This window comes from Lacinutrix chionoecetis (assembly GCF_053604665.1).
The window spans coordinates 1-104482 of the sequence record NZ_JBSHNQ010000067.1 but is presented as its reverse complement, the minus strand read 5'-3'; the positions used below and the strand labels follow the sequence as shown (position 1 = coordinate 104482).

Genomic DNA, 104482 nt, shown 5'->3' with positions numbered 1-104482 from the left:
CACCAATACAAATGCACGCACAAAACAAATTGAAAAGAAAACAATACAAATCAAAAAAGCTGAACAATCATATGATTGTTCAGCTTTAATTAATAAATTTAATCCTTTAATAATCTGTATCGGTTATTTAGGACTAGACAGTAAATGGATGTTAGATAATTAACATCGCGTCTCCATAACTGTAAAACTTATATTTTTCTTTAATTGCCTCGGCATAGGCACGTTTAATAAATTCGTGACCTGCAAAAGCAGAGGCCATCATCATTAATGTGGACTTAGGCGTATGGAAGTTAGTAATCATAGCGTTTGCAATGCTAAACTCGTAAGGTGGAAAAATGAATTTGTTTGTCCAACCATCAATTTCATTTAATGTATTGCTCGAAGATACTGCACTTTCTACAGCACGCATTGCTGTTGTTCCAACAGCACAAATACGTCGTCTGTTTTTAAGTGCGTTGTTTATTTGCTCTACTGTTTTTGGCCCAATAGTTACTTCTTCGCTATCCATTTTATGTTTAGATAAATCCTCTACTTCCACAGGATTAAAGGTACCTAAACCAACATGCAAAGTAACCTCTGCAAAATCGACGCCTTTTATTTCCAAGCGCTTTAATAAATGCTTAGAAAAGTGCATTCCAGCAGTTGGTGCTGCTACAGCGCCTTCCTTTTTTGCAAAAATTGTTTGGTAACGCTCTTCGTCTTCTGGCTCTACATCTCGCTTAATGTATTTAGGTAGTGGCGTTTCTCCTAATTCGGTTAATTTTTTTCGAAATTCTGTGTAAGAACCATCGTAAAGAAAACGCAATGTTCTACCTCTTGATGTGGTATTATCAATAACTTCTGCAACTAAACTTTCGTCCTCACCAAAATATAGTTTATTACCAATTCTTATTTTACGAGCAGGATCTACAAGTACATCCCAAAGACGTTGCTCTTCGTTAAGTTCGCGCAATAAAAACACTTCAATTCTTGCTCCTGTTTTCTCTTTGTTTCCAAATAAACGTGCAGGAAAAACTTTTGTATTATTAAGAATCATGACATCGTCTTCTTCAAAATAATCAATTATATCTTTAAATTGCTTATGTTCTATAGTTTGCTCTTTTCGATTTAGCACCATTAAACGAGATTCGTCTCTGTTTTCTGATGGATATTCAGCTAAAAGCTCTTCTGGCAATTCAAAATTGAAATGCGATAATTTCATTTTTACGTCTATCATAATAGTTATTTAGAAAGTTGCAAATATACAATCTCAACATAGGCGTTGTCAAGTAAATAGGCAATTATTATTGGTAATTTCGGTATTTATATGGTATTAAATTTAAACCCGAGTGTTTTTAAATCTTCCCAAAATGTTGGATAGGACTTCGAAACCACCATATGGTCTTTAATTTCAAGTGGCACTTTTAATGCTAACGGTGCAAATGCCATCGCCATTCTATGATCGTTATAAGTGGTTATAGCGACATCTTTATTAATTTTATTTGAAGCTGAAAGATGTAAACTTTTATCGGTAACCTTAATATCGCCTCCTAATTTTATAATCTCCTCTTTTAACGCTTCTAATCTATCGGTTTCCTTAATTTTTAAGGTATGTAATCCTGTTAAATCACACTTTAAACCCAAACCAAATGCTGTAACAGCAATAGTTTGAGCGATATCTGGTGCATTTGCTAAATCGAAATTAACACCATTTTCATTTACTATATGTTCTGTTTTTTTAAGTATTACGGTGTTCTCAGAAAAAGTTGTGCTTACTCCAAAGGCTTTATAAATCTCTACTAATGCAGAGTCGCCTTGCAAACTATCTTGTTTGTAAGATGTTAATGTTATGGTTGTTCCTAATTCAGCCAAAGCCGCAATACTGTAGAAATAGGAAGCCGAAGACCAGTCTGACTCCACGGTTAATTTGCTATTAACCTGTAATGGTTGGTTGGCTTTTACCGTAATTATATTGTTTTTAAAAGTGGTCTCTACTCCTATTGCATTGAGTAAACACAAAGTCATATTAATGTAAGGCACAGAGGTGATTTTGCCATCTAATGTTAGTTCGAGTCCGTTTTCTAATGTTGGAGCGACTAATAACAAGGCTGAAATATATTGACTGCTTACATTAGCGCTTAATGTTACTTTGTGTTTATTAAGTTGTTTTCCTTTTATAAGTAATGGCGGAAAGCCGTTATTTTCCATGTACGAAATATCTGCTCCTAATTGATTTAAGGCTTCGACCAAAATTTTAACTGGGCGTTCTTTCATACGCTTAGAGCCTGTTAAAACAATTTCACTACCTGCTTTAGTTGCAAAATATGCAGTAAGAAATCGCATGGCAGTTCCTGCATGATGGATATCTATTATCTTCTCATTTGAAGCTAAAGCCTTGGTCATTAACTGCGAATCGTCGCTGTTAGAAACATTTTCTATCTCCAATTCAGGATACAATGCTTTTAACAATAACAACCTGTTGCTTTCACTTTTAGACCCTGTGATTTGAATAGAAGCGTCTTCTTTAATTGAAGATTTTTGGAGTTTTATATTCATATTATTATAGATTTCCGTCTTCACGGAAATGAAAAAAATTACTTGAGCTTTTTGTTGTTGTGGTGTCGCTCGTGATCGCGTTTGGTTTTTATATCCAGTTTTTTATCGAATGCGTCTTGTAAATCTACACCTGTCTGGTTTGCCAAACATAAAACTACGAACATAACATCTGCTAATTCTTCGCCTAAGTCTTTATTTTTATCGCTTTCTTTTTCGCTTTGTTCTCCATAGCGTCTGGCAATAATTCTGGCTACTTCGCCCACCTCTTCGGTTAGTTGCGCCATATTGGTAAGCTCATTAAAATAACGAACACCATGATTTTTAATCCAGTTGTCTACTTCTTGTTGTGCGTTTTTAATGTTCATGTTTATGTTTGTTTTCCGCGAAAGCGTAACTATTTATTTGATTAAACTTCTTTATAAAAACAAAGTTATCATTTTCTTTTATAAAAATGCATCACTGTTAAAACTATCAAGCAAGGAATACCTATATATTTTAACTCGCTTAAAATAACTTGCATTCCCCAATTGGAGAAGAATTCTCTTATACCAATAGGTGATACTTTAATTACTTGCCACGGAAAGAAATAACGTTCCATAGAAAAGGGTATTAAAAAGCCAACACCTTTTCCGCCAGTAGTAAGTGCATCTAAAACACCATGAGACAATGTTGAAAAGAAAATAACTATAAAAAAAAGTATTCGTTTAGTTTTTGTAAAAACCAATGCTAATAAAACAGCCCAAAGAAGTGCAAATGCAATAGAATGAGTAACACCACGATGCCCAAATGGATGCGAATATGGAATTTTACCAAAGGTGATAACATCTAAATCTGGTAGCAAAGCCGAACCAATAGCTAAGAATAGTAATAATTTACTAGTCTTAGAACTAGCAATTTTTGCTAAGGTATAACCTACTAATCCATGACCAAATATTGATGCCATATTTTTTTACATAGTCTTTTTAAGCACTATTTTTTCAGATTTCTTCTCTGCAGATAATTGTACAAATTTTTTGAATTCAGGATATCCTTTTGGTAGAATTAGAGTATTATTTAAATCTGAATTAATAATTACTTGTATTGTTTTACCGTTTGGTACTATAACATAAGAAAATTCACCTTCATCTGTATTAAGAACAAATTTTGCATTTTCTGGAGTGGTCTCTATTTCGTATCCATCTGGTAAATTAATGTTTATTCTATATTTTGTGTTTTGAGGATATATTAAATCTATAGGGTAAACACGTGTGTCTTGTACAAATACATTGGTATTGTTTCCAAAAAACAACAATGGTGATAAGTATAACTTATCTCCTATTTCTTCAACTGCGTTTTCTAGTTTAAAATCGTAAGACATTAGTATTGGTTTTCCTAAATCTGTTTTATTTTTAACATCAAGATTCTCTATTACTATGTCTCCTTTTTCTTCCTCCAACTTAGTTATTATACTTTCTGGTTTTACTTTAGTATAATTATCTCTAAAATCTAATGCTAAATGATTTGTTAGTTTTTGTCTTAATTTTCCTTGAACAGAAAAATTGTCTTGAATATCTATACTCATTTGAATAATATCGTCTGAAACCATGTTTGGCTTCAAGCTTATCCAATCTGAATAACCTCTTTCATCTATAACTCTTCCTTGCCAATTTATTGCTCTTTCAGGAAGGATATTAGCTGTTCCATAATTACTTGTAGCGTCTAACAAAAAGTAATTATCTTCTAATTTAATGCGACAAATAACATAATTAAATCCATCTAAAGTTGGTGTTAACGGAATACCATTATCTCTTGTGCTTAAAAGCACAGGATTAGCAGATATTCCAGCATGACGTAACATTGCAACTAGCATTAAATTAATATCTCCAACATTACCACTGCCATCTTTATAAGCATTCTTTAAACCTTTGTAAGATGTGTAACCTCTGTAACCATCCCATTTAACCTTAGATTTTAAAAAATTATAGATTAAAGCTACTTTTTCTATTGGTTTTTTGTCTCCATTAACAATTGGCTTTATATCATCTTCAAAATAATTAGTTTTCTCTAACTGCCCACCAAAATTTTCTCTTTCGTAAATTCCTTTTACTACTCTCTCCCAATTTGTGGAATATTCTCTAACAGAACCATCTAATCCTTTTATTGATTCTATTTCCCATTTTACAACAGCTCTATAATTATTAATATTATCTACATAAGCTTCTGTTTTTAATGCAGGAATACTTGTTAAATCTGCCTCATATATGTACTCTGTAATGTCATAGGTTCTTTCTATTAGGTTATCTTTAGAGAATTTTGTTTTAACACTAGCTCCTCCATTAGCCATCGCAGAATGATATGATACTTCAAGTTTTCTACTTTTAGATGTTTCAGTTATTTCTGGAACATAAGTTGCTTTAGAATTATACGTTTTATTTATTCTAAAATATTCAGGGACCCGTAATTGATAAACAAGCTTTTTTACTGGAATTTTATATTGAAAAATTTCTTCATTTAAATCTATATTAGGTGATTCAATAGTATACTTATATTCAACAATTGAACCTTCTTTTAAATCAGGCATAGTAAATTTAAATAACTTCCAAAACTTATTTTTTTCCTCCTCAAAGATTCCATTTTTTCTTAGTTTTTCATCTACTACTTTTCCACCTTCTAAATTATATGTGTAAGCTTTTAAAAAGAATATTTTCTCTTCTCTCTCATTATTTTCATTATAAAGACTTTCAGTTTTAGTTCCCCAATCAAAACCTTTTTTATTATAAATCTTTATACGTTCAAAGACTTCAATAAATTTTTTAAAACCTTCATCTTGTACATAATTATAATATATTTTATACTCTCTATATAACACAGCTGCATCAACTGTAGAATCATTCTCATACATGGTTTCCTGTAGTTCCTCTTTACTCACTTTTCCAAATCTGTAATCTTGAGCTGTTGCAATATTTAGAGTTAATAAAATTGCAATTAATACTGTGCTTTTTAAAATCATACTACTTTTTTTTAAGGGCTATTTTAGATTTATCGTGCTTGACTATGTTACTGTAAAACTTTCTAAACGCCATATAGTCAGCTTTTGTGTATTCACCTTTATTGATTATTAATTTACGTGTGTATTTAAATTTATTGTTACCTAATTTTTCAATTTTAGCAGTATACTCTCCATACTTATTATTTATTGATATTGGCTCAAATAGTGCTTCTATTGTTAATGTATTTGCGAGGTTAAATACATATTCATCTTCATAAACAAAACCTCTATCAACCTCAAAAGGCAAAGTTCTGTTTTTATACCTTGGCGGAATATCAGTGCTTTTATTAAAAGCATTTGGAGCCATTAACATTCTATTTCCTGCTCTTGAACCATATTTAGTTGCTTTAAGTTCAAGATTTTCTGTAAAAACAATATTCTCTTTATCGTTATTAAAACGCATAGATAGAATTTCGAGATTATTAATATTATCGAACTTGTTTTTATAATATAATTTTTTGTCTTTTTCGTCTTTTGCTTCTATACGTTCATACTTATGGTATTGTAAGCCTTTTGAATTTGCTTCTATAGTTGCACTAATTGCTCCAGATTCATCTAAATTTATAGTTGCCTTCGTTTTTTGAATATTGTCTTTGGTATTGTATGTTGTAGTATGTACAATTTTTCCACCTTCGGGTGTTATTATTAATGCGTCTCTATCGTCTGTAAAATTAGCTATATATCCAAATGGAGTGGTTTGATTAGTACACTCTAAAAAGACATAATCATCTTGATGCGGCATTGCTAATATGGCATGATTACCTTGTTGAGAAGAAAATTCCTTATCTATATTCTCGATATCTCTTTTACCATAAATAAGAGTGTAGTACGATTCTACACCTACTGCTTTTAACAAGGCTTTTGTATAATTAGACAGGGCTTTACAGTCTCCATAGCTTAATCTATCTACATCGCTTGCGAGCATTGGTTTCCAACCACCAATACCAACTTGCACACTAATGTAGCGCGTTTTATCTTGCATGTATTTATAGACTATTTTAGCTTTTTCAAGGTTAGAACTTGCTGTTGCAGTTAAGCTTTTAACTTCTGTAATTGTTGTCTCAGGTAACTCTTCTGTTCCTTTATTTAAATCTGTATCTACCCATTTTCCAAAAGATTGCCAATCAGAGTTATTACCTTTTACTCCTTTCATATCAAAACCCTGTAGAGCTAATTTTAAATGTGGAGCAAATGCAGAAAAATCTGGCGCGAAAGCTTCTGCTTTAATAGCATTTAAATTATTTGCTTCAAAGTGAAAATCTGATATTTCGTTTATATTATAATCTTCAAAATGAGATGCCTTCTTCTTTAAAACAATGCTTGAATTATTTATAACCTTAAAACTAGAAAACTCTGTACTCACAAAATAGCCTTCTATGGGGAACCATCTTGGTATAAAGGCTGTAGTGGATGTGGTAAATTCGCTATTAAACTCTACCGTATATGGATAACTGGAAGGTGTATAATTAAGATATTTCTCTCTGCCATCTGAAAATAGTGTACCTCCAGGAGTTGTGCTAACATCTTTAAAATCTCTCTCTTTAAAACTTTTTATTTCTTTACCAAATGCGTTATAAACGATAGCATTAACTTTCTTAATGTTTATAGCATCATCGTAGCTTAAATAGGCTCCAATATTTTTTCTACCATAATCGTTTAAAACTGTAACAATACGATGTTCTTTAACAACCATCTTGTTATAATCTTTAATTTCGATTTCTAAAGTCTTATGCCTTATAATTGCATTAGCATGTTCTTTTAATTCTGAAGGTATTGTTATCGCATTGGTTTTATTAGTTTGAGAGATACAAACTATTGCAACCAGCATAAAAAATATGCTTAGCGTAATTTTATGAGACATTAGTTTAGTTTAGATTGGAAATATAATAATTATTAGGGTTTTGAAGAATATATTTATATGAAATTTCTTATACCTTATTTTTAGTATCTATAATAATGGTTACTGGTCCATCATTTAGTAATTGCACTTTCATATCTGCGCCAAACTCTCCAGTTTGTATTGTTTTATTTAAAATAGTTTCTAATGTTGTATTAAAAGCGTTGTACAATGGTATTGCTACTTCTGGTCGTGCAGCTTTTATATAGCTGGGTCTGTTGCCTTTTTTAGTACTTGCTTGAAGCGTAAACTGACTTACAACAATAGCATCTCCTTTACTATCTAACAAAGATTTATTCATGACATCATTTTCATCTCCAAAGACTCGAAGATTAGCAACTTTGTTCGTTAACCAATTAATGTCCTCTTGCGTATCTTCTTGGACGATGCCTAATAAAATTAAAAGTCCATGTTTTATTGCAGCAACTTTTTTGCCTTCAATGGATACGCTTGCTTCACTTACTCTTTGAATGACTACTTTCATTATTCTTTATCCCAAATGTCTGTTCTGTAATTTTGGTCGTCTCCTTCAATTATTTGAATATAACTTCTGTAACGCGATGCGGCAATTTCATCTTTCTCTAAGGCTTCTTTTACCGCACATTTTGGCTCTTCGATATGCAAACAATTATTAAACTTACAGTCCTGGCTTAACTCAAAAAACTCAGGAAAATAATCGCTAATTTCTTCCTTTTCCATATCTACAACACCAAAGCCTTTAATCCCTGGTGTATCTATAATTTTTGCATTGAAACTTAAATCGAACATTTCTGCAAAAGTTGTAGTGTGTTGCCCTTGCATGTGCTGCGAAGAAATGGCTTTTGTTTTAAGGTCTAAACTTGGTTCAATGGTATTTACTAATGTAGATTTACCAACACCAGAATGTCCAGTAAACATGCTCACTTTCCCTACCATTAAGGCTTTAATTTTTTCGATGTTTTTTCCCGTTTTAGCCGAAATACTGATACATTCATAACCAATATTTCTATAAACATGCTCCAAGTATTTTACTTCCATTAAGGTATCTTCATCATAGGTATCCATTTTATTAAAAACCAAAATGGTTTTAATGGAATACGCTTGAGCAGTCACTAAAAAACGATCTATAAAACTGGTAAATGTAGGTGGATTGTCTATTGTGATTAATAAAAAAACTTGATCGATATTAGATGCAATAATATGCGTTTGCTTAGACAGGTTAACCGATTTGCGTACAATATAGTTTTCACGGTCGTGAATTTTTTTAATAACACCAGTTTCTTCGTCACTTTTGGTATCTAAATCGAAATCCACATAATCGCCAACTGCAATTGGGTTGGTGCTTTTTATGCCTTGTAAGCGAAATTTGCCTTTAATACGGCATTCGTAGGTAGCACCGAGTTCGGTTTTTACCGTGTACCAACTTCCTGTAGATTTATATACTAGTCCTGTCATTACAACAAAGATGAAAATTATTAGCTTGTTATACAATAAAAAAAGTCTCGCAATAACGAGACTTTAAATAATATATACTTATTTACTTTTTATCACCTTCTCTTGATGATTAATTGATTCCTGATGAACTGCTTTAAATAGTTTTAAAATAAATTCTTCGCTTAGGCCTTTTTCATCGCCTTGAAGCACCATTTTTCCTAAAATCTCATTCCATCGTTTACTTTGTAAAACAGCAACATTTTTTTTCTTTTTAAGCCTTCCAATGCTATCTGCTACTTGCATACGCTTTCCTAATAAATCAATTAATTGATTATCGACTACATCTATTTGAGCTCTCAAATTTGTTAATTCGTTATTGTATTCTGCTTCTGGATCGCTCTCTTTTCTAATTTTTAAATCCTCCATCATTTTAATCAATGTTTTCGGCGTTACTTGTTGTGCTGCATCACTCCAGGCATTATCTGGATCTGTGTGTGTTTCAATCATTAATCCATCGAAATTTAAATCTAAGGCTGTTTGCGATACATCAAAAACCATGTCGCGCTTACCTGTAATATGCGATGGATCGTTTATTAAAGGTAAATCTGGAAATTTGTTTTGAAACTCGATAGCGATTTGCCATTCTGGGATATTTCTATATTTTGTTTTCTCGTAAGTTGAAAACCCTCTGTGAATTGCTCCTAAATTCTTGATTCCAGCCGTATATAATCTTTCTATACCACCTAACCATAATGCTAAATCTGGATTTACCGGGTTTTTAACCAAAACTATTTTATCTGTCCCTGCTAAAGCATCTGCTAATTCTTGCATAATAAACGGACTTACGGTAGAACGTGCACCTATCCAAAGTAAATCCACATCATTTTCTATGGCTAACTTTACATGATTTGCATTGGCTACTTCTGTACAGGTTTTCATTCCTGTTTGTTCTTTAACTTTTTTAAGCCAATTTAAACCTAATGCGCCAACACCTTCAAAATTACCTGGTCTTGTTCTTGGCTTCCAAATTCCAGCTCTGTAGTAGCTAACATCGGTATCTTTAAGCTCGTGAGCGATTTTTAAAACTTGCTCTTCTGTCTCTGCACTGCATGGTCCAGCAATTACCAGTGGATGATCTAAATTCATCGCGTCCAACCAGTTTCTCATTTCTTTTTTGTTCTCCATAATTGTTATTATTTACTCTGATTAGGTCTCGACATTGCTCGACCAGACAGCATTTTATTATTGTATTCCGTTTAATATCTGTTTAATGTAATTGGTATCTTTCATTTCGTTAAAAACGCCTTCAAAATCATCGTCTTCCATCATTTTTTTAAACTGCGACAAATTGGCGATGTAATCTGCTAATGTTTCAACTACATTGGCTTTGTTTTGTTTAAAAATAGGTGTCCACATAGCAGGTGAACTTTTTGCCAAACGCACAGTGCTTTCAAAACCAGAGCCTGCCATATCAAAAATATCGCGCTCGTTCTTTTCTTTTTCAATTACTGTTTTCCCTAACATAAAAGCGCTAATATGAGATAAATGCGACATGTATGCGATGTGTTTATCGTGCGATTCTGGATTCATGTAACGCATACGCATACCTATTTCTGCAAATAAACCAAGGGCTTTTTCCTGTAATTTAAATGCTGTTTTTTCAACTTCGCAGATAATATTTGTTTTATGCTGAAATAAATTCTGGGTAGCCGCTTTAGGTCCTGAAAATTCGGTTCCGGCAATAGGATGCATGGCTAAAAAATTTCTACGTTTTGTGTGGTTTTCAACAATCTTACATATATCTAATTTTGTAGATCCTACATCTACTACCAGACCAAAGTCTGATATTTTATCTAATATTTTTGGTAGTAATTGAACAGCAGCATCAACAGGAATTGAAAGTATTACTAAATCGGCTTTACTAATATCATCAATTGTAGCTTTTTCGTCAATTATATTTAACTCTAATGCTTCAACTAAATGTTGTGCACTATTATCTATACCATAAATAGTAGTTTCTGGTCGTTTTTGTTTAATATCAATTGCCAGACTACCACCTATTAACCCGACTCCAATTATGTAAATATTGTTTATTCCCATCTGTCTTTTAGACATCTTCCCAAAGGGAAGAATATATTTGTTTTTTTTCTTTCATACTTATTAGGCTAATAAAAACCATTAAAAGCGCTAAACTCTTGCGATTGCTTCTTCAATTTCTTCGGTCGATGCGCATAACGAAAAACGCACATAACCTTCGCCTTGACTACCAAAAATAGTTCCTGGAGCAATAAAAATGTTGTTTTCTTTTAATAGCTTTTCTATAAATTCTTCCGAAGTAAAAAATGGAGGTAACTTTGCCCAAACAAACAATCCGCTTGCATTTTCATCGTAGCTACAATTTAATTTTGTTGCCAGTTCCCATACAAGTTTACGTCGTTGTTGATAGACATTGTTTAAACTCATAAACCATAATTTTGAACAATTTAATGCTTCAATCGCTCCCTTTTGTATGCCATAAAACATACCGGAATCCATATTACTTTTCACCTTTAAAACAGCGTTGAGTAACTCATGATTTCCCAATAACATACCTACTCTCCAACCAGCCATATTAAAGGTTTTACTTAACGAATTGAGTTCTAAACATACTGCTTTAGAGCCTGCAATACTTAAAATACTGATTGGTTCCTCATTTAAAATAAAACTATAAGGGTTATCATTCACTAGCAAAATATCATGCTTTTTTGCGAAGGCTATTAACTCTTTAAACACCGCTCTTGTTGCCTTAGCTCCTGTAGGCATATGGGGATAATTAAGCCACATAATTTTTACTTTACTTAAGTCTTGCTTTTCAAGAGCCGCAATATCTGGACACCAATTATTATGTTCTTCTAAATTGTAGAATATAGGTTTTGCATTTAGCAACTTTGTTACAGACGTATATGTTGGATATCCTGGATTTGGTATTAGCACATGGTCACCTTCATTCAAAAAAGCCATTGAAATATGCATAATACCCTCTTTACTTCCCATAAGTGGTAAAATCTCTGTGGCTGCACTTATATTAACCAGAAAATGTGTTTTGTAAAAATTAGCTATTGCTGTACGTAACTCTGGTAACCCTTGGTAACTTTGGTATTTGTGAGCATTCGTAGCATTTAAACTTTCTGTTATTGCCGTAATCACCTTTTCGGGTGGTTGTAAATCTGGACTGCCAATACCTAAATTAATAATGGGTTTGCCTTGAGACTTTAAAAAATTAACCTCTTTTAATTTTTTAGAAAAGTAGTATTCTTCAACGCTATGTAATCTATTTGCGACTTCCATTATTTTTTTGCGTTTTTGTATTCCCCTAAAACTTTAAAATGTGTTGCCATAATTTCCATTATAGATTTTGCTTTTTTAAAATCCTCATAACCTTCAAAAGTAACATCTACAAAAAAGGAATACAGCCACGGAGTTTCTATTTTAGGTAGAGATTGTATTTTGGTTAAATTTAATTTGCAATCACTCATTACATTTAGGATAGTTGCTAAACTTCCACGTTTATGGTCAAGCTCAAATTTTATTGATGCCTTATTAATTTCATTTTTAGGTAATACAGCATTTTCCCTTTTTACAATGGCAAAACGCGTTTCGTTGTGTTTAATGGTTTGTATGCTTGATGCTAAAATATCAAGTTCGAAAATTGATGCTGCTAATTGGCTTGCTATAGCCGCAACACCTATTAATTGCTTTTCTTTAATATGTTTGGCCACGAGTGCAGTGTCTTTATCCTCAACCAATTTAATGTGTGGATAATTTTTAAAATAAGCTTTGCATTGTAAAAGCGCCATTGGGTGTGAGTGTACCTCTTTTATATCCTCAATATTTTGATTTGGCAATGCCATTAAATGATGCTGAATATCTAAATAATACTCTCCAATGATATGGAGGTTATTATTATCAATCAACGCATAATTAGGAATTATTGAGCCAGCAATTGAGTTTTCTAAGGCCATAATTGCAGCTTCAGTTTTTCCAGAGATTAAGGCTTCAACAGTATCATCGAAAGATAAACACTCATTAATAGCTATGGTTTCTCCAAAATAGTCTTGTGAAACCACATGGTGAAATGAGCCTTTAATACCTTGTATGGCTACTGTTTTTATTGAAACTTCTTTCATTATTAACGACATCTCTAAAATTTTATTTACCCTTTTTTTGCATTAGAAATAGTTAAAAAAAAAGTCCCGATTAAAAATCGAGACTCAGTTTTAAATATATGTTATCTATATTACACATAAGCAGTCTCGTTCTTTCCGTTAAAAAAGAAATAGAACCAGCTAAAATATGTGTTATACGTTTTTTTCATTTTATTTCTGCAAATGCAATTAACTAAATTATATTGCTAAAGTAAATAATTAATTTACAAATCAAAATACTAAAGCATGTATTTTAATGTTTTAGCAGAAGAATTAAAGATTTAAAAAGAAATCATTGTTTAAATTACAGAATGTTTATTTTTGAATAAAGAAACTAAGATGTCTATAAGAGTTAAAAATATAACTAAGGTTTACGGTGAACAAAAAGCCTTAAATAATGTGTCTTTTGAAATAGAAAAGCCAGAGATTGTTGGGTTTCTTGGTCCAAATGGTGCTGGAAAGTCTACCATGATGAAAATACTAACCACCTTTATAAATCCTACCGAAGGAGAGGCCGAAGTTAATGGACATTCTGTAGCGTCTAATGTGGAGCAAGTGCAACAAAGCGTTGGGTATCTACCAGAACATAACCCGTTATACTTAGATCAATACGTACGCGAGTATTTAGCTTTTAATGCGCAGGTTTATAAAGTAAGCAAATCGAGAATTGAAGAGGTCATTACCCTTACTGGTTTAACACCAGAAGCCCATAAAAAAATAAGCCAATTATCTAAAGGATTTAGACAACGTGTTGGGTTAGCTAATGCGTTACTGCACAATCCAGATGTTTTAATTTTAGACGAACCTACTACAGGTTTAGACCCAAACCAATTAGTGGACATTAGAAAACTTATTAAAAACATTGGTAAAGAAAAAACCGTTTTCCTTTCCACTCATGTAATGCAGGAAGTAGAAGCCATGTGCGATCGTGTTATAGTTATTAATAAAGGTGAAATTGTAGCGAATAAAAGACTAAAGGAATTTCGCGAAGGGCAGGAACAAATAGTTATTGTTGAATTCGATTACAGAGTAGAAGAACCTTTTTTAATGCGATTACCCAACGTAAAAAGTGTAAAAAACACCCACGATTTTATTTATGAAATCACTTTTTCTACCAAAGAAGATATGCGTTCTCATGTGTTTGATTTTGCACATGATAATGAGTTGAAGATTCTTCAGCTTAACCAGAAGAATGCGAGTTTGGAGAGTATGTTTAGGGAGTTGACTGCCTAAACTTCTTCCATCTATTATTTTATGTTTATAAGGAAAATATTATTCGTCTAATGACAGTTTGTTAAAGAAAGTTCTTCGTCACTGTATATTACTCAAAAATAACGCGACCTGTATAGAGCTCTTGAATGTTTACAGTTGGCGGTGTATTTACCACTATAACATCTCCTGTACTCACTAAATTTGCTGTTAGCGATACTTGCGGATTTACAGTAATATCATTAGAACCTCTATGTCCAACTATTACGTTTTGAGCAATAAGGTTTCTACCTTCAAATCTGGCATCGCCAGAAGCAAAACTAACCGTTAAATCATTTACAGTACCATCTATATAACAAGTAGATAAATTATTTACTACTACTGTTAATATGTTATTATTAACCTGAATAATAAATAAACCATCGGTATGGAATTCTCCAGAGTCGTCTTCAGAGAGTAAAGTAAGATTTGGGTAGGTTAACACACCATCGCTTCTTGTAGGTAAACCTGTGCTACTTCTAATTTCGGTTAAATTTGGTGCTGTTACATAAATTTTAGTAATGCCAAAATCACGCGTTAAATTACAGCCGTTATTATTGTTCAAAAGTAGTCTTCCGTTTTCTACCTTTACCTCTATCTCGTCCATTAAATATTCGCCAGTTTCTACTAAAACTTTGTATTCTGGACCTTCTTTTACAATAAGTTCAATACGCTCGAAAACGGTAACTTTAGTAAAATCTTCTACTATAAATTCCTTTAAAATAATATCTCCAGAATTTTGAAAACAATCTGGTGCATTCTCGCTATTGCAAGAAACCAAAAGTATAAATGTAAGTATGTATATTATGTTTTTCATATTTGTTTCTTCCGCGAAAGCGTTAATTCTTAAAGTCTTATTCCTATTCCAAATTCTACGCCTTCGGCTTTAGCACCATGAGATTTTAGTGTAATGGCTCCATAAAACTTATCTCCAAAATAACGTTTTAATCCTATTCTATTATAAATTCTGCCTTCAAAATCGTAAGGATAATAGACATAATAGCCTAATTGCGTGATAAACGATAATTTATTAATAAATAATTCATGACCAACAAAAACACCAACGCGTTTGTAATCTTCGTCGCCAGTTACATTATCTAAAGGAAATGCCACAGCATAATATTTTATTAATTCTTTTAAAAAAGTAGAAAAGAAAACATCGGTTCCTACATGCAACGCACTTTTTCTATTAATACGTTTATCGGCATAAGCCGAAAGAATATAAAACGGAAATTGCCCAGAATTATTAACATCACTTTCGTTAATACCACTTCTAAAAGCGAAATTATATTTTATTTTTTCTTTGAAATATTTCTCTTCGGTTGATGCTGTATATTCTGGTTGCTCATTATAACCAAACATATAGTTTGCGCCAATATTAAATGTAAAAGTGTTGGTTGAATTATTTGGCGCACGAAAATTAGCGTTGCTATAATGTATTATAGACACACCAGCCTGAACTCCCAGACCTTTATAAATATTTTGTTTATCGTAATTTAACTGAATGTAGGTAGAACTCAACAAATCTGAACCATAGGCATTGTTTCTAAAGTTAGTAACTTTATCGTAAGGATTTGTTGTGTAAGCAATCCCTTGCGCTATCCTGAATTTTAAATTTCTATTTAAAAAGTAAAAATTGAAATGCGCATACAACCCATAGTTTTCACCAAGAAATTCATTTTTCATATCCTGATATATAAAAGACGCACCATAATCTGGATAGTTATAACGGCTTTCCCATGCTTTTTTACCAAAAGTTTTTTGATTAAAACTTAAAATGACACCTGTTTGATGGTCTGTTATTAAATGCGCTATGTCTGGATTGTGTTCTAAAATGGTACCATAAAAATAACTGGCGTCCACAGTAAAAGGATTACCTTCTTTTTCTTGGGCATCAGAAAATAAGATACATAGAAAGAATATACTGGTAAAAAAGTATTTCATTTAATTTATTTAGTTAAGACCGCAAATGTAAAATAAATTAAATAGACTCTAACGCTATTTATAAATTGGCTTTAAGTTTCTGGCGCTCATTCAACTTCAAGCAAATTAAGCTGAGTTGTTATGGGTATTTAACAACTTAATCTACTATTACCTTTAATATCAAAAGCTTTCGTCCTATTAATAGTAACATTTTGCTTTACACAAATGCTTTTACCACTGCTTTTGGCGATTCTTTTCGGGTTCCGTCGAAACCGTTAATACCGCTAACTGTAGTATATTTTAAAACAAACTTTTTTCCTGGATTTAATATTCTGTAAGCCGATTGACACATTAAGGTAGCTTCATGAAAACCACAAAGAATAAGCTTTAGTTTTCCTTCGTATGTATTAACATCTCCAATAGCAAAGATGCCAGGAATATTGGTTTGGTAATCTACTGTATTTACCTTAATGGCGTTTTTTTCTATGTCTAATCCCCAATCTCCAATAGGTCCTAATTTTGGTGATAATCCAAAAAGTGGAATAAAATAATCTGCTTCTAATCGCATACTTTCTTCATCCTTGGTTATTGTAATGGCTTCAATATGATGGTCGCCATGTAAAGCGGTGACTTCTGCTGGAGTTATTAAATTTATTTTATTTAATAATTTTAATTCCTGCACTTTTTCTACAGAATCTAATGCACCTCTAAACTCGTTACGTCTGTGTACCAATGTGACTTCCGAAGCTATGTCTGACAAGAAGATACTCCAATCTAAAGCAGAATCTCCACCACCAGCGATAACAACTTTTTTGTCTCTGTACATTTCTGGATCTTTAATAAAATAATTAACGCCTTTATCTTCGTATTGCTCTATGTTTTCCAGCTTTGGTTTACGAGGTTCAAAACTACCCAAACCACCAGCAATAGCAACTATTGACGCTTGATGCTGCGTGCCTTTATTTGTTGTTACTATAAAGCTTCCGTCGTTTTGTTTTTCTATAGTTTCGGCACGTTCTCCTAATGTAAAACCAGGTTGAAACTGCTTCCCTTGTTCTAATAAATTACTTGTTAAATCTCCCGCTAAAATTTCTGGAAATCCAGGAATATCATAAATAGGTTTTTTAGGATACAACTCGGAACATTGACCACCAGGTTGTGGCAATGCGTCAATTAAATGGCACTTTAATTTTAACAATCCAGCTTCAAAAACTGTAAATAAACCTGTTGGTCCTGCTCCTATTATTAATATATCTGTTTTAATCATCTTACTTAATTTTTTCTACTAAGCCTTTAGTAAATTCGTTTAATGTTTCAACTTTTTGTTCAAAGTCTCCTTTTATGGTTTTTCTGTATGTATTGAGGTTTTTTACTAATTCGTCAATATTTTCTGGTATAACGTCTTCAAAAAACTGACGCAATCTTTTAGCGGTTGTTGGTGATTTTCCGTTTGTAGAAATAGCTACTTTTACATGTCCTTTAGTGACAATGCCTCCCATATAAAAATCGCAGTATGGTGGATTATCTGCTACATTAACCAGTTTACTTTGCGATCTACAATTGTTGTAAACTTGTATATTAACTTCTGGATTATCGGTTGCAGCAATTACAATATGCTTTTGGTATAAATAGCCAATGTTATAGACGTCTTTTATCATTTTTACGCGACCTGTACTTGCTATTTTTTTTGTACCATCTCTAAACATTGGCGCAACCATAGTGACCTTTGCATCTGGACTTGATTTTAAAAGAAACGTTAGTTTTTCTTCTGCAACAAATCCACCTCCAACAATGAGGATGTTTAGCTGTTCGGCTTTTAAAAAAATTGGATATAGATTATTTCTTTCCATAACAATTAAGCAAAAACAGGTTTTGAAAAATATTTAGCCTTGTTTGCTTTTTCGTACATATTAGATAAATCTACACGCTTGCTAACCACTTCTCCAATTACGATTATTGCTGGCGAAGACAATTGTTTTTCTGCGACAATAGCTTCAATAGTATTAATAGTTCCAATACCTACTTTTTCTTGTGGTGTGGTTCCGTTTTGAATAATAGCAACTGGTGTATTTTGTTTGCCTTCTGAAGAAAAAACCTTTACAATTTCTGATAGTTTTCCCATTCCCATAAGTATTACAAGTGTTGCTGTAGATTTTGCAGCAATAGCAATGTCTTTTGAAATATCATGCGATTTAGTTGTGCCAGTAATTACCCAAAAACTTTCTGAAACATGACGCTTGGTTAATGCAATACCTTGGCATGCTGGGACTGCTGCAGAGGATGAAATACCAGGCACAACAGCAACTTCAATAGCATATTCTTTAGCATACTCTAACTCTTCAGAGCCTCGACCAAATATAAAAGGATCACCTCCTTTTAAACGCACCACATGATTACCTCTTAAGGCACTAATAACAATTAGTTCATTAATTTGCTCTTGTTGATACGCGTAACAGCCTTTACGTTTGCCTACAAAAATAAACTCTGCTTTTTTTGAGGCATAGTCCAATAATTCTTGGTTTACAAGTGCATCGTATAGAATAATATCTGCAGATGCAATGGCTTTAATTGCTTTTAATGTTATTAGTTCTGGATCACCTGGTCCAGCGCCAACCACTGTTAATTTTGGTGTCATAGGTTTAAATTTTAATAGCTAATTGTTTTTCGCGAAACGCTTTTACGGTATCTAAAAACTGATGAGCTGTTTTTATATAATTACTTGCAAAGTCTTTAGTTGGTGGACATACTTTTATTTGATAGATTAACTCTGAAAAAGATGTTCCTAATTGAATGTTATTAGTATCTACATACAACTCATCAAACTGACGAATAATACTGGCTTGCGTATTTGTTTTAATATCTTCTGAAAGCAATATGGCTTTAGCAGCATTTATCATAGAACGATACGCTTCATAGATAGCACTTGAATATACTTTGTTGCTGTAGTGCTGTTTTGCTTCTTCAATTTTTTCTTCACATTCTAAAAATAATGTTGCAATTAAATCGATAATAACACCAGCACATTCGCCAATACCAATAGCTTTAACGTAAGTTTCATTGGTTCCCCAATCAATAAAATAATCTTGTGTTAGGTTGTCTGTATTAGACAAATCTGTAAGTAAATTATAAAAGTACTTTTCACCTTTTTCATTATAATATTCTGCAAATAATTGTCCTGATGCATGGGCTTCGTAATCATTAAGAATACGTCTCAAGGCTTCTGGTCCTCGTTTGCTTGGAATTTTAACCACTTTATCGGCGAAAGTGGCATGTCCATTTCCCTTATTTCCTCCGCCCAAAAGTACCTGCAATGCAGGTATGACTAATTTGTCTTTTGTTCTAATGGACATGCCTTGAAACCCTATATTCGCCATATTATGTTGTCCGCAAGCATTCATACAACCACTAATTTTTATGACTAAATCTTGGTTGGATAAATATTGAGGGTATTCGGTTTTAATAACGCGTTCTAATTCTTCAGCAATTCCTGTACTGCTTGCAATACCTAAATTACAGGTGTCTGTTCCTGGACAAGCAGTAATATCTACTGCCTTATTATATCCTGCTTCAGTGAAACCAAGCTTTTGTAATTCTTGATAGAAAAACGGAATTAAATCTGTTTTTACAAACGGAATTAATATGTTTTGCCTTAGTGTTAATCTTATTTCTCCAGCTGCATATTGCTCAACTAAATTTGCTAACAATCTGGCTTTGTCTGTATAAAAATCGCCTAATAGTACTTTAATTCCAATCGCGACATAACCGTCTTGTTTTTGAGGAATAAGGTTAGTAGATTTCCATAAATTGAAAGCCTTTTGATCTTCAATTAAAACTTTTGGAGCTTTAATATCCACTGGAGTTGAAGTGTTATAATCTGCCTCATTTATAGCTACCGACTTAAATTCTATTGCATTTTGTTCTTCTTCAATTAATGCTCTAAAAGCCTCTAAACCTATATCTTTTATTAAAAATTTTAATCTGGCTTTAGCACGACTTTTACGTTCTCCATAACGATCAAACACTCTTAAAACGCCTTCCATTAAAGGAATAATTTTATCTGAAGGCAAAAAACTGTAAAACTCATCTGCATGTCTTGGTTGCGAACCTAATCCACCACCAATCATCACTTTAAAACCTTTTACACCATCTTTAATTTTGGCAATAAAACCTAAATCGTGCATGTATGATAAACCTGTATCTTCATCTGTAGCAGAAAAAGACACTTTAAATTTTCTACCCATTTCTTGGCAAATAGCGTTTCTTAAAAAGAAACGAAAAACAGCATCTGCATAGGGAGACACATCAAAAGGCTCGTTAATATCGATACCTGCAGTTTCGCTTGCAGTAACGTTTCTAACCGCATTTCCGCAGGCTTCTCTAATAGTAACATTGTCTTTTTCTAACTCTGCCCAAAGCTCTGGAGTACGATTTAAATCCACATAATGAATTTGAATATCTTGTCGTGTGGTAATGTGCAATCTACTTCTGGAATACTCATCAGACACCTCACTAATTCTTCGTAATTGATTGCTTAACACTTTTCCGTAAGGCAGTTTTATACGAATCATTTGCACGCCTTCTTGACGCTGACCATACACACCTCTGGCCAAACGAAGGCTTCTAAATTTTTCTTCGTCTAACTTTCCGTTTTGAAACAGCTCAATCTTATTAGCTAATTCAATAATATCCTTTTCTACTACAGGATTTTCTATTTCGGTTCTAAAACTTTGCATCGCTATAATTATTGAATAAATCCTGCTCCCACAGTATTATTAGATTGAGAATCGATGATAATAAACGACCCATTGGTACGATGATTTTTAAACGCATCGTAAAAAACAGGTTTGTTTAATTTAAAAGAAACCGTTGCTATATCATTCATATTCAAGGTTGTTGTGGTTTCGTCTATTCCTGAATAATCTGGATTTATTTTATGATGAATGGCATTGACTTTAGCCAATACTTTATTTACACCATGTTGAATAACATATTTGCTTCCAGCAGTTAATTGCTTCGCATCCATCCAAGAAATTGTTGCAGTAAATTGCTTGTCTATGGTTGGTAAATCGTTAGCCTTAACAATCATATCGCCACGACTAATGTTAACATCGTTTTCTAATGTAATAACTACAGAAGACCGTCTTGAAGCTGTTTGTACTTTTTGAGTATAAAAATGAATATCTTTTATTTTAGATTTGGTTTGAGATGGTAATACCACAACCTCATCGCCAACATTTAACTCGCCACCATACACTTTTCCTGCATATCCTCTAAAATCGTGAAACGCTTCTGTTTTTGGACGAATTACATACTGCACAGGAAACCTTGGAGTACCCACGTTATAAATATCTTGATTGTCGATAGTTTCTAATTGCTCTAATAAGGTTTGTCCTTTGTACCAAGGTGTATTTTTAGAAGCATTAACCACATTATCACCTTTTAAAGCACTTACTGGAATAAAACTTATTTTTTGATCTTGGTAATCTCTTTTGCGCATTAACGCTTCAAAATCAGATTTTATGGCGTTGTATTTTTCTTCGGAAAAATCTACCAAATCCATTTTGTTAATGGCTACTATTACTGTTTTAATTCGCAATAAATTATTGATGAAAAAGTGTCGGTTAGTTTGCTCAATCACACCTTTTCTGGCATCTATTAAAACAATAGCCACTTGAGATGTTGAAGCTCCAGTAACCATATTTCTGGTATATTCTATATGACCTGGTGTATCTGCAATAATGTAGCTTTTATTGGCTGTAGAAAAATAAATATGAGCGACATCTATAGTAATACCTTGCTCTCTTTCTGCTACCAAACCATCTGTTGCCAAAGAAAAATCTAAATAATCGTAACCTAATTGTTTACTCTTTTTTTCTATTGCCTCTAACTTATCTGATGTCAGTGATTTTGTATCGTAAAGTAAACGTCCTATTAATGTACTTTTTCCGTCGTCTACACTTCCTGCTGTTGCTATTTTTAAAACTTCCATTTTTTATTGGCTTTTAGCTTTTAGCCTTTGGCTACAAGCTTTTTGTTGATAATTCGCTAAAGGCTAAAAGCCAAAAGCTATGAGTAAAATTTGCAAGGCAAATTTCTAAAAATACCCTTGTTGCTTACGTTTTTCCATTGCTGCTTCAGAGCGTTTATCGTCTATTCTTGCACCTCTTTCAGAAATTGAAGACTCTCTAATTTCTTGTACAACACTTAAAATATCTGATGCATTTGATAGTACTGCTGCTGTACAACTCATATCGCCAACGGTTCTAAAACGTACAGTTCGCTCTACAATTTCTTCGTTTTCATCTCTATAAACCACCTCATCATCTGCAGACCAGATTAAACCATCTCTTAAAAAAGTTGCTCTGGTATGCGCAAAATAGATGGATGGAATTTCTATTTGTTCGTTTTGTATGTATGACCAAACGTCTAATTCTGTCCAGTTAGAAATTGGAAACACACGCACGTTTTGTCCTAATTCTATTTGTCCGTTAAGCATATCAAATAATTCTGGACGTTGGTTTTTTTCGTCCCACTGACCAAAATCATCACGCACAGAAAAAATACGTTCTTTAGCTCTTGCTTTTTCTTCGTCACGTCTTGCGCCTCCAATACATGCATCGAATTTAAATTCTTCAATAGCATCTAAAAGTGTTGTGGTTTGCAAGACATTTCTACTGGCATATCTTCCAGATTCTTCTTTTACTTTACCTTCATCTATAGAATCTTGTACATGTCTTACAATTAATTCTAAGCCTAATTCTTTTACTAAACGGTCTCTAAATTCTATGGTTTCAGGAAAATTATGACCTGTGTCTATATGCATTAACGGAAACGGAATTTTAGCAGGATAAAACGCTTTTTGTGCTAAGCGTACCAGTGTAATCGAATCTTTTCCGCCTGAAAATAACAACACAGGTTTTTCAAATTGTGCTGCAACTTCTCGGAAAATATATATGGCTTCGTTTTCTAACGGATTTACTTTTGATGTATCTTTCATCTGTATTTTATTTTTTTAGAGTTTAAATCTTAGTGAACTCACACTAAAATTAGGCGTGCAAACCGCATTCTCTATTGGCTAATTGTTTGGTTGGGTCGAAATAATTAAACTCGTTTGGTAAATTATTTTCTTGGAGATAAACATCTAATTCTTTGTCTGTCCAATTGTAAAACGGACTCACTTTTACCACTCCATTTTTATCTTTAGACACAATATTTATACTATCTCTAAAAGCGGTTTGACCTTTGCGTAAATTAGTAAACCATAAGTCTGGCTTATGCTCAGACATAGCACGTTTAAAAGGCTCAAGCTTTACTTGCTCTGTAAATATTGCATGTTTAGGATCGTCTAATTGCGGAATACCTAAAACCACATCGCGATGTGCTGCTGTTTGTTTTGGCACATATAATTTTACGTTAAGATTAAGTGTATTTATTACTTCCTCTGCATGTTTATAAGTATTTGGAGTATTATAACCTGTATCGCACCATACCACTTTAATGTCTTTTTTAACATCACTTGTTACTTTTAAAATTGCAGCTTCGTATGGTCTAAAATTGGTTGTAACTACTGCAGATTTTGCAAAACTAATGGCCCATTCTACAATTTGTTTAGGTGTCTTGTTACTTAATTTAGTGTTTATTGTATCTAAATCTAAAGCCATTATTTTCCCCATTTTATTTTATTCCAAGCACGTTCATGAAAAAAGTAAAGTCCCATTTTAGATACTAATTCTATTCCACCAATAGATATAGCCATAGCGACCATTCCAGTAATTAGGTAAGAAATTAAAACCGTATCTAATGTCCCTATTACTCTCCAACTAATTGTTTTTAGGAGACTTCTTTTAATTTTTTCTTCGGAAGAACGCTCTTCTTTTTCTTCTCTAAGGTTTAAGCTAAATATCTTTTCCATGTGATCATTTTACATTATCTCTAATTACCCTATAGATTTAGTAGGGTAATAGTGCAAACCTATAAATTTATAGAGAATAAAACACTAATAATAATTGAAAAATTAGACGTAAAAATTGTGAATCTGTTAATTAGATAAATCCGCTAAGGATGTATTTCTAAAAATTTCGAGCGTATTATCTCTTACTTTTAGCATAAGTTTATGTACTGAGCAAGCATCCTCATCGGGACAATCGTCACACTTTTCATAAAAGTTTAAACTCACACAAGGTACCATGGCAATTGGTCCTTCAAGGACACGCATTACGGTGGTCATCGGGATGTCTTTTGGATCTTTTAATAAATAATAACCACCACCTTTTCCTTTTTTAGATCCTAAAAAACCATTTTTACGTAAGGTTAGTAAAATACTTTCTAAGAATTTAAGTGAAATATTTTCGCTTTCTGAAATAGTCGCTATTTGTACAGGTACTTTTCTATCCTGTTTAGCCAAATAAGTAAGCGCTTTAATTCCGTATTTTGTTTTCTTTGATAGCATCTAACAAATATAGATGTTTTCTTTAACTAAAAAACAGCTTCTGCTATCGCCTTAATATTATCGCTTTTTCCCATAGAATAATAATGTAATACTGGAATTCCAGCTTTTTGTAACGCTTTAGACTGTTCAATACACCACTCTATTCCAACTTGTCGCACCTGCTTATTGTCTTTGCATTTAATAATATCCATAATTAGTGCTTCTGGTAAATCTACATGAAAACGATGCGGAATGATATTAAGTTGTTTCTTCGTCGCAATTGGCTTTAATCCAGGAATAATAGGTACTGTTATGCCTTCTGCTCTGCATTTTGCTACAAAATCGAAATATTTTTGATTATCAAAAAACATCTGCGTTACAATATACTCTGCGCCATTTTTAATTTTCTTTTTCAAAAAATGAATATCGCTGTCCAAACTTGGTGCTTCCATATGCTTTTCAGGATATGCAGCAACACCAATACAAAAATTAGTTTCTGAGCAATTTTGCAATTCCTCATCCAAATACAATCCGTTATTTAAATCTGAAATTTGAGACACCAACTCACTTGCGTAGTGATGCCCTTCCTTTTCTGGCGTAAAATAGGTTTCTGTTTTTACAGCATCTCCTCGCAAAGCCATTACATTTTCGATACCCAAAAAATCTAAATCAATTAAAAAATTCTCGGTATCCTCTTTGGTAAAACCGCCACATAAAATATGTGGTATCGCATCCACATTGTACCTGTTCTGTATGGCTGCACAAATACCAACCGTTCCAGGCCGTTTTTTTACCACTTGTTTTTTTAGCAAACCATTGCCAACCTCTTTATAAGTGTATTCTTCACGATGATACGTGACATCTATAAATGGTGGATTAAATGCCATTAACGGATCGATATTATCGAAAATAGATTGAATATGTTGCCCTTTTAAAGGTGGTAAAATTTCGAACGAAAATTGCGTTTTTCCGTTAGCGTTATTTATGTGTTCTGTTACTTTCATAGTATTTCCCACGAAAGTGGGAATCTCATTAATTTATATTCATTTTTTTGGGCGTTACTTTTTGCGATCCTACAAGGTTTTTAAAACCTCGCAGGATCGCAAAAAGTCGGGCTATCTGCTATATCTTTTTATTGGTTCTCGATACAATGCTTCCTGCGGTCGCATCACTCGAACTGACATAAAAAGGATGCCGCTTTTATCCCTAACGTACTAATCAACCAAATTAGGACTCAACCATTTTGAGGCTTCATCAAAACTAATGTTTCTGCGCTTCGCATAATCTTTTAACTGGTCTTCTGTAATTTTACCAAGTCCAAAATACTTGGCTTCTTTATTACCAAAATAATAACCACTTACACTTGCTGCTGGCCACATGGCTAAACTTTCGGTTAACTCAACTCCTATTTCTTCTTCAACGTTTAGAAGTTTCCAAATGGTTTGCTTTTCCAAATGATCTGGACACGCAGGATAGCCTGGTGCTGGACGAATTCCCTTATAATTTTCTTTTATTAAATCTTGATAATTTAAATTTTCATTTGATGCGTACGCCCAATGTTTTGTTCTTACTTCTTTATGTAAATATTCTGCAAAGGCTTCTGCTAACCTATCTGCTAATGCTTTAATCATTATTGAATTGTAATCATCGTTTTCTGCTTCAAATTGCTTGGCTAATTCCGCTGTTCCAAAACCAGTAGATACGCAAAAAGCACCTATGTAATCTTGAATGCCAGTTTCTTTTGGCGCTATAAAATCTGCTAAAGCATGGTTTGGTACACTTTCTCGTTTTTTTAGTTGCTGGCGAAGTGTTAGGAATTTGTAAGTTTTATTTTTTGATGCCTCTACAGGCTCAGCATGGCAATCTATGGCAGTCACTTCTATATCGTCATCATTAATCGTGTTTGCAGGAAACAATCCAAAAACAGCTTTCGCTTTTAAAAGTTTTTCATTAAAAATGCTTTGTAATAATTCCTGAGCATCTGCAAATAATTCAGTGGCTTGTTTACCAACAATATCATCTTTTAAAATATCTGGATATTTACCATGCAAATCCCAACTTCTAAAAAAAGGAGACCAGTCTATAAAATCTTCTAATTTAGTGATATCAAACTCCTGAATGGTTTGGACTCCTAAAGTTTTTGGCTTTACAATTTCGGCTGCTTCCCAATCTATTTTATATTTTTTATTACGGGCTTCTTCAATAGAAATGTATTCTTTTTGTCGTGTTCGGCTTAAAAACTGTTCACGAAACTTATTGTATTCGGCACGAATTTGTTCTTTATAAACCTGACTATTTTCATGTAATAAATCGCCAACAACGGTTACTGCTCTCGAAGCATCGTTTATGTGCACTACAGTGTTTTGGTTGTGTGGTGCAATTTTAACTGCTGTATGTGCTTTAGATGTAGTTGCACCTCCAATAATTAATGGGATAGTTACATTTTGTTTTTCCATTTCTTTAGAAACATACACCATTTCGTCTAACGAAGGTGTTATCAACCCGCTTAAACCAATAATATCTACCTGCTCTTTTATAGCGGTTTCAATTATTTTTTCTGGTGGCACCATGACTCCTAAATCTATAATTTCATAATTATTACAACCCAAAACAACGCTAACAATATTTTTACCAATATCGTGCACATCGCCTTTTACGGTTGCCATTAATATTTTTCCTGCAAATTCTTGTTTTCCGTCTTTTTCGGCTTCAATAAAAGGTTGTAAATAGGCAACCGCTTTTTTCATTACTCGTGCCGATTTAACCACTTGTGGCAGAAACATTTTCCCGCTGCCAAACAAATCACCAACCACGCTCATTCCAATCATTAAATGGCCTTCTATAACCTCAATTGGTCTTGTGGTAATTTGTCTTGCTTCCTCAACATCTTCAATAATAAAAGCATCAATTCCTTTTACTAAAGCATGCGTGATTCGGTTTTGAAGTGGTTCGTTTCGCCATTCTTGAATTGCAACATCTGCTGTTTTATATTGGTCTTTTACGGTTTCAGCATAGTCTAATAAACGCTCTGTAGCATCATCTCGCCTGTCGAATAAAACGTCTTCCACACGTTCCAGTAAATCGGGATTAATTTCATCGTAAACTTCCAGCATTGTTGGATTAACAATTCCTAAATTCATTCCGTTTTTAATGGCATGATATAAAAATGAAGAATGCATGGCTTCGCGAACCGTATTATTTCCACGAAAGCTAAAAGAAACATTGCTCACACCACCAGAAACGTTTGCGTGCGGCAAGTTTTCACGAATCCATTTTGTGGCATTAAAGAAATCTAATGCGTTTTTTCTGTGTTCTTCCATGCCTGTTGCCACAGGAAAAATATTAGGATCGAAGATGATGTCTTGTGCTGGAAAACCTACCTCATTAACTAAAATATCGTAGGATCGTTTGCAAATTTCAATACGTCTTGTGTAGGTATCAGCTTGTCCGTCTTCATCAAAAGCCATTACAATTACTGCAGCGCCATAACGTTTTACTAATTTTGCCTGATGCTTAAAAGTCGCCTCACCTTCCTTTAAACTTATAGAGTTTACAACCGATTTGCCTTGTACAACCTTTAATCCGGCTTCTATAATTTCCCATTTAGAGCTGTCAATCATTATTGGAATTCGGGAAATATCTGGCTCTGATGCAATAAGGTTTAGGAAAGTTGTCATGGCATAAACACCATCAAGCATGCCTTCGTCCATATTAACGTCTAAAATTTGCGCACCACCATCGACCTGATCTCTGGCAACTTCCAGAGCTTCGTTGTATTTTTCTTCTTTTATTAGGCGAAGAAATTTTCTTGACCCAGTTACATTGGTACGTTCTCCTACATTTATAAAATTACTTTCTGGCGTTACAACGAGTGGTTCTAATCCCGAAAGCGTTAAATATTTCTTACAGTCAGATTCTGCCATTATACGAATTCTTGAATTAATCTTGGTTTGTATTTCTGAGCGACATCTGCAATGGCTTTAATATGCTCAGGATTTGTACCGCAACAACCTCCAATGATATTAATTAAGTCGTCTTTTAAATACGACTCGATATAACTTTGCATTTGTTGTGGTGTCTCATCATACTCTCCAAAAGCATTTGGTAGTCCAGCATTTGGATGTGCTGATGTGTAAAACTGTGTTTGGTTTGACAAGCGTTTTAAATAGGGTTGCAATTGTTTGGCACCAAGTGCACAATTAAACCCGACACTTAATAACGGAATGTGAGATACTGAGGTTAAAAAAGCTTCTACCGTTTGCCCAGACAATGTTCTGCCTGAAGCATCGGTGATAGTGCCAGATACCATAATTGGAATATTGATTTGGCGTTCTTCTTTTACTTCTTCAATAGCGAAAAGTGCAGCTTTTGCATTTAGAGTGTCGAAAATAGTTTCTACTAAAAGTACATCTACTCCTCCATCGATTAAAGCTTCAGTTTGTTGTTTATATGCAATACGTAATTCGTCGAATGTAACTGCTCTGTATTCTGGCTTGTTAACATCTGGACTTAAACTTGCTGTTCTGTTTGTGGGACCAATACTTCCTGCTACAAAACGTGGTTTATCTGGATTTTCTTTAGTAAAGGTATCAGCCACTTGCTTTGCTATTTTAGCAGACTCATAATTTAATTCATAAACTAAATCCTCCATATTGTAATCTGCCATTGCAATGGTAGTACCAGAGAATGTATTAGTTTCTACAATGTCTGCGCCAGCTTCAAAATATTTTCTATGGATTTCGGCAATGGCTTCTGGTTGTGTTAAAGACAACAAATCGTTATTGCCTTGCAATGGCGATGGATAGTCTTTAAAACGTTCGCCTCTGTAATCAGCTTCCGTAAATTTATAGCGTTGCAACATGGTTCCCATGGCACCATCGAGCACTAAAATTCGCTGTTGTATTGCTTGATAAATAGTATTCATTTTCATTATTAAAGATAAGATGCTACGTTTTGCCAAGGACCACCATTAATAACATCAATCCCATTTTCTTGTAATATATCTTTAGCTTTTTCGCTTCTGGCTCCACTTCTACAACATGTTATTATTGGTTTTTGTAGCGTTTTTATTTGTTCTATTTCTTCTTCTAAATCATCTAAAACAATATGCAAAGCATCCTTTACATGGCCTTCTAAATATTCAGCTTCTGTTCTAACATCTAAAATAACAGCACCTTTATCTATATATTTTTGTACGTCTTTAAATTCTACTATGTTACTCATATTCAATATTTTTAAGCGTTTAAAGCTTGATTTAAATCCTTTATAATATCTTGTTCATGTTCTAAACCAACCGAAATACGTACCAAACCACCTGTTATTCCTGCTTGCAATCTATCTTCTTCGGTTAATTTGGCATGTGTAGTCGATGCTGGATGGGTTACAATACTTCTGGTGTCTCCCAGATTTGCAGAAAGGGAAAGCAATTTTATATGGTTTAAAAAATGGCGTCCTGCATTTATGCCACCTTTAATTTCGAAGGCAACAACGTTTCCGCCGGCTTTCATTTGTTTTTTGGCTAATTCGTGTTGAGGATGCGATTTTAAAAAGGGATATTTTACCACATTTATTTTATCGTGACTTTCTAAAAATTCGGCTATTTTTAAAGCATTTTCGCAATGCCTGTCTACACGTACTGGCAATGTTTCTAAGCTTTTAGACAGTACCCAAGCATTAAATGGCGATAAGGCGGGACCTGTGTTTCGTGAGAATAGATAAATTTTGTATAATAAATCTGCTTGTCCAACAGTTACACCGCCAAGTACGCGGCCCTGACCATCTATTAATTTTGTGGCTGAATGAATTACTAAATGCGCCCCAAATTTAATAGGTTGCTGTAAATAAGGAGTTGCAAAACAATTATCAATAATTAAAAGCAGATTGTGTTTTTTTGCTATTTTTCCTAATAACTCTAAATCTAAAATATCTACTGCAGGATTTGTTGGGCTTTCAGCATATATTACCTTTGTATTAGGTTTTATAAGGCTTTCTATGGTTTCAATCTCATTAAAATTGAAAAAACTTGTGGTTATGTTCCATTTTGGAAAAATATTATTGAACATGGTTTGTGTGGAACCAAAGATGCTTTTAGACGATATTATATGATCTCCAGCTTTTAGCAATGCAGCAAATGTTGAAAACACAGCAGACATTCCTGATGCAAAAGCATAACCACTTGCTGCACCTTCCATTTTACAGATTTTATCTATAAACTCTGTGGTATTTGGGTTAGAATAGCGACTGTAAATATTACGATCTTTCTCATCTGCAAAAGAAGCACGCATGTCTTCAGCATCCTCAAAAATATAACTTGAAGTTAAGTATAATGGTGTAGAATGTTCTAAAAATTGAGAACGCTCTGTTTGGGTTCTTATGGCTTCGGTTTCAAAATGGTTCTTCATGTTTAAATCGCTTTTTTTAGGACATCATTGTTGGCATTATCTATTTTAAAAACAGGTGCTAATAATCTTGATAATTGCTCGAATTCTATTAAAAAAGCATCATGACCATGAATAGATTTTATTTCGCCAATGGTTACGTTTTCTTTATTCTGTTTTAACCTTATGTAGGTGTTCCAGTTTTCTTCTGCTTTGAAAAACAAATCTGAATTTATTGTTATGATATGAATATTAGATTTAATATTAGTAGCAATTTGGTCGAAATCGTCTTGATTGCCAGTGATATCTATTGTTTTAAGCACTTGATTCATCATTTTATAGGCTGAAAGCTGGAAGCGTTTATTCAATACTTTTCCATGATAATTCAACCAACTTTCTACATTATATAAATTCTCTTCTTTTTTAGTTCTTTTAAATTTATGAGCCAACGATTCTGGAGTACGGTATAATGTCATGGCATGCATTCTGGCATCCTCTAATGGTTTGCTTGAATTATTTAAAATAGCTTCTTGAATATGGCAATTAGCTATTAACCAATCTGTAGCTTTCCAATCGGTTGCAATAGGAATAATATGTTGAGCCAATTTTGGTTTTAAGGCTGCCATTTCCCAAGCAATTCCTCCTCCAACCGAGCCTCCAATAATAGCGAAAAGCACTTCAATTTTTAAATCCTCTAATCCTAAAGCAAATAATTTAGCAACATCCTTAGTGGTGTAATTTTTATAGTCCTCAATAAGGTGTTCTTTTTTATTGTCATAGCCATTCCCTGGGATATTGAATGCTAAAATGGTATACTGGAGCGTATCGATACACTTACTATCTCCAATTAAATCGGACCACCAACCCTCTGCACCAACTACATTAGAATTACCTGTTAATGCGTGATTTACCAGCACAATTGGAGCTGTATGCAGCGGTTTCCCAAAAACCTGGTAAGACAGTTTGATATTAACTGTCTTACCGTTTTTGAGATTATAATTAGAAATGCTTATATATTGTAAACCACTCATTTATTTAAGATTATGTTCTTTTCTACAAAAGGTTTAGGCGTTTATTGTTTGTTTAACAACTGCAAAGGCTTCCTTTAAATCGGCTTTTAAATCTTCTATATTTTCTATTCCAACAGACAGTCTAATCAAGTCTTTTGTCACACCTGTTGTTTCTTGTGCTTCATCACTTAATTGTTGATGTGTTGTGCTTGCCGGATGAATGATTAAGGATTTTGTATCGCCAATATTAGCTAATAATGAAAATAGTTTAGTGGTATCTGCTATCGTTTTAGCAGATTCGTAACCACCTTCTACACCAAAAGTTACAATACCACTTTGCCCTTGTGGTAAATATTTTTTAGCTAACACATTATATTTACTAGATTCTAAACCAGGGTAATTAACCCAAGTAACTTCAGGTTGTTGTTGTAACCATTTAGCCAATTCTAAAGCATTTTGAGAGTGTTTTAAAATTCGTAATTCTAAAGTTTCTAAACCTTGAATAATTTGAAATGCGTTAAACGGACTTAAAGCGCCTCCATAATCGCGTAATCCTTCAATTCTTATCTTTGCAATAAAAGCTGCTGGTCCAATAGCTTCGCTATAAACTAAACCATGATAACCTGCTGATGGCTCTGTAAATTCGGGGAATTTACCATTGGTCCAATCAAAGGTTCCTGCATCAACTATGATACCGCCAAGCGATGTTCCGTTACCATTAATATATTTTGTGAGTGAATGAATAACGATGTTTGCTCCATATTCTATAGGATTTAATAAGTATGGTGTTGCCACTGTATTATCCACAATTAATGGTACTTTATGTGCTTTTGCTTCTTTTGCAATAGCCTCAATATCCAACACATCCAATTTTGGATTACCTAAAGATTCTACAAAAATAGCACGCGTATTTTCCTGTGCTGCTTTACTAAAATTTTCTGCATTTGAAGGATCAACAAACGTTGTTGTAATACCGTGTCTTGGTAAGGTTACGCTTAATAAATTGTACGTTCCACCATACAAACTGCTGGACGCTACAATGTGATCGCCAGCCTTTAACAACGTTAACAGCGTGGTGCTTATGGCTGCTGTTCCAGACGCAGTTGCTACCGCTGCAATACCTCCCTCTAAAGCAGCAATACGCTGCTCTAAAATGTCGTTAGTAGGATTGTTTAATCTAGTGTAAATAAATCCTGGAACAGATAAGTTAAATCGTCCGGCTGCATCGTCTGAATCATCAAAGACATAAGCTGTAGATTGATAAATTGGCACTGCTCTGGTTCCTCCTGTTTTAGCCGTGTCATGTCCTGCGTGCAACGCTTGGGTTGCAAATTTTTGTGTACTCATTTTTCTAATTTTTTGAGTTAATAAATTAAACCAAAAGCCAAATAAGCTTGGTTAGAAGCATACCTAATAGAAAAATGTTATAAGAAAAATACATAATTACAGATGAGTAATTACGTGTTAGTTATCTATCCGAATTTGCGAAAAATGACTCGCGCTTTCAAGTAGAATTTAGCACCTTCTTAGTAAATCTAAGGGTTGCTAAGGTTTCAAAGGGTCTAATCCCTCCACCTTTCTTGATAACATTTCAATAAAGTTTTGAACTTTGTGAATACAAATATTGTGAAAAATAATTTACAGAACCAAATTATTTAGAAAAAATTTCATATAATTTCTTTTACCCACGTAAAAAAGCGAATAAAAAACTAAGTGCTCAACAACACTAATTCATCGCATGAAAAAATCTTTTCTTAAAAAAATCAAAAATGATTTTCTATCAATATAATTTTTATACTTTTGCTGAAATTATTTCGAGGACGGATTTGACTGATTGCAACCTCTATAAAAAATGCTAAAGGCAGTGTAAACTTCCTTCGACGCTCTCGTCAAATCCCTAATATTTTAAAATTAAAACTATGGCGTATTTATTTACATCAGAAAGTGTTTCTGAAGGACATCCAGATAAAGTAGCAGATCAAATTAGTGATGCATTAATCGATAACTTTTTAGCGTTCGACAGCGAATCTAAAGTAGCTTGCGAAACACTTGTTACTACAGGACAAGTTGTATTGGCTGGCGAAGTAAAATCTAACACGTATTTAGATGTACAAAAAATTGCAAGAGATACTATAAATAAAATTGGTTACACAAAAAGCGAGTACATGTTCGATGGTAATTCCTGTGGTGTTTTTAGCGCGATACACGAACAAAGTGACGACATTAATCGCGGTGTAGATCGAGCAACTAAAGAAGAACAAGGTGCTGGTGATCAAGGGATGATGTTTGGTTATGCTACAAACGAAACCGAAAACTATATGCCTTTGGCTTTAGATTTATCTCATAAAATTTTAATAGAATTAGCAACATTGCGTCGTGAAAGTAAAGACATTACTTATTTACGACCAGATTCTAAAAGCCAGGTAACGATAGAATACAGCGATGACAACATACCTCAACGAATTGATGCCATTGTAGTTTCTACTCAGCATGATGATTTTGATGCTAACGATGCTGTTATGTTAGAAAAAATTAGAAAAGATATTGTTGACATTTTAATACCTCGCGTCGTTAGCAAATTACCAGATGCTGTAAAAGACTTGTTTAATGATAATATTAAATACCATATAAATCCAACTGGAAAATTTGTTATTGGTGGACCACATGGAGATACTGGTTTAACAGGACGTAAAATTATTGTGGATACCTATGGTGGAAAAGGAGCTCATGGTGGTGGTGCGTTTTCTGGAAAAGATCCAAGCAAAGTTGACAGGAGTGCTGCTTATGCTACCAGACATATTGCAAAAAACTTAGTGGCCGCTGGTGTTTGCGAAGAAATTTTAGTACAAGTTTCTTATGCTATTGGCGTAGTAGAACCTATGGGTATTTTTGTAGATACTTATGGCACATGCCCTTTTAATTTAACAGATGGAGAAATTGCTGAAAAAGTTTCTAAAATTTTTGATATGCGTCCAGCTGCGATTGAGTCTCGTTTAAAATTACGTAATCCAATGTACAGCGAAACTGCTGCCTATGGACACATGGGAAGGCAAAACGAAACGGTTTCTAAAACATTTTCTCAACCAAATGGCGATGACATAACTTTAGATGTCGAGTTGTTTACTTGGGAAAAACTTGACTATGTAGACCAAGTAAAAGAAGCATTCGAAATAAATTAAAAATTATACAAATTGCTTGCGAAAATTATAAAGTATATTATATTTGCAAACGATTTTTGGGGAGATACTCAAGCGGCCAACGAGGGCAGACTGTAAATCTGCTGACTACGTCTTCGCAGGTTCGAATCCTGCTCTCCCCACATAAATAAAAAAAGCGAGCATAATGCTCGCTTTTTTTTTATGATCTTAACGTTATTTCTATAAACTGTAAATCACTCTAAATGTTAAGAATCGTGGTTGTATAAAATATTCTGTTGCGCTTACAGAAAAGGTTCCTGCATTGGTACTATTTTGAGATTTTGTATCTAATAGATTAGTTGCTTTAAGTTCGTATTCAAACTTACTATCTTCATTCTTTCTGTACGCCAAAGAGGCATTCCAAAATTCATAAGTATTTAAAGACCTGTTGTCGTTTCTAAAATCATTATATGTGTAATCCGTTTTAAAGGTAAACGTTTTCCAAATTAAGGCATCAAAACTAACAGAAGGTGAATGTGTAAAGAATTTTGATCTTGTTGCACCCTGATCGTTATCATTTATTGTATAACCATAACGAAAATCGAAATTTGGAGCCTCTCTAAAATTAGAATTAAAACCTAAGTTATACGTTTGCGAGTAGCTTTCGTTAGTAGATATTCTATTGTTTATTAATTGGTTAAATTTTGAATAGTTAAAGTTACCACGTATAGATGCTCTTAATTTACCAAATGAACGTTGAAACCTCCCAAAAGCTGTTACGCTCTCGTCTGCAAAATCTGAATTTATAGATGAACTTACGTTAACCACACTTCCTGGTTGAAAGGTTGACGCATTTCTTATTCCGTCTATATTTTTTGTGTAAGATACTCTTCCAAAAACATTAGTGTAATTGAACATATTAAAACTAAAATAATTTAAACTTACATTATGTGCCTTTGCACTTTCCAGATCAGGATTTCCAGAATACAATGAGTTATAATTATTTAGTACTAAACCTCTTGCAAAATTACTAACGTCTGTAAACGTGGTTTGCATACGATAGTTAAATTGAATATTCTCACTCTTTTTAAGTTGAATTACCATATTAAAATCTGGCAATAGTCTAAAAAAGTTATCTGTGACTTCTGTACCATACTGAAGGTTTTTAGAACTATAAGCATGTGCCGAAATTCCAGGCGTAATAGTAAAAATACCCGTTTTAAATCTATAGTGAGCTCCTAAGTAAACATCGCTAAAGTTATACGCTGTATCGTTAGTATCTAAACCATCGTTAATAATTGGCGTTGGGTTAAACAGTGAACCATTATCGAACAACTGAAAAATATTAGAATTAAAAGTTTGTCTACTCAGTATCGTCCCAAGTGTAAAATTGATATTACTCTTAGGTGTTAATACATTCCAATAATCTAATTTAGCATCTAATTGATTACTTTTTACACGTTTGTCTTGCCCTATATTATAATTGGATTGTGCATCGTCAAGGCCAATAGCATCAGCCGTCATGCCATAGTTGGTTTTATCTTCTAAAATGGCATTGTAAAATGGATCTTCATCTGCTATTTTATGTAGCCCTTCGAAAGCAAAAATATTATTTTCATCTAAAGTGTAATAATAATTTAAACTTTGGTTTAGAGTAAATGGTTTAGAACTTTCCACTTGATTAATATTCCCTATAACGGATGATAAAAAATTCTGGTTTTGTTCGTCGTTGGTAAGTTTTGCTAAAATATCGTAATCTAATTGATTACTGGTATTAGGTTTATATTTTGCACTAAATTTTAATAATGCAGCATCACTACTTTGTTTAGTATTACTCGCAGTAGTTTCGTCTGGGATATTTAATTCTTCATCTGTGTATTGAATGCTTTTATTTTCTTGCAGTTCAATTCTGCTACTTGTAAAAATTGCAAAACCACCAAGATCTAAAGCTTTGTTTGGTGACACATTAAAGTTAGCTGCACCAAATTTAGTATTAATGTCTTTAGCGCGATCGTTTTGAAGGTTAGAAAAGTTTAAGCCACCACTGCCAATATTAATATTGGTGCCACTTTGTTGGCTCGGTGCATTAAAACCACCACTAAAATTGAAGAAATCCCGACGGGAAAATGCCAATTCACCAATGTTATTTAAGTCTCCAATAAAATTGATGCTCTTCTTTGGGCTGTAATAGAATAATTTTGGTTGTGCAATATAAAGTGCTTCGTCTTCCGATGCGCCTCCACCTGCAGTAACAGTACCAAACCAAAAATTCTTTTTACCTTCTTTTAATTTAATATTAATGGCCACATTATCCTGATTATTTTGCACACCACTTAACTGCCCAACGTTCGAGAAATTTTTTAATACTTGAACTTTATCTACAGCATCTGCAGGAATATTTTTTGTGGCTAATTTTGAATCGCCATCAAAGAAATCTTTCCCTTCTACCATAAGTTTATTAACTACTTTACCTTCAACCTCAATTTGTCCATCGGTATTAATCTCGACTCCGGGAAGTTTTTTTAGCACATCTTCAAGCTTACGCTCTGTACCACTTTTAAATGAATCTGCATTGTAGACAATGGTATCTCCCTTAATAGTTACTGGCATTTCGTAAACCAGTTCAACCTCATCAAGACTATTATCCATAACAAGACTAAAATCTCTGTTTATGGTCTCTTCTTTAGTTGTTACTTCCTGCTCTGTGGTTGTAAAACCAATATAGCTAACTTGAATAGTATAAGTGGTATTCTTTCCTAAATTTAGTTTGTAACGTCCTGCATCGTTAGTTACAGCGTAAGATTCTAAGACTTTAGATTCTTTATTAATTGCCACCACATTAGCAAACTCTAAAGGTTCTCCATCACTGTCTTTTACTGTACCTTCAAATTTAACTTGGGCAAAAGTTGTGCTAACTACTACTAAAAGTAATAGTGTAAAAATATGTTTCATAATTAAGGTTGGTTATTTGTTTTTATGAATTTTGGTGCAGTTTATCTTCCGCGTCCACCACGATTTCTACCACCATACATTTCTCTCATTTCTTTCATTTTAGTTGTAACAATTTCGGTGTATTCTTCTCTTGTTACCTCTTTTCCTTTGGTAGGCTTTTTAATTTCTTGCTTATCTGCTGGATTCATTATAATTTTAGAACATAAAATAGTTGTTCTTCCAGAGTTAATTTCTAAAATTAGTCCTGGTAAACCCCAATAATCTGCCGGACCATTATTAACTGGAATTTGCATAGTATACCAAGCAACAACCTCCTCTTCTTCTGGAATTTCTATCTCGTCCATAATATTGGTTGTTTTCTCTTCGGTCGATGCTACAGCAGAAGTATCTTCAATTTTTTCGCCTTCTTTTTCCTCTTCTTTTCCAAAGGCACTTACTGTTCTATCCCCTTTTTCTTCTGCTTCGTCTTTCTTTTTATCTTTATCTCTATCTCTTCTTCGCATCTTGGTCCAATCGGTTTTATCTACGGCTTTAGTTGCTACAGCTTTCATGCACATATATTTACCTATTTGCTTGGTTTCACCCGTCATTTTCCACTCCAATTTTTCTAAGCTATCTTTTATTAGAAACTGCTTCCCCATAAATTCTTTATCTTCAAGAAGCACACCGTCTTTTAGATTTTTATACTGTGAGCCTCCACCCATTCCCATGCTTCGCATCATGCCTCCACCAGATCCTGGCGCTTCCAGCTTTTCATCTTCTTTGTACATAGATTCAGACTTATTGAAGGTAAGAATGAATGTTTTTTCTAGCATATTCTTCATCCGTTCCATAATCATTTTTTTACGCTCTGGACTCATTTCTCGTCCTCCCCAACCGTCCATATCAACAGTTGTTTTAGACATGTAAGTGGCTTCACCTTGAAAATCGTCTTGCGCAAAAGTTAACGATGCTATGCTTAAAGTAATACAGGTTAATAGTGCTTTTAGTTTCATAATATTTTTATCTTATTTTTTCGTGAAAATACAGTTAATAGTTGTAAGACGACCAAACGCCATAAATGTTTAATATATTTATGTTAAATATTTCACAAAAAAAACCACAGCTTATCCTCCTATTGTGATTATTTGGCTATTTCCGTCTTTATCTCGAGATCTAAAATTTTCAAATGTTTCTTCTGTTTTCTTTTTTAAAATTTCCTCGAACTTTTCTTGATTTACTACTTTCCCTCTCTTAGGCTCATTAATCTCTATTTTATCCTTTGGGTTTAGTACAATTTTAGAACACATTAAAGATAATTCTCCATCATTAACCTCTAATATTAAACCTGGAAGTCCATAAAATTCTGATGGCCCATTGCTAGCCGGGATTTCCAATGTGTACCAGGCTACGGTTTCTCTTTCTTTCTCTATGGTTTGTATATTTCCATCCTCTCCAATAGTTTGCGTTTTGTAGGAATCTTTAAAAACAGCTTTTCTGCAAGTATAATCGCCAATATTTTTGATGTCGCTTAAAAGCTCCCATTTTCTAGTCTTTAAGCTATCTTTAATTAAGAATTGTTTACCAAAAATTTCCGTGGCATTGGTGTAGCGATTTTCTTTTAAATTTTTATATACCACATCATTACCGTCAGACACAGTTATACTTATTCCAGAATTACTTGGAGCAGGTGGTGCCAAGCTTTCGTTTTGTTTATAAATGGATTCTTCTTTAGTAAAGGTTAAGGTATATTCTTTCTGAAATTGTTTAGCTAACTGTGCTTTGAGCTTTTTGTGCATTTCAGAATTCTCATCTACACCATCCATTTTTAAGTCCATTTTTCTATGCGATTTATATGTAGCAATACCTTGAAAGTCTTGAGCAAAAAGTAGTACTGTAAAGAATAATGTAATAATAAGTGTTAATCGTCTCATCTTGTTTTTGTTTTTAATTTGAATTAATTGTTACACAAATATGAAAATGAATTTAAAGTTTTATAGTTAACGAGTGTTAACGTCTGTTAAGCAATTGGTTTACTATCTATTAATCTGCTACTTTTGAAACATGAATACTTCAAAACTACGTTCAATTTTATATTTCATAGTATTTGTTATAGTGAGTACTATTGCTATTCAAGTGTATTGGAATTATAAAAATTACCAAACTAACAAACAGCAACTTATTAATGATGTACAAGTAAGTTTAGATAACGCAGTTGACACTTACTATGAAGGTTTAGCTCAGAAAAATACTAAAGGTTTTCTTTTAAATTCTACAAAACATAATCATAATATTAATGCAAAAAAAGGGCTTACAACCATTATAACTGATACAGATTTTAAAAATTTAGATTCTATAAATAGTGACATAATAAATAAAATTTCAATTTTTAAAGGTGAACGTGCAGATTCTCTATTTACTTCGATGCATGATAATCTTTCTAGAGCAACACAATGGGAAATAGAAAACGACAGTTTAAGAGAGTCTTCGATAGCAACATTAACCTCAAAAGTTTTTATTTCAATAACTAACGACTCTTTAAGATTAAAAGCTATAGACTCTTTAGTGGATATAGAATTAAACAGAAAATTTTTAAATTTAGATTATGGCATTACTTTTAAGGAGGTTGGCAAAGATCTCCAGGTTTACAAAGCCCCTGATGAGTTAAAAAACGGACTAACAACGGCTTCTAAATCTACTTTTTTACCTCAAGAAAGCGTGTTAAGCATTTATTTTAAAAATGAAATCAAAGTGATTTTAAAACGTATCTTTGGTGGTATCTTAATTTCTTCTTTATTAGTATTAGCTGTTATTACATGTTTATTTTATTTGCTAAAAATAATTAATAAACAAAAGCAATTAGCCGAAGTTAAAAACGATTTAATAAATAACATTACACATGAATTTAAAACACCAATTGCCACTATTGGTGTTGCTTTAGAGAGTATTAAAGACTTTAATGTTTTAGACGATAAAGTAAAAACAAAAAAATACCTAAACCTTTCTACCACACAACTCACCAAGTTAAATATAATGGTAGAAAAACTTTTAGAAACGGCAACATTAGACAGTGAAAATTTAAAATTAAACAAACAACCAATAGATTTGGCGCTAATGGTTTCTAACATTGTTGAAAAAAGCAAAATTCATACAGGTGATAAATCGCTAAAATTTAATGATTCTACGAAAGCAATAATCGCTAATATCGATATTTTTCACTTCGAAAATGCCATAAACAACATTATTGATAATGCTATTAAATATGGAGGCCATGCCATTTCGGTTTCAATTAAAAAAAAGAACAAGCATATAGAACTGCTAATTTCAGATAATGGAAAAAAATTAAATAAGCAACAAGCCTTGCAGATTTTCGATAAATTTTACCGTGTTCCCAAAGGCAACACACATGATGTAAAAGGATATGGTATTGGTTTATATTACACAAAAAAAATTATTGAAAAACACAATGGCAGCATTAGTGTGTCTATAAACAATGGTACTGCTTTTAAAATAATGATTCCTCATGAGTGATAAAACAACCATTCTTTTAGCAGAAGACGAGCCTGCATTGGGACAAATAATTAAGGAGAGTTTAGAAACCAGAAACTTTAATGTGCTTTTATGCGAAAATGGAGATATTGCCCTTAAAACCTATAACGATTTTGCTCCAAAATTATTAATTTTAGATGTAATGATGCCCAAAAAAGATGGTTTCACTTTAGCAAAAGAGATTAGAGAAACTAATGGCGAAATTCCTATTATATTTCTTACAGCAAAATCGCAAACTCAAGATGTGGTAGAAGGTTTTCATATTGGCGGGAATGATTATCTAAAAAAACCGTTTAGTATTGAAGAGCTTATTGTACGTATTCAAAATTTATTGCAAAGAAGCGCAACACAAAAAGCTTCAGAAACAATTAGCATCTCTAACTATACTTTTAACTTCCCAAAACAACTACTTCAATTTAAAAATGAAACACCTAAGCCATTAACACATAGAGAAGCGCATTTATTATTTCATTTAGCTAAAAATAGAAATCAATTGTTAGACCGATCAATAATTCTAAACAAACTCTGGGGAAACGACGATTTTTTTAACGGTAGAAGCATGGATGTTTTTATAACCAAATTGCGTAAAAAATTAAAGCAAGATGAGACAATTAAGATTATAAATGTTCGCGGTTATGGTTATAAATTAATATGTTAACTAATATATTATTCATTGTTTTAACGTATTATTTAAATACACTTTTTTTCAACCTCTAAAGTGGTTCAATTTTTGTACTTTTCAAGCTACAATGAAATATCTACGTTACATTTTTGTACTACTTACTTTTTCTGCTTTTGCACAGGAAAAAATTAAAACGGAATTACTGAGCAAAGCTCCCGTTAAAGCAGACTCTATTATAGGTGTGGATAATTTTGGAACCATCTTTTACACCTTACACAATGCGCTTATTAAAAATAAAGAAGGTGACATTTTAAAATACAGTAATCTACAACTGGGTGAGATTTCCTCGTCTAATACATTCAATCCGTTAAAAATAAACATATTCTACAAAGCGTTTAATACCGTTACCATCTTAGATAATCGATTAGCAGAAATCTATAAAATAGACTTTAACGAAACAAAGCCTTATAAAAATGTTACTCATGTTTCTACAGGTAGCGATAGTACAATCTGGATTTTTAATCAAGATGAGATGCAGTTGGAGTTATACGATTATAAAAACCATACCATTCGTGCCAAAACCTTACCAGTAGCAAGTACTGTTTTAGATTTGGTTAGCAACTACAACTCCTGCTGGCTACTTACCAAAAACTTTATATACAAATACAATTATTTTGGCTCTTTGGTGACTAAAATTCCAAATACAGGGTTTATCAACCTAAAAGAGAGTAATGAAAATATTATTTTTAAAAAAGAAAACTCACTCTTTTACCTTGCAAAAAACACCGAAATAATTAGGCCTCTTGACATTACAAATTTGTTAATAAGTCAGTTTTTTGTAACCAACGAAATCCTTTATATTTACACCGATAAAGTGCTTTATCAATACCAACTAAAATTAAAATAATATGCACGTTGCCATTGCCGGAAACATTGGAGCTGGAAAAACTACGCTCACCAAATTATTAGCCAAACATTATAAATGGGAGGCGCAATTAGAAGACGTAGTAGACAATCCTTACCTTGATGATTTCTACAATCAAATGGAGCGTTGGAGTTTTAATTTGCAGGTGTATTTTTTAAATAGTCGCTTTCGTCAAGTTTCCCAAATTCGTAATAGTGGAAAAGACATCATTCAAGACAGAACCATATACGAAGATGCCCACATATTTGCGCCCAACTTACATGCTATGGGCTTAATGACTAATCGTGACTTTGAAAACTACTCGTCACTTTTTGAGTTAATGGAGAGCTTTGTACAAGGCCCAGACTTATTAATTTATTTACGCAGTTCTATCTCTAATCTGGTAGCTCAAATTCACAAACGTGGTCGTGATTATGAAAACTCGATTAGTATAGATTATCTAAGCAGATTAAACGAACGTTACGAGGCTTGGATAACTGGTTACAACAAGGGTAAATTATTAATTATAGATGTCGATAATCTCGATTTTGTTGATAACCCTGAGGATTTAGGGCTTATTCTTAATAAAATAGATGCCGAAATTAACGGTCTATTTTAACCTTAACATTTTTTTCTTATATAATTTAAATTGGAAAGTCTTATTTTGTAAAAAATAATTTATGGCTTCACTTTACAATTCTAAATATTACCATCGTGATTTATCTTGGCTTCGTTTTAATCATCGCGTATTACAAGAAGCTCAAGACAACAGAAACCCTTTATACGAGCGTATAAAGTTTCTTGCTATTTTCTCATCGAATTTAGACGAATTTTTTAAAGTTCGCGTGTCTGACATTAGACAGATAAAAGATTTAGAGAAACCATTACGTAAAAAACTAATTACTAAACCTAATAAGGTTTTAAAAGAAATTAGAAAGCAGGTACATCTACAACAACAAGCATTTGGAGAAGTATTTGTAGGCGAAATTATTCCGGCTTTGCAACAAGAAAATATATATTTAATCAATTCGGAAGAATTTTCGGAAGCACAAAAAGACATTGCAAAAACCTATTTTGAAAAACACATTAAAAGTAAATTAAAATCTGAAACACATAATGTAGCCGATAAAAATTCAGTTTTTGTAGAAAATGAAGCCCTCTACCTTACTACGTTATTAGATAATAATACTTTCGAAATAGTCCATATTCCTGACGATGAAAAACGCTTTTTTGTTTTTCCTGCTGCAAACGGAAAACATTATATCACTTTTATTGATGATATTTTAAAATATAATTTAACGCTACAACATAACAATTCAGACTTAAAATATTACGAATTAAAACTCTCTCGCGATGCCGAATTATATATAGAAGATGAATTTTCGGGCGATTTAATGCAGAAAATCAAAGAGTCTTTACCAAAACGAAAAACGGGTCAAGCCACAAGAATTTTAATAGATTCCAATATGCCAAAAGCGCTACAAAGCGTTATTAAAGATGCATTGGATGTTACAAATGCAGACATTATTTTAGGTGGAGCCTATCATAATTTTAAAGATTTTTTTGGTTTTCCTAATCCAACAGATAAAAAGCTAACCAACAAAACATTAGTACCAAAACCTCATCCATTATTAAGCGAATACGACTCTATATTTAAGGCTATAGAAGCTAAAGACCAATTAGTCCATTACCCTTATCAATCTTTTGAACCTGTTATTAAATTACTTGAGGAAGCTGCCAGCGACCCAAAAGTAACGACCATTAAAATGACTTTATATCGCGTAGCAAAAAAATCGAGACTAAACGATGCCATCGCTAATGCTGCAAAAAACGGTAAAAAAGTAACCGTTTTTATTGAAGCTAAGGCGCGTTTTGATGAAGAAAACAACCTTAAATGGGGAAAGATATTCAAGGAAAATGGAGCGAATGTTATTTACAGCTATCCAGGTATAAAAGTACACTCAAAAATACTGTATATTGAAAGGGAAACGGAAGAATCAAGCATTCGCTATGGTTACATAGGCACTGGAAATTTTAACGAAAATACTGCCAAACTATATACCGATTTTGGTTTAATGACCACTAATAAAAAAATTACTAAAGAACTTAATCGTGTGTTTTTGGTACTTGAAGGCGTGTTAATTGTGCCTAAGGCAAAAAAATTACTAATATCTCCATTTACTTCAAGACATAAATTCTCGGCCATGGTGGAACGAGAAATCGCTTTATCACATGCAGGAAAAGAAGGCTCTATAATTTTAAAAATGAATAGCCTCGAGGACAAACAAATGATTAAACTACTTTACAAAGCAAGTAATGCAGGAGTCAAAATTCGTTTGCTTATTAGAGGAATGTGCAGCTTAATTCCGGGCATTAAAAATCAAAGTGAAAATATTACCGTTACAAGTATTATAGACCGGTTTTTAGAACACGGTCGCGTGTATTTATTTGGAAACGATGGTGACGAAAAACTCTATATTGGTTCGGCAGATTGGATGACGCGTAATTTAACTCACAGAATAGAAGTTATTGCTCCTGTGCTTGATCCTGATAACTTTAAAATTGTTAAAGATATTTTAGAGTTACAGTTAGCAGATAATGTAAAAGCCAGAATTATCGATGCTGAGCAAAAAAATGAATATATTACTAACAATAAAAAACCGCTACAGTCTCAATTAGCAACTTACGAGTTTTTTAAATAATTACCTATGGAAAACAAAAAATTATTATCTATAGGCTTTATAGTTGCCGGACTTTCTAACATCATTGCAGTACCAATATTTTCGAAATTATTTACTAACGAAGTGGTTAATACTACGCAACCAAATGTGATGTCAAATTTTGGTTTGGTAATGATTATGGTTTGGGGCTTAGCATACATTGCAGTTAATAAAAATTTCGAGCAGATAAAGTGGCTGGTGGCTGTTTTTGCTGTCGAGAAAATAATTTACGCATACGTCTGGTTCCAATGGTTATTAAAACACGAATTAAGTACTGTTTACCAACAAGATAACTTTGCCGGTGTATTTTACACTATTTACGGTGTTAACGATTTCTTGTTCTTTTGTTTCTTCACCTATGTTTTCTATAAAATAGTTAAGCTATAAATCCGTTTTTTCGAGCATGTTCAATAGCTTGTTTGCTACTTTCAACCAATAACGTTGGTGTAGTTTTATAGTTTTCAAGCAATCCTTTTACGCGTAGCATTCTCTTTTTGTGTTTAACACTACGTAAATAAATGGCTTTAATACGATCTGGAAATGCCTCGGCAATTTCGATATAAATATCCGGATCGTGTTCACCACTATCACCAATTAAAATAAATGGTAAATGCGGATATGTTTTTAATAAATTTAAAATTTCCTTTTGCTTTTGAGGTTTTTCGTCTGGTGTTTTCTTTTTTAAAAAATTACCCAAACTGCGTAATAGAATTGGTCCTTTAGGGAAGTTGTTTTGTTTTAAAAATAATTCTAAGTAACGATATAAATTCCAAGGACTATGACTTACATAAAATATAGGGTTTGCGTTTTCAGCAGATGCACCACGATGTAACATATGGTAAAACTCTGCAGCACCTTCCAGAGGAAGCCGGCTTTTAGCATTTTTAAAAATTGAATTATATATCACACGCCATTTTAGAGTAGACACAACTCCTGTATGTAAAATGGTATCGTCTATATCACTTGCTACACCAAATTGCGCCGTATCTGAGGGGATAAGTAATTCGCCTGGAAATCTGTTTTCATTAGTGATTTTTCTTTCTACGTTTACATCGTCGTAAGATAACTCAAAAGGCAACCAACCTTCTTCGTTGCTTAATAATCTTAAATCCTGTAAATTTTCTTCAATCTTAAAATAGCCATCATTATCTGTTGTAGCTTTTAAAAATGTGTTATTTGGTAATTTAATTTTTACGCCAACATTTGCAATTTCGTCTGTGTCAAGACGTTTCCATGCGTTTATTGCTAAGTGTAAGATTTTTTGAGATTCTAAATCTATAGATTCATCTTCAAGCGCTCTTCCTCTGGCATAAAAATGTGTGTTGGTTCCGTAGCTTTGAAAAGCAATAATTTGTAAAGGATCTTTTTTAAACACTATAAATTAAATTAGATGCTGAATATACTAAAATTAAGAAAATAAGCAGCTTCTTAACGCTTACTATTTATAACGTTTTCAATAAGTAACTGTATATTATTTTTAATCTCGATAAGATTGTCCATCTGTGAATTATATTCCTGTTTTATTACTTTGGCTTCTTTTAATAACTCTTGTTGTTTCCTATAGTCTGATGTGATTTTAGCGATAGATAAATTGTGCTCAAGTTGTCCTTTTTCATGATCTAAAAAGTATATTTTATTTATTGCCTGATTAATTTCGTTTTTGAAACATATAATTTTATTAGACTTTTCTGGAATTATATTTTTTAATTCGTCTAATATTTTTATGAAATTGCTATTAGAAATAGAGTGTGCACACCCAAGTCTAATATTTCTATCCTTAATAGCACAAAGTTTTACGCGGCTAAAAATAATGGCATCATCGTTCTGCTTATATATTGGGTTACTATTTATATCTAAAGCCACTTTTTCATGATGTAAACCACATTTAACGACTTGAAACTTCTGAAGTTTTTGTAGTAATTCTTCTAATTGTTTGTAATTAAGCATCGGTTTAAAGATACTTTAATTCTCACATTTATTTGTACGTACAAACACCTGATTATTTCAGGCTATATGTACCAAGATTCCGGCCATAACCACATGACTATTAAGCCTGTTGCAATGGTTATCCCAAAAGCAATAACTACCCATTTAACAATCTGTTTTGCGCCTAAAACAATTGCCATAACACCTTTAAACAGCATATTAGATAAACCTGCAAGTAATATTAATTTCCAACCAAATGATGCCTCTAAATTTCCTTCTTTAATTAATTGAGAGAGCGATAAGGTAATGGCATCAACATCTGTTAATCCACTAATTATGGACACAATATAAAGTGCATTATTTCCAAATTGTTCTTTAGTAAATGCCACAGCTAAAAGAATAAAGCCATAAAGTAAACCGAAGATTAATGCACTTTTAAACTGTGCAGGGTTTTCTGGCTCAGGCATTTTCTCATCTTCTGAAGCATCTTTATTAATGATATAAAATAAAGCAACACATACTAAAGCCATCACCAAAATAACTGCTCCAATGGGCAACGCAATAACTCCTAAATGCTCTGGAATAACTACACCTACTTCAAACAAAATCCTTAAAAAAGATACTGCTGAAGCTGTTGTGATTACAAACACAGCTAATTTACTAATAGAAGCGGTATCTGCAGTTTTACGTGCATAACTTACTGTTGTTGCCGTACTACTTATTAGTCCGCCAAGAATGCCGTTAGAGATAACACCTACTTTTTTACCTACAAACTTGTAAATAAAATAACCCACTACGCTAATGCCTACAATTAAGGTAATCATTAGCCAAATGTTTCTTGGATTTAACACATCATATGGACCAAAAGTAACATTAGGAAGTATTGGCAAAACAATTAAGCTTATTCCTACCAAGGTCATGATTGCATTAATATCCTTGGGTTTAAGCTTGTCTATAAACCCATGAAGATGCTCTTTAATATAAAGTAATACAGCCATTGATGCTCCAACTAAAACGCCAATTAACTGACTACCCAAAACAAGGTATGCGCCAATAGCAAACATAAGCAAAGCAGCTACTTCGGTTGTTTGTCCAACATCTGCTTCGTCAAATTTCTTAAGTTTGATAATGTTGGCAACAATTAGCATTGCTGCAATGGCAATACCTATTGTAGGTAATATAAATGGGTTGTTATATGCTTGGGTTAAAAAACCTGCCATAACTCCCAAAATAGAAATTAGCGTAAATGTTCTAACACCAGCCATTTGGTTATCGGTTGTTTCCCGTTGCATACCAACAAGCAGTCCTAACCCAAAAGCAATCCCTAAAGTTGTTAAATTATCGTAGTTCATTTATTTACCATGATTTATTAAAATATGAATTTAAATTATTTTATACTTAATTATTACTTCTATAAGAAAATTATTTAACACAAAACATGGTATAATTAATAGAACAAGATAATAATTATCATAAAAAAAGCCATAACAGAAGTTATGGCTTAATCTTATTGTAAGAAATAATATAGTCTTTTTTATTTTATTAGTTCACTTTTTCAGCTTTAGCATATTCGTTTGCTTGCTTTGTAACTTCATCTAAAGTGCCTTCAAAGGTTTTTTCTGTAATTTCAGTTTTACCATCTCTTACAGTTTTAGTTGTTACTGTTGCCTGAGCTGTTTCACTACCTGTTGTACCATTTTCTATAGTTTCTACAGCTATTTCTTTGGTCACTTCGATATTATTAGAAGTATTCAATGCAAACCCTTCTTCTGCATGACCACCTAAAATTGGTGCTATTACTAAACCAATAAGACAAGTTAACTTAATTAGAATGTTCATTGATGGACCAGACGTATCTTTAAATGGGTCTCCAACTGTATCTCCAGTTACTGCTGCTTTATGGGCATCAGACCCTTTGTATGTCATTTCTCCGTTGATTTCTACTCCAGCTTCAAAAGATTTTTTAGCATTATCCCAGGCACCTCCTGCATTATTTTGGAAGATTGCCCAAAGTACGCCAGATACTGTAACACCAGCCATATAACCACCTAACATTTCGGCAATTGCCAAATGATTCATTCCAAAAATCATAGGAACAAAGGCAATTACTAATGGAAAACCAATAGTTAACAAACCTGGTAACATCATTTCTTTTAAAGACGCTTCTGTTGAAATGGCTACACATTTATCGTATTCTGGTTTTCCTGTACCTTCCATAATACCTGGAATGTCTCTAAACTGGCGACGTACCTCTTGTACCATTTCCATAGCTGCTTTTCCTACAGCATTCATTGCTAATGCCGAAAATACAACTGGCACCATACCACCAACAAATAACATGGCTAATACCGGTGCTTTAAAAATATTAATACCATCGATTCCTGTAAATGTCACATAAGCAGCAAAAAGTGCTAATGAAGTTAATGCTGCAGAGGCGATTGCAAACCCTTTTCCTGTTGCAGCCGTTGTATTACCAACAGAATCTAAAATATCTGTACGTTCTCTTACGATTGGTTCTTGTTCACTCATTTCTGCAATGCCGCCTGCGTTATCAGATATTGGTCCGAAAGCATCAATTGCTAATTGCATAGCTGTAGTAGCCATCATTGCAGATGCAGCTAATGCAACACCGTAAAATCCAGCGAAAGCATAAGATGCCCAGATGGCTCCAGCAAATAGTAATACCGATGGGAATGTAGAAATCATTCCAGTTGCTAAACCTGCAATAATATTTGTTCCTGCTCCTGTAGAAGACTGTTGAACAATTTTTAAAATTGGTTTTTTACCTAAACCAGTATAATATTCAGTAACCGAAGAAATAACTGCACCAACCACTAAACCAACTAATGTAGCATAGAACACTCGCATTGATGAAATTTCTATTAATCCTTCACCAAAAAATTCCATTTGCATGGTTTCTGGCAACATATATTTACATAAGCCAAAGCAAGCTAAAGCTACTAAGATTATTGATGTCCAGTTACCTTTATTAAGTGCTCCCATAACTTGAGCTTCTTTAGCATCATTACTACTTATTTTAACCAATAAAGTTCCTATTATTGAAATAATGATTCCTACACCAGCAATAGACATTGGTAATAAAATTGGGCCAATGCCTCCAAAAGCATCACCAATATTTCCACCCATATCTTTAATAACATAGTTACCAAGTACCATTGCTGCTAATACCGTAGCCACATAAGATCCAAATAAATCAGCTCCCATTCCTGCCACATCTCCAACATTATCACCTACATTATCTGCAATAGTTGCTGGATTTCTTGGATCGTCTTCAGGGATTCCTGCTTCTACTTTACCAACTAAGTCGGCTCCAACATCTGCTGCCTTTGTATAAATACCGCCACCAACGCGTGCAAATAAAGCAATGGATTCTGCTCCAAGAGAAAAACCAGCTAAGGTTTCAAGAACAATTGTCATATCCATAGTATTAGTCCAAACGCCACCCATGAAAAAGTGAAAAAAGAATATAAAGAAAGCTGTTAAACCTAAAACTGCCAGACCAGCAACTCCAAGTCCCATTACTGTACCACCACCAAAAGAAATATTTAATGCTTTTGGTAAACTTGTACGTGCAGCTTGTGTTGTTCTTACGTTAGTTTTGGTTGCTATTTTCATACCAATATTTCCCGCAAATGCAGAAAATATAGCTCCAAATATAAAAGCGATTACGATAAGCCAATGCGTTGTTGGCACCACAAAAGAAACGATAGCCAATAAGACACTTACTATAACAACAAAAACGGTTAATAATTTATACTCAGCACTTAAAAAAGCTAAAGCTCCTTCGTAGATGTGATCTGAAATTTCTTTCATCTTCCCATCTCCTGCGTCTTGTTTCATAACCCATTTTTGCTTAATGAACATGTAGATTAAGCCTAATACTGCCAATACAATTGGCAAGTAAATCATAATTGATTCCATATATTATTTGTTTGATTAGTTTTTAACGTTCGCTAAAGTAACAAAATCGCCGAGAAGAAAAAAATGTTTTAATCTTCACAAAAATTTACATCATTGGTAATAAAAAAGCCTGTTCTTTATGAACAGGCCTACTTTTATTATTTAAAAACTATGAATTAGTTTTTTACTTTATTCTTAAATTTATCAAACTCTCCTTGTTTTACTTCTCTTGGCCAAGAATTGTTACTCGTATCAACATCTGCCGTTTCTAAGTTAGGATCTACAGTAATACTTACAATTTCCTTGTCTGATGCTATAGATTTACTCACTTCCTTATCATTAAGTCTCCAAATTTGCGCAGGATAGGTTTCGGTTTTACTTGTACCATCAGCATAGGTGTATTCTACTATAATTGGCATGACTAAACCTCCTGGTTTATTGAAAGTTACACTGTAAAAGTATTTAGGTTCTTTCATTTTTGCACGTTCTTCTGCCGAAAAGTTATCCATTAAATATTCCTTTAATGGTTCAGATTTTTCTGAAATATTTTCACTCTTCATTCCTTCGGTATATTCATCACTGTCTTCTTCTATAAAATACACTAATTCCTTTTCATCCATACCAAAACGTTTAGCAAGATCTCCTCCCACTTTATTTGGCTGAGTCGTTACATAGAATTTTTTAACGTCTTTAACGCCTATATCAACATAATCTGTAGTGTAAAACCAACCTCTCCAGAACCAATCTAAATCAAAAGCTGAAGCATCTTCCATGGTACGGAAAAAATCTTCTGGTGTTGGGTGTTTAAACATCCATCTTCGCGAATATTCTCTAAAAGCATAATCGAACAATTCTTCTCCCATTACAGTTTCACGAAGAATATTTAAAGCTGTAGCTGGCTTACCGTACGCATTATTACCAAACTGGTATGTATTTAATCCCTTTGTCATTATTGGAGCTATAAAATCCTGATCTCCTCCCATGTAACGGGTTATATTTTTAGCTGGACCACGACGTGATGGATATGAAGATTGTCCTTCGGACAGCGCTGCTGGATACCACTTTCCAAAATCTTGTTCTGCAACATATTGTGCGAAGGTATTTAAGCCTTCGTCCATCCATGTCCACTGGCGCTCATCGCTATTTACAATCATCGGGAAAAAGTTGTGTCCTACTTCATGAATAATAACCGACATCATTCCAAATTTAGTACGATCGCTATAATTTCCATCTTTATCTGGACGTCCATAATTCCAGCAAATCATTGGGTACTCCATACCTTGTTGTTTAGCATGAACTGAAATTGCTTTGTGATAAGGGTAATCGAAAGTCATACGAGAATAAGACTTTAACGTACTTGCTACTGCTTTAGTAGACCATTGCTCCCATAATGGATTCCCTTCTTTTGGGTATAAAGAAACAGCCATAACGTCTTTATTTCCAATTTTTACAGCCATCATATCATAAACGTAACGTCGTGAGGTAGCAAAACCAAAATCACGCACATTTTCTGCATACAATTTCCATGTCTTTGTTTTAGTAGATTTAGACTTAATTGCTTCTTCAGATTCTGCTTGTGTTACAATAACTACTGGTTCGTCATAAGATTTTTTTGCTTTCTCATAACGCTTCATCATTTCTTTTGAGAATACTTCTTTTCTATTCATTAACTTCCCTGTACCATCTAAAATATGATCTGCTGGAACAGTTATATTTACCTCAAAATTTCCGAATGGCAATGCAAATTCGTCGCGTCCCCAAAACTGTGAGTTTTGCCAACCTTCAACATCATTATAAACGGCCATTCTTGGGTAGAATTGGGCGATAACATAATTTCTGTTATCGTCTTCTTTAAAATATTCGTAACCTGAGCGACCTCTACCATTTACATGATCGTTAATATTATACCACCACTTTATTGAGAATGAAAATTTTTCTCCATTAGCCAATGGCTTTGGTAATTCTACACGCATCATTGTACGGTTAATCATGTGTTGTAATGGTTTACCGTTGGTGTCTTTTACCTCTTCAATATTAAAACCTCCATCGAAACCTTCGCTCATATAATCGTTAGCGTAAGAAGATATCTGTGCTGCCGGATTTACACCGCTTCCTTCAATTAAAGGCGTTTTAGAATCTCTGGCACGCATATTCTGGTCTAATTGCACCCATAAATATTTTAATACATCTGGCGAATTATTAGTGTAAGTGATGGTCTCGAAACCGGATAACTTAGCATTGACATCGTCTAATACTAAATCCATTTTATAATCTGCCTGCTGCTGGTAATAAGCAACACCTGGCGCACCAGAGGCTGCACGATACATATTGGGTGTAGAAAACTCATCGTAAAGTTGTTTGAATTTGTTTTCGTTTTTGTGTCCCTGTTGCGGCTCTTTTTTTTCTTGATCCTGCTGTGCGAAAACACCAACGGTTACAAAAAGTGCCGATAGCACGTAATACTTTAAGTTCTTCATTTTAGTTTGTAGTTTTTCAGAATAAAGGCGGAATTTAACACTTTTTAAGAATTATATATTCCTTTTGTTAGAAGTTTAACATTCCTTTATCGTTTTCTGGAATTAAGATAAACGATTTATGCTTTCCATTTATAAACGTACGGACGATATTTTTTTGATCGCTAAACAAATCAAATAGTGTACTATTTTCTACACTAAATGATTTAATATCTTTAACATTCTCAATTTCCAAATAACATTGTACAACATCCTCATCGTACTCTTTGCCAATAAAATTTAGTTTAGATGTTTTATCGTTTATAGAAATTTTAAACCTTGATAGTAAATACTTTTCAATTAAATTATCTATTGCTGTTTCGTCTTGTTTTGATGCTAAAACAATATTATTGTTATAGCGCTCTTTAAGCAGCCTTTCGAAATCATCTGTAAAAATACGAGTGATAATTTGTACCGATTGCTTTTCTTCAACATATTCAATTTTTGTAATGCTCACATAATATTTATGAACACTCACAAAGGCTAAAGATGCTATAATGGATATAATTAAAAGTGATTTAAAAATTTTCATAAACAGTTGTTTCGATTACAAACTTACTGAAAGCAGACAAAAAGTATTCCAAAAAAAGAGTTATTCTTTTTCTGCAAGATTTTCTTTGTATAAAATGTACTTTTCTTGCATAAATTTTAAGGCTTCCAAATCACTAGTCTGGCATCGTTTAGTAAAGTTCTTGTCTTCTGCACAGAAATAAAAAAAGTCTGCACGAAGCGCTTGGTCTAATGGGTTTTCTTTAAAAAAAGCTTCAGAGAGTCTATTTTTTAACGCGTTCATTAATTTGGTATTCGCTTCTAACGCTACTCTTTTTTTAAGTTTCTTCGTTCTGCCAGAAATTGCATTTAATAATTTATTGACATTAACAGCTCCTGCAATACCATAGAAGGCGAACATTTTGCCATGGTCTGCATCATATAATAGCCTTTCACTTTTGGTTTTGGGTTTGCCTGTGTAACCTGGAATACCAACATCGTAAAAATCTATAGGTCGCTCGACATCTGTGTTTAAAATATCTTTTGTTAAATCACCAGTTAATGTAAACCCAACAACTGCTTCTGGCAATTCGTTAACGAGAACTTCGAGCTTAATTTTAAGCGTTTTATTCGTAATATTTTCTGCCGAAACAATATGCGTATAAGCTTTATATTGTACAGATGTAAATACAATGGTATCGTTCGTTTTAGCATTAATTGTAAACTCACCCCTATCGTTTGTAGTGGCAAAAAGATCTTGTGTGCGATTAATAACGTGAATATTTTCCACGCTTTCTTCACCTTCTACACTGCCTTTTAACGATGTGTTCTGCGAAAACCCAAAACAAGATATTAGAAAAAATAATAAGTATATTTTAGTCTTCCTTCTCATTATTCAAGGCTAAAAACGCTTTGCTTTTAGCATGTAAATGTTCTATTAATTTTAATTCGTTCTTTTTCTCTAACAATGTAGAATCGAAACCAGAATTTTCAAGATAAACTATAAATGCTTGAACTTGGTCTTCTGGAATACTAAAGTTTTTTGTAAAATATGCATTTGGTAAGGCACTATTAATTTGAGAAATAGGCATTTCTAATTTAGGATTTTTAACTTCTTTTTTATCCTTATTTCTGTTTTTAAAAATCCAATTGGTTACTAGTCCTAAAATTGCTACGCCATCTGCCATGTAACGAATACGATCGTTTTGAGAACCAACAGCGATGTTATCTACTTCAGATTTATAATCGTCTGGCATTTCAAAATTTTCGAAACTCTCAAAATTAAAAACAATAGGTTCAGACACTTTTGCATCTAATGCATCTGTAGCAAGGTCTCCTGTTAAATCGTAAGGTAGCAAAACAACTTCATCCAGTGTATTAACGTATTCTTTTAAATACACTTTTAATACTCTGGTATCTACTACAGCTTCGGTTATTTTAGTAGTAAAGGGTATAAGTTGTACTGAAGAAATACGAATCTCATCATGTAAAGCCACTTTAATTTTAAAATTTCCAATAGAGTCTGTAATTGTTCCTTTATTAGAAGTCGTGTTGTAAATTGTAATATTTTCTAAATCTTCTACATTTACAATTATTTTTCCGTTAACCTCAATACGAGAATCACTTTGTCCATACGCTGAAAACGAAGATATAATAAGCATTAAAGCGAGTAAAAGTTGTTTCATATAATTGGGTTTAGAACTGTAAATAACGGTTTTCATATCTTAAATAAAGTTTAAATAGGCTCTAAACTTTTGTTAAAACCATACTTTACATAAATTTACAACAAATAAAGTTATTATGAAACGTTTAATTATAGCCAGTACTTCTACCGTTTATGGCTCTAAACCATTAGAATATCTCTTAGATACTTTAAAGGTGCTCTTTAAAAATACCGATGATATTCTCTTTATTCCGTATGCAAGACCTGGCGGAATTTCTCATGAAGAATACACACAAAAAATAAGAAAACCATTTAAAGACATTGGTAAAACCATTAGAGGTATTCACGAATTTAAAAACCCAACCGAAGCTATAAAACAAGCCCAAGGCATTTATGTTGGCGGTGGGAACACGTTTGTTCTGGTTAATAATCTTTATAAAAACAAGTGCATGACCATTTTAAAAGAGGTTGTAAATAATGGCACGCCATACTTAGGAACGAGCGCTGGCAGTAATATTTGCGGACTCTCCATGTCCACAACCAACGATATGCCTATTGTCTATCCACCAAGTTTTAAAACCTTAGGTTTTGTTCCATTTAATATAAATCCGCATTATTTAAATCCTATCGAGGGCAGTAAACATATGGGCGAAACTCGCGAAACGCGCATTGGTGAATTTCATAAATTTAATACACAGCCAGTAATTGGTTTAAGAGAAGGAAGTTATATTGAAGTAAAAGGCAAAAGCATTCAATTAAAAGGAACTTTACAAGCGCGCATTTTTGAATATGAAAACGAACCTTACGAAATTGAAAGCAATACGTTTTTAAACGAATTAAAATAAAAAAACATAAACCATTAAGATAAAACTATTTGAGTGAGAGACGAGGTTTACTTTGGCTGCACTAAGCATAAAATGCTTACCTTAAATTTCTGTTTTCATTAAAAATTGAGCATAAAAAAACTCCAATATTTCTATTGAAGTTCTTTGAGCGAGAGACCAGGTTCGAACTGGCGACATTCAGCTTGGAAGGCTGACGCTCTACCAACTGAGCTACTCTCGCATTTCCGATGGCAAATATATACAAACTATTATATTTAATGCAAGAAAATTATAGCGATTTATAAAAATGATAGCCATAAATCTCGTAACCCAAATTGTAATAAAATTTATGTGAAGGATAATTTTGCACGTAAGTGTTTAATTCTGAAGTTGTACAGCCTTTAGCTTTTACATAGTTGTGTAACCAATTAAAAAAATCTTTACCCAAACCCTTACTTCTATAAGCATCATCTATGTAAACATGATCGAACTCCACCGATTTACCAGCATAATGTCTGGTTTGAAACCACATACCAGAAATGCCTATAAGTTTGTCACCCTCAAAAACACCTGCACACTCATAATTTTCTTTCACCATGGTGGCAAAACGTTCTTTTAAAATAGCATCAGAATTTGCATGATTTGTTAATTTTTGAATTAAGGGAATTATAGAATTAATATCTTTTTTACTAATTATTTTAAAGCTGAAGGGCATACTCTTTTCTTTCAGTAAATTTAAGTAATTTTGAAACACTTCAATAAAAAACATGAAAATTATAACCGAAACCAAAAGACTCTATTTACGAGAATTTAAAATTGAAGATGCCATTCATTTTTACGAAATGAATTTAGATAATGACGTTATAAAATATACAGGTGATGCAGCTTTTTCATCTTTAAAAAAAGCTGAAGATTTTTTGTTAAAATACAATCAATACCAATTGCATAATATGGGACGCTGGGCGGTTTGCGATAAAACTACAGATGAATTTTTAGGTTGGTGCGGACTCAAACTGCACCCAAACTCTAATATTAGTTTACAATTTGTTGAGGTTGGCTATCGTTTTTACAAAAACCACTGGAACAAAGGTTATGCTACCGAAAGCTGTAAAGCAGCAATAAGCTATGGTTTTAAAACCTTAAAATTAAACACCATTTTTGCACATGCGCATATCGATAATTTAGCTTCTCACCATGTTTTAAAAAAATGCGGCCTGCATTTTGTAAACAAAGATAATTACGATGGCATGCCAGTCTATTTATATAAAATCGAAAATACAAATACCTAAAATATGAACAAAAGTCTATTTTTAAGCTTCTTTATTTTATTACTTCTTGCTACTTCTAATATTACGAATGCTCAAATTAATATTTCTGCTGAAGAACTTATAGGAAAAGGAAATCCTAAACTTTTTGGCGACGGTTACAAACTTAGAGAAGAAGCCTATTTAGCATTTAAAAAAATGCAAGCTGAAGCTTTAAAAAGTAATATAAAAATTGGAGCCGTATCCAGTTATCGCAGTTATGCGCACCAAAAACGTATTTGGGATCGCAAGTATAAAAGCAACCAGTCTAACGGATTATCGCCAATGGAGAACATTAAAAAAATAATAGAATATTCTACCATTCCAGGAACTTCTCGTCACCATTGGGGAACAGATATAGACATTTATCAAACCAATGTCCCACAACCCAATGGCGTTTTGCAACCCAAAAATTATCATGGTAATGGTGCGTATTGTAAGCTAAAAGAATGGATGGATAAAAATGCAGAACGCTTTGGATTTTATTTAGTTTATACCGATTTACCAAATAGAAAGGGCTTTAAATACGAACCTTGGCATTACAGTTATAAACCATTATCGCAGCATTATTTAAAGACATATAAAAAACTTCATGTTGCAGATATTCTAAAAGCAGAAAACCTTTTAGGAAGCGAACATTTTTCTCAAGAATTTATAAGAATGTATACAGCACAAAATATTTTAGATATTAATCCTGAACTTTTGTAACTTTATTGCTCAACAAAAACCAGCACAACATGAAAAGAGGCGGACTTAAATTTAGGCTATTAATTGGTTTAGCCATAGCAGCTTTTTTTGGCTTTAAATATTGTAGCCAGCAAGAAGTTAATCCATATACGGGCAAAAAACAAGCCATTTCAATGACACCTCAGGAAGAAATTCAAATGGGTTTAGCAAGTCGGGATCAAATGGCAGCACAACATGGCGGTTTGTACCCAAATGAGCAATATCAGGCGTTAGTAGATAACGTGGGTAACAAACTTGTAAATAATAGCATTGCAAGAGACACACCTTATAAGTATGAGTTTCATTTATTAGCAGACCCAAATACTATAAACGCTTTCGCTTTGCCTGGAGGTCAGATATTTATTACGTATGCACTTTTTTCTCAACTTAAAAATGAAGATCAGTTAGCTGGTGTCTTAGGCCATGAAATTGGTCATATTTTAGGAAAACATTCAGCAGAGCGTATTGCAAATAGCGAACTATGGCAAGGCTTAAGTACAGCCGGGTCAGTTGGAGGAGATATGGGAGGCATAGTGGCACAAATAGGCAATGGAACCTTATTAAAAAATGGTCGTGGAGACGAATTAGAAAGCGATGATTTAGGTGTTCGTTTTATGATGCGTGCAGGATACGACCCAGAACAAATGATTGATGTCATGCAAATTTTAAAGGATGCTGCAGGGCCTAATCGTCAGCCAGAATTCTCAAGCACACATCCAGATCCAGATAATAGGATTGAAAAAATTAGAGAATCTATAGAAAAGTATAGAAGAAACTAAAACGTTTTCGCCTATTTATATTTAAGAGTCCTGCAAATGCAGGACTTTTAGTTTTATATTTGTTATATAAAAACACATTAAAATGAATAAGAAAGTCATCCTGATGATTCTTGATGGTTGGGGAAAAAGCCCAGACCCAAAAGTTTCTGCAATAGATAATGCCCGAACTCCGTTTATAGACAGTTTATATACCAAATATCCACATGCTCAATTGAGGACAGATGGTTTAAATGTTGGTTTGCCAGAAGGACAAATGGGCAACAGCGAAGTTGGACACATGAATTTAGGCGCTGGACGTATTGTTTATCAAGATTTAGCAAAAATAAATCTATCGGTTGATAATAATTCGCTTTCAAAAGAACCGGTTTTAGAAAATGCATTTCAGTATGCAAAAAAAAATGATAAATCAGTACATTTTTTAGGCTTAGTTAGCGATGGTGGCGTGCATTCACACATCAATCATTTAAAAGGATTAATAGAGGCAGCAGAAAATTTTGGCATTAAAAAATCTTACGTTCATGCCTTTACAGATGGCCGAGATGTCGACCCACATTCTGGAAAAGCATTTATTGCCGAAATAGAAAATTTTAATCTGAATAAACATACTAAAATCGCCTCTGTTACTGGCCGTTATTTTGCCATGGATCGCGACAACCGTTGGGAGCGCGTAAAATTGGCTTACGATGCTTTAGTACATGGAAAAGGAGAATTATCCCGAAATCTTCAAGAAAGCATTCAGGAAAATTATAATAATGATGTTACAGATGAGTTTATTAAACCCATAATTAAAACGGATGGTTATGGACTTCCAATAGCAACTATAAAAGATGATGACGTCATTATATTTTTCAACTTTAGAACAGATAGAGGAAGACAACTTACCAATGCATTAACGCAACAGGATTTTCCAGAATTCAATATGAAAAAATTGAATTTATATTATGTCACTATGACAAATTACGACGAGAATTTTAAAGATTTACACGTTGTTTTTAATAAAGATAATATTACTGAAACACTTGGTGAGGTGTTAGAAAAAAATAATAAAACGCAGATTAGAATTGCCGAAACTGAAAAATATCCACACGTTACGTTTTTCTTTTCTGGCGGCAGAGAAGAGCCATTTATAGGTGAATCTCGAATACTTAAAAACTCTCCAAAAGTAGCTACTTACGATTTGCAACCGGAAATGAGTGCTTTTGAATTAACAGAAGCTTTATTACCAGAATTGCAACAGGAAAACGTTGATTTTGTTTGTCTAAACTTTGCCAATGGCGATATGGTAGGACATACAGGCTCTATGGATGCTGCAATAAAGGCTTGCGAAGCGGTTGATGCTTGTGTTAACAAGGTAGTATCTACAGCTGTTGAGCATAATTATACAACACTTTTAATAGCAGACCATGGCAACTGTGAAACCATGATGAATCCTGATGGCTCACCAAATACTGCACACACTACGAATCCTGTACCAATAATTTTAATTGATAAAGATTTAAAAACTATAAAAAACGGCGTTTTAGGGGATATTGCACCAACAATTTTAAAATTAATGGGTGTAGAGAAACCTATGGTAATGACGCAAGACGCTTTGATTTAAATTTGTATTTTTGCAATCAATTACAATTTAAATGAATATTTCTAAAGGACTTATAATTGCCGTAGATTTCGACGGTACTATTGTTGAAGATGCTTATCCAGGCATTGGAGAGGAGCGCCTTTTTGCTTTCGACACTTTAAAACGCTTACAAGCAGATGGGCACAGATTAATACTTTGGACCTATAGAAATGGAAAAAGACTAGACGAAGCTGTTACGTATTGCAAAACCAATGGTATTGAATTTTATGCAGTAAACCGAAGTTTCCCTGAGGAAATCAACCTTGATAATGCAAGCCGAAAAATCCATGCAGATTTATTTATAGACGATAGAAACATTGGTGGTATTCTTGGTTGGGGAGAAATCTACCAAATGCTTACAAATGAAATGCCTCAAGTAAAACAAAAAAAGAAAAAAGGATTTTTCAGATTCTAAGATATTATGATTGTAGTAAAAACAAGAGAAGAAATAGAGTTAATGCGTGAAGCTGCATTGGTAGTGTCTAAAACTTTAGGCGAAGTTGCTAAAGCTGTTAAGCCAGGTGTTACAACGCTGGAATTAGATAAAATTGCAGAAACATGTATTCGCGATCATGGCGCTGTACCTGGTTTTTTAGGATTGTACGACTTTCCTAACACATTATGCATGAGTCCTAATTCGCAAGTAGTACACGGTATACCTAACAATACACCTTTGGTAGAAGGCGATATAATTTCTATAGATTGTGGTGCTATAAAACACGGCTTTTATGGCGATCATGCCTATACTTTTGCTGTTGGTGCAATAGCTCCTGAGACGGAAAAATTACTACAAGTTACTAAAGAATCACTGTATGTTGGTATTAAAGAATTAAAACTAGGAAACAGAGTTGGCGATGTTGGTTATGCTATCCAGAAATATTGTGAGGATCATGGTTATGGTGTTGTTAGAGAATTGGTTGGGCATGGTTTAGGCCGTGTAATGCATGAAGATCCAGAAATGCCAAACTATGGAAAACGTGGTCGTGGCAAAAAGTTTGTTGAAGGTATGGTAGTAGCTATAGAACCGATGATTAATATGGGCACACAGCGTATTAAACAACATAGAGATGGTTGGACTATTACAACTCAAGATGGCAAACCAAGTGCACATTTTGAACATGATGTTGCTATTTTAGATGGAAAGCCTGAAATTTTATCCACTTTTGCTTACATCTATGAGGCTTTAGGAATTGTTTCTAACGAGGAAGATGAGTTTAGACAAAAGGCACTTGTTCTTTAAAGACGCGAATTTCACTAATTAGCACTAATTTACTCACTTAAACTCTCTTATTTTAATTAGAAAACTTAAATTTATGTCGAACCTTATTTACAAAGAAGATGCTTACAAAATTACAGGCATTTGCATGGAGGTTCATAATCAACTGGGCAAAGGCTTTAATGACGTTTATGCTGATGCTTTAGAGATTGAGTTGATGGATAATAATATTTCCTATTCAAGAGAGCAGAAATATGGTATAATGTACAAAGGTAATCTACTCGCTCATAAATATAAAGCAAATTTTATTATCGATGAAAAAATAATTCTTGAGTTAAAAGCAATAAGCTGCTTAACAACTGCACACACAAAGCAAACATTAAATTATTTAGCTGTCTCTAAACTAAAACTTGGACTGCATATAAACTTTGGAGATGACAGTTTAACATATAAAAGAATCGTCTTGTAAGAATTCGTGTAAATTAGTGAAATTCGTGTTAAAAAAACTCTTCAAATTATTTCTAAATATTATTCCAAGGCCCATACTTATTAGGCTTAGCTATGTTGTTAGACCAATGTTAGCGGTATCATTATATGGTTCAAAATATATGGACCCAATAGATGGTAGAGGATTTAGAAGCTTTTTGCCTTACGGTTACGGCAAACAGAGAAATAATGTGCTCTCGCCTTCTACTTTAAGTTTAGAACGCCACAGATTATTGTGGTTATATTTAAAAAATGAAACCGATTTTTTTTCAGCTGATAAGAAAGTCCTTCATTTTGCACCCGAACAATGTTTTTTAAAACGGTTTAGAAAACTAAAAAACCTAGATTATACCACTACAGATTTACTCTCTCCAATAGCAGACGTTAAAGCAGATATTTGTAATCTTCCTTTTAAAGATAACAGCTACGACATTGTTTTATGTAATCATGTTTTAGAACATATCCCAGACGATACTAAAGCAATGCAGGAATTATATCGTGTTTTGAAACCTGGTGGATATGGTATATTGCAAATTCCGCAAGATTTAAATAGAGCAGAAACTTTTGAGGATAACACTATAACAAATAAAAAAGAACGTGCTAAAATATTTGGTCAATACGATCACGTGCGTATTTATGGTCGCGACTATTTTGATAAACTTAGGAGCGTAGGTTTTACTGTAAAAGAAGTTGATTATACTGCAACACTTTCAAACGAGGATATTAAAAGATATTGCCTGGCTAACGGCGAGATAATTCCTGTGGTTTATAAACCTATTTAACAGGAAAATTATTAAGTACTAAGGTTTCTAATGCTTGTTTTTCATTTTCAAAAATTAAATACGCTTGTAATTCCTGATGACGCGCAAGCAGTTGTTTTGCCTTTTCAATGCCCATGGCCTGAATTGCAGTAGCGTAACCATCTGCCATCATACATGTTTCTGCAATTACAGACACACTTAAAATATTGGTTTTCGCAGGATAACCAGTCTTGGTATCGATAATATGTGCATAACGCTTACCGTTTTCATCTAACTTAAATTTCCTGTAGGTTCCAGAGGTTGCCATTGCTTTGTCTTTAAGTTCAAAAACTTTGTCATAGCTTTGTGATCCATCAAAATTTGGATTTTCTATACCAACGGTCCAACCGTTTTGTTTTTCGACATTGATGCCTTTTGTTCGCAATTCGCCACCAATGTTTACCATATAATCGGTAATGTTATTATTTTCTAAATACATACTTACAACATCTACAGCATAGCCTTTGGCAATAGCATTAAAGTCTATATATGGTCTTGGGTGAGATTTTATTATAGTGTTGGTGTTGGTGTTTATTAAAAGACGCTCGAAACCCACAAATTGCATTAAGCTATCTACTTTTATACTATCTAATTTTGTTTTATTTTCTTCCGAACCAAAATTCCATGCATTAACTAATGTTCCAATAGTTGGGTCGAAAACGCCATTGGTTGCTTTGTATATTTCTTTTGAAGCAATAAATACGTTTACAAAATGATCATCGACTATATCCAACTGATGTTTATTTAATTTTGAAATATCACTATCCACTTGATAGTTTGACATCGATTTATTGATAATTGAAAAGATACTATCTATTTGTTTCTGGTAGCTTTCATTTTTAGATGAACTATATGTAATATCGTAAAAAGTACCAAACACAGAACCCGATAACTTGGTGTTTTTAGGCTCTTGTTTACAGGAAACAATAGTTATTATTAATAAAAATAATATGATGTTTTTCATAGTTTATAGTTTAACATCTTACCATTAAGACATACTTGATAAGCACTTTTAAGGGGTATTAATTTAAATTCGTTTCTAAAACCTGAATGCCATTATATTCAATAAGATATTCTTCATTTAAATAAATGGGTAAATTTTCGCCGTTTGGGTTTCCTAATCCAACACCTGCATACAATACTTTGGCGTCGTGTTCGCGCGCATGCTCTTTAAACGATTCCATCCAGACCACATCATAATTATTAGCATTATCTGGTAATATTACTGCTCTCACAATAACGAAAAAGTATTGCTTGTTTGCATCCATACATACAAATTGTGGATGTTTTTTTAATTTGCTGTTAATAGCTATAAATTCGAAACCACGTGTTTCTAAATCTTTACCAACATGGTTCATGGCAAGGTTGTGTAGTTCTTGTTTACTTAAAGCTTTCCTCATATTATATCTACGAAAGTGGTAATCTATTAGTTTAAAACAAAAGTACAAAAACTTTGCAGGAGCATTATCTGTTTTAAACTTGTTAACGATTAAATGCTACTTGAATCTTGCAAATTTAGAATCGTAAAACGTATAGTTAGAGACTGGTATTACACTATTCATTTTTAAATTATACCAAGGAGAGATAGAATTATCCTCAAGATTTTTTACCAAATGCACACTTTGCGCTGGAGTATTACCTTGAAAAAGCAAGAATAATTTCTCGCCTTCATTATTAATAACCTCATCGCAAATAATAGCAACATGACCTGGAGATCCTCCTTTTATAAGCATATCTCCTATCTGTAATTCTTTTTCATCTTTTATGGACTCTAACTCATTATACATGGATAGCGTTCCAGAATACATATAGAGTAAATTTAGGTACTTGTAAAAATTTTCTCTGCTGTTATTGGCAGAAGCTGTTTTATTAAAAGACACTTTATTGCCATTAATTTTAGGTCTGTAACCTTCGGCATATTGTTTCCATGAGCAATAGTGTCCAGATGTAAAATTAAAGCCTATTTCATCTTTTCTATTGTTATTCCAGAGATATTCGCTTCTAATTCTAATTAGAGCATCTGCGCATTGTTGCAGCCCATTTGCAGGTACTGGAATTTCTAATATACCTATATGTCCACCCTGCCAGAAATATTCAGAATCATCATAATTAATAATTTTACTACCAAAGGGTTGTAGCTTATAATTTCTAAGGCACTCTTGAAAACTACCTTTTGGATAATTTACACGTGTATAACCTACAGGTACTTTTACTCTCGAACTTATGGTTAAACTATCTTTATTAATTAAATGTTTTGTTGAAGTAACCGAATTTGCAACATAATTAACCGTTTCCTTGACAGGTTTAAATTGTACAGCAAGCGCTGTTATTACAATAAGAAACAAGAGGAAGAAGGTGATTTTTTTCATAGTAAATGACAAAAAACGGATTGAAGTTCAACTAATTAAACACCAATTTTGAAGAATTATTATTTTAACCGAAATTAAAAATTTTGTATATTGAATAAAAAATTCTTGTTATGAAACTCCCACAACGTTTAGAATTAGCTTTAAGTAAGTTATACAGCGCTTTCCACAATAACGAATTACACCCAGAACGTTGCACACAATGTGCTGTTGGAAATATTTGTGATAATAACGAATCATGGCAACACTTAACCGATTATCACGGGTCTGTTAAACTTAATTATGTTGGCTTAGTCAATCAGAATTTTAACCGAAGAATTAATGGTTACACACCTTTAGAATTACTTCAAATTGAAGCTCATTTTTTAAAAGGATGTGGCTATGTGCTTCCGCTTGACGGAAAGAATAAGAAGCCGGAAAACCCTAAAGATAAATCGGTTTTGTTTAACGGGTTAACTAAAGCGGTTGAGTTTCTATGCCAATTAGACAACATTCCAGATGTAATGAATTATTCTAAATTATTTGAATTTGAAAACGACAAACCTAAATATAGTTTACATTCCATCTACTAATGCGAAAAATATTGCTGATAAAAAAACCAGAACTTAAACGTTCTGGTTTTTTTATTTATTAGTTAAATATGCTAATTAAAGACCTATCCTCCAAAGTCATCAAACCTAATATGCTCGTCTGGAATACCAAAATCCTCACCCATTTTTTGAACGGCTTGATTCATTAATGGTGGTCCACAGAAGTATAATTCTATATCTTCTGGTGACTCATGATGATTTAAATAATTATCGATAACGCAATTGTGTACAAAACCGACGAAACCATCTCCTGGAGCATCTATATTCTCTTTTACTTGCCAATTATCTTCTGGTAAAGGTTCAGATAAAGCTAAGTAAAATTTGAAATTAGGAAAATCTTTTTCTAATTGATAAAAGTGATCTAAATAGAATAACTCACGTTTAGAACGTCCACCATACCAATAGGTTACTTTTCGTCCTGTCTTTAATGTTTTAAATAAGTGATATAAGTGAGAACGCATTGGTGCCATTCCTGCTCCACCACCAACGTAAAGCATTTCAGAATCACTTTCGTTAATAAAGAACTCACCGTAAGGTCCAGAGATAGTTACTTTATCTCCTGGCTTTTGGTTAAAAATGTATGAAGATGCCACACCTGGATTAACATCCATCCAACCGCCTTTGGCGCGATCAAAAGGTGGTGTTGCAATACGTACATTTAGCATGATTTCACGACCTTCAGCAGGATAAGAAGCCATCGAATAAGCTCTCTCCACTGTTTCGGTATTTTTCATGACTAATGGCCACAATTTAAATTTATCCCATTCTGCCTGAAACTTATCTGGCGTTTCATGCTCTTCTGGATGCGCAGTAATGTCCATGTCTTCGAACTTAACTGTACATTCCGGAATTTCTATTTGAATATATCCACCAGCTTTATAACCCATATCTTCTGGAATTTCAACAACAAATTCCTTAATAAATGAGGCTACGTTATAGTTACGCACAACTGTGGCTTCCCATTTTTTAATTCCGAAGACTTCTTCTGGAATCGTTATTTCCATGTCTTGCTTTACTTTTACCTGGCAAGATAAACGGGCTCCGTGTGCCAACTCTTTTCTTGAAAAGTGTGGTGTTTCGGTAGGAAGCGCTTCACCTCCACCAGATAATACATGGCATTCGCACTGTATACAAGTTCCACCACCACCACAAGCAGATGGTAAGAATATTTTATTACTTCCTAAGGTAGATAATAAAGTACTACCCGAAGCTACTTCAATTTCACGTTCACCATTAATTAAGATCTTAACCGGACCAGATGGTGATAATTTTTGCTTTACAAATAATAGTATAATTACTAAAAAAAGTGCAACTATTAAAAATGAAACTACTGTAGTGATTACTGTTCCTAATGTGCCTGCTGCTAAAATCATATTACTCAACTATTTTAGTGTTTTCTGCTAATTCTTTAGCTTGTTCAGTTTGTGTTGTCTCAACTTGCGTTGTTGGTTCTGTAGATGGCTCTCCTTCTTCGTCTCCTCCTGTTAACATCCCTCCAAAACTTAAAAAACCTATTCCCATTAAACCTGTAATGATAAATGTGATTCCTAATCCTCTTAAAGGTGCTGGCACGTTACTATATCTAATTTTCTCGCGAATTGCCGCAATAGCTAAAATGGCCAAAAACCATCCTATCCCAGAAGATATGCCGTAATTAAGTGCTAAACCAAACGTTTCTATTTCACGAGATTGCATAAATAAAGAACCACCTAAAATAGCACAGTTTACTGCAATTAATGGTAAGAAAATACCTAATGAGTTATATAAAGAAGGTGAGAATTTTTCTACCACAATTTCTACTAACTGAACCATTGTTGCAATGGTGGCAATAAACATAATAAAAGAAAGGAAACTTAAATCGTAATCTGCGAACTCTGCTCCCAACCATTTTAATGCACCTGGTTGTAATAAATATTGATCTAATAACCAGTTTAATGGTACAGTAATAGCCAATACAAATATTACTGCTGCTCCTAAACCAACTGCTGTGGCTACTTTTTTAGATACGGCTAAGTATGAACACATACCTAAGAAAACCGCAAATACCATATTATCAATAAATATGGACTTGAAAAATAATTCTAAATGCTCTATCATTTTTTTATATTTTTAAATTTTCGGTTTTAAATCTTAAAAGACTGAAACTGAAAAACTGATTTTTAGTCTTCTATTAAATCTTTGTTTTTACTACGTTGTACCCAAATTATTAATCCAACAATAATTAACGCCATAGGCGGCATTAACATAAAACCGTTGTTTTCGTAACCAATTGAATATACTCCGGTTTTCTCGATAGGATCCCCTAAAACAGGAATACCAAATAAAGTTCCAGACCCTAAAAGCTCTCTAAAGAATCCGACAATAATTAAAATTACAGCGTAACCTAATGCGTTACCAATACCGTCTAAGAACGATTTCCATGGGCCATTTCCTAAGGCAAACGCTTCAAAGCGTCCCATAATAATGCAGTTAGTAATAATTAAACCAATAAATACTGACAGCGTTTTACTTAGATCGTAAGCAAAAGCTTTTAGAACCTGGTCCACAATAATAACTAAAGCGGCTACAACAATTAGCTGAACAATAATTCTAATTTTTGAAGGAATGATATTACGCATTAATGAGATAACAACATTACCAACACCTAATACAAATAACACAGCAACTCCCATTACTAAAGAGGCTTTTAACTCTGCAGTAATTGCTAATGCAGAACATATTCCTAATACCTGAATGGTTATTGGGTTATTATCTGCTAATGGATCTGTGATTAACTTTGCGTCTTTTTTTGAAAGTAGTCCCATATTAGTTGTTATTATTTTTTAAGTTCGTAAAGTACGGCATGTACAATTTTAAATCTTTCTTTATCATTGCAGACACACCATCACCTGTAATAGTAGCTCCGGCTAAAGCATCTACTTCGTAGTCGTCTTTTATATTATTTACAGGATCATTGTTACCTTTTGCAACGGTAATACCTTTAAAGACACCTGCGTCTGTAAGTAACTTTTCTCCATAAAAATCGTCCATAAAGTAACGCTGCTTAATGTTCGCTCCTAAACCTGGAGTCTCACCAGCATGGTCAAAAAATGCACCTTGAACAACCATCTCTTCATCTAGCGCTACATAGCCCCAAATTGCATCCCAAAGTCCTTTTCCTCTAATAGGAGCAACGTATAATTTTTTACCATTGCTTTCTCCTATAAATAACGGTAAGTATCTCGACTTGCCTTCTTTTACTCTTGCTTGTTGTTTTTTAACGTCAATTAAATAAGGCTCGATACCTTTATCTGCATCTGTAGAGTTTTTAAACTCTTCACCAGTCATCTCATTTATAATTTTACCATCTTTTACCTCTAAAACTAATTGTTCTGAAATATTAGTAGTAAAAGCATCTGCTACTTTATCTGTTGAAACAAAAGTAATATCTCCTGTGCCTTCATTTTCATTTATACCTAAAGCGTACAGTATATTCTGTTGCTTTTCCATACGTCTGTTTTCTTCAATATTAGGCTTTAAAGACGATGCAGTAAAGGCTAATAATGAACCTACTACTACAACCATTGCAATAGCAAATAGTATGGTATACGAATTTTTATCTGTTCTATTTTCCATTGTTACGCTGTTTTAACTTTTAAACGTTTCATTCTACGTTTTACATTGCCTTGAATCACGTAATGATCTATTGTTGGTGCAAAGACATTCATTAATAAAATGGCTAAAAATACACCTTCTGGATAGGCTGGATTAAACACACGAATCATAATTGAAATAAACCCAATTAAAAACCCATAAATCCACTTACCTTTATTTGTCTGGGATGCTGTTACAGGGTCTGTTGCCATGTAAACTGCTCCAAAAAGAATACTACCTATTATTAAATGTTGCCAGAAAGGCACACTCATTAATCCATAAAACTTGCTTGTTTCTGGTAACCAACCTGCATCAACAACACCGTTAAAAATTAGTCCCATTGCTAAGGCACCAACTAAAGTTGAAACAATAATTCTCCAGCTTCCTACTTTAGTAAAAATTAAAAATAAAGCACCCAGAATAATTAATAGTTTGGAGGTTTCTCCAACCGAGCCTGGAATAAATCCAAAGAACATATCCATTAAATCGATGCTTGGTAAAGTAGCGCCCTGTGCATACGCTCCCAATAAAGTTTCTCCTGAGATAGCATCTGGTGTTCCAGCTAATTCTGTAGCTCCATGTACCCATACTTTATCTCCAGACATCCAAGTTGGATAGGCAAAGAATAAAAATGCACGAATTGTTAAAGCAGGATTAAGAATATTCATTCCTGTACCTCCAAATACTTCCTTACCGATAACCACACCAAAAATAACTGCAACTGCCAACATCCATAATGGAATATCTACTGGGACAATTAATGGTACCAACATTCCTGTTACCAAATAGCCTTCTTCTACTTCGTGGCCCTTTATTACTGCAAAAATAAATTCGACTATAAGTCCAACACCATAAGACACAATAACTAATGGTAGCACTGTCCAGGCTCCAATAATAAAGTTATCCCAAGTTAGAAAATTTTCGAATAAAGAAGCTTCTCTAATAGTTCCTGCTGCTGCATCTATAGCTGCGTAATGCTGATAGCCTGCATTAAATATCCCAAAGATTAAACAGGGTACCAATGCCATAATAACGGTATTCATGGTACGCTTTAAATCATCGGCTGCCTTAATATGAGTTCCATTATGTGTCGTCTCATTTGGCAAGTATAAAAAGGTATGGATTGCATTAAATGCAGGAGCCATTTTTGTGCCTTTGTACTTTTCTTTTAAATTGTGTAAATTACTTTTTAAACCCATGGTGTATTTTTCATTTCTTCTGTTTAAAATACTCTATTGTTATTTTTATTTTTCATTTCCATCTAAACTTATGTTGTTTGATTTACGAAATGAACAATCTATCCGATTTCTTTAAGCATTAAGTCTAATCCTTTTCTAATAATGTCTTGATGTGGTTGCTTAGACACACAAACAAATTCCGTTAAAGCGAAATCCTCTGGTGCCACTTCATACATTCCTAAAGCTTCCATTTCATCTAAATCCTCATACATACAGGCTTTTAAAATCTGTAAGGGATAAATATCTAAAGGAAATACCTCTTCGTATGTTCCCGTAGTTACAAACGCGCGATGCTCTCCATTTGTATTAGTGTCTAAATTGTATTTCTTCTTTGGGTTTAACCATGAAAAAGTCAAGGCTCTTGAAGTTGATACTTTATTAAAAATAGGTTTATTCCATCCAAAAAACTCGTAATCATCACCTTCTGGAATTACCGTTATTACATTGCTGTAATAATCTAAACTCCCATCTGGCTTAACTTGTTTTCCAGTTAATACGTTTCCAGAAATAATACGATCGTTTCCATCTTTATCTACACCATTATCGTAAACCATAGTAGCGATCTCGCTTCCTATTTTTGTTCTAAAATAACGTGGTTTTTTAACCGAAGATCCTGCTAAAGCAACAATACGCTCAGCATTAAACTTACCAGTTAATAGCAATTCACCAATAATTACCAAATCTTGAGCAGCAATAGTCCATGCTGTCTCGCCTTTGTTAATTGGATCGATTTTATTAATTAAAGTCCCAACATTTCCTGCTGGATGAGGACCAGATATTTTATGTAATTCTACACCAGTTAGTCCTGCAAATGGCGAATTTCCGTTCTTACTAACACCAACATGAATTTTACAATCTGTAATAAGCGCTAAAGCTGAAATTGCTTTTTGCAATTCTGCTTCTTTGCCTTGTAACGTATAATCTAAATCTGCTGCCAAAGGCGCACTTGCGTAAGCCGAAATAAAAATTGCTTTTGGTGCTACGTCTGGATTTGCAATAACATCGTAAGGTCTTTGCTTGATAAATGCCCAACATCCTGAATCTAATAAATGCTGTTTTATTTTTTCAGTTTTTGCAACTTCTAAATTTAAAGAACCAAAATCGTAATACGTTTGTTCTTTATCTGCTTGAAGTTTTACCGATAGAATTCTACGCTTTTCACCACGAGCTATCTCGATAACCTCTCCAGAAACAGGCGAAGCAAATTTTACGTTTTCGTTAGCTTTATCGAAAAACAAAGCTTGACCAGCTTTTACTTTTTCTCCAACTTTTACCAATAATTTTGGTGTTACACTATGGAAATCTTCTGGTCTAACTGTATAAAAATTGCTTATTATAGCATTCTCCGTAGCCTTTTCTGCAGCTCCTTGGAGTTTTATATCAAGACCTTTTTTAATCTTAATGTCGTTTGACATGTGTATAAATCTATTTGTTAATAGTTTAGTGAACTGATTTTATGAGGGCAAAAAATCGGTGCAAAAATACGAATTAATAATAAAATTTTCACAATAAACTAAGAGATTTTTGGTTAGTTATTTTAATGGTCTTAAATAGGCATGGATTTTGTTTATCTTTACATGCATAAAACCTTTAAATATGGCATTTAACGTTAAACATCTTTTTGTACTTTTATTAATTTCAAGTTCGGTTTTTGGTCAGGTTGAAGAAATTAACCCTACCGAGTTAATTAAAACTATAACTTTTAAAGGTGACACGCCAGAAAGTCAATTACCTGTATTAAAATTAGGAGAATACCTTATTTTAGAATTTGATGTTTTAAATGGTAATGAAGATGATTATTATTACGAAATTAAACATTATAATTATGACTGGACACCATCTGTTTTAGTAGAATCTGAGTATTTGCAAGGCTTTAACGAGCAACGTATTAGACAATGGAATAACTCGTTTAACACCTATCAAATCTATTCGCACTTTACGTTAACCATACCAAACGAGCAAACACGTGGGTTAACTAAATCTGGAAATTACCTTATAACCATTTACAATGAAGATGATGAAATTGAATTTACCAGAAAATTTATGGTTTACGAAGATGTGGCAAACGTAGGTGTGGCCATTAAGCGTTCACGGGATGTTTCAGAAATAAAAGACAAACAATCGGTAGATATTGCTATAAGCTCTTCGGTTTTACAATTTAATAACCCGTTGCAAACCATAAAAACTGTTATTGTTCAAAATAACAATCTTAATACTGCAATAAAAAATATCAAGCCACAATACATTTTAGGAAACGAATTGCAATATCGCTACACTAAAGAAACAAGTTTTTATGCTGGGAATGAATATTTATATTTTGAAAATAAAGACTTACGTGGTGCAAACACAGGTGTTCAGTTTATAGAATTAAAAGATTTATATAACAGCTATTTATATAAAGATGTAAAACGCGCTAACCAGCCATACACATATAATCCTGATATTAACGGTAATTTTGTGATTACAGCATTAGATAGTAATAACCCAAGCATTGAAGCCGATTATGCTCAGGTACATTTTACATTACAGTTAAATAAATTAAAAAAAGGGCAATCTGTCCACGTTTACGGAAATTTTAATAATTATGCTGTAAACGAAAGCACTCAACTAACCTATTACGAAGACGATAGCACTTACGAAGGTAAACTCCTGTTAAAACAAGGCTTCTACAGCTACAAATATATAATTAAAAATGAAGATGGTTCTATAGACGAAAACGCCATTAGTGGTAATTTTTATCAAACAGAAAACAATTACAAGGTTTTGGTATATTACAGAGATTTAGGAGCGCGATACGATAGATTAATTGGTGTTGGCGAAGGAAATTCTGTTAATATTACTAACTAATTCGCTCAAAGCAGTTAAAGTTTAGCCTTATTGATTGCAACCGTTGCAAATTATATGTAATATTATTACTTTAGCATTAAACCCCAACAAAATGGTTCAACAGGTAACAAGAGGAATAAAAATTTCGGTAGAAACTAATTTTGAAGGTACTTTTTATAAAAATTATAAAATACATTATGCCTTTGGCTACAAAGTAACTATCGAAAACCAGAGCAAAGACTCTGTACAACTCAATGCAAGACATTGGGAAATTCTTGATGCTCTAAATAATCTTGAAATTGTTTCTGGCGAAGGTGTTATTGGCAAAAAACCGGTTTTAAAACCCGGCGAATCTCACAGTTATAGTTCTGGTTGTTTGTTAACGTCTCCTTTTGGTGCCATGCATGGACATTACAGCATGATTAACTTTACCACCACCAAGCAATTTAATGTCACTATTCCTACATTTAAGTTAAGCGCTCCTTTTGCATTAAATTAGAATTAATTATTGTCTTCTTAACTTACTAATAACGCATTCATTTAATTTGCCTCATCGCTTTTCAATTTATTCAAGTTGGATCTATTGCTATAGAACTTAAGCCAGTTCAAAAAAATTACACTCTCAGTTACTAATACATTCTGTGCTCTCAATGTTAATGTTAATAGATAATTGCACCACATAATTAAGAATTGTTTGACATTTCTATCAATTTAAAATCCTTAAAAATTTCGTAACTTTGCATCTTTAAAATTTAGACAATTAAAAACTTATATAAAAATGGGAAAAGGATTTTTTAATGTACCAATTGCTGTTAACGAGCCTGTAAGAGCATATGCTCCTGGCTGCGAACATCGTGAAGCTATTTCTAAAGCTTACCAAGAAATGTATAGTAGCGTTTTAGACATACCAATGTACATAAATGGTAAAGACGTAACGACAGGGAATACAAAACCAATGTCTCCACCTCACGACCATAATCACATTGTTGGCCACTACCATTTAGCAAAAAAATCGCATGTAGAAGATGCCATTTCTACTGCATTAAAAGCAAAAGAGAAATGGGCTAATATGCCTTGGGAACATAGAGCTGGTATTTTTTTAAAAGCTGCTGAATTAATTGCGGGACCATACAGAGCCAAAATTAACGCAGCTACCATGATGGCACAATCTAAAACCATCCACCAAGCAGAAATTGATGCCGCTTGCGAATTAATAGACTTTTTACGCTTTAACGTTCAGTACATGACAGACATGTACCATGAACAACCAGAGAGCACAAGTGATGCCTGGAACAGATTAGAATACAGACCTCTTGAAGGTTTTGTTTACGCTGTTTCTCCATTTAATTTTACTGCAATTGCAGGAAATTTACCATCGTGTATGGCAATGATGGGTAATGTTGTGGTATGGAAACCAAGCGATTCACAAATCTATTCTGCTAAAGTCATTATGGATGTATTTGAAGAAGCTGGTGTACCTCCTGGAGTAATAAACGTCGTATTTGGCGACCCAAAAATGATTACTGATGTTGTATTGGCAAGTCCGGATTTCTCTGGTTTACATTTTACAGGTTCTACAGATGTATTTAAAGCACTTTGGAAACAAATTGGAAACAATATCAATAATTATAAAACCTACCCAAAAATTGTAGGAGAAACTGGTGGTAAAGATTTTATTGTTGCTCACAAAACAGCAAACCCAATACAAGTAGCAACTGCAATTGCTCGTGGCGCTTTCGAATTCCAAGGTCAAAAATGTAGTGCAGCGTCTCGCGCTTATATTTCTAAAAGCATCTGGAAAAAAGTTAAAACACAATTAGTAAAAGATGTAAAATCTTTTAAAATGGGATCGCCTGCAGATATGGAGAACTTTATCACTGCAGTAATCCATGAAGGTTCTTTTAATAAATTAGCTAAGTACATTGACCAAGCTAAAAAAGACAAAAAAGCCGAAATTATTGTTGGTGGTGGTTACGATAAAAGCAAAGGCTATTTTATAGAACCAACAGTAATTGTAACAGACGACCCAAAATACACAACCATGTGTGATGAGTTATTTGGACCAGTTATAACCATTTATGTTTTTGATGACAAAGACTTTTCTAAAACCTTAAAGTTAGTTGATGAAACGTCTGATTACGCATTAACAGGAGCAATTATAGCTGCAGATCGTTATGCTATTATTGAAGCTACCGAAGCTCTAAAAAATGCAGCTGGTAACTTTTACATAAACGATAAGCCCACTGGCGCTGTTGTTGGACAACAACCTTTTGGTGGAGCACGTGGTTCAGGAACCAACGATAAAGCAGGTAGTATTTTAAATTTACAACGTTGGGTATCACCAAGAATGATTAAAGAAACATTTGTAACACCTACAGATTACAGATATCCTTTTTTAGGAGAATAGAATATTCTTACTACATATATTGAATAAAAAAAACCTAAAGCTTTCGCTTTAGGTTTTTTATTTAGTAAAATTATCATCTTAAAAATAGAACCCAAAACTACCAGTGACACCAAATTTTCTTGCCTCTGGATTTAATACTGGATCTAAATAATTACCTCTAAAATTAAAATCTATTCTAAATATTTTAAAGATGTTTCCAATACCAAAACTATATTCGTAATAAGCTTCTTTAGAGGGAGCTACATAAGTTAAACCTGATGCATTAATGTTCCGGTTCTCCTGTGAAATGTCACCAACAACACCTCTAAATCCTAAAATGGCTCTTAAATTATACTTCTTAAGAAAAGGTATTCTTGAAAATAATCGTCCATTAAAGTTATGTTCCATATGGAGTGTAGCGTATTCGTCTGTAACAAATTCGTAAAAATCAAGGTTGGAAAACGTGTTATAAATTGAAAAATACGTTTGGTTTCCAGGTATTACACTCATTAAACCTAAAGGTATTTTACCGTAGGTTTTACCAACTTCAATACTTGTGGTCAATCGACCAAAACCACCTAAAGCCCATGGCTGATAATATGATAATTGTAATTTAGTATAATCAAAATCACTATTAAACATACTAGGATCACCAACGGTAACCTGAGCAAAGAGCCTTGCGAAATCATCATTTTTTGTTCTGCGCTCTACTCCAAAACCGGTCATTTCACGCTTTGGGAAATAGGATAATGAAAAGGCAGTTTCGTATTGTTGAACTTGAGATTTTGTGTTTGTTTGTGAGGCGTCTGTATAATAGTCTAAACTAAAAGTTGAAGAAGCAGATTCTAATGTTTTATAAGTTCCGCTTAGACGTGTAACAAAATTTCTTAATGGCTCTAGTTCTAATGCAGCTGTGGTTAGATTAACGTTAGTTAATTTATCATTCGTTCCTGTTCCAACAACCGATGATGATGCTAAACTTCTTCCTAAAACATCTGTAGAACTGGTTAAATTAACTCCAATCTGTTCGACATCTCGCCTGTTTCCACCAGAAATAATCAATCGGCTTTTTTTATCCATTAACCATTTTCCAGAAATTCCATATTTAAATTTATCGTCTCTAAAACCATAAGCTAAAAACCCTTCTAAACGCCATAAATCGTTTTGTCCAAAATAGGTTCTTCCTCCACCTCGAAGCCTAATACCTTCTACTTCGTTATAGCCAAAAATCGAAAATATAGGTCCAACATCTAAATTAGCATCATCAAATTCTATGTAACCAGATGCGAGTATACTACCAATATTATAAAGCGCTTTAAACTTCTTTGTTTTCTTTAACGAATCGAGCATAACGTAAACACCTTTTTCATCCTTACTTAAGCTTTCCATTCTGTTTTCTTCCCAGAATGCATCATCTTGATTGTATAGATCCTCATCAAAACTATACACTTTTTCTTTATAGAATTTGGGGTCTTTCTTCTTGTCAAATTCATAGTTATCATACAATGTTGTACGTTTTCCATAAATTCCCTGAGATTTTTCCTTTTTATTAAAGGCAAAATCCGACATAAAATAATCACGTTTTATAAGGAAAGTAGAATCGTTTAAAACCTCGAAATCCTGCTCAATATAAATTTCCTTTACCCAGTTTATATTGGCACTTTTAGAGGCCTGCATATTAATATTCTTAATCGCAAATGTGGTATCTGCAACCCAAAAATCGCCTTTAAAGGTAAGCTCGTTTTTACGACGAGGGTAATAAATAATATTATAACACCATTTATTATCTATAAACGAACTGTCTGCCAAAACGTAATTATAGGTTTGTATTCCCGTTCTGGATATTGGACTTGTAAAACTCTTATCGAAAAATTTTAAATAGTTATCGTAAACGTCGTAGTCGCTATATAAATCGTCGACAAAGTCTATAATAACCTGATTATTGCTAAAACCCGAATTTTTATTTCCTTTTAAAATTTCTCGTTTTTCATTTATAATGTTATCTCCATATACTTCTGCTGAAGACTCATTAATAAACATTGGTAAGTAAGTTTTACCTGTTACTTTCGAGGTATCAACCTGCTCAAAAACAAACTCCATCCCACGAAACAGCTTACTTTTAATAGTGGCGCTATCAATGGTATTTAAATCGAACTCTACTTTTTCGTACTTATCGTATTGATATTGTTTGTACTGTTTTAAACCATTACTACGCTTATTCTCCCATATTTTACGTAAAATATCTATAGCAGGATTGTTTTTTTTAGGTTGTTTTCCTGTTACTAAAACAACTTCCTGTAATGTTGCAGTATCTTCTTTTAAAATAATATCGAAGTTGTAGTTTACTTTTTGAGTTAACGGGACATTTTGCGTTTGAAAACCTACAAACGAAAACACGACATTTGAGTGCGTCTCATCGTCTTCTAAATAGTAGGTTCCATTTTCATCGGTTATGGTGCCAATACTTGTACCTTCAAAATAGATATTTACATAGGGTACCGGATCGTTGGCATCATCGTACACATGACCACTCAGTTTTGTTTGTGCTATTGCAGACAGACTTGCAAGGAATAGCACCAAGAATAGATATTTCATTTTCATAGAGGCCCAATATAAAAAAACTTCATCAACAATTGTGCTAATGAAGTTTGATATAAATCTTTTTTTAATTGTTATTTATACATCACTTTTTTAACAGCCTTAATTACCGAGTTATAATCTGGTAACCATTCTGCCAATAATACTGGTGAATAAGGTGCAGGAGTATCTGCCGTATTAATTTTTACAACTGGTGCATCTAAATAATCGAACGCTTCAGACTGTACTAAATATGTTATTTCTGTAGCTACATTTCCAAAAGGCCAAGCTTCTTCTAATACTACTAAACGGTTTGTTTTTTTAACCGAATTTAAAATAGCATTACGATCCATAGGACGCACTGTACGTAAATCTATAATCTCACAAGAAATACCATCTTTGGCTAACTCATCGGCCGCTTTGTATGCTTCTTTAATAATTTTACCAAAAGAAACGATAGTTACATCTGTTCCTTCCCTTTTAATTTCGGCCACACCTAATGGTATGGTATATTCTCCTTCTGGCACTTCACCTTTATCTCCATACATTTGCTCACTTTCCATAAAAATTACTGGATCGTCATCACGAATGGCAGACTTTAAAAGACCTTTTGCATCGTAAGGATTAGATGGCACAACCACTTTTAATCCTGGCGTATTTGCAAACCAGCTTTCGAAAGCTTGCGAGTGTGTTGCTGCTAATTGTCCTGCAGAAGCTGTTGGGCCACGAAAAACAATAGGACATTTAAATTGCCCTCCAGACATTTGTCTAATTTTTGCAGCATTATTAATAATTTGATCAATTCCTACCAGAGAGAAATTAAAGGTCATATACTCTACAATTGGTCTGTTACCTGTCATGGTAGACCCAATAGCAATACCAGCAAAACCAAGCTCTGCAATAGGAGTATCGATTACACGCTTAGCTCCAAATTCGTCAAGCATACCTTTAGACGCTTTGTAAGCACCATTATATTCTGCCACTTCCTCTCCCATTAAATAAATGCTTTCATCTCTACGCATCTCTTCGCTCATGGCTTCGCAAATAGCTTCTCTAAATTGAATTGTCTTCATATTATATAAAAGTTGAAAAGCAAAAGTAAGAATTACTTCAAACTATTATAGAACAATTTATTTAAAATTTATTATGCATGCATAGTACTTTTTTAGAATAAAAGAATTATCTTCGTAGCCTAAAAAAATGTTTAAATATTTAATATGAAAAAAATAATACTATTAGTTTGTATCTCTTTGTTTTTAGTTACTAAAAGTCAGGCTCAAGACAAAAAAGTTGCTGTTGTAAGTTTTTACACAGATAAAATAATTGGGTTTGAAGACTTAGGCATTGGAGGCGAAGAACTACTGGCAAGTGTGTTAAAACTTAGAGACAATCCGGATTTTGATTTAACCCCTATATTAAATCAATTCCATGACAAGTTTTTTAATGATTTTGCCAAAAAGTTTCCTTTCGAATTACTACCAGAAGAAGAGGTAATTAAGGATGATGAATACATTGCATTTAAACCTAAGTACGAAAAAGACGAAGAAGAATTAAAGCGCTATGTTATTTTCGATGGTTACAAATATATCTATGATGGTTTTGCAGGAAAAGACAACGAGGTAGCTACAGCAGAAATGTTTAGCGACAAAGCCGATGGTGTTATGTTTGTTGAAGTTCACTTTGGATTAACCAAAGGTTTTGGAATTGGAGGAACAGCAACTGTTAAAATGAAAGCCTACTCAAGAATTACACTTTACAATAATGAAGGCAAAAAAATAATGGTTATTAATGAAAGTGCTAACTCTAAAAAAACTTCTGTAATGGTTGGTGGAATTCCAGTAATGAAAACAGAAAAAATCTTACCAATGTGCGAAAGTGCTTTGGAAAGTTTGATGAAGGACTTAGAAAAAAGACTTCCTAAAATTGTAAAAAAAGCAGATAAATTATAATAATTATACCCTAAAAATATAATATAAATATGAAAATATTAGTATGTATTAGCCACGTACCAGATACGACATCAAAAATAAATTTTACAGATGGCGATTCTAAATTCGATACCAATGGTGTGCAGTTTGTTATCAACCCAAACGATGAGTTTGGTTTAACACGAGCGATGTGGTTTAAAGAAAAACAAGGCGCAAGTGTAGACGTAGTAAATGTTGGAGGTCCAGAAACCGAACCTACTTTACGTAAGGCATTAGCAATTGGAGCAGATTCTGCAATTAGAGTCAATACAGAAGCTAAAGACGGTTTTCAAGTCGCTAAAGAACTTTCAAAAGTAGTTAAAGATGGTGGATACGATTTAGTTATTGCTGGTCGTGAATCTATAGACTATAATGGCGCAATGGTTCCAGGAATGCTTTCGGAACTTGTAGGTGCAAATTTTGTTACCAATTGTATTAAATTAGATATAGACGGTACTAATGCTACTGCTGTTAGAGAAATCGATGGTGGTAAAGAAACTGTTGCTACTGCGTTACCTTTGGTAATTGCGGGACAAAAAGGTTTAGTTGAAGAAAGCGATTTACGTATTCCAAACATGAGAGGTATTATGATGGCTCGTAAAAAACCTTTAAATGTTGTTGAAGCTGCAGATGCTGAAACCGAAACTGCGTCTATTAAATTTGAAAAACCTGCTCCAAAAGGTGCTGTAACTTTAGTAGATGCAGATAACCTCGACGAATTAGTTAACTTACTCCACAACGAAGCTAAGGTAATTTAATCGCAGATAAAATTATCTCAAACTGTCACGCTGAGCGCAGTCGAAGTGTTGATTTGAGATCTTTTAAATTTAGCAAAATATTAATTAGTTTCCCGTTTTCACGGGAACCATAAATACAAGATTTATTATGTCAGTTTTAGTATATACAGAATCAGAAAACGGAAAATTTAAAAAAACAGCCTTAGAAGTGGCATCTTACGCAAAAGCGGTAGCTGATCAATTAGGCACAACTGTTACTGCTGTTGCAGTTAACGCAAGTGATGTTAGTGAATTAGGAAACTACGGAGTAGATAAAGTGTTAACCGTAACAAATTCGGCATTAGAAAAATTTAATGCTAAATCTTATGCTGCAGTTATTAAGCAGGCTGCAGAAAAAGAAGGAACAAAAGTGGTTGTAGTAAGCCAAAGTGCAGATAGTAAATATTTAGCACCTGTTTTAGCAGTAGGATTAAATGCTGGTTATGCTTCTAATGTAGTTGAAGCACCTTCAAGCACATCACCTTTTACAGTTAAGCGTACTGCTTTTACAAATAAAGCATTTAATATCACTTCAATAAATACAGATGTAAAAGTTGTTGGCGTATCTAACAATTCTTTTGGTTTAGTGGAAAATAACGCAAGCGCTTCAAACGAAGACTTCTCGCCTACACTTCCAGACAATGGCGTTACTGTCCAGTCTGTTGATAAAGCTACCGATAAAGTAACAATCGCAGATGCCGAAATCGTTGTTTCAGCAGGTCGTGGTTTAAAAGGCCCTGAAAACTGGGGAATGATAGAAGAATTAGCCGAGGTTCTTGGAGCTGCAACAGCTTGTTCTAAACCAGTATCAGATTTAGGCTGGAGACCACACAGCGAACACGTAGGGCAAACAGGGAAACCTGTAGCTGCTAACTTATACATTGCTATTGGTATTTCTGGAGCAATTCAGCATTTAGCGGGAATTAACGCTTCTAAAGTAAAAGTTGTCATTAATACAGATCCAGAAGCGCCTTTCTTTAAAGCTGCCGATTACGGTGTTGTAGGTGATGCTTTTGAAGTTGTACCAGCATTAATCGAAAAATTAAAGACTTTTAAAGCCGCAAACGCTTAATTTTTTATAAATTGTGCTCGTAAAAAAGCGGTTTAAATTCTTCTTTACAATTTAAACCGCCTTTTTTTTTGATTACTATATTTATGAGTTTAGTTAGACTAAAAATAAAAGGAATATCTTATAGCCAAACCCAAAATGGTGCGTATGCTTTAATCTTAAACGAGGTAGATGGCGAACGTAAATTACCAATTGTTATTGGTGCTTTCGAGGCGCAATCTATAGCTATCGCTCTTGAAAAAGAAATTAGTCCGCCGCGACCACTCACACACGATTTATTTAAAAACTTTGCAGATAGATTCGATATTGTAGTAAAGCAAGTTATTATCCATAAACTTGTGGATGGTGTTTTCTATTCGAGTTTAATTTGCGAGCGTGATAAAATTGAAGAAATAATCGATGCCAGAACCAGCGATGCTATTGCTTTGGCTTTACGATTTCAAGCTCCAATTTTTACCTATAAAAACATTTTAGATAAAGCTGGAATTTACTTAAAGGTCGATCCTAATAAAGACGAAAACGAAGAAGAGCAAGAAGAAGATAGTATTTTGGTTGAAGACATCTTAAACGAAGAACTGGAATTTACTACCGAAGACGACTACAAATCACATACTTTAGAAGAGTTAAATAGCCTACTTGAAGAGGCTGTTGCTAACGAAAATTACGAAAAAGCAGCAAAAATTCGCGATGAGATTTCTAAACGCTAACCTTATGATTAAAAACATACTTTTAGCTGTTGCAGCTATTTTTTTTGGAATAACTTCTGTAATTGGTCAAGAATTAAATAACACTTGGCAACTTGAATCCATTAAAAATGAAGCAGGAGAAACCCTCACCGAAGTTTCAAAGGACGATATTTTAGAACTTAAAAACGGAGAGTTCCACTACACGATAGCAGGATTAGATAATTATAAAGCATCGGGAGATTATCTGGTTCAAAACAATTTAATAGTTAAATATTATAACAAACCAAAAGATACAGTTAGACGCTTTAAAATTAAAACACTTACCGATTCTACATTAGTGTTTCAAGAACAAAACGTCATTTCTTCATTTAGAGTTTTCAATCAGGAAACTGAAAACCAAGAGCCTCTTGCAGGCGTTAATACTGGTGATATTATCCCAAGTCAAGGTTTCTCTATAGGGAGTTTATGGCGAGGCGTTTTAGGCATGATTACATTAATATGCGTTGCTTTTCTATTTAGTAGTAATCGTAAAGACATTAACTGGAAAACCGTTGGCTTAGGTTTAGCATTACAACTCATCATCGCCATAGGTGTTTTAAAGGTAGGCTTTATAAAATCGGCTTTCGAATTTGTTGGAAAAGGTTTTATAGAAATATTAAGTTACACGCAAGCAGGAAGCGAATTTTTATTTGGAGGCATGTTAGATGTAAATTCTTTCGGATTTATTTTCGCATTTCAAGTATTACCTACAATTATATTCTTTTCGGCTTTAACTTCTGTCTTATTTTATTTAGGGATCATTCAAAAAATAGTAAAACTAATGGGTTTATTACTTACTAAAGTATTAGGCATCTCTGGAGCAGAAAGTTTAAGTGTGGCAGGAAACATCTTTTTGGGCCAGACAGAAGCACCGCTTTTAATTAAAGCGTATTTAGAAAAAATGAATAAGTCTGAAATCCTCCTCGTCATGATTGGAGGTATGGCTACGGTTGCGGGTGCGGTACTTGCAGCTTACATTGGTTTTTTAGGAGGTGAAGACGAAGCACTTCAACTCTTTTATGCTAAACACTTACTAGCAGCCTCTGTAATGGCAGCTCCTGGTGCTATTGTAATATCCAAAATATTATTTCCACAAACCGAAGAAGTTAATACAGATGTAAATGTTTCTCAAGAAAAAATAGGTTCTAACATTTTAGAAGCCATTGCAAACGGAACAACCGAAGGATTACGATTAGCTGTAAATGTAGGCGCTATGTTATTAGTTTTTGTAGCATTTATAGCTATGATTAATGGTATTTTAGGCGGTATCGCTGGGTTCGATGGCTTTACAATAAATGCACTAAATATAAACTGGAAGTTTACGTCTTTAAACCAGGTTATTGCTGCAAACACACCTTACAATAGTTTATCCTTAGAATTTATTTTGGGCTATATTTTTGCACCATTAATGTGGCTAATTGGCGTTGCCAAAGAAGATATGGCTTTAATGGGACAGTTATTAGGTATTAAATTAGCAGCCAGTGAATTTATAGGCTACATACAATTGGCAGAGCTTAAAAATGTTGCAAGCGCAACGCACTTAAAGTACGAGAAGTCTATTATTATGGCAACCTATATGCTTTGTGGTTTTGCCAACTTCGCATCTATTGGAATACAAATTGGTGGCATTGGCTCATTAGCACCAGGACAGCGCAAGCAACTTTCAAAATTTGGAATAAAAGCCTTAATTGGTGGTACCATTGCCTCTTTGATTTCGGCCACTATTGCTGGAATGATAATTGGATAATACAAACAAAATTTAATTAAATTAGTTAATAACTTTTAATATAAATAAGAGCTTCAATTTATTAGAGTTGAAGCTTTTTTCTATTTTTAACCACAAGTAAATTTTGTCATTTAGAACATTCCAAATGTTATAGGAATCGAAGAATCTCAAAATTGCTAATATTTTTGTTAACTTAAAAAAATTCCCACTTTCGTGGGAAATGTTATGAAGCAATATCACGATTTAGTAAAACACGTTTTAGAAAACGGTAACGAAAAAGGAGACAGAACAGGAACAGGAACTAAAAGTGTTTTTGGTTACCAAATGCGTTTCGATTTAAGTGAAGGGTTTCCAATGGTTACCACAAAAAAATTACACCTAAAATCGATTATTTACGAGCTATTATGGTTTTTAAAAGGTGATACAAATATTAATTACCTAACAGAAAATGGTGTACGCATCTGGAATGAATGGGCAGACGACAATGGCGATTTAGGACCTGTTTATGGCCACCAATGGCGTAACTGGAACAGTGATGAAGTAGACCAAATTAAAGAAGTAATAGATACTTTAAAAAACAACCCTAATAGCAGGCGTATGTTGGTTTCTGCATGGAATCCTTCAGTATTGCCAGATACTTCTAAATCTTTTGAAGAAAATGTAGCCAATGGCAAAGCCGCTTTACCGCCTTGTCATGCTTTTTTTCAGTTTTATGTTGCCGATGGCAAATTAAGCTGCCAGTTATATCAACGTAGCGCAGACATCTTTTTAGGTGTACCGTTTAATATTGGCTCTTATGCATTATTTACCATGATGATGGCACAAGTTTGCGGTTACGAAGCTGGTGACTTTATTCACACCTTTGGAGATGCTCACATATACAACAACCACGTAGAACAGTTAGAATTACAATTGTCTCGCGATTGCAGACCTTTACCAACAATGAAGCTTAACCCAGAAATTAAAAATATTTTCGATTTTAAATTTGAAGATTTTACGCTGGAAGATTACAACCCACATCCACATATTAAAGGTGTTGTTGCAGTATAATTTATGAAAACACCTCTATTTGCTATCCTAATTTACTTATAGGAATAAAACTAAGTTACAGTCAACATACATTAACTAGTAAGCAAGTTCCTGCGTTTAATGCAAATCAAGAACTATCTGATTATAATACTGCAATTAATTCATTAAACCATAAATTTCAAGATTTTATAGCAAATACTGTATCTCAAAATTTTGTGAAACGATATTTTAAACCACAAGATTCTATTGAGTTTAATTTTAACTTGATAATAAATAAAAATGGTATTGTAAACTCTATTAATATCAATACAAACGTTTCAGTTTTTAATGAAGAAATTAAAAGAGTCTTATTACTATTACCTAAGTTTTCACCTGGAAAAGCTTTAATTGTAAAAACACCTCAAGATTTTTATTTCACTTATACACCTCAATATTACGTTAACGATAACTATGAGCTAAAGTCAATTTATAGATATAGACTTGAAGAACACCTAAATATTAACTCTGGAGAAGTTCCAATAATAGTTACTGCAAACAAACTCGGTTATAAACTTTTAGCTCAAAAAATTATAGGAAGCCTATTTTTCCATCTTTCAGAAGATAGAACAGTTAATGATTTATATTTTGAATCGCCTCATATTAATTTCAACATTATGTTGAAAAAAGTGTTAAGTGAAACCGATTTATCAACGGTATCTATTTTCTCTAATTTAGAAACTAATACCAGTTATTCAATGCCATTTAAGATTACTATAAATGAGACTTTTGGCAACAAATCATTTATCTCAGAGAGCAACCAAGATTTAAAATTATTACAAACTATCAAGAAAAACAATCAGTTTGAAAATGGACCAATTTTATCGAGTTGTAATAAGCTTAAAACTAACCAACAAAAGATACTTTGCACAAAAAAGAAAATTATTCAAATTGTTGGTAGAAATTTAAATGATGAATTTAGCAGAAAACACAAACTAAATGGAAGTCATCGCGTTTATGCTTATTTCGATATTAATGAAAAAGGCGAAGTTGAAAACATAAAAATAAATGGATCTCATTATTCCGTAAGAAATGATGCCGCTAATGCAATTAAAATGCTACCTGTTTTTATTCCTGCAACAAAGGATGGTAAACCGGTGAAAGCTTCTTATAGTTTACCGTTTACTTTTAATTTTTAATTTTTAATAAAGAATTTCAAAATTATTATAAGCGCACATTTAAAGTCATAAAATGAAAAATCCACTTTCAATATTTATAATTATCATTTGTATCAATTTTGGATACACTCAAAATAATTCAAAAAAATATCGAGACAGAAAGTGTTTCATTTAATATTGTTGAAAACGTGCCAACCTGTAAAGGTTGTGATGCTATTAATTCAGCTATAAAAAAATGTATAAGTTTTAAAATAATAAAGTATGTTGACAAAAATGAAACTTAATCCAAATGTTAAATTCGAAAATTTTACGCTGGAAGATTACAATCCACATCCACATTTAAAGGTGTTGTTGCCGTTTAATTTAGGGCTATGAATAAGCTGATATTCCTTATATGTTTTAGCAGCATTGTTTTAGGGCATTCACAAGATACTATCCTAAAATATAATAGACCGTTTGTAGTTATTGAAGGGTGTGAAGATGATGAAAACAAGAGAACCTGTTTCAATGTAAAATTAACTGAGTATATTCTTGAGAATTTAACCGATTCATTACGTCAGAAAATAATAAAGCGATCAAAAAAAGATACCGTTACTTTAAGTTCCAGTTTGTTTTTTAGTGAAATTGGTGAAATTATGCTTAACGAATCGCAAATATATTCTTCTGTTGATAGTATAAATAAAGATTTAAAACTACTACTAAAAAAATTCCCTAAAGTGAAGCCTGTTCTCGATGAGTACAATAAGGGCGTCTCAACTCATATAAATTTGTTTCAAGGTTTTACAATAGATTCTACCAGAAACAAACTTATTCCAATTCCTAATTTCGAACCTAAAGAAGTTCCATTTGCATTGGTAGATAAATTACCAGTTTTTAAAGGTTGCCACAAAGATTCAACTAATGATGAATTAAATAAATGTATGAACAGTGTTTTAAATTCTTATATTCAAAAAAATTTTAGAGCATCAGTATTAGCAAATAATTTAGGCTTATCGCCAGGTATAAATTCTATATTTTTATTTTTCACTATAGATAACACTGGTTCTATTAAATTAAGTCATGTAAGAGCTCCTCATCCTGTATTAAAATCTGAAGGCGAAAGACTCATTAGCGGCTTGCCAAATGCCGTCGAGCCAGGATTTTTAAACGGTAAAGCTGTGGAAGTCCCTTATTTTTTGCCAATTAAATTTGTAGTAGAAGATTATCAACATCCACCCAAAACCAACAAGAAAAAGGATTAAAAAAGTTATCTTTAAAAAATCTTCATCTATAATTATGAAACACTTATTAATATTAGTCACCTTATTATTTTCCTTTTTCAGTTTTTCTCAAGAGAATAGCTCAGAATTAAAAGATGAATATCCTGTGCACATTAACTGCGATGAAAACCTCACTAATACGCAACGAAAAAAATGTATGCAGAAAGAAATGATGCAACTTATAAGTGAAAATTTTAATTTAAAACTCGCTAATACATTAAACTTACAATCTGGGACTATTAAAATAAGAACTCAATATAATATAAATAAAGAAGGATTAATTGACAGTATAAAAATAAACGCACCACATCCACAATTAGAAAAAGAAGCATTAAGAGTATTACAATTAGCACCTAAATTTAAAAAACCTGCATTAATAAAAGGCGAGCCGGTTGCCATAAAATATAACCTACCAATTATTTTTAATGTTGAAAATACCCATAAGAAATTGACAAAAAAAGAAAGTAAAGCATTAGATCGTGAAGCAAAAAAACGTGCTAAAAAGTTGAAAAAAGAAAACAAAAACAAACAATTATAAATTATAAAAATGAAGAAACCCTTATCTGCCCTTATTATTGTTTTAACCTGTTCTCTCTCGTTTTCTCAATCTAATAAAAATTTCGTTCAAAACTATTTATTAATCTCAAGTTGTAGCGAGCAACCAAATAAAATGGATTGCTTTAATAATTACGTTGCTAAAAAACTTACAGATACCGTAAAAACAGACGTTAAAAACTATTTGGAGAAAAATCCAAAAAGAAATTATGTTGTTAATCGAGCTTCGTTTGTTGTTGGTGAAAATGGAAAACCCATAAAAGGGAGTATTAATACCACTAATCCTAAAAACACAGATGTCGGTTTAAAACTAAAACAAGCTGTTTTAAATTTACCAGAAATTTCACCAAGGCGTAACGAATACAATTACCCTTTACTTACCTTGTATTCCATAAGTATTAAAAATGGAATGAATAAAAATGACAGTGTGGTTGTTTTAGATATAAATAATAAACCACATAGCAACATTAACAAATCGAACATGGTCGCTCCTGTTTACAAAGGTTGCAAATCTAAAGATAACAACGAATTAAAAAAATGCTTATCAGATAATGTTGCTAAGGTTATTGGTAAAAAATTTAATGCTAAAAAGGCACTTAAAGGTTTTAATAAAATAGGCTCGTTTTACACCTATGTATTTTTTACAGTAGATAAAGACGGAAGATTAGACAACTTAAAAGCCTTTGGTCCTAATCAAAGTTTTCAAGATGAAGCATTAGCTGCCTTAAAAAAGGTAAAGCGTATTACACCTGGAACAAAAAATGGAGAGCCTATTAGAGTTTCATTTTCTCTGCCTATAAAATTAAAAGTTGCAAAATAAAGTGCAATCCATAAAACAAAAAAAGCTTTCTCACGAAAGCTTTTTTAAACAATAATAGTTTGTAATTCTATAGATTAATTACGCTGTTCTCATCTGCTGCGTACTCATTCCAAGTTTGCGCATCTGCATTGGCATCATTTTTCCATTGTCCGTCTACTAGATATCTAAACTCGTAAGATTTATCTTTTTCTAAATTTACAGTGCCTTTAAAGGTTCCGTTTTTTAATTTTTTTAATGCAGTAGCTTCGGTATTCCATTCGTTAAAATTTCCTACAACCTTTACTTCATTCGCATCTTCTGCAGGTACAGTAAATGTAACTTTACACACAGGTTTAGACTTTAAAAATTGTTTTGTAATAGCCATAATTGTTATATTTAATACATCAAAATTATATAAGAATAACTTAGTAACAAACTGTTTAATACACATTTAATAAAAAATTATTGTTTTATTAAAACACACTACCTCTTTATTAGAATAATACAATTAAGTGATGCCTTTTTTGTTGATTTAACAGTGGTGTTTTTTGTTTAAAACATTGATTTTCAAGCGAAAACGATTTCGCTATAAATAAAAAATATAAATTCGTATTAAACCTTTAACTTTACATTTTTAATAGAAATTATGTTCGGGAAAAAGAAACAAAAACCACAGATAGATCAAGACCAATTAGCATTAATTGAAAATGCCCAACGTCGTGTAAAACAGAAAAAACGATTGTACGTTCACTTTGTAATTTTCTTAATAGGAGCGGTTTTTTTAATAGCTGCCAATACTGTTTTAGGCATAGGAAAAGATATTAAAATTTTTGGCTTAGATTGGTTTGTTATCGCCATTTCGCTATGGCTGTTCTTTTTTCTCTATCACCTGTTTAATGTGTTTATTACCCATAAATTTATGGGTAAAGATTGGGAGAAAGCCCAAATAGAAAAACTGGTTGCCAAGCAACAGGATAAAATTGAAAAACTACAAGCAACACTACCAGAAACCAATACAGCTCCCAAATTAAAAGCTGTTGCAAAGCCACATAAAAATTTAACGATGATTGTCGCCGCAGGCGAAAACAACGAAATTGGAAAAAACAACCAACTCATCTGGCATCTACGCGACGACCTTAAACGCTTTAAAGCGCTAACCTCTGGACACCATATTATTATGGGACGCAAAACGTTTGAGAGCTTTCCAAAACCATTACCAAACAGAACACATATAGTAATTTCAAGACAAAAAGATTACCAGGTGCCTTTTGGAGTTTTAGTAGTTAACTCTTTAGAAGACGCTATCGATGCGGCAAGTGGCGACAGCCAGCCTTTTATAATTGGTGGTGGCGAAATTTACAAACAAGCCATGCCTTTAGCTTCTAAAATTGAATTAACACGTGTGCACGCTACTTTCGATGCAGACACCTTTTTTCCTGTAATAGATAAAACCATCTGGAAAGAAGTAGATAGTAAAATACATGCGCAAGATGAAAACCACGAGTATGCCTTTTCGTTTTTGACTTATGAGAGGAGGTAGTTGAGTTGACATTGTAAAAACTTTAAGCTAACTTCGTTTAACGAATGATATAATACATTGAAACGATTTTATATCTTAGAACGTTGTGTGTAATTAAAACAAAAATGAATGTTTAGAGAAAGAATTGAAAATTACAAATGGATTGAAGAAAATAGACAATCCAAACTTTTAGTTTATTTCACAGGAGATAGACAAGGAATGGAGACTCAAATTGCAACCGATGTTTTAGAATATTTTTCAGAACATTTAGATAAAATAGGCAAAGTCAATAAAATCAGCTTACTTCTTTATACAAGAGGTGGAGATACTATGGCAGCTTATAGTTTAGTGAATTTAATAAGACAATTTTGCGCAGAATTTGAAATTATTATTCCCTCAAAAGCGAGGAGTTCAGGTACAATAATTAGTTTGGGAGCTGATAATATAATAATGACAAAGCAAGCAACGCTTGGTCCAATTGACCCATCCTTGAATAGCCCTTTAAATCCGCAAAACCCACAAGTTCCGAACAATCCGCAAGCACGAATACCAGTAAGTGTTGAATCTATTCAAGGTTTTTTTGATTTAGCAAAAAATGAATTAAAACTTAATGATGAAGCTAATTTAAAAGATGTTCTCCTTAACCTTTCTGAAAAAGTTCATCCGCTGGTTTTAGGCAACGTATATAGGTCTCGAACACAAATACAGATGGTTGCTCGTAAACTTCTGAACAAACAACTTGGAGTTGCACAAACGGAAAAAATAGATAAAATAATATCATTTTTATGTAGTGATTCTGGAAGTCACGATTATGCGATATACAGAAATGAAGCAAGTGATGAATTAGGTCTGAGCATTGAGAAACCAAATGATGAACAATACATAAAAATTAAGGAGATATTCGATGACATTAGAGATGAATTAAAACTGTTAGAACCATTTAACCATAATTTAGAATTAGGAGCAAATATGACTGCAAATTATAGTTGTAGAAGAATTCTATTAGAAAGTATTGAAGGAGGAACTGACATATACGTAACTGAAGGCTCATTATTAAAATCTAACCAAACTATAAATCAACCACCACCTTTACCACCAATAATAAGGTCAACAATTGAGAATCAAATGAAATTCGAAGGTTGGAAACACGAAGAAAATAATGTACCTTTACCGAATAATAATGGAGAATAAAAACAACATATCGGAATTAATGAATTATAATATTAATAGTTCTAACTCTAATAATTATAATTCTTCGCCAACTTCATCGAGCCCAGAGAGCTTTCCTGAACTGATGAACAATGGAATTATTGTGGAATATAAATCTGCCGAATTTTCTTCAGAAATTGTTGAGGAAAATTTCAAGTCCGCATAAATAACTACACACGACAACGTATAAATTCAATAGGATAACTAGTGCTTAACCCAATATTCAGAACACTTTTCGAGGTCGTCAAATTTTTAAATTTGTCTTATTGAGAAATAAAAATAAAATTTAAAAATTCGCCTTGTGTCTAACCGAATGGTTTGTGCGTTTTTTCAGCCCTACTGTTCTTATACAAGACCGTTAAACCAACTTCTAAAAAAACAACCAATTAATATCCCAGCATTTTTCCCTAATTTCGCAGTATGGTAAAAGACATTCAACTTCGCTTAACCTTAAAAGACGAAGAACGCAGTGATATATTGCTGATAAAAGCGGCTCAATACTTAGATATTCCTAAACGTGATATAACTGGAATAAAAGTACTACGTAAATCTATAGATGCCAGAAAACCTAAAATTATACTTAATTATAAACTCTCGGTTTATATTAGAGAGGCACTCCCTGAAAAGTCGGACTATCAATTCGATTACAAAGATGTTTCTAAAGCAAAACCAGTGCATATTATTGGGTTCGGTCCAGCTGGAATGTATGCGGCTTTGCGTTGTATCGAGTTAGGCTTTAAACCCATTGTTTTAGAACGTGGTAAAAATGTACAAGATCGCAGACGCGATTTAAAAGCCATTAATCAAGACCATTTTGTAAACGAAGATTCTAATTACTGCTTTGGCGAAGGTGGTGCAGGAACCTATAGCGATGGTAAACTGTATACACGAAGTTTAAAGCGAGGCGATGTTAGAAAAATATTCGAAAACTTAGTGTTTCATGGTGCAACAGACCAGATTTTGGTTGATGCACACCCACATATTGGCACCAATAAGTTGCCAAAAGTAGTGCAAAACATTAGAGAAAACATTATAAAATTTGGTGGCGAAGTGCATTTTAATGCTCGTGTAACAGATTTCAATATTAAAAATAATAAGATAGAATCTATAGTCCTTCAAAATGGAAATAAATTGCCAACAGAGCGCGTAATCTTGGCGACAGGACATTCTGCTCGTGATATTTTCTATTTATTAGATAAAAAACAAATTGCCTTACAAGCAAAATCTTTTGCTATGGGTGTTCGTGTAGAACATCCGCAACATATTATAGACTCAATTCAATACCATTGCTCAGGCGAGCGTCACGAATTACTCCCAGCGGCTTCTTATAGTTTAGTGGAGCAGGTTAAGGACCGTGGCGTCTATTCTTTTTGTATGTGTCCAGGAGGTTTTATCGTGCCTGCAGCAACTGCAAATGGCGAAGTTGTTGTTAATGGTATGTCACCTTCGCGACGTAATAATCTATTTGCAAATTCTGGTATTGTTGTAGAAATTAATGTGGATAAGGACATCCCAAAATACGAGCAGTTTGGCGCTTTAAAGGGTTTAGAATATCAAAAAAACTTAGAGCGTATTGCATTTACTTCTGGCGGAAGAACACAAGCAGCGCCTGCACAACGTTTAACAGACTTTGTAGAAGGTCGGTTATCAACGTCGTTGAACGACACATCTTACCAGCCAGGTTTAAACAGCGCACCCATGCATTCCTTATTACCAAAATTAATAGGTAGTAGATTACGAAAAGGGTTTGAAGCCTTTGGTAAAAAAATGAAAGGTTATTACACCGAAGAGGCTAATATAATTGGTGTAGAATCTCGTACAAGTTCGCCAGTAAATATCCCAAGAACCGAAACTTTGGCACATCCAGAAATATTAAACCTGTTTCCATGCGGAGAAGGTGGTGGATATGCTGGTGGTATTATTAGTGCTGCCATGGATGGCGAACGTTGCGCTGAAGCTGCTGTGGTTGGCTTATAAACAGAACAACTATTCCTTCTTTTTATATAAAAAGAACGAAGATGCATTTTTAATGAAAAGAGAATTATTTATATAAAATGAAGACTTTATTCGATTTTCTAATAGTTACGAGTCTTAGTAATGGTCTTACTTCTTTTTAAAGAATTTATTCCTATTTTTGCCTTTCAAAATTAAATCAATGAAAGCATATATTTTCCCAGGTCAAGGTGCTCAATTCTCAGGAATGGGCTTAGATTTATACGAAAAATCGCCTGAAGCGCAACATTTGTTTGAAGATGCAAATGGCATTTTAGGATTCAACATAACAGACATCATGTTTGAAGGTACTGCCGAAGCTTTAAAAGAAACTAAAGTTACCCAACCAGCTATCTTTTTACACTCGGTTATTTTAGCTAAAATGTTAGGAGACCAGTTTAAACCAGATATGGTTGCAGGACATTCTTTAGGCGAATTTTCTGCATTGGTTGCCAATGGTGCTCTAACTTTTGAAGACGGCTTACGTTTGGTGTCTAAACGCGCTTTAGCAATGCAAAAAGCCTGTGAAATACAACCAAGTACTATGGCTGCCGTTTTAGGTTTAGAAGATGCTGTGGTAGAAAAAATATGTGCTAATACTCAAGGTATTGTTGTTGCAGCAAATTATAACTGTCCTGGACAGTTAGTAATTTCGGGAGAAATTGAAGCCATAAACAAAGCCTGCGAAAGCTTAAAAGAAGCTGGAGCAAGACGTGCTTTAGTCCTGCCTGTTGGTGGTGCATTTCATTCTCCATTAATGGAGCCTGCTCGAGAGGAATTAGCTGCTGCTATTGAAAATACAACGTTTAGCAAACCTAATTGTCCTATTTACCAAAACGTAACAGCTACTGCGATTAGTAATGAAGCAGAGATTAAAACTAATTTAATATCTCAATTAACAGCTCCTGTACGCTGGACACAATCTGTAGAGCAAATGATTGCAGATGGTGCCAGTTTATTTACAGAAGTTGGTCCGGGAAAAGTGTTACAAGGCTTGGTAAAGAAAATTAACAGAGAAGCAGAGACTGCTTCTGCAACTATAGAAAGCGCCTCTTAATTATAAAACAAGCATGTTAAACATTTTAGCACTCATGATAGTGACTAATAACAAACAGCATGTGACCTTTGAAAAAAAAATAGATATAGATCCATGAAAAACAACAGAACGCTTTTTATCGTTTTACTTATTATTTTAAATATTGCATTAGACCAGATTTCTAAATTCTGGGTAAGAGCCAATGTTGTAGCAGGTAGCAAATCTCAAATAATTGGTGATTACTTTACGTTGCATAATGTAGAAAATAAAGGAGCTTTTTTAGGTTTAGGCAGCGACTTTAGCCCTATTTTAAAAATAGTACTATTAAATGTTTTACCTATTATTGTGTTAACATTAGTACTCTTTCATATTTTTAGAGATAAAACTTTAGATAAGTTTTCGCTTATAGGTTTTTGCTGTATTATTGGTGGAGGAATTGGTAATTTATTCGATAGAGTTCTTTACGGAAAAGTTACCGACTTCTGGCACATAGATTTAGGAGGTGTGTTTAGAACTGGTATATTTAACCTTGCAGATGTTTCTGTTATGGTTGGTATGGGTTTACTTATATTGGGCAATTTCAAAAGGAAAAAGGCATAAAAAAATCCCGATTCACATCGGGATTTTTTATTGTTATTTCCTCTCCTTATTTTGATAAAACACAATCTTGACAATCTTTTACTTCTCCATAATACGTTTCTCTGTATTTATGTAATGTCTTAATTGAAATGCCCAAGAATTGTTTTTTAATATAGGTCACTTTGGCGTTTAATCGTCCCATTTTGGGAGCGAATCTGTTTTCCTGTTTTGTTCTTCGTTTTACTTGTATCAGTTTCATAATATCTATTTCATTAAGCTACAAAGTAACAAAATATATAAGACCTTACAAAGATTAGATGCTAAGCATTTGTTAATCAAGTCGTTAAATACCAAATCCTCAATCCTAACCGCCTTCAATTGTAACACCCTTAAAAATAGAGAGGTTTAATTGCGAATATTATAATGTAAATTACAATGTTTGTTGCCATTTCCAAGCAGAAAGCATGGCATCGTCCAACGTTAATTGTGCTTTCCAGCCCAAAATACTATTTGCTTTTTTTGTATCTGCATAGGCTTCAACTATATCACCCTCTCGCCTTTCTACAATTTTATAGTTTAATTGTTGGTTAGAAACACGTTCAAAAGATTCTATGACTTCCAATACCGAGCTTCCTGTTCCGGTTCCTAAATTAAAGACTTCAAAAGGTGTTTCGTTTTTTTTCTTTAACAAACGTTCAAGAGCAACCACATGGGCTTTAGCTATATCTACAACATGAATATAATCACGAATACAAGTACCATCCTTGGTAGGATAATTATCTCCAAAGACCGCTAACTGCTCGCGTATTCCTGCAGCTGTTTGTGTGAGAAATGGTACTAAATTTTGTGGCACTCCAATAGGTAATTCTCCTATTTTAGAAGATTCATGCGCACCTATTGGATTAAAATAACGTAATGCAATGGCGTTAAAATTAGCGTTAGCATTGCAAGTATCCTTTAAAATAGATTCTCCAATTTGTTTTGTATTACCATAAGGAGATTCCGCTGGTTTTACTGGTGCCGATTCTTGAATTGGCATGCTATCTGCCTGACCATAAACTGTACAAGAAGAACTAAATATAAAATGAGTTAATGGTCTGTTATTTAATTCCTGTAGTAAGTGTATTAGAGTATTAACGTTATTTTCATAATATAATAATGGGTTCTCTACACTTTCTCCCACTGCTTTACTTGCTGCAAAATGAATAACTCCAGAAATGTCGTTATGCTTGTCGAAAAAATCTTTGGTATCTTGTTTGTTTCGCAAATCGAAATTCTCAAATTCAGGCGTTTTTCCGGTAATAGATACAATACCTTGCAGCACTTTAATTGAAGAATTAGATAAATTATCTATAATAATAACTTTAAACCCGGCTTCCTGCAATGCGACTACGGTATGAGAACCAATATATCCTAATCCTCCAGTAACTAATATTTTAGACATTTTAAATCGATCTTTAAATGTATTCCTTAACCTTTCGACAGCTATAAAAATAGTCTGCTTCTACGTATGAAAGCACGCGCTAATTATTATCAATAAAATCGATAACTGTTTTTGTTATATAGTTTATTTGCTCGGTATCTAATTCGGTATGCATTGGTAAAGAAATTACTTCTTTCACCAATTGGTTGGTTACTTTAAAATCCGCTTCATTGTAACGCGAATCTTTATAGGCTTTTTGATTGTGTAAAGGAATTGGATAATAGACACCACATGGAATATTATTAGCATTTAAGTGTTGCACTAATGCATCTCTATCTGCGTCTTTAATTTTTAAAGTATATTGATGAAATACGTGGCAATCGCAAGTATCGCAAATACCTTCACAATTATTTACAGTTTTCGGTGTAATTATTTTTGGATGATTTTCAAAAGCTTTGGTGTAGGCTCTTGCGGCATCTCTGCGTTTATTATTATAGGTGTCTAAATGTGGTAATTTAGCATCTAAAACGGCTGCTTGGATAGAATCTAATCGTGAGTTGACTCCAACCACATCATGATGATAACGCTCATACATACCATGATTAACAATACCTCTAAGCGTATGGGCCAAATCGTCGTCGTTTGTAAAAATGGCACCACCATCTCCATAACAACCTAAATTTTTAGAAGGGAAAAAAGAAGTAGAAGCCACATGACCAATTGTTCCAGACATTGCCTTTTCACCTTTACTATTGGTATATTTTGCGCCAATGCCTTGTGCATTGTCTTCTATTATATATAAATCATGTTCTTTAGCTAAGCTCATTAAAGCCTCCATATTGGCACATTGCCCAAATAAATGTACAGGAACAATTGCTTTTGTTTTTGGTGTTATCGCCTTTTTTACAGCTTCAATGTTAATATTAAAATCGTCGGGATTTACATCCACCAATACTGGTGTTAAGTTTAAAAGTGCGATAACTTCTACAGTTGCAGCGAAAGTAAAATCGGCAGTAATAACTTCGTCTCCGGGTTTTAATCCTAATCCCATCATTGCAATTTGTAGCGCATCGGTTCCATTAGCACATGGAATAACGTGCTTAACTCCTAAATAATCTTCTAAGTTTTTTTGAAACTCATGAACCTTAGGTCCATTTACAAAGGCTGTAGTCTCTAAAACCTCTTGAATAGAGTCGTTAACTACGGTTTTTATTTCGGCATACTGACCTTTAAGGTCCACCATTTGTATTTTTTTCATAAAACGAATTTACAAAATTCACAAAAGCAAACCAATGAATTATGTATTTTAGCACAAAGCATTTTTTAAGTTGAATTTATTATACTCTTTAGGACTTTTTTTCGCCAGTTTTATTTTAAGAATTATTGCTCTTTTTAACCCCAAAATTAAACATGGTGTAGAGGGTCGTGCAGTAACTTTTAAAAAATTAAAAGCCAATATTACTGCGAAAGATAAAATGCTTTGGTTTCATTGTGCATCATTAGGAGAATACGAGCAGGGCTTACCTGTATTTACAGTATTAAGAAAAACATACCCTCACCATAAAATAGTTTTATCTTTTTTTTCGCCATCGGGTTTTGAGATAAAAAAAAATGCGCCTTTTGCAGATGTTGTAGTTTATCTTCCGTTAGATACTAAGGCTAATGTTACTCGTTTTTTAGACATAGTACAACCAGAATTAACTGTTTTTGTAAAGTATGAAATCTGGCCTAATTTTTTAAACGAATTGAAAAGACGAGAGCGAAAAGCTATTTTAATTTCTGCAACGTTTAGAAAAAATCAATCTTTATTTAAATGGTATGGAAAACGTATAAAAGAAGCTTTATTTGCTTTCAATCATATATTTACCCAAAACGAATCATCTAAAGTGCTATTAGAAAATATAGGTTATACCAATGTTACTGTTTCGGGTGATACAAGATTTGATCGTGTTTCTAATCAGCTAAACCAAGATAATACTTTAGACTTTATTTCAGAATTTAAAGATAATAACTTATGTATTGTAGTTGGTAGCTCATGGCCAAGCGACGAAAAACTTATTGTTAACTACATTAATACCTTTACAGCAAGCGATGTCAAGTTTATTATAGCGCCTCATAATATTAAGGCGTCACAGATTGAACGCCTAAAACAAAGTATCAATAAACCTTGTGTGTTATTTACCGAAAAAGATAGTAAACAACTTTCAAAATATCAGGTTTTAATAGTTGATACCATTGGTTTACTAACTAAAATATATAGTTATGCAGACATTGCTTATATAGGTGGTGCAATGGGAGCTACAGGTTTGCATAATACATTAGAGGCTGCCGTTTTTGGAATTCCGATTGTAATAGGGAAAAATCACGAAAAATTCCCAGAGGCACGAGCCATGATAAATAATAGAGGCATGGTTTCTATTAGTAATCAAAAAGAAATAAACGAAGCTCTCACCCAATTTATTAGTAACCATTCTATTAGAAAAGAATTTGGATTAAATAATAAAAATTTTATTAATAAAAACAAAGGTGCCGTAGTCCAAATTCTTAACTTTTTACGTATTTAAGCTAAATTATGTACATTTTACATAAAAAGCTGAAAAAATATATATTGAAAATGTTAAAATTAATTTTCAAAATAGTATTTTCACAGCCTAAATTAATTTTAAACCCAGAACCAATGAAAAAATTATTATTAAGCGCTGCATTATTATTAGCATTAAGCGTAACATTTACTTCTTGTAGAGAAGAAAACAAAACCGACGCAGAAAATGCAATGGAAAATACAGGAGAGGCAATGGAAAATGCTGCTGAAGAAACTGGAGAAGCTGCAGAAGACGGCTTTGAAGCTACAGGAGAAGCAATGGACAATGCAGTAGAAGAAACTGAAGAAGCTGCCGAATCTGTTGGAGACGCTATCGAAGAAGCAACTGATAATGATGACAACAATTAATTAGATATTTCTAATAATAGTTACAAAAGCCCAATCTTAGGATTGGGCTTTTTTGTTATTAATTTTTAGTCGTTAATTTACAAAACTATTATTTTGACGTTTGAAAAATGAAATGTTATTCCAAAATAAGTCTCAATAAATAAAATGTTCTATCCTCACTCAGCAACGTAAGTATTTATATAACTAAAAAAAGCCTTAAAATCTATAAATAGATTTTAAGGCTTTTTTAGTGTCTTGTTATTTTTAATTTATCGCAGGACAGTTACAACTGTAACGCTCTTTTGCACAACCAAAATTATAACCTAAAGTTAACTGGTGGAAACCTCCATTATTAAATACTACAGAATTTGCTTGATAGCTATACGTATAAGCAAAAACAAAATTATTTAGGTTAACTCCTAAAAGCGGTGTTATGTATTGTAATTTTTGGCTACTTACACCTGAACCGTCAACAAACTCAGCACCATCTAAACTTCTTCTATAAGATATTCCTCCCCAAATTTTTCCAAAATCCATAGTTTTGTATGCTTTTAGATTAACATCAAAAGACGCCTCTTCTGTAGCATCTCTGTACATAAACATCACAGATGGTTCAAAACTCCAATCGTTGTTGTAGCTGCTAAAGGTATTACCTACTGAAACCAAATAGGTTCTTAAGTTATTATAACTCAATCCTTGCTCGTTAAAGTTTACTCCTTCATTTTCTAATAAGTTTTTAACTGTGGCATGAGCATAAAAATTATATAAATGATATGAAAACCCAAAATCTACATTAAAATTAGTAGCAGATTGTTCAATACCTGCAATGATTGGATCAAATCCATCTTGTAAAAATGTAGTTTCGTCTAATTTATATTGAATAGCTCCTAAGCTCAATCCAAAAGATAGCATATTTAAATCTACTTCATTTCTTGAAAATAAAATATGATACGCATAAGTTAAATAAGCTCCTGTTTGAGAATGGTAACCATTTTTATCTGAATATACAATACCACCAATACCAGATTGAGACTCTCCAATTCTTCCATTAATACTAGCTGTTAATAAAGCAGGTGCATCATCGTCACCAAACCATTGTTGACGCCCAGTAATTCTAATTTTAGAACAATTAGCAACACCTGCCATAGACGGGTGAATTAAATAATAATTGTCTGTTAAGTAATCTGAATAAACTGGAAGTCCTTCTTGCGCTTCAGCAATCTGGAAGTAAAAAAATACTGAAACTGCTAATATAAATAACCTTTTTAATCTCATAATCTCTTTTTTCAAGGTAGATGTTGGTTCAAAATGAATAGCTAACGCTATTATAACTCTGTTTTCTCGAATAAATTATATCGATGCCAAATATATAAATTTACTTTTTAAAATAAGACACACAAAAGTTAAAGCTAACAATATAAAAAGGATTTAACAAAAAAGCTAAAGATTAATATATTGTAGTGCTACCTTTTAATTTTCAAATATATCGATATCTGTACTTTCTTTTAGTATTTTTGCAAAAAATTTTATCATAAATGAAAGCTTTTAAAGTCACGACCCAAAAAACTTCTAATCCTTCGATTTTAAAATTTGAAGTCAATCAATTTATAACACAACATCAAAGCTTCGAATTCAATAATATAGACGAAGCGAAGGCTTCTCCTTTAGCTCAGCAATTGTTTTATTTACCTTTTGTGAAAAAAGTATACGTAACAAGCAATTTTATTGCGATTGAACGCTTTAATATTGTAGAATGGGATGATGTTAGCAGTGAAGTTTGCGAACAAGTTGAAAACTATTTAAACTCTGGAAATACAGTAATTAATCAAGAACTTGCTCCTAAAAAAACGCCCGTTACAGTCTACGCAGAGAGCACACCAAATCCTGCTGTAATTAAATTTGTGGCTAACAAAAAAATCGCTACCGCAGCTTTTGAATTTACCTCAATAGACATGGCAACATCGTCTCCTTTGGCTACTGAGTTGTTTCATTTCCCTTTTGTAAAAGGGGTTTTTATCGATGAAAATTATGTTTCCGTAACTAAATATGATGTTGCAGAATGGAATGATATTACCAATCAACTTCGCGAATTTATAAGAAGTTACATTGAAGATGGAAAAGAAATAATTTCAGCCAATGCTCCAGAAGCCATTGAAAAATCAACTGAAAAAGTTGAAGCTCATTTTGAAACTTTAGATGATACCTCTAAAGAAATTATAAATATCTTAGAAGAATATGTTAAACCAGCCGTTGCAAGTGATGGCGGAAATATACAGTTTCAATCTTACGATGAAAATACCAAAACGGTAAATGTTATTTTACAGGGTGCCTGCAGCGGTTGTCCTTCCTCTACATTTACTTTAAAAAATGGTATCGAAAACATGCTTAAAGAAATGCTTAAAGGAAAAGTAAACGCCGTTATTGCAATAAACGGATAGTTTCTTTATAATATTAACAATGTTTTAGCCTTCCTAATAAATGACATTTTGATAAAAAATTGTAATTTAGGTTCTATTATTAATTAAAACCAAAAAATTATGGCAGTATTAAAAGTTATTGAAGTATTATCAAACTCTGAAAAAAGCTGGGAAGATGCAACAAAAAAAGCAGTAAGCCACGCCTCTAAAAGCGTTAAAAATATTCGGTCGGTATATGTTAAAGAACAAAGTGCGAGTGTTAAAAACGGTGAAGTAAGTGACTTTAGAGTAAATGTAAAAATTACTTTTGAAGTAGATTAAATTTTAACTACACATCTTCTATAAAGAAAAAGGAAATAAATTTATAACACTAAGCCAGAACGCACATTCGTTCTGGCTTTTTTAATTTTCAATTACATAAACATACAAATATTTTAGCATTCACGACCACAAAAAAATGCCTGAACTCTCGTTCAGGCATTTTATTATTTACAAACAGTTGTTTTTTATTTTAGCGTTTAAGCGTAAAATG

Annotated in this window: 99 protein-coding genes, 2 tRNA genes and 1 riboswitch; of the genes, 42 read left to right on the top strand and 59 right to left on the bottom strand. The window is 33.2% G+C overall.

Going from position 1 to position 104482, the window contains the following annotated elements:
* Nucleotides 1-151 precede the first annotated feature (151 nt).
* The 12 genes from queA to ACVC43_RS04265 all read right to left on the bottom strand — a co-directional run bounded on the left by queA (nt 152) and on the right by ACVC43_RS04265 (nt 13051).
* Complete coding sequence (gene queA / locus ACVC43_RS04320; protein WP_452223343.1) at nt 152-1201, bottom strand: tRNA preQ1(34) S-adenosylmethionine ribosyltransferase-isomerase QueA; 1050 nt, start codon at nt 1199-1201, stop codon at nt 152-154.
* A 101-nt stretch (nt 1202-1302) separates the two neighbouring features.
* Nucleotides 1303-2535, bottom strand: a complete 1233-nt coding sequence (locus ACVC43_RS04315; RefSeq protein ID WP_452223340.1) for a 3-phosphoshikimate 1-carboxyvinyltransferase — start codon at nt 2533-2535, stop codon at nt 1303-1305.
* 38 nt (nt 2536-2573) lie between these two features.
* Nucleotides 2574-2900, bottom strand: coding sequence for a nucleotide pyrophosphohydrolase (locus tag ACVC43_RS04310; RefSeq protein WP_452223339.1), 327 nt, complete (start codon nt 2898-2900; stop codon nt 2574-2576).
* 68 nt (nt 2901-2968) lie between these two features.
* Complete coding sequence (locus ACVC43_RS04305; protein ID WP_452223338.1) at nt 2969-3478, bottom strand: metal-dependent hydrolase; 510 nt, start codon at nt 3476-3478, stop codon at nt 2969-2971.
* 6 nt (nt 3479-3484) lie between these two features.
* Nucleotides 3485-5524, bottom strand: a complete 2040-nt coding sequence (locus tag ACVC43_RS04300) for a transglutaminase domain-containing protein (RefSeq protein WP_452223337.1) — start codon at nt 5522-5524, stop codon at nt 3485-3487.
* A 1-nt stretch (nt 5525) separates the two neighbouring features.
* Nucleotides 5526-7424: a DUF3857 domain-containing protein gene (locus ACVC43_RS04295; protein WP_452223336.1), complete on the bottom strand. Its 1899-nt coding sequence runs from the start codon at nt 7422-7424 to the stop codon at nt 5526-5528.
* A 67-nt stretch (nt 7425-7491) separates the two neighbouring features.
* Nucleotides 7492-7944 carry a D-aminoacyl-tRNA deacylase gene (gene dtd / locus ACVC43_RS04290; protein ID WP_452223335.1) on the bottom strand — a complete coding sequence of 151 codons (453 nt, stop codon included), beginning with the start codon at nt 7942-7944 and terminating at the stop codon, nt 7492-7494.
* Nucleotides 7944-8894: a ribosome small subunit-dependent GTPase A gene (rsgA, locus tag ACVC43_RS04285; RefSeq protein ID WP_452223334.1), complete on the bottom strand. Its 951-nt coding sequence runs from the start codon at nt 8892-8894 to the stop codon at nt 7944-7946. Before rsgA ends, dtd begins: the two co-directional genes overlap by 1 nt.
* A 78-nt stretch (nt 8895-8972) precedes the next feature.
* The gene (locus tag ACVC43_RS04280) at nt 8973-10058 is read right to left on the bottom strand and encodes a chorismate mutase (protein ID WP_452223333.1); all 1086 of its coding nucleotides are present in this window, start codon (nt 10056-10058) and stop codon (nt 8973-8975) included.
* Nucleotides 10059-10115: 57 nt separating this feature from the next.
* Complete coding sequence (locus ACVC43_RS04275; RefSeq protein WP_452223332.1) at nt 10116-10988, bottom strand: prephenate dehydrogenase; 873 nt, start codon at nt 10986-10988, stop codon at nt 10116-10118.
* Nucleotides 10989-11060: 72 nt separating this feature from the next.
* Nucleotides 11061-12203, bottom strand: a complete 1143-nt coding sequence (locus tag ACVC43_RS04270; protein WP_452223342.1) for a pyridoxal phosphate-dependent aminotransferase — start codon at nt 12201-12203, stop codon at nt 11061-11063.
* Complete coding sequence (locus ACVC43_RS04265; RefSeq protein WP_452223331.1) at nt 12200-13051, bottom strand: prephenate dehydratase; 852 nt, start codon at nt 13049-13051, stop codon at nt 12200-12202. The genes ACVC43_RS04270 and ACVC43_RS04265 overlap by 4 nt, the downstream gene beginning before the upstream one ends.
* A 345-nt stretch (nt 13052-13396) precedes the next feature.
* On the opposite strand from ACVC43_RS04265, the gene gldA reads away from it, so the two are divergent.
* A complete protein-coding gene (gene gldA / locus ACVC43_RS04260; RefSeq protein WP_452223330.1) occupies nt 13397-14290 on the top strand; it encodes a gliding motility-associated ABC transporter ATP-binding subunit GldA in 894 nt (297 codons plus the stop codon).
* Between the two features lie 88 nt (nt 14291-14378).
* Here the strand turns inward: gldA and ACVC43_RS04255 are convergent, their stop codons facing one another.
* The 18 genes from ACVC43_RS04255 to ACVC43_RS04170 form a co-directional block, all read right to left on the bottom strand.
* Nucleotides 14379-15122: a head GIN domain-containing protein gene (locus tag ACVC43_RS04255; RefSeq protein ID WP_452223329.1), complete on the bottom strand. Its 744-nt coding sequence runs from the start codon at nt 15120-15122 to the stop codon at nt 14379-14381.
* Between the two features lie 29 nt (nt 15123-15151).
* A complete protein-coding gene (locus ACVC43_RS04250; protein WP_452223328.1) occupies nt 15152-16249 on the bottom strand; it encodes an acyloxyacyl hydrolase in 1098 nt (365 codons plus the stop codon).
* Nucleotides 16250-16445: 196 nt separating this feature from the next.
* Entirely contained in the window at nt 16446-17495 is a 1050-nt protein-coding gene (locus tag ACVC43_RS04245; RefSeq protein WP_452223327.1) for an NAD(P)/FAD-dependent oxidoreductase, read from the bottom strand.
* A gap of 1 nt (nt 17496) precedes the next feature.
* The gene (locus tag ACVC43_RS04240) at nt 17497-18078 is read right to left on the bottom strand and encodes a precorrin-2 dehydrogenase/sirohydrochlorin ferrochelatase family protein (RefSeq protein WP_452223326.1); all 582 of its coding nucleotides are present in this window, start codon (nt 18076-18078) and stop codon (nt 17497-17499) included.
* Between the two features lie 5 nt (nt 18079-18083).
* Nucleotides 18084-18863, bottom strand: coding sequence for a uroporphyrinogen-III C-methyltransferase (gene cobA / locus ACVC43_RS04235; protein ID WP_452223325.1), 780 nt, complete (start codon nt 18861-18863; stop codon nt 18084-18086).
* Between the two features lie 4 nt (nt 18864-18867).
* Complete coding sequence (locus ACVC43_RS04230) at nt 18868-20961, bottom strand: HEPN domain-containing protein (RefSeq protein ID WP_452223324.1); 2094 nt, start codon at nt 20959-20961, stop codon at nt 18868-18870.
* An 8-nt stretch (nt 20962-20969) separates the two neighbouring features.
* Nucleotides 20970-22217 (bottom strand): sulfate adenylyltransferase subunit 1, encoded by a 1248-nt coding sequence (locus tag ACVC43_RS04225; protein WP_452223323.1) that lies wholly within the window; start codon nt 22215-22217, stop codon nt 20970-20972.
* Between the two features lie 105 nt (nt 22218-22322).
* Complete coding sequence (gene cysD, locus ACVC43_RS04220; protein WP_452223322.1) at nt 22323-23225, bottom strand: sulfate adenylyltransferase subunit CysD; 903 nt, start codon at nt 23223-23225, stop codon at nt 22323-22325.
* Nucleotides 23226-23274: 49 nt separating this feature from the next.
* A complete protein-coding gene (locus tag ACVC43_RS04215; protein WP_452223321.1) occupies nt 23275-23889 on the bottom strand; it encodes a phosphoadenosine phosphosulfate reductase domain-containing protein in 615 nt (204 codons plus the stop codon).
* Complete coding sequence (locus ACVC43_RS04210; RefSeq protein ID WP_452223320.1) at nt 23889-24140, bottom strand: DUF2061 domain-containing protein; 252 nt, start codon at nt 24138-24140, stop codon at nt 23889-23891. Before ACVC43_RS04210 ends, ACVC43_RS04215 begins: the two co-directional genes overlap by 1 nt.
* Before the next feature lie 126 nt (nt 24141-24266).
* Nucleotides 24267-24677 (bottom strand): RrF2 family transcriptional regulator, encoded by a 411-nt coding sequence (locus ACVC43_RS04205; RefSeq protein ID WP_452223319.1) that lies wholly within the window; start codon nt 24675-24677, stop codon nt 24267-24269.
* Between the two features lie 26 nt (nt 24678-24703).
* The gene (metF, locus tag ACVC43_RS04200; protein ID WP_452223318.1) at nt 24704-25660 is read right to left on the bottom strand and encodes a methylenetetrahydrofolate reductase [NAD(P)H]; all 957 of its coding nucleotides are present in this window, start codon (nt 25658-25660) and stop codon (nt 24704-24706) included.
* A gap of 210 nt (nt 25661-25870) precedes the next feature.
* On the bottom strand, nt 25871-28579 hold the full coding sequence (gene metH, locus ACVC43_RS04195; protein ID WP_452223317.1) for a methionine synthase: 2709 nt from the start codon (nt 28577-28579) through the stop codon (nt 25871-25873).
* Complete coding sequence (locus ACVC43_RS04190; protein WP_452223316.1) at nt 28579-29580, bottom strand: homocysteine S-methyltransferase family protein; 1002 nt, start codon at nt 29578-29580, stop codon at nt 28579-28581. The genes metH and ACVC43_RS04190 overlap by 1 nt, the downstream gene beginning before the upstream one ends.
* 8 nt (nt 29581-29588) lie before the next feature.
* Nucleotides 29589-29879 (bottom strand): rhodanese-like domain-containing protein, encoded by a 291-nt coding sequence (locus tag ACVC43_RS04185; protein WP_452223315.1) that lies wholly within the window; start codon nt 29877-29879, stop codon nt 29589-29591.
* An 11-nt stretch (nt 29880-29890) separates the two neighbouring features.
* Nucleotides 29891-31057, bottom strand: coding sequence for a trans-sulfuration enzyme family protein (locus ACVC43_RS04180; RefSeq protein WP_452223314.1), 1167 nt, complete (start codon nt 31055-31057; stop codon nt 29891-29893).
* A gap of 2 nt (nt 31058-31059) precedes the next feature.
* Nucleotides 31060-32064 carry an alpha/beta fold hydrolase gene (locus ACVC43_RS04175; protein WP_452223313.1) on the bottom strand — a complete coding sequence of 335 codons (1005 nt, stop codon included), beginning with the start codon at nt 32062-32064 and terminating at the stop codon, nt 31060-31062.
* 33 nt (nt 32065-32097) lie between these two features.
* Nucleotides 32098-33390 carry an O-acetylhomoserine aminocarboxypropyltransferase/cysteine synthase family protein gene (locus tag ACVC43_RS04170; protein WP_452223312.1) on the bottom strand — a complete coding sequence of 431 codons (1293 nt, stop codon included), beginning with the start codon at nt 33388-33390 and terminating at the stop codon, nt 32098-32100.
* A gap of 118 nt (nt 33391-33508) precedes the next feature.
* A riboswitch (SAM riboswitch) is annotated at nt 33509-33633 on the bottom strand.
* A gap of 329 nt (nt 33634-33962) precedes the next feature.
* Here ACVC43_RS04170 and metK point away from each other — a divergent pair.
* The gene (gene metK / locus ACVC43_RS04165; protein WP_452223311.1) at nt 33963-35222 is read left to right on the top strand and encodes a methionine adenosyltransferase; all 1260 of its coding nucleotides are present in this window, start codon (nt 33963-33965) and stop codon (nt 35220-35222) included.
* Between the two features lie 58 nt (nt 35223-35280).
* Nucleotides 35281-35362 (top strand) — tRNA-Tyr (locus tag ACVC43_RS04160).
* A 58-nt stretch (nt 35363-35420) separates the two neighbouring features.
* Here the strand turns inward: ACVC43_RS04160 and ACVC43_RS04155 are convergent.
* The 3 genes from ACVC43_RS04155 to ACVC43_RS04145 all read right to left on the bottom strand — a co-directional run bounded on the left by ACVC43_RS04155 (nt 35421) and on the right by ACVC43_RS04145 (nt 40045).
* A complete protein-coding gene (locus tag ACVC43_RS04155; RefSeq protein ID WP_452223310.1) occupies nt 35421-38132 on the bottom strand; it encodes a carboxypeptidase regulatory-like domain-containing protein in 2712 nt (903 codons plus the stop codon).
* A gap of 41 nt (nt 38133-38173) precedes the next feature.
* Nucleotides 38174-39127, bottom strand: coding sequence for a GLPGLI family protein (locus tag ACVC43_RS04150; protein WP_452223309.1), 954 nt, complete (start codon nt 39125-39127; stop codon nt 38174-38176).
* A 111-nt stretch (nt 39128-39238) separates the two neighbouring features.
* Nucleotides 39239-40045, bottom strand: a complete 807-nt coding sequence (locus ACVC43_RS04145; RefSeq protein WP_452223308.1) for a GLPGLI family protein — start codon at nt 40043-40045, stop codon at nt 39239-39241.
* A gap of 130 nt (nt 40046-40175) precedes the next feature.
* On the opposite strand from ACVC43_RS04145, the gene ACVC43_RS04140 reads away from it, so the two are divergent.
* From ACVC43_RS04140 to ACVC43_RS04115, 6 genes are all read left to right on the top strand, one after another.
* Nucleotides 40176-41642: a sensor histidine kinase gene (locus tag ACVC43_RS04140; RefSeq protein WP_452223307.1), complete on the top strand. Its 1467-nt coding sequence runs from the start codon at nt 40176-40178 to the stop codon at nt 41640-41642.
* A complete protein-coding gene (locus ACVC43_RS04135) occupies nt 41635-42318 on the top strand; it encodes a response regulator transcription factor (RefSeq protein ID WP_452223306.1) in 684 nt (227 codons plus the stop codon). The genes ACVC43_RS04140 and ACVC43_RS04135 overlap by 8 nt, the downstream gene beginning before the upstream one ends.
* A gap of 91 nt (nt 42319-42409) precedes the next feature.
* Complete coding sequence (locus ACVC43_RS04130) at nt 42410-43189, top strand: hypothetical protein (RefSeq protein ID WP_452223305.1); 780 nt, start codon at nt 42410-42412, stop codon at nt 43187-43189.
* Nucleotide 43190: 1 nt separating this feature from the next.
* Entirely contained in the window at nt 43191-43805 is a 615-nt protein-coding gene (locus ACVC43_RS04125; protein WP_452223304.1) for a deoxynucleoside kinase, read from the top strand.
* Between the two features lie 61 nt (nt 43806-43866).
* Nucleotides 43867-45888 (top strand): polyphosphate kinase 1, encoded by a 2022-nt coding sequence (gene ppk1 / locus ACVC43_RS04120; protein ID WP_452223303.1) that lies wholly within the window; start codon nt 43867-43869, stop codon nt 45886-45888.
* Nucleotides 45889-45894: 6 nt separating this feature from the next.
* Entirely contained in the window at nt 45895-46293 is a 399-nt protein-coding gene (locus ACVC43_RS04115) for a hypothetical protein (protein ID WP_452223302.1), read from the top strand.
* On the opposite strand, the gene ACVC43_RS04110 is transcribed toward ACVC43_RS04115, so the two are convergent.
* The 8 genes from ACVC43_RS04110 to ACVC43_RS04075 form a co-directional block, all read right to left on the bottom strand.
* The gene (locus ACVC43_RS04110) at nt 46283-47281 is read right to left on the bottom strand and encodes an App1 family protein (RefSeq protein WP_452223301.1); all 999 of its coding nucleotides are present in this window, start codon (nt 47279-47281) and stop codon (nt 46283-46285) included. The two genes, ACVC43_RS04115 and ACVC43_RS04110, sit on opposite strands and share 11 nt — an antisense overlap.
* A gap of 53 nt (nt 47282-47334) precedes the next feature.
* Nucleotides 47335-47853, bottom strand: a complete 519-nt coding sequence (locus ACVC43_RS04105) for a hypothetical protein (protein ID WP_452223300.1) — start codon at nt 47851-47853, stop codon at nt 47335-47337.
* Nucleotides 47854-47915: 62 nt separating this feature from the next.
* Nucleotides 47916-49184, bottom strand: a complete 1269-nt coding sequence (locus ACVC43_RS04100) for an MgtC/SapB family protein (protein WP_452223299.1) — start codon at nt 49182-49184, stop codon at nt 47916-47918.
* A gap of 190 nt (nt 49185-49374) precedes the next feature.
* Nucleotides 49375-51774, bottom strand: coding sequence for a sodium-translocating pyrophosphatase (locus ACVC43_RS04095; RefSeq protein ID WP_452223298.1), 2400 nt, complete (start codon nt 51772-51774; stop codon nt 49375-49377).
* A 155-nt stretch (nt 51775-51929) separates the two neighbouring features.
* Nucleotides 51930-54230 (bottom strand): M1 family metallopeptidase, encoded by a 2301-nt coding sequence (locus ACVC43_RS04090; RefSeq protein ID WP_452223297.1) that lies wholly within the window; start codon nt 54228-54230, stop codon nt 51930-51932.
* Nucleotides 54231-54297: 67 nt separating this feature from the next.
* Complete coding sequence (locus ACVC43_RS04085) at nt 54298-54798, bottom strand: DUF6702 family protein (RefSeq protein ID WP_452223296.1); 501 nt, start codon at nt 54796-54798, stop codon at nt 54298-54300.
* A gap of 60 nt (nt 54799-54858) precedes the next feature.
* Nucleotides 54859-55647, bottom strand: a complete 789-nt coding sequence (locus ACVC43_RS04080) for a hypothetical protein (RefSeq protein ID WP_452223295.1) — start codon at nt 55645-55647, stop codon at nt 54859-54861.
* A complete protein-coding gene (locus ACVC43_RS04075; RefSeq protein ID WP_452223294.1) occupies nt 55631-56440 on the bottom strand; it encodes a hypothetical protein in 810 nt (269 codons plus the stop codon). The genes ACVC43_RS04080 and ACVC43_RS04075 overlap by 17 nt, the downstream gene beginning before the upstream one ends.
* 115 nt (nt 56441-56555) lie before the next feature.
* On the opposite strand from ACVC43_RS04075, the gene pepE reads away from it, so the two are divergent.
* Nucleotides 56556-57263 (top strand): dipeptidase PepE, encoded by a 708-nt coding sequence (gene pepE / locus ACVC43_RS04070; RefSeq protein WP_452223293.1) that lies wholly within the window; start codon nt 56556-56558, stop codon nt 57261-57263.
* A 147-nt stretch (nt 57264-57410) separates the two neighbouring features.
* Here the strand turns inward: pepE and ACVC43_RS04065 are convergent.
* Both ACVC43_RS04065 and ACVC43_RS04060 read right to left on the bottom strand, forming a co-directional pair.
* A tRNA-Gly gene (locus ACVC43_RS04065) sits at nt 57411-57483 on the bottom strand.
* A 48-nt stretch (nt 57484-57531) separates the two neighbouring features.
* Nucleotides 57532-57957, bottom strand: a complete 426-nt coding sequence (locus tag ACVC43_RS04060) for a GNAT family N-acetyltransferase (protein ID WP_452223292.1) — start codon at nt 57955-57957, stop codon at nt 57532-57534.
* Nucleotides 57958-58009: 52 nt separating this feature from the next.
* Between ACVC43_RS04060 and ACVC43_RS04055 the strand changes: the two genes are divergently transcribed.
* The 8 genes from ACVC43_RS04055 to ACVC43_RS04020 all read left to right on the top strand — a co-directional run bounded on the left by ACVC43_RS04055 (nt 58010) and on the right by ACVC43_RS04020 (nt 64153).
* Nucleotides 58010-58531 (top strand): GNAT family N-acetyltransferase, encoded by a 522-nt coding sequence (locus ACVC43_RS04055; protein ID WP_452223291.1) that lies wholly within the window; start codon nt 58010-58012, stop codon nt 58529-58531.
* Between the two features lie 3 nt (nt 58532-58534).
* On the top strand, nt 58535-59254 hold the full coding sequence (locus ACVC43_RS04050) for a M15 family metallopeptidase (protein WP_452223290.1): 720 nt from the start codon (nt 58535-58537) through the stop codon (nt 59252-59254).
* A 29-nt stretch (nt 59255-59283) separates the two neighbouring features.
* Nucleotides 59284-60051, top strand: a complete 768-nt coding sequence (locus ACVC43_RS04045) for a M48 family metalloprotease (protein WP_452223289.1) — start codon at nt 59284-59286, stop codon at nt 60049-60051.
* Between the two features lie 82 nt (nt 60052-60133).
* The gene (gpmI, locus tag ACVC43_RS04040; RefSeq protein WP_452223288.1) at nt 60134-61651 is read left to right on the top strand and encodes a 2,3-bisphosphoglycerate-independent phosphoglycerate mutase; all 1518 of its coding nucleotides are present in this window, start codon (nt 60134-60136) and stop codon (nt 61649-61651) included.
* 31 nt (nt 61652-61682) lie between these two features.
* The gene (locus ACVC43_RS04035) at nt 61683-62084 is read left to right on the top strand and encodes a BT0820 family HAD-type phosphatase (RefSeq protein WP_452223287.1); all 402 of its coding nucleotides are present in this window, start codon (nt 61683-61685) and stop codon (nt 62082-62084) included.
* Nucleotides 62085-62090: 6 nt separating this feature from the next.
* Nucleotides 62091-62909 carry a type I methionyl aminopeptidase gene (gene map / locus ACVC43_RS04030; RefSeq protein ID WP_452223286.1) on the top strand — a complete coding sequence of 273 codons (819 nt, stop codon included), beginning with the start codon at nt 62091-62093 and terminating at the stop codon, nt 62907-62909.
* A 73-nt stretch (nt 62910-62982) separates the two neighbouring features.
* A complete protein-coding gene (locus ACVC43_RS04025) occupies nt 62983-63354 on the top strand; it encodes a GxxExxY protein (protein WP_452223285.1) in 372 nt (123 codons plus the stop codon).
* 139 nt (nt 63355-63493) lie between these two features.
* Nucleotides 63494-64153, top strand: a complete 660-nt coding sequence (locus ACVC43_RS04020) for a class I SAM-dependent methyltransferase (protein ID WP_452223284.1) — start codon at nt 63494-63496, stop codon at nt 64151-64153.
* Here the strand turns inward: ACVC43_RS04020 and ACVC43_RS04015 are convergent.
* From ACVC43_RS04015 to ACVC43_RS04005, 3 genes are all read right to left on the bottom strand, one after another.
* Nucleotides 64146-65135 carry an FAD:protein FMN transferase gene (locus tag ACVC43_RS04015; RefSeq protein WP_452223283.1) on the bottom strand — a complete coding sequence of 330 codons (990 nt, stop codon included), beginning with the start codon at nt 65133-65135 and terminating at the stop codon, nt 64146-64148. The genes ACVC43_RS04020 and ACVC43_RS04015 overlap by 8 nt on opposite strands.
* Nucleotides 65136-65193: 58 nt before the next feature.
* Nucleotides 65194-65571: a Na(+)-translocating NADH-quinone reductase subunit F gene (locus ACVC43_RS04010; protein ID WP_452223282.1), complete on the bottom strand. Its 378-nt coding sequence runs from the start codon at nt 65569-65571 to the stop codon at nt 65194-65196.
* Between the two features lie 96 nt (nt 65572-65667).
* On the bottom strand, nt 65668-66540 hold the full coding sequence (locus tag ACVC43_RS04005) for a DUF4846 domain-containing protein (RefSeq protein WP_452223281.1): 873 nt from the start codon (nt 66538-66540) through the stop codon (nt 65668-65670).
* A 110-nt stretch (nt 66541-66650) separates the two neighbouring features.
* Here ACVC43_RS04005 and ACVC43_RS04000 point away from each other — a divergent pair, with 110 nt between their 5' ends.
* Nucleotides 66651-67109 (top strand): Na(+)-translocating NADH-quinone reductase subunit F, encoded by a 459-nt coding sequence (locus ACVC43_RS04000; RefSeq protein ID WP_452223280.1) that lies wholly within the window; start codon nt 66651-66653, stop codon nt 67107-67109.
* Between the two features lie 83 nt (nt 67110-67192).
* Here the strand turns inward: ACVC43_RS04000 and nqrF are convergent, their stop codons facing one another.
* From nqrF to ACVC43_RS03970, 6 genes are all read right to left on the bottom strand, one after another.
* Complete coding sequence (gene nqrF / locus ACVC43_RS03995; protein ID WP_452223279.1) at nt 67193-68500, bottom strand: NADH:ubiquinone reductase (Na(+)-transporting) subunit F; 1308 nt, start codon at nt 68498-68500, stop codon at nt 67193-67195.
* A gap of 1 nt (nt 68501) precedes the next feature.
* Nucleotides 68502-69224, bottom strand: coding sequence for an NADH:ubiquinone reductase (Na(+)-transporting) subunit E (gene nqrE / locus ACVC43_RS03990; RefSeq protein ID WP_452223278.1), 723 nt, complete (start codon nt 69222-69224; stop codon nt 68502-68504).
* A 62-nt stretch (nt 69225-69286) separates the two neighbouring features.
* Nucleotides 69287-69931: an NADH:ubiquinone reductase (Na(+)-transporting) subunit D gene (locus ACVC43_RS03985; protein WP_452223277.1), complete on the bottom strand. Its 645-nt coding sequence runs from the start codon at nt 69929-69931 to the stop codon at nt 69287-69289.
* 1 nt (nt 69932) lies between these two features.
* On the bottom strand, nt 69933-70742 hold the full coding sequence (locus tag ACVC43_RS03980) for a Na(+)-translocating NADH-quinone reductase subunit C (protein WP_452223276.1): 810 nt from the start codon (nt 70740-70742) through the stop codon (nt 69933-69935).
* A 2-nt stretch (nt 70743-70744) separates the two neighbouring features.
* Nucleotides 70745-71959: an NADH:ubiquinone reductase (Na(+)-transporting) subunit B gene (locus ACVC43_RS03975; protein ID WP_452223275.1), complete on the bottom strand. Its 1215-nt coding sequence runs from the start codon at nt 71957-71959 to the stop codon at nt 70745-70747.
* Nucleotides 71960-72057: 98 nt separating this feature from the next.
* Entirely contained in the window at nt 72058-73413 is a 1356-nt protein-coding gene (locus ACVC43_RS03970) for a Na(+)-translocating NADH-quinone reductase subunit A (RefSeq protein ID WP_452223274.1), read from the bottom strand.
* A 181-nt stretch (nt 73414-73594) separates the two neighbouring features.
* Between ACVC43_RS03970 and ACVC43_RS03965 the strand changes: the two genes are divergently transcribed.
* The 3 genes from ACVC43_RS03965 to pruA all read left to right on the top strand — a co-directional run bounded on the left by ACVC43_RS03965 (nt 73595) and on the right by pruA (nt 77231).
* Complete coding sequence (locus tag ACVC43_RS03965) at nt 73595-74845, top strand: type IX secretion system plug protein (RefSeq protein WP_452223273.1); 1251 nt, start codon at nt 73595-73597, stop codon at nt 74843-74845.
* 91 nt (nt 74846-74936) lie between these two features.
* On the top strand, nt 74937-75323 hold the full coding sequence (gene apaG / locus ACVC43_RS03960; protein WP_452223272.1) for a Co2+/Mg2+ efflux protein ApaG: 387 nt from the start codon (nt 74937-74939) through the stop codon (nt 75321-75323).
* Nucleotides 75324-75602: 279 nt separating this feature from the next.
* On the top strand, nt 75603-77231 hold the full coding sequence (gene pruA, locus ACVC43_RS03955) for an L-glutamate gamma-semialdehyde dehydrogenase (protein ID WP_452223271.1): 1629 nt from the start codon (nt 75603-75605) through the stop codon (nt 77229-77231).
* A gap of 78 nt (nt 77232-77309) precedes the next feature.
* Here pruA and ACVC43_RS03950 read toward each other — a convergent pair whose 3' ends face one another.
* Together ACVC43_RS03950 and ACVC43_RS03945 are read right to left on the bottom strand one after the other, a co-directional pair.
* On the bottom strand, nt 77310-79805 hold the full coding sequence (locus ACVC43_RS03950) for a DUF5686 family protein (RefSeq protein ID WP_452223270.1): 2496 nt from the start codon (nt 79803-79805) through the stop codon (nt 77310-77312).
* A 77-nt stretch (nt 79806-79882) separates the two neighbouring features.
* Nucleotides 79883-80860, bottom strand: a complete 978-nt coding sequence (locus ACVC43_RS03945; RefSeq protein ID WP_452223269.1) for a pyruvate dehydrogenase complex E1 component subunit beta — start codon at nt 80858-80860, stop codon at nt 79883-79885.
* A 144-nt stretch (nt 80861-81004) separates the two neighbouring features.
* Here ACVC43_RS03945 and ACVC43_RS03940 point away from each other — a divergent pair, with 144 nt between their 5' ends.
* The 10 genes from ACVC43_RS03940 to ACVC43_RS03895 all read left to right on the top strand — a co-directional run bounded on the left by ACVC43_RS03940 (nt 81005) and on the right by ACVC43_RS03895 (nt 90867).
* Complete coding sequence (locus tag ACVC43_RS03940) at nt 81005-81736, top strand: hypothetical protein (RefSeq protein WP_452223268.1); 732 nt, start codon at nt 81005-81007, stop codon at nt 81734-81736.
* A 29-nt stretch (nt 81737-81765) separates the two neighbouring features.
* The gene (locus tag ACVC43_RS03935) at nt 81766-82512 is read left to right on the top strand and encodes an electron transfer flavoprotein subunit beta/FixA family protein (RefSeq protein WP_452223267.1); all 747 of its coding nucleotides are present in this window, start codon (nt 81766-81768) and stop codon (nt 82510-82512) included.
* 127 nt (nt 82513-82639) lie between these two features.
* Nucleotides 82640-83602 carry an electron transfer flavoprotein subunit alpha/FixB family protein gene (locus tag ACVC43_RS03930; protein ID WP_452223266.1) on the top strand — a complete coding sequence of 321 codons (963 nt, stop codon included), beginning with the start codon at nt 82640-82642 and terminating at the stop codon, nt 83600-83602.
* Between the two features lie 83 nt (nt 83603-83685).
* The gene (locus tag ACVC43_RS03925; RefSeq protein ID WP_452223341.1) at nt 83686-84306 is read left to right on the top strand and encodes a bifunctional nuclease domain-containing protein; all 621 of its coding nucleotides are present in this window, start codon (nt 83686-83688) and stop codon (nt 84304-84306) included.
* 4 nt (nt 84307-84310) lie between these two features.
* Entirely contained in the window at nt 84311-86071 is a 1761-nt protein-coding gene (locus tag ACVC43_RS03920; protein WP_452223265.1) for a nucleoside transporter C-terminal domain-containing protein, read from the top strand.
* Nucleotides 86072-86275: 204 nt separating this feature from the next.
* The gene (locus ACVC43_RS03915; RefSeq protein WP_452223264.1) at nt 86276-87100 is read left to right on the top strand and encodes a thymidylate synthase; all 825 of its coding nucleotides are present in this window, start codon (nt 86276-86278) and stop codon (nt 87098-87100) included.
* Nucleotides 87101-87294: 194 nt separating this feature from the next.
* On the top strand, nt 87295-88254 hold the full coding sequence (locus ACVC43_RS03910; protein ID WP_452223263.1) for an energy transducer TonB: 960 nt from the start codon (nt 87295-87297) through the stop codon (nt 88252-88254).
* 350 nt (nt 88255-88604) lie between these two features.
* The gene (locus tag ACVC43_RS03905) at nt 88605-89474 is read left to right on the top strand and encodes a hypothetical protein (RefSeq protein WP_452223262.1); all 870 of its coding nucleotides are present in this window, start codon (nt 88605-88607) and stop codon (nt 89472-89474) included.
* Between the two features lie 34 nt (nt 89475-89508).
* Complete coding sequence (locus tag ACVC43_RS03900) at nt 89509-90030, top strand: energy transducer TonB (RefSeq protein ID WP_452223261.1); 522 nt, start codon at nt 89509-89511, stop codon at nt 90028-90030.
* Between the two features lie 9 nt (nt 90031-90039).
* Nucleotides 90040-90867: an energy transducer TonB gene (locus tag ACVC43_RS03895; protein ID WP_452223260.1), complete on the top strand. Its 828-nt coding sequence runs from the start codon at nt 90040-90042 to the stop codon at nt 90865-90867.
* A gap of 67 nt (nt 90868-90934) precedes the next feature.
* On the opposite strand, the gene ACVC43_RS03890 is transcribed toward ACVC43_RS03895, so the two are convergent.
* Complete coding sequence (locus tag ACVC43_RS03890; RefSeq protein ID WP_452223259.1) at nt 90935-91231, bottom strand: isoamylase early set domain-containing protein; 297 nt, start codon at nt 91229-91231, stop codon at nt 90935-90937.
* Between the two features lie 261 nt (nt 91232-91492).
* On the opposite strand from ACVC43_RS03890, the gene ACVC43_RS03885 reads away from it, so the two are divergent.
* The 6 genes from ACVC43_RS03885 to lspA all read left to right on the top strand — a co-directional run bounded on the left by ACVC43_RS03885 (nt 91493) and on the right by lspA (nt 97202).
* The gene (locus ACVC43_RS03885) at nt 91493-92386 is read left to right on the top strand and encodes a dihydrofolate reductase (protein ID WP_452223258.1); all 894 of its coding nucleotides are present in this window, start codon (nt 91493-91495) and stop codon (nt 92384-92386) included.
* Nucleotides 92387-92494: 108 nt separating this feature from the next.
* Complete coding sequence (locus tag ACVC43_RS03880) at nt 92495-93556, top strand: SDH family Clp fold serine proteinase (protein WP_452223257.1); 1062 nt, start codon at nt 92495-92497, stop codon at nt 93554-93556.
* Nucleotides 93546-93740 carry a hypothetical protein gene (locus ACVC43_RS03875; RefSeq protein ID WP_452223256.1) on the top strand — a complete coding sequence of 65 codons (195 nt, stop codon included), beginning with the start codon at nt 93546-93548 and terminating at the stop codon, nt 93738-93740. The genes ACVC43_RS03880 and ACVC43_RS03875 overlap by 11 nt, the downstream gene beginning before the upstream one ends.
* A gap of 254 nt (nt 93741-93994) precedes the next feature.
* Nucleotides 93995-95551: an NAD(P)/FAD-dependent oxidoreductase gene (locus ACVC43_RS03870; RefSeq protein ID WP_452223255.1), complete on the top strand. Its 1557-nt coding sequence runs from the start codon at nt 93995-93997 to the stop codon at nt 95549-95551.
* A gap of 178 nt (nt 95552-95729) precedes the next feature.
* Nucleotides 95730-96623: an ACP S-malonyltransferase gene (gene fabD, locus ACVC43_RS03865; protein ID WP_452223254.1), complete on the top strand. Its 894-nt coding sequence runs from the start codon at nt 95730-95732 to the stop codon at nt 96621-96623.
* A 93-nt stretch (nt 96624-96716) separates the two neighbouring features.
* On the top strand, nt 96717-97202 hold the full coding sequence (lspA, locus tag ACVC43_RS03860) for a signal peptidase II (RefSeq protein ID WP_452223253.1): 486 nt from the start codon (nt 96717-96719) through the stop codon (nt 97200-97202).
* 46 nt (nt 97203-97248) lie between these two features.
* Here the strand turns inward: lspA and ACVC43_RS03855 are convergent, their stop codons facing one another.
* The 3 genes from ACVC43_RS03855 to ACVC43_RS03845 form a co-directional block, all read right to left on the bottom strand.
* Nucleotides 97249-97440, bottom strand: a complete 192-nt coding sequence (locus tag ACVC43_RS03855) for a hypothetical protein (protein WP_452223252.1) — start codon at nt 97438-97440, stop codon at nt 97249-97251.
* Between the two features lie 171 nt (nt 97441-97611).
* On the bottom strand, nt 97612-98625 hold the full coding sequence (galE, locus tag ACVC43_RS03850) for a UDP-glucose 4-epimerase GalE (RefSeq protein ID WP_452223251.1): 1014 nt from the start codon (nt 98623-98625) through the stop codon (nt 97612-97614).
* 79 nt (nt 98626-98704) lie between these two features.
* Entirely contained in the window at nt 98705-99862 is a 1158-nt protein-coding gene (locus tag ACVC43_RS03845; protein ID WP_452223250.1) for a DegT/DnrJ/EryC1/StrS family aminotransferase, read from the bottom strand.
* 70 nt (nt 99863-99932) lie between these two features.
* Here ACVC43_RS03845 and ACVC43_RS03840 point away from each other — a divergent pair, with 70 nt between their 5' ends.
* Together ACVC43_RS03840 and ACVC43_RS03835 are read left to right on the top strand one after the other, a co-directional pair.
* A complete protein-coding gene (locus tag ACVC43_RS03840; protein WP_452223249.1) occupies nt 99933-101168 on the top strand; it encodes a 3-deoxy-D-manno-octulosonic acid transferase in 1236 nt (411 codons plus the stop codon).
* 113 nt (nt 101169-101281) lie between these two features.
* Nucleotides 101282-101554 (top strand): hypothetical protein, encoded by a 273-nt coding sequence (locus tag ACVC43_RS03835; RefSeq protein WP_452223248.1) that lies wholly within the window; start codon nt 101282-101284, stop codon nt 101552-101554.
* A 243-nt stretch (nt 101555-101797) separates the two neighbouring features.
* On the opposite strand, the gene ACVC43_RS03830 is transcribed toward ACVC43_RS03835, so the two are convergent.
* On the bottom strand, nt 101798-102808 hold the full coding sequence (locus tag ACVC43_RS03830) for a PorP/SprF family type IX secretion system membrane protein (RefSeq protein ID WP_452223247.1): 1011 nt from the start codon (nt 102806-102808) through the stop codon (nt 101798-101800).
* 260 nt (nt 102809-103068) lie between these two features.
* Between ACVC43_RS03830 and ACVC43_RS03825 the strand changes: the two genes are divergently transcribed.
* Both ACVC43_RS03825 and ACVC43_RS03820 read left to right on the top strand, forming a co-directional pair.
* A complete protein-coding gene (locus ACVC43_RS03825) occupies nt 103069-103971 on the top strand; it encodes a NifU family protein (protein WP_452223246.1) in 903 nt (300 codons plus the stop codon).
* A 99-nt stretch (nt 103972-104070) separates the two neighbouring features.
* The gene (locus tag ACVC43_RS03820) at nt 104071-104271 is read left to right on the top strand and encodes a dodecin family protein (RefSeq protein ID WP_452223245.1); all 201 of its coding nucleotides are present in this window, start codon (nt 104071-104073) and stop codon (nt 104269-104271) included.
* Nucleotides 104272-104482: the final 211 nt, after the last annotated feature.

Coding starts and splice junctions, on each gene's coding strand:
- ACVC43_RS04300 (WP_452223337.1), bottom strand. CDS start 5,524: ATGATTTTAAAAAGCACAGTATTAATTGCAATTTTATTAACTCTAAAT.
- ACVC43_RS04075 (WP_452223294.1), bottom strand. CDS start 56,440: ATGAAACAACTTTTACTCGCTTTAATGCTTATTATATCTTCGTTTTCA.
- ACVC43_RS04080 (WP_452223295.1), bottom strand. CDS start 55,647: ATGAGAAGGAAGACTAAAATATACTTATTATTTTTTCTAATATCTTGT.
- ACVC43_RS04125 (WP_452223304.1), top strand. CDS start 43,191: ATGCACGTTGCCATTGCCGGAAACATTGGAGCTGGAAAAACTACGCTC.
- ACVC43_RS03875 (WP_452223256.1), top strand. CDS start 93,546: ATGGAGAATAAAAACAACATATCGGAATTAATGAATTATAATATTAAT.
- galE (WP_452223251.1), bottom strand. CDS start 98,625: ATGTCTAAAATATTAGTTACTGGAGGATTAGGATATATTGGTTCTCAT.
- ACVC43_RS04205 (WP_452223319.1), bottom strand. CDS start 24,677: ATGCTATCAAAGAAAACAAAATACGGAATTAAAGCGCTTACTTATTTG.
- ACVC43_RS04150 (WP_452223309.1), bottom strand. CDS start 39,127: ATGAAACTAAAAGCACTATTAACCTGTATTACTTTAAGCATAGCATCG.
- rsgA (WP_452223334.1), bottom strand. CDS start 8,894: ATGACAGGACTAGTATATAAATCTACAGGAAGTTGGTACACGGTAAAA.
- ACVC43_RS03885 (WP_452223258.1), top strand. CDS start 91,493: ATGTTCGGGAAAAAGAAACAAAAACCACAGATAGATCAAGACCAATTA.
- ACVC43_RS04060 (WP_452223292.1), bottom strand. CDS start 57,957: ATGCCCTTCAGCTTTAAAATAATTAGTAAAAAAGATATTAATTCTATA.
- ACVC43_RS03820 (WP_452223245.1), top strand. CDS start 104,071: ATGGCAGTATTAAAAGTTATTGAAGTATTATCAAACTCTGAAAAAAGC.
- ACVC43_RS04185 (WP_452223315.1), bottom strand. CDS start 29,879: ATGAGTAACATAGTAGAATTTAAAGACGTACAAAAATATATAGATAAA.
- ACVC43_RS03845 (WP_452223250.1), bottom strand. CDS start 99,862: ATGAAAAAAATACAAATGGTGGACCTTAAAGGTCAGTATGCCGAAATA.
- ACVC43_RS04000 (WP_452223280.1), top strand. CDS start 66,651: ATGAAACTCCCACAACGTTTAGAATTAGCTTTAAGTAAGTTATACAGC.
- ACVC43_RS03950 (WP_452223270.1), bottom strand. CDS start 79,805: ATGAAATATCTATTCTTGGTGCTATTCCTTGCAAGTCTGTCTGCAATA.
- ACVC43_RS03975 (WP_452223275.1), bottom strand. CDS start 71,959: ATGGGTTTAAAAAGTAATTTACACAATTTAAAAGAAAAGTACAAAGGC.
- ACVC43_RS04090 (WP_452223297.1), bottom strand. CDS start 54,230: ATGAAGAACTTAAAGTATTACGTGCTATCGGCACTTTTTGTAACCGTT.
- ACVC43_RS04155 (WP_452223310.1), bottom strand. CDS start 38,132: ATGAAACATATTTTTACACTATTACTTTTAGTAGTAGTTAGCACAACT.
- ACVC43_RS03940 (WP_452223268.1), top strand. CDS start 81,005: ATGAAAAAAATAATACTATTAGTTTGTATCTCTTTGTTTTTAGTTACT.
- ACVC43_RS04105 (WP_452223300.1), bottom strand. CDS start 47,853: ATGCTTAATTACAAACAATTAGAAGAATTACTACAAAAACTTCAGAAG.
- ppk1 (WP_452223303.1), top strand. CDS start 43,867: ATGGCTTCACTTTACAATTCTAAATATTACCATCGTGATTTATCTTGG.
- ACVC43_RS04310 (WP_452223339.1), bottom strand. CDS start 2,900: ATGAACATTAAAAACGCACAACAAGAAGTAGACAACTGGATTAAAAAT.
- apaG (WP_452223272.1), top strand. CDS start 74,937: ATGGTTCAACAGGTAACAAGAGGAATAAAAATTTCGGTAGAAACTAAT.
- gldA (WP_452223330.1), top strand. CDS start 13,397: ATGTCTATAAGAGTTAAAAATATAACTAAGGTTTACGGTGAACAAAAA.
- ACVC43_RS04250 (WP_452223328.1), bottom strand. CDS start 16,249: ATGAAATACTTTTTTACCAGTATATTCTTTCTATGTATCTTATTTTCT.
- ACVC43_RS04265 (WP_452223331.1), bottom strand. CDS start 13,051: ATGTCGTTAATAATGAAAGAAGTTTCAATAAAAACAGTAGCCATACAA.
- ACVC43_RS04225 (WP_452223323.1), bottom strand. CDS start 22,217: ATGGAAGTTTTAAAAATAGCAACAGCAGGAAGTGTAGACGACGGAAAA.
- ACVC43_RS03945 (WP_452223269.1), bottom strand. CDS start 80,860: ATGAAGACAATTCAATTTAGAGAAGCTATTTGCGAAGCCATGAGCGAA.
- cobA (WP_452223325.1), bottom strand. CDS start 18,863: ATGACACCAAAATTAACAGTGGTTGGCGCTGGACCAGGTGATCCAGAA.
- ACVC43_RS04230 (WP_452223324.1), bottom strand. CDS start 20,961: ATGCAAAGTTTTAGAACCGAAATAGAAAATCCTGTAGTAGAAAAGGAT.
- ACVC43_RS04255 (WP_452223329.1), bottom strand. CDS start 15,122: ATGAAAAACATAATATACATACTTACATTTATACTTTTGGTTTCTTGC.
- ACVC43_RS03835 (WP_452223248.1), top strand. CDS start 101,282: ATGAAAAAATTATTATTAAGCGCTGCATTATTATTAGCATTAAGCGTA.
- ACVC43_RS03985 (WP_452223277.1), bottom strand. CDS start 69,931: ATGGGACTACTTTCAAAAAAAGACGCAAAGTTAATCACAGATCCATTA.
- ACVC43_RS04025 (WP_452223285.1), top strand. CDS start 62,983: ATGTCGAACCTTATTTACAAAGAAGATGCTTACAAAATTACAGGCATT.
- ACVC43_RS04145 (WP_452223308.1), bottom strand. CDS start 40,045: ATGAGACGATTAACACTTATTATTACATTATTCTTTACAGTACTACTT.
- ACVC43_RS03965 (WP_452223273.1), top strand. CDS start 73,595: ATGGCATTTAACGTTAAACATCTTTTTGTACTTTTATTAATTTCAAGT.
- ACVC43_RS04315 (WP_452223340.1), bottom strand. CDS start 2,535: ATGAATATAAAACTCCAAAAATCTTCAATTAAAGAAGACGCTTCTATT.
- ACVC43_RS03905 (WP_452223262.1), top strand. CDS start 88,605: ATGAATAAGCTGATATTCCTTATATGTTTTAGCAGCATTGTTTTAGGG.
- ACVC43_RS04295 (WP_452223336.1), bottom strand. CDS start 7,424: ATGTCTCATAAAATTACGCTAAGCATATTTTTTATGCTGGTTGCAATA.
- ACVC43_RS04100 (WP_452223299.1), bottom strand. CDS start 49,184: ATGAACTACGATAATTTAACAACTTTAGGGATTGCTTTTGGGTTAGGA.
- ACVC43_RS04215 (WP_452223321.1), bottom strand. CDS start 23,889: ATGGCTTTAGATTTAGATACAATAAACACTAAATTAAGTAACAAGACA.
- ACVC43_RS04130 (WP_452223305.1), top strand. CDS start 42,410: ATGAAATATCTACGTTACATTTTTGTACTACTTACTTTTTCTGCTTTT.
- fabD (WP_452223254.1), top strand. CDS start 95,730: ATGAAAGCATATATTTTCCCAGGTCAAGGTGCTCAATTCTCAGGAATG.
- ACVC43_RS04045 (WP_452223289.1), top strand. CDS start 59,284: ATGAAAAGAGGCGGACTTAAATTTAGGCTATTAATTGGTTTAGCCATA.
- ACVC43_RS04095 (WP_452223298.1), bottom strand. CDS start 51,774: ATGGAATCAATTATGATTTACTTGCCAATTGTATTGGCAGTATTAGGC.
- nqrF (WP_452223279.1), bottom strand. CDS start 68,500: ATGATTTTAGCAGCAGGCACATTAGGAACAGTAATCACTACAGTAGTT.
- ACVC43_RS03970 (WP_452223274.1), bottom strand. CDS start 73,413: ATGTCAAACGACATTAAGATTAAAAAAGGTCTTGATATAAAACTCCAA.
- ACVC43_RS03900 (WP_452223261.1), top strand. CDS start 89,509: ATGAAACACTTATTAATATTAGTCACCTTATTATTTTCCTTTTTCAGT.
- ACVC43_RS03870 (WP_452223255.1), top strand. CDS start 93,995: ATGGTAAAAGACATTCAACTTCGCTTAACCTTAAAAGACGAAGAACGC.
- ACVC43_RS04050 (WP_452223290.1), top strand. CDS start 58,535: ATGAACAAAAGTCTATTTTTAAGCTTCTTTATTTTATTACTTCTTGCT.
- ACVC43_RS04190 (WP_452223316.1), bottom strand. CDS start 29,580: ATGAATACTATTTATCAAGCAATACAACAGCGAATTTTAGTGCTCGAT.
- ACVC43_RS04010 (WP_452223282.1), bottom strand. CDS start 65,571: ATGAGGAAAGCTTTAAGTAAACAAGAACTACACAACCTTGCCATGAAC.
- ACVC43_RS04180 (WP_452223314.1), bottom strand. CDS start 31,057: ATGAAGAACCATTTTGAAACCGAAGCCATAAGAACCCAAACAGAGCGT.
- ACVC43_RS04280 (WP_452223333.1), bottom strand. CDS start 10,058: ATGGAGAACAAAAAAGAAATGAGAAACTGGTTGGACGCGATGAATTTA.
- ACVC43_RS04055 (WP_452223291.1), top strand. CDS start 58,010: ATGAAAATTATAACCGAAACCAAAAGACTCTATTTACGAGAATTTAAA.
- ACVC43_RS03830 (WP_452223247.1), bottom strand. CDS start 102,808: ATGAGATTAAAAAGGTTATTTATATTAGCAGTTTCAGTATTTTTTTAC.
- ACVC43_RS04085 (WP_452223296.1), bottom strand. CDS start 54,798: ATGAAAATTTTTAAATCACTTTTAATTATATCCATTATAGCATCTTTA.
- ACVC43_RS04015 (WP_452223283.1), bottom strand. CDS start 65,135: ATGAAAAACATCATATTATTTTTATTAATAATAACTATTGTTTCCTGT.
- ACVC43_RS03915 (WP_452223264.1), top strand. CDS start 86,276: ATGAAGCAATATCACGATTTAGTAAAACACGTTTTAGAAAACGGTAAC.
- lspA (WP_452223253.1), top strand. CDS start 96,717: ATGAAAAACAACAGAACGCTTTTTATCGTTTTACTTATTATTTTAAAT.
- ACVC43_RS03880 (WP_452223257.1), top strand. CDS start 92,495: ATGTTTAGAGAAAGAATTGAAAATTACAAATGGATTGAAGAAAATAGA.
- ACVC43_RS03935 (WP_452223267.1), top strand. CDS start 81,766: ATGAAAATATTAGTATGTATTAGCCACGTACCAGATACGACATCAAAA.
- gpmI (WP_452223288.1), top strand. CDS start 60,134: ATGAATAAGAAAGTCATCCTGATGATTCTTGATGGTTGGGGAAAAAGC.
- queA (WP_452223343.1), bottom strand. CDS start 1,201: ATGAAATTATCGCATTTCAATTTTGAATTGCCAGAAGAGCTTTTAGCT.
- ACVC43_RS04275 (WP_452223332.1), bottom strand. CDS start 10,988: ATGTCTAAAAGACAGATGGGAATAAACAATATTTACATAATTGGAGTC.
- ACVC43_RS04115 (WP_452223302.1), top strand. CDS start 45,895: ATGGAAAACAAAAAATTATTATCTATAGGCTTTATAGTTGCCGGACTT.
- metK (WP_452223311.1), top strand. CDS start 33,963: ATGGCGTATTTATTTACATCAGAAAGTGTTTCTGAAGGACATCCAGAT.
- pepE (WP_452223293.1), top strand. CDS start 56,556: ATGAAACGTTTAATTATAGCCAGTACTTCTACCGTTTATGGCTCTAAA.
- ACVC43_RS04170 (WP_452223312.1), bottom strand. CDS start 33,390: ATGAGTACACAAAAATTTGCAACCCAAGCGTTGCACGCAGGACATGAC.
- ACVC43_RS04135 (WP_452223306.1), top strand. CDS start 41,635: ATGAGTGATAAAACAACCATTCTTTTAGCAGAAGACGAGCCTGCATTG.
- ACVC43_RS04175 (WP_452223313.1), bottom strand. CDS start 32,064: ATGAGTGGTTTACAATATATAAGCATTTCTAATTATAATCTCAAAAAC.
- ACVC43_RS04245 (WP_452223327.1), bottom strand. CDS start 17,495: ATGATTAAAACAGATATATTAATAATAGGAGCAGGACCAACAGGTTTA.
- ACVC43_RS03825 (WP_452223246.1), top strand. CDS start 103,069: ATGAAAGCTTTTAAAGTCACGACCCAAAAAACTTCTAATCCTTCGATT.
- ACVC43_RS04035 (WP_452223287.1), top strand. CDS start 61,683: ATGAATATTTCTAAAGGACTTATAATTGCCGTAGATTTCGACGGTACT.
- ACVC43_RS04140 (WP_452223307.1), top strand. CDS start 40,176: ATGAATACTTCAAAACTACGTTCAATTTTATATTTCATAGTATTTGTT.
- ACVC43_RS04210 (WP_452223320.1), bottom strand. CDS start 24,140: ATGGAAAAGATATTTAGCTTAAACCTTAGAGAAGAAAAAGAAGAGCGT.
- dtd (WP_452223335.1), bottom strand. CDS start 7,944: ATGAAAGTAGTCATTCAAAGAGTAAGTGAAGCAAGCGTATCCATTGAA.
- nqrE (WP_452223278.1), bottom strand. CDS start 69,224: ATGATAGAGCATTTAGAATTATTTTTCAAGTCCATATTTATTGATAAT.
- ACVC43_RS04020 (WP_452223284.1), top strand. CDS start 63,494: ATGGACCCAATAGATGGTAGAGGATTTAGAAGCTTTTTGCCTTACGGT.
- ACVC43_RS03925 (WP_452223341.1), top strand. CDS start 83,686: ATGAGTTTAGTTAGACTAAAAATAAAAGGAATATCTTATAGCCAAACC.
- cysD (WP_452223322.1), bottom strand. CDS start 23,225: ATGAAAGATACATCAAAAGTAAATCCGTTAGAAAACGAAGCCATATAT.
- ACVC43_RS03930 (WP_452223266.1), top strand. CDS start 82,640: ATGTCAGTTTTAGTATATACAGAATCAGAAAACGGAAAATTTAAAAAA.
- ACVC43_RS03855 (WP_452223252.1), bottom strand. CDS start 97,440: ATGAAACTGATACAAGTAAAACGAAGAACAAAACAGGAAAACAGATTC.
- ACVC43_RS04305 (WP_452223338.1), bottom strand. CDS start 3,478: ATGGCATCAATATTTGGTCATGGATTAGTAGGTTATACCTTAGCAAAA.
- pruA (WP_452223271.1), top strand. CDS start 75,603: ATGGGAAAAGGATTTTTTAATGTACCAATTGCTGTTAACGAGCCTGTA.
- ACVC43_RS03980 (WP_452223276.1), bottom strand. CDS start 70,742: ATGGAAAATAGAACAGATAAAAATTCGTATACCATACTATTTGCTATT.
- ACVC43_RS03895 (WP_452223260.1), top strand. CDS start 90,040: ATGAAGAAACCCTTATCTGCCCTTATTATTGTTTTAACCTGTTCTCTC.
- metH (WP_452223317.1), bottom strand. CDS start 28,579: ATGGCAGAATCTGACTGTAAGAAATATTTAACGCTTTCGGGATTAGAA.
- metF (WP_452223318.1), bottom strand. CDS start 25,660: ATGAAAGTAACAGAACACATAAATAACGCTAACGGAAAAACGCAATTT.
- map (WP_452223286.1), top strand. CDS start 62,091: ATGATTGTAGTAAAAACAAGAGAAGAAATAGAGTTAATGCGTGAAGCT.
- ACVC43_RS03890 (WP_452223259.1), bottom strand. CDS start 91,231: ATGGCTATTACAAAACAATTTTTAAAGTCTAAACCTGTGTGTAAAGTT.
- ACVC43_RS04005 (WP_452223281.1), bottom strand. CDS start 66,540: ATGAAAAAAATCACCTTCTTCCTCTTGTTTCTTATTGTAATAACAGCG.
- ACVC43_RS03920 (WP_452223265.1), top strand. CDS start 84,311: ATGATTAAAAACATACTTTTAGCTGTTGCAGCTATTTTTTTTGGAATA.
- ACVC43_RS04240 (WP_452223326.1), bottom strand. CDS start 18,078: ATGGAAAGAAATAATCTATATCCAATTTTTTTAAAAGCCGAACAGCTA.